The 86,747-nt window shown below is 59.9% G+C and carries 75 protein-coding genes and 1 tRNA gene (1 of these 76 running past the window's edge); 45 read left to right on the top strand and 31 right to left on the bottom strand.

The genetic code is table 11. The features are described from left to right. Window positions 1-4: 4 nt before the first annotated feature. The 25 genes from AB5Y83_RS02665 (at window position 5) to AB5Y83_RS02545 (ending at window position 30,713) form a co-directional block, all read left to right on the top strand. A tRNA-Ser gene (locus tag AB5Y83_RS02665) sits at window positions 5-92 on the top strand. A 382-nt stretch (window positions 93-474) separates the two neighbouring features. Further along, window positions 475-1,233 (top strand): flagellar motor protein, encoded by a 759-nt coding sequence (locus AB5Y83_RS02660; protein WP_368174658.1) that lies wholly within the window; start codon window positions 475-477, stop codon window positions 1,231-1,233. Next, on the top strand, window positions 1,211-2,086 hold the full coding sequence (locus AB5Y83_RS02655; RefSeq protein WP_106844513.1) for a flagellar motor protein MotB: 876 nt from the start codon (window positions 1,211-1,213) through the stop codon (window positions 2,084-2,086). Before AB5Y83_RS02660 ends, AB5Y83_RS02655 begins: the two co-directional genes overlap by 23 nt. Window positions 2,087-2,248: 162 nt before the next feature. Beyond that, window positions 2,249-4,387, top strand: coding sequence for a TonB-dependent hemoglobin/transferrin/lactoferrin family receptor (locus AB5Y83_RS02650; RefSeq protein WP_368174657.1), 2,139 nt, complete (start codon window positions 2,249-2,251; stop codon window positions 4,385-4,387). Further along, complete coding sequence (locus tag AB5Y83_RS02645) at window positions 4,387-6,393, top strand: prolyl oligopeptidase family serine peptidase (RefSeq protein WP_368174656.1); 2,007 nt, start codon at window positions 4,387-4,389, stop codon at window positions 6,391-6,393. The genes AB5Y83_RS02650 and AB5Y83_RS02645 overlap by 1 nt, the downstream gene beginning before the upstream one ends. Then, window positions 6,390-8,837: a proprotein convertase P-domain-containing protein gene (locus AB5Y83_RS02640; RefSeq protein ID WP_368174655.1), complete on the top strand. Its 2,448-nt coding sequence runs from the start codon at window positions 6,390-6,392 to the stop codon at window positions 8,835-8,837. The genes AB5Y83_RS02645 and AB5Y83_RS02640 overlap by 4 nt, the downstream gene beginning before the upstream one ends. A gap of 59 nt (window positions 8,838-8,896) precedes the next feature. Then, window positions 8,897-10,336 carry a DUF1566 domain-containing protein gene (locus AB5Y83_RS02635; protein WP_279487513.1) on the top strand — a complete coding sequence of 480 codons (1,440 nt, stop codon included), beginning with the start codon at window positions 8,897-8,899 and terminating at the stop codon, window positions 10,334-10,336. A 13-nt stretch (window positions 10,337-10,349) separates the two neighbouring features. Beyond that, window positions 10,350-10,919: a DUF1566 domain-containing protein gene (locus tag AB5Y83_RS02630; protein WP_058058427.1), complete on the top strand. Its 570-nt coding sequence runs from the start codon at window positions 10,350-10,352 to the stop codon at window positions 10,917-10,919. A 41-nt stretch (window positions 10,920-10,960) separates the two neighbouring features. Beyond that, a complete protein-coding gene (locus AB5Y83_RS02625; RefSeq protein WP_128835515.1) occupies window positions 10,961-11,197 on the top strand; it encodes a hypothetical protein in 237 nt (78 codons plus the stop codon). A gap of 100 nt (window positions 11,198-11,297) precedes the next feature. Further along, complete coding sequence (locus AB5Y83_RS02620) at window positions 11,298-11,702, top strand: NADH-quinone oxidoreductase subunit A (protein WP_005344919.1); 405 nt, start codon at window positions 11,298-11,300, stop codon at window positions 11,700-11,702. A 29-nt stretch (window positions 11,703-11,731) separates the two neighbouring features. Next, the gene (locus AB5Y83_RS02615) at window positions 11,732-12,406 is read left to right on the top strand and encodes an NADH-quinone oxidoreductase subunit B family protein (RefSeq protein WP_005344917.1); all 675 of its coding nucleotides are present in this window, start codon (window positions 11,732-11,734) and stop codon (window positions 12,404-12,406) included. Between the two features lie 2 nt (window positions 12,407-12,408). After that, window positions 12,409-14,214: an NADH-quinone oxidoreductase subunit C/D gene (gene nuoC, locus AB5Y83_RS02610; RefSeq protein WP_040067274.1), complete on the top strand. Its 1,806-nt coding sequence runs from the start codon at window positions 12,409-12,411 to the stop codon at window positions 14,212-14,214. 80 nt (window positions 14,215-14,294) lie between these two features. After that, window positions 14,295-14,837, top strand: a complete 543-nt coding sequence (gene nuoE / locus AB5Y83_RS02605) for an NADH-quinone oxidoreductase subunit NuoE (protein ID WP_368174654.1) — start codon at window positions 14,295-14,297, stop codon at window positions 14,835-14,837. Further along, window positions 14,834-16,219, top strand: coding sequence for an NADH-quinone oxidoreductase subunit NuoF (gene nuoF, locus AB5Y83_RS02600; protein WP_005351112.1), 1,386 nt, complete (start codon window positions 14,834-14,836; stop codon window positions 16,217-16,219). Before nuoE ends, nuoF begins: the two co-directional genes overlap by 4 nt. A gap of 41 nt (window positions 16,220-16,260) precedes the next feature. Further along, window positions 16,261-19,017 (top strand): NADH-quinone oxidoreductase subunit NuoG, encoded by a 2,757-nt coding sequence (gene nuoG / locus AB5Y83_RS02595; protein WP_368174653.1) that lies wholly within the window; start codon window positions 16,261-16,263, stop codon window positions 19,015-19,017. After that, a complete protein-coding gene (nuoH, locus tag AB5Y83_RS02590) occupies window positions 19,014-19,982 on the top strand; it encodes an NADH-quinone oxidoreductase subunit NuoH (RefSeq protein ID WP_005337244.1) in 969 nt (322 codons plus the stop codon). The genes nuoG and nuoH overlap by 4 nt, the downstream gene beginning before the upstream one ends. 10 nt (window positions 19,983-19,992) lie before the next feature. Continuing rightward, the gene (gene nuoI, locus AB5Y83_RS02585) at window positions 19,993-20,535 is read left to right on the top strand and encodes an NADH-quinone oxidoreductase subunit NuoI (protein WP_005337245.1); all 543 of its coding nucleotides are present in this window, start codon (window positions 19,993-19,995) and stop codon (window positions 20,533-20,535) included. A 10-nt stretch (window positions 20,536-20,545) separates the two neighbouring features. Beyond that, entirely contained in the window at window positions 20,546-21,097 is a 552-nt protein-coding gene (gene nuoJ / locus AB5Y83_RS02580; RefSeq protein WP_005337246.1) for an NADH-quinone oxidoreductase subunit J, read from the top strand. Next, the gene (gene nuoK, locus AB5Y83_RS02575) at window positions 21,094-21,402 is read left to right on the top strand and encodes an NADH-quinone oxidoreductase subunit NuoK (protein WP_005337247.1); all 309 of its coding nucleotides are present in this window, start codon (window positions 21,094-21,096) and stop codon (window positions 21,400-21,402) included. The genes nuoJ and nuoK overlap by 4 nt, the downstream gene beginning before the upstream one ends. Next, window positions 21,399-23,246 carry an NADH-quinone oxidoreductase subunit L gene (gene nuoL, locus AB5Y83_RS02570; RefSeq protein WP_270803734.1) on the top strand — a complete coding sequence of 616 codons (1,848 nt, stop codon included), beginning with the start codon at window positions 21,399-21,401 and terminating at the stop codon, window positions 23,244-23,246. Before nuoK ends, nuoL begins: the two co-directional genes overlap by 4 nt. A 99-nt stretch (window positions 23,247-23,345) precedes the next feature. Next, window positions 23,346-24,890 (top strand): NADH-quinone oxidoreductase subunit M, encoded by a 1,545-nt coding sequence (gene nuoM, locus AB5Y83_RS02565; RefSeq protein WP_270803735.1) that lies wholly within the window; start codon window positions 23,346-23,348, stop codon window positions 24,888-24,890. Continuing rightward, complete coding sequence (gene nuoN / locus AB5Y83_RS02560; protein WP_129504218.1) at window positions 24,887-26,350, top strand: NADH-quinone oxidoreductase subunit NuoN; 1,464 nt, start codon at window positions 24,887-24,889, stop codon at window positions 26,348-26,350. Before nuoM ends, nuoN begins: the two co-directional genes overlap by 4 nt. A gap of 232 nt (window positions 26,351-26,582) precedes the next feature. Next, on the top strand, window positions 26,583-27,719 hold the full coding sequence (locus AB5Y83_RS02555) for an FIST C-terminal domain-containing protein (RefSeq protein ID WP_368174652.1): 1,137 nt from the start codon (window positions 26,583-26,585) through the stop codon (window positions 27,717-27,719). Further along, window positions 27,716-29,173, top strand: coding sequence for an HD domain-containing phosphohydrolase (locus AB5Y83_RS02550; RefSeq protein WP_368174651.1), 1,458 nt, complete (start codon window positions 27,716-27,718; stop codon window positions 29,171-29,173). The genes AB5Y83_RS02555 and AB5Y83_RS02550 overlap by 4 nt, the downstream gene beginning before the upstream one ends. Before the next feature lies 1 nt (window position 29,174). Next, entirely contained in the window at window positions 29,175-30,713 is a 1,539-nt protein-coding gene (locus tag AB5Y83_RS02545; protein ID WP_368174650.1) for an HD domain-containing phosphohydrolase, read from the top strand. Here AB5Y83_RS02545 and AB5Y83_RS02540 read toward each other — a convergent pair. From AB5Y83_RS02540 to AB5Y83_RS02515, 6 genes are all read right to left on the bottom strand, one after another. Further along, window positions 30,710-32,626, bottom strand: a complete 1,917-nt coding sequence (locus AB5Y83_RS02540; RefSeq protein ID WP_368174649.1) for a putative bifunctional diguanylate cyclase/phosphodiesterase — start codon at window positions 32,624-32,626, stop codon at window positions 30,710-30,712. The two genes, AB5Y83_RS02545 and AB5Y83_RS02540, sit on opposite strands and share 4 nt — an antisense overlap. Before the next feature lies 1 nt (window position 32,627). After that, the gene (locus AB5Y83_RS02535) at window positions 32,628-33,110 is read right to left on the bottom strand and encodes a molybdopterin-binding oxidoreductase (RefSeq protein ID WP_368174648.1); all 483 of its coding nucleotides are present in this window, start codon (window positions 33,108-33,110) and stop codon (window positions 32,628-32,630) included. A gap of 333 nt (window positions 33,111-33,443) precedes the next feature. Further along, a complete protein-coding gene (locus tag AB5Y83_RS02530) occupies window positions 33,444-35,345 on the bottom strand; it encodes a DEAD/DEAH box helicase (protein ID WP_005337260.1) in 1,902 nt (633 codons plus the stop codon). A 180-nt stretch (window positions 35,346-35,525) separates the two neighbouring features. Further along, complete coding sequence (locus AB5Y83_RS02525) at window positions 35,526-35,987, bottom strand: hotdog fold thioesterase (RefSeq protein WP_139747391.1); 462 nt, start codon at window positions 35,985-35,987, stop codon at window positions 35,526-35,528. Window positions 35,988-36,155: 168 nt separating this feature from the next. Then, window positions 36,156-36,644, bottom strand: coding sequence for a hypothetical protein (locus AB5Y83_RS02520; protein ID WP_368174647.1), 489 nt, complete (start codon window positions 36,642-36,644; stop codon window positions 36,156-36,158). Then, window positions 36,644-39,715, bottom strand: coding sequence for an FAD-binding and (Fe-S)-binding domain-containing protein (locus AB5Y83_RS02515; RefSeq protein ID WP_368174646.1), 3,072 nt, complete (start codon window positions 39,713-39,715; stop codon window positions 36,644-36,646). Before AB5Y83_RS02515 ends, AB5Y83_RS02520 begins: the two co-directional genes overlap by 1 nt. Before the next feature lie 167 nt (window positions 39,716-39,882). On the opposite strand from AB5Y83_RS02515, the gene AB5Y83_RS02510 reads away from it, so the two are divergent. The 4 genes from AB5Y83_RS02510 to AB5Y83_RS02495 all read left to right on the top strand — a co-directional run bounded on the left by AB5Y83_RS02510 (window position 39,883) and on the right by AB5Y83_RS02495 (window position 45,096). Beyond that, window positions 39,883-40,809: a cation diffusion facilitator family transporter gene (locus AB5Y83_RS02510; protein WP_005352774.1), complete on the top strand. Its 927-nt coding sequence runs from the start codon at window positions 39,883-39,885 to the stop codon at window positions 40,807-40,809. A 300-nt stretch (window positions 40,810-41,109) separates the two neighbouring features. Beyond that, the gene (locus AB5Y83_RS02505; protein ID WP_139460187.1) at window positions 41,110-42,645 is read left to right on the top strand and encodes a TerC family protein; all 1,536 of its coding nucleotides are present in this window, start codon (window positions 41,110-41,112) and stop codon (window positions 42,643-42,645) included. A 196-nt stretch (window positions 42,646-42,841) separates the two neighbouring features. After that, the gene (locus AB5Y83_RS02500; RefSeq protein WP_368174645.1) at window positions 42,842-43,963 is read left to right on the top strand and encodes an alkene reductase; all 1,122 of its coding nucleotides are present in this window, start codon (window positions 42,842-42,844) and stop codon (window positions 43,961-43,963) included. A gap of 146 nt (window positions 43,964-44,109) precedes the next feature. Beyond that, complete coding sequence (locus AB5Y83_RS02495) at window positions 44,110-45,096, top strand: zinc-binding dehydrogenase (RefSeq protein ID WP_368174644.1); 987 nt, start codon at window positions 44,110-44,112, stop codon at window positions 45,094-45,096. A gap of 97 nt (window positions 45,097-45,193) precedes the next feature. Here the strand turns inward: AB5Y83_RS02495 and AB5Y83_RS02490 are convergent, their stop codons facing one another. Further along, a complete protein-coding gene (locus AB5Y83_RS02490; protein ID WP_368174643.1) occupies window positions 45,194-46,258 on the bottom strand; it encodes an adenosine deaminase in 1,065 nt (354 codons plus the stop codon). Between the two features lie 197 nt (window positions 46,259-46,455). On the opposite strand from AB5Y83_RS02490, the gene AB5Y83_RS02485 reads away from it, so the two are divergent. From AB5Y83_RS02485 to AB5Y83_RS02465, 5 genes are all read left to right on the top strand, one after another. Next, entirely contained in the window at window positions 46,456-47,205 is a 750-nt protein-coding gene (locus tag AB5Y83_RS02485; protein ID WP_005337281.1) for an HAD-IIA family hydrolase, read from the top strand. 54 nt (window positions 47,206-47,259) lie between these two features. After that, window positions 47,260-48,834 carry a cation:proton antiporter family protein gene (locus AB5Y83_RS02480; RefSeq protein ID WP_005337288.1) on the top strand — a complete coding sequence of 525 codons (1,575 nt, stop codon included), beginning with the start codon at window positions 47,260-47,262 and terminating at the stop codon, window positions 48,832-48,834. A gap of 142 nt (window positions 48,835-48,976) precedes the next feature. Continuing rightward, window positions 48,977-49,345, top strand: coding sequence for a cupin domain-containing protein (locus AB5Y83_RS02475; protein WP_005352797.1), 369 nt, complete (start codon window positions 48,977-48,979; stop codon window positions 49,343-49,345). A gap of 192 nt (window positions 49,346-49,537) precedes the next feature. After that, entirely contained in the window at window positions 49,538-51,202 is a 1,665-nt protein-coding gene (asnB, locus tag AB5Y83_RS02470; RefSeq protein WP_005361356.1) for an asparagine synthase B, read from the top strand. Window positions 51,203-51,443: 241 nt separating this feature from the next. Beyond that, window positions 51,444-52,244: an NYN domain-containing protein gene (locus AB5Y83_RS02465; protein ID WP_021231447.1), complete on the top strand. Its 801-nt coding sequence runs from the start codon at window positions 51,444-51,446 to the stop codon at window positions 52,242-52,244. Window positions 52,245-52,311: 67 nt separating this feature from the next. On the opposite strand, the gene AB5Y83_RS02460 is transcribed toward AB5Y83_RS02465, so the two are convergent. From AB5Y83_RS02460 to AB5Y83_RS02410, 11 genes are all read right to left on the bottom strand, one after another. Further along, the gene (locus AB5Y83_RS02460) at window positions 52,312-52,443 is read right to left on the bottom strand and encodes a hypothetical protein (protein ID WP_257622126.1); all 132 of its coding nucleotides are present in this window, start codon (window positions 52,441-52,443) and stop codon (window positions 52,312-52,314) included. 38 nt (window positions 52,444-52,481) lie between these two features. Then, complete coding sequence (gene maiA / locus AB5Y83_RS02455) at window positions 52,482-53,120, bottom strand: maleylacetoacetate isomerase (RefSeq protein WP_031227742.1); 639 nt, start codon at window positions 53,118-53,120, stop codon at window positions 52,482-52,484. A gap of 139 nt (window positions 53,121-53,259) precedes the next feature. Next, the gene (locus AB5Y83_RS02450) at window positions 53,260-54,255 is read right to left on the bottom strand and encodes a fumarylacetoacetate hydrolase family protein (RefSeq protein ID WP_368174642.1); all 996 of its coding nucleotides are present in this window, start codon (window positions 54,253-54,255) and stop codon (window positions 53,260-53,262) included. Between the two features lie 10 nt (window positions 54,256-54,265). Then, the gene (locus AB5Y83_RS02445) at window positions 54,266-55,417 is read right to left on the bottom strand and encodes a homogentisate 1,2-dioxygenase (protein WP_368174641.1); all 1,152 of its coding nucleotides are present in this window, start codon (window positions 55,415-55,417) and stop codon (window positions 54,266-54,268) included. Next, window positions 55,410-56,561: a 4-hydroxyphenylpyruvate dioxygenase gene (hppD, locus tag AB5Y83_RS02440; RefSeq protein ID WP_368174640.1), complete on the bottom strand. Its 1,152-nt coding sequence runs from the start codon at window positions 56,559-56,561 to the stop codon at window positions 55,410-55,412. The genes AB5Y83_RS02445 and hppD overlap by 8 nt, the downstream gene beginning before the upstream one ends. Window positions 56,562-56,785: 224 nt before the next feature. Further along, the gene (locus tag AB5Y83_RS02435) at window positions 56,786-57,469 is read right to left on the bottom strand and encodes an HAD family hydrolase (RefSeq protein ID WP_368174639.1); all 684 of its coding nucleotides are present in this window, start codon (window positions 57,467-57,469) and stop codon (window positions 56,786-56,788) included. A gap of 26 nt (window positions 57,470-57,495) precedes the next feature. Next, entirely contained in the window at window positions 57,496-58,155 is a 660-nt protein-coding gene (locus AB5Y83_RS02430) for a TIGR01621 family pseudouridine synthase (protein ID WP_368174638.1), read from the bottom strand. Between the two features lie 182 nt (window positions 58,156-58,337). Beyond that, complete coding sequence (locus AB5Y83_RS02425) at window positions 58,338-59,030, bottom strand: ABC transporter permease (protein ID WP_005337302.1); 693 nt, start codon at window positions 59,028-59,030, stop codon at window positions 58,338-58,340. A gap of 3 nt (window positions 59,031-59,033) precedes the next feature. Further along, window positions 59,034-59,774: an ABC transporter permease gene (locus AB5Y83_RS02420; protein WP_005352911.1), complete on the bottom strand. Its 741-nt coding sequence runs from the start codon at window positions 59,772-59,774 to the stop codon at window positions 59,034-59,036. A gap of 211 nt (window positions 59,775-59,985) precedes the next feature. Beyond that, complete coding sequence (locus AB5Y83_RS02415; RefSeq protein ID WP_005337307.1) at window positions 59,986-60,759, bottom strand: ABC transporter substrate-binding protein; 774 nt, start codon at window positions 60,757-60,759, stop codon at window positions 59,986-59,988. A 49-nt stretch (window positions 60,760-60,808) separates the two neighbouring features. Next, entirely contained in the window at window positions 60,809-61,579 is a 771-nt protein-coding gene (locus AB5Y83_RS02410; RefSeq protein WP_005337310.1) for an ABC transporter ATP-binding protein, read from the bottom strand. A 533-nt stretch (window positions 61,580-62,112) separates the two neighbouring features. On the opposite strand from AB5Y83_RS02410, the gene AB5Y83_RS02405 reads away from it, so the two are divergent. Next, window positions 62,113-63,015, top strand: coding sequence for a lysine exporter LysO family protein (locus AB5Y83_RS02405; protein WP_194494563.1), 903 nt, complete (start codon window positions 62,113-62,115; stop codon window positions 63,013-63,015). A 103-nt stretch (window positions 63,016-63,118) separates the two neighbouring features. Here the strand turns inward: AB5Y83_RS02405 and iadA are convergent, their stop codons facing one another. Together iadA and AB5Y83_RS02395 are read right to left on the bottom strand one after the other, a co-directional pair. Beyond that, window positions 63,119-64,249 (bottom strand): beta-aspartyl-peptidase, encoded by a 1,131-nt coding sequence (gene iadA, locus AB5Y83_RS02400; protein WP_368174637.1) that lies wholly within the window; start codon window positions 64,247-64,249, stop codon window positions 63,119-63,121. A 66-nt stretch (window positions 64,250-64,315) separates the two neighbouring features. Next, window positions 64,316-65,095: an ABC transporter substrate-binding protein gene (locus tag AB5Y83_RS02395; RefSeq protein WP_042053117.1), complete on the bottom strand. Its 780-nt coding sequence runs from the start codon at window positions 65,093-65,095 to the stop codon at window positions 64,316-64,318. Between the two features lie 390 nt (window positions 65,096-65,485). On the opposite strand from AB5Y83_RS02395, the gene AB5Y83_RS02390 reads away from it, so the two are divergent. Continuing rightward, on the top strand, window positions 65,486-66,094 hold the full coding sequence (locus AB5Y83_RS02390) for an ACP phosphodiesterase (protein ID WP_368174636.1): 609 nt from the start codon (window positions 65,486-65,488) through the stop codon (window positions 66,092-66,094). Window positions 66,095-66,150: 56 nt separating this feature from the next. Here AB5Y83_RS02390 and AB5Y83_RS02385 read toward each other — a convergent pair whose 3' ends face one another. Together AB5Y83_RS02385 and arsC are read right to left on the bottom strand one after the other, a co-directional pair. After that, window positions 66,151-66,534, bottom strand: coding sequence for a DUF2069 domain-containing protein (locus tag AB5Y83_RS02385; RefSeq protein ID WP_075112724.1), 384 nt, complete (start codon window positions 66,532-66,534; stop codon window positions 66,151-66,153). Next, window positions 66,531-66,881: an arsenate reductase (glutaredoxin) gene (arsC, locus tag AB5Y83_RS02380; protein ID WP_042657676.1), complete on the bottom strand. Its 351-nt coding sequence runs from the start codon at window positions 66,879-66,881 to the stop codon at window positions 66,531-66,533. The genes AB5Y83_RS02385 and arsC overlap by 4 nt, the downstream gene beginning before the upstream one ends. A gap of 60 nt (window positions 66,882-66,941) precedes the next feature. On the opposite strand from arsC, the gene AB5Y83_RS02375 reads away from it, so the two are divergent. Then, on the top strand, window positions 66,942-67,424 hold the full coding sequence (locus AB5Y83_RS02375; protein ID WP_368174635.1) for a TlpA family protein disulfide reductase: 483 nt from the start codon (window positions 66,942-66,944) through the stop codon (window positions 67,422-67,424). Window positions 67,425-67,513: 89 nt separating this feature from the next. On the opposite strand, the gene AB5Y83_RS02370 is transcribed toward AB5Y83_RS02375, so the two are convergent. Beyond that, complete coding sequence (locus AB5Y83_RS02370; RefSeq protein ID WP_005333848.1) at window positions 67,514-68,968, bottom strand: M48 family metalloprotease; 1,455 nt, start codon at window positions 68,966-68,968, stop codon at window positions 67,514-67,516. Between the two features lie 121 nt (window positions 68,969-69,089). Here AB5Y83_RS02370 and AB5Y83_RS02365 point away from each other — a divergent pair, with 121 nt between their 5' ends. Genes AB5Y83_RS02365 through AB5Y83_RS02355 form a run of 3 tightly spaced genes read left to right on the top strand, consistent with a single transcriptional unit; the run spans window position 69,090 to window position 71,261 of the window. Continuing rightward, window positions 69,090-69,323, top strand: coding sequence for a sulfurtransferase TusA family protein (locus AB5Y83_RS02365; RefSeq protein WP_120414017.1), 234 nt, complete (start codon window positions 69,090-69,092; stop codon window positions 69,321-69,323). Window positions 69,324-69,348: 25 nt separating this feature from the next. Further along, window positions 69,349-70,419, top strand: a complete 1,071-nt coding sequence (locus AB5Y83_RS02360) for an AI-2E family transporter (protein WP_213388819.1) — start codon at window positions 69,349-69,351, stop codon at window positions 70,417-70,419. Window positions 70,420-70,454: 35 nt separating this feature from the next. After that, window positions 70,455-71,261 (top strand): MipA/OmpV family protein, encoded by an 807-nt coding sequence (locus tag AB5Y83_RS02355; RefSeq protein WP_182963654.1) that lies wholly within the window; start codon window positions 70,455-70,457, stop codon window positions 71,259-71,261. A gap of 111 nt (window positions 71,262-71,372) precedes the next feature. On the opposite strand, the gene AB5Y83_RS02350 is transcribed toward AB5Y83_RS02355, so the two are convergent. Beyond that, window positions 71,373-72,173 (bottom strand): alpha/beta fold hydrolase, encoded by an 801-nt coding sequence (locus tag AB5Y83_RS02350; RefSeq protein ID WP_043819244.1) that lies wholly within the window; start codon window positions 72,171-72,173, stop codon window positions 71,373-71,375. Window positions 72,174-72,301: 128 nt separating this feature from the next. Here AB5Y83_RS02350 and ppk2 point away from each other — a divergent pair, with 128 nt between their 5' ends. Next, complete coding sequence (ppk2, locus tag AB5Y83_RS02345; RefSeq protein ID WP_100654022.1) at window positions 72,302-73,117, top strand: polyphosphate kinase 2; 816 nt, start codon at window positions 72,302-72,304, stop codon at window positions 73,115-73,117. A gap of 112 nt (window positions 73,118-73,229) precedes the next feature. On the opposite strand, the gene AB5Y83_RS02340 is transcribed toward ppk2, so the two are convergent. The 5 genes from AB5Y83_RS02340 to yejK form a co-directional block, all read right to left on the bottom strand. Then, window positions 73,230-74,366, bottom strand: coding sequence for an ABC transporter ATP-binding protein (locus AB5Y83_RS02340; RefSeq protein WP_005333867.1), 1,137 nt, complete (start codon window positions 74,364-74,366; stop codon window positions 73,230-73,232). Window positions 74,367-74,434: 68 nt separating this feature from the next. Beyond that, window positions 74,435-75,325, bottom strand: coding sequence for a maltose ABC transporter permease MalG (gene malG / locus AB5Y83_RS02335; RefSeq protein ID WP_005333868.1), 891 nt, complete (start codon window positions 75,323-75,325; stop codon window positions 74,435-74,437). 12 nt (window positions 75,326-75,337) lie between these two features. Continuing rightward, on the bottom strand, window positions 75,338-76,990 hold the full coding sequence (gene malF, locus AB5Y83_RS02330) for a maltose ABC transporter permease MalF (RefSeq protein ID WP_005333870.1): 1,653 nt from the start codon (window positions 76,988-76,990) through the stop codon (window positions 75,338-75,340). A gap of 75 nt (window positions 76,991-77,065) precedes the next feature. Further along, window positions 77,066-78,247, bottom strand: coding sequence for a maltose/maltodextrin ABC transporter substrate-binding protein MalE (malE, locus tag AB5Y83_RS02325; protein WP_005333871.1), 1,182 nt, complete (start codon window positions 78,245-78,247; stop codon window positions 77,066-77,068). 408 nt (window positions 78,248-78,655) lie between these two features. Then, window positions 78,656-79,705, bottom strand: a complete 1,050-nt coding sequence (gene yejK, locus AB5Y83_RS02320; protein ID WP_019445372.1) for a nucleoid-associated protein YejK — start codon at window positions 79,703-79,705, stop codon at window positions 78,656-78,658. Window positions 79,706-79,778: 73 nt separating this feature from the next. Here yejK and AB5Y83_RS02315 point away from each other — a divergent pair, with 73 nt between their 5' ends. Both AB5Y83_RS02315 and AB5Y83_RS02310 read left to right on the top strand, forming a co-directional pair. Further along, window positions 79,779-80,006 carry a YejL family protein gene (locus tag AB5Y83_RS02315; RefSeq protein WP_005333874.1) on the top strand — a complete coding sequence of 76 codons (228 nt, stop codon included), beginning with the start codon at window positions 79,779-79,781 and terminating at the stop codon, window positions 80,004-80,006. 47 nt (window positions 80,007-80,053) lie between these two features. Continuing rightward, the gene (locus AB5Y83_RS02310) at window positions 80,054-81,904 is read left to right on the top strand and encodes a DUF3413 domain-containing protein (protein WP_127007545.1); all 1,851 of its coding nucleotides are present in this window, start codon (window positions 80,054-80,056) and stop codon (window positions 81,902-81,904) included. Window positions 81,905-81,989: 85 nt separating this feature from the next. Here the strand turns inward: AB5Y83_RS02310 and AB5Y83_RS02305 are convergent, their stop codons facing one another. Continuing rightward, on the bottom strand, window positions 81,990-82,775 hold the full coding sequence (locus AB5Y83_RS02305) for a MetQ/NlpA family ABC transporter substrate-binding protein (RefSeq protein WP_127007641.1): 786 nt from the start codon (window positions 82,773-82,775) through the stop codon (window positions 81,990-81,992). Window positions 82,776-83,377: 602 nt separating this feature from the next. On the opposite strand from AB5Y83_RS02305, the gene AB5Y83_RS02300 reads away from it, so the two are divergent. After that, complete coding sequence (locus AB5Y83_RS02300; RefSeq protein WP_368174634.1) at window positions 83,378-85,252, top strand: S8 family serine peptidase; 1,875 nt, start codon at window positions 83,378-83,380, stop codon at window positions 85,250-85,252. 18 nt (window positions 85,253-85,270) lie between these two features. Next, complete coding sequence (locus tag AB5Y83_RS02295; protein ID WP_368174633.1) at window positions 85,271-85,729, top strand: hypothetical protein; 459 nt, start codon at window positions 85,271-85,273, stop codon at window positions 85,727-85,729. A gap of 67 nt (window positions 85,730-85,796) precedes the next feature. On the opposite strand, the gene ppsA is transcribed toward AB5Y83_RS02295, so the two are convergent. Further along, window positions 85,797-86,747: the 3' portion of a phosphoenolpyruvate synthase gene (gene ppsA / locus AB5Y83_RS02290; RefSeq protein WP_368174632.1), read on the bottom strand. 1,422 nt of this gene lie beyond the right edge of the window; only the last 951 of its 2,373 coding nucleotides appear in the window; its start codon lies beyond the right edge, outside the window; the stop codon is at window positions 85,797-85,799.

Below are 86,747 nucleotides of genomic sequence, written 5' to 3'. Positions count from 1 at the left end.
ATTTGGTGAGGTGTCCGAGTGGCTGAAGGAGCACGCCTGGAAAGTGTGTATACGGCAACGTATCGAGGGTTCGAATCCCTCCCTCACCGCCAAATCTAAAAAAACCGACCTCAGGGTCGGTTTTTTGCTTTCCGGCAAACACCTATGCCGACAAGTGAGCCAGAGCCACGCAGTGGCAGATCATCCACGCACTCATCCCCCGGTTTGCAAAGCCCTGATGGAACATCACTGCTTTTCGTATTGCCAGCCCCCACCCCCTACCTTGCTTTTGTGATTGCCCCACCCGACAAGCGTTCCTTCCTGTGACAACAGGAGCAACAAGATGATTGCAATGCCATCTCATGGCCGCAACACGCCTTCTTTTATGGACGTTACCCAGCGCCCATTAATTGCTCAGCGATTGGATTTCATTTTGAAAAACTGATACTTAAGTAGCTACACTAGCCATTATCAACATGCAGGGACGTGTAAAAGATGAGCTTGATTGGCTTGGTACTGGCGTTGATCGCCATCCTTGGCGGCAACATGATCGAGGGCGGCCACCCCAGCGCCCTGCTCGATCTGCCCGCCTTCCTCATCGTGATCGGTGGTACTGTCGGTGCCGCTCTGACCCAGTTCCCCTTCTCCGTCGTCGGCAGCACCATGAAGCGTTTCAAATGGCTGCTCTCCCCCCTCAAGCTCGACATGCATGAACAGGCCCAGTTACTGGAGACCCTGGCAGGCAACGCCCGCCGCAGCGGCATGCTGGCGCTGGAAGGGATGATCGACGAGATCAAGGATCCCTTCCTGAAGAAAGGGGTACAGATGATGGTTGATGGTTACGAGAAAACCAAGATACACGAGGTGCTGGAGAACGAGATCGAATTTGAACAGGAAGATCTCGAACAGACGGTCAAATTCTATGAAGCCATGGGCGGCTACTGCCCGACCATGGGGATCGTCGGGGCGGTATTTGGCCTGATCCACGCCATGGGTCTGCTAGATGCCCCCGACAAGCTGGGCGGCGCCATCGCGGTGGCCTTTATCGCTACCATCTACGGGGTATCCGCAGCCAACCTGATCTTCTTGCCGTTCGGCAACCGCTACAAGGGGTTTGCCCACCAGATCCGCCACTACAAGGAGATGACCCTGACCGGCATTCTCTGCATCGTTGATGGCGAATCCCAAGCGCGCCTGCAAGTTACCCTCGAACCTTATCTGGGAGGTCACGGTGGCCAAAAAGAAAAAGGCTGAAGCACCGGAGAACCATGAACGCTGGCTGGTCTCCTATGCCGACTTCATGACCCTGCTGTTCGCCCTGTTTGTGGTGCTCTACTCCTTTGCCATGGCCAAGCAGTCCGAAACCCGAGTGCTTATCCAGGGCTTTATCGAGTCGCTGGGTAAAATCGGCCTCATCTCCCCGCCTGCCGGCTCACCCTTGATGCAGGGGGGAACAGGGATTCTCGAGCCGGAATCGAAGACCACGCCGAGCAGCCCGAAAGAAGAGACTGTACTGGAAAAAGATGCCCCCATGGCGGCATCGGACCCCTTCAACGAGACCATAGGTGCCTCGGAAAAACCGAGCGCCACCGAAGCCTGGCCCCACAAGACCAAGGAGCAGGAGTGGGTGCAGGTGACCAAGCAGAAGCTTGAGCAGCAACTCAAGGCCCAGATTGAATCGAAGGATCTCGAGGTCGAGCAACTCGGCAGTCAACTGGTGATCCGCATCGGCGAGAAGGCGCTATTCCCCTCCGATTCGGCGTTCCTGCAGCCCCAGTTCATCCCGCTGGTCAACAAGATCGCAGGCATTCTGGCCAATATCCCGGGGCAGGTAGTGGTCACCGGTCATACCGACAACTCCCAGGCGCCGGTGGAGCTTTATCGCAATAACTGGGAGCTCTCGGTGCTGCGGGCCTCTTCCATCGTGCAGACGATGCTGACCAACCCCCAGCTGGATGCCAGACGAGTCATCGCTCAGGGGGTTGCCGACACCCAACCCCGCTTTGCCAACGACACCCCCGAACATCGCCAGGCGAACCGCCGGGTCGATATCACCCTCTCCCAAGGAAAGGCCGCAGAAGAGTCGCTGCAACTGCTCAAGCCCTGATCCCCCCGCTCCCGCTTCGCGCGGGAGCCTCTTTTTAAAAACAAATAACTCAATAATATCAACACCATAAGATCTTAATGATAATGATTGCCATTTATTGTCAAGTGGTCAGGCCTCTGCAATAATGCCGGCCCTCAGGCTTAAATAAAAACAATTATCATTATGAACAAACTGCTTCAGGCATGGCCGGCACTCCTGTGTGCCTCCGCTGGCGCGGCCAATCTTCCCCCTGTGGAGAAGGCGCGCAGCGACGACACCATCATTGTCACCGGGCAACGGGTACAACAGAAACTCTCCGATGTTTCCGGCTCCATCACCGTCATCACCCAGGAAGAGCTGGACCGTCAGGTCGCCAGCGAGCTGGCTCATGTGTTTCGCAAGATCCCCGGTGTCTCGGTCACCGGCTCTGCCGGGCGACCGCAAAACATCAGCGTGCGCGGCATCGGTGGCAACCGTATCCTGCTGATCAAGGATGGGGTGCGCGTCAGTGACGGCTTTGGCGCCGACAACATCAATGACAAGGTGGGTCGCTTCAACTTCGATCTCGATGACATCAAACAGATTGAGGTGGCCAAGGGGGCCGGCTCCTCCCTGCATGGCTCCGATGCCATCGGCGGTACCGTGGTGATGAATACCAAGCAGCCGGAAGATTATCTGCAACAGCAAGATAGCTATCTGGCGGCCAAGACCCTCTACGGTGGCGACAGCAACAAGAAGAAGCTCAGCATGACCGGCGCGGTGCGGGCACTGGAGAGCGAACATCTGTTGCGCCTCTCCGGCTGGCGTGGCAACGAAACCGCCAACTTTGAAGAGAACCGCATTCCGGCGGATCTGGATGGCATGAGTGCCTCCACCAGCAGCCGCCTCCCCCTCAATGCCCATCACGCTCTGCGGCTGGAGCTGGACTACTACGAGGATCACGCCAAACGCCAGATGGGGCCCAAAGCGGTGCCCCAACCCGATGGCAGCTGGGACGTGGTCGGTTTTCAGGAAGATGGCGATCAGCGCACCCAGGGCGGCAAGTTCAGCTGGGAAGCCAGCGATCTGGGCATGGTCGATACCCTCAACTGGAGCCTGTTTGGCAATCAGTCCCGCAACGAAGCCAACCAGCGCCAGTTGCTGCGCAACGATGCCCTGAGCGGCTATCCCAGATATCGCAGCCAGCGCACCCTCTCCACGTTCGAGGAGCTGCGCCTTGGCAGCGAGCTGGAGTTGCAGAGCAAGCTGAGCACCGGCTCGCTGGATCACACCTTCAGCTACGGTGTGGAGCTGGAGCAGGCCAACCACGAACGGCCGGTCAGCAATCTGACCCTGGAAGATGGCATCACCACCCAGGGACAGAAAGCCCCCTTCAGCAAGGCAGAGACCCGCCGCGATGGCATCTGGCTGAGCGATGTGATCGATCTGGGCAGCTGGCAGTTTACCCCGACCCTGCGCTTTGACCGCCAGCGCCTGCGCGCACCGGACAGCAATCTGGCCGAGAACCACAGCGACCACATCTCCCCCAGTGTGGCGGCCAGTTACCGCTTCAACGAGACATGGCGCAGCTGGCTCAGCTATGCCAACGGCTTCCGCGCCCCCGCTTACGATCAGGTTTACGGCAACATTCCTCACTACTTTGCCATGCCGCCGTTCGAGATCATTGCCAACCCCAACCTCAAGGAGGAGACCAGCCACAGTCTGGAGTGGGGAGTGAATGGCCAAAGCGACAACTGGAGCGTCAAACCGGCCGTTTTCTACAACCGCTACTACAACTTCATCGACTGGCGCCAGACCGGTTTCCGCCTCGATGACGGTGTCTTCCTGCGCCAATATCGCAACGTTGCCAAAGCAGAAACCTGGGGCGCCGAGCTGGCCGCCAGCCTCTGGCTGAACGACGAGTGGGAGCTTTCGACCAATCTGGCCTGGATGGATGGCAAGGATCACCGCGGTGAGCCGCTGCGCACCCAGACACCGCTGGAAGGCAACACCACCCTGCGCTGGCAACAGCTCGACTGGGGGGTTGAGCTCAGTGGCAACTATGCCGCCGCCATGACCAAGGTGCCCCAGTGCGCCAATGCGCAGACTGGCTACAACGGTGCCTGCCAGAGCAGCGCAGGCTGGTTCAGTCTGGATCTCACCGGCGACTGGCAGATCACCGAGGCGCTCAAGGTCAATGCCACCATCGGCAACCTGCTCGATACCCGCTATGTCCGCTATCAGGATGTGGCCGGACTCCCGGCTGGCAGCGACACCTCCCTCTACAGCCAGAGCGGCCGCTACCTGTCAGCCAGCCTCAGCTACCGTTTCGTGGGGATGTGATGAAACATCATGCAATCATGGCGGCCCTGTTGGCCGTCCCGTTGGCGTGGGCACAAGAGGCCCTGCCACCCCCGATCCCGTCCCAGCCACACCTGATTTCAGGCAATCCCGTACGCCAGGATCCCTACTTCTGGTTGCGGGACGAGAGCCGCAGCAACCCGGCCATTCTCGCCCTGCTCAAGCAGCAAAATCGCTGGAGCGAGCAGCAGCTCGCCGCGCAGCAGCCGCTGGAAGCAACCTTGCGCGCCGAATTTGCCCGCCATCCGGCGGGGGAATCTGTGCCAGAGGACTGGCTTGTCCGCGGCGATCAGGCATGGCAGCTGCGCCCGGATGGCTCACTCTGGCAACGCCACGGGGGCAAGGTGCTGCAGCGGCTTCCCGCCAGAGCGGGTGAGGGCTATTACGAAGCGGGCGGCTGGGCCCTGAGCCCGGATAACCTCACACTGGCCATCGCCGAAGACAGGCGCGGCGATCTCGACTATCAGGTCACCCTGCTTGATCTCCAGAGCGGCAAGGTGCTGGCCTGTTTGGCGCAGCGCAGCGCTGATCTCGCCTGGTCACAAGATGGTCGCACCCTCTACACCATCGCCAACGAGCGCTACACCCTGCGCCCCTGGCAGCTGCGCGGCTGGCAGGATGGCCAGGAGCAGACTCTCTATGAGGAGCAGGATCCCGCCTGGCTGCTCAGCCTCTATCGCACCACGGATGGCCAGCATCTGGTGTTGCAGGGCAACAACCACGACAGCTCGGAGCAATACCTGCTCGACTCCGGCAAGCCGCAGCAAATCAAATCCCGCCAGCGCGGGGTGGAATACTATCTGGACAGCCAGTCTGGCTGGGTGATCAAGAGCAACTGGGAGGGGGCATTTGCCCTCTACTCAGCCAGCACGCCGCTCGGTGAGTGGCAGCGCCTGTGGCCCGCCAAAGAGGAGGATCTCGGCGATCCCGAGAAGTGGCGACTGTTTGATCGCCATCTGGTGGTGCAGTTTCGCCAGCAGGGGGAGGATTGGCTCGCCCTGCTCGACCGCAACGGCCATGAACGCCAGCGCCTGCCGCTGGCCAGTGGCGCCGGTACCGGCTGGCTGCAAGGAGAACATGACCCGGCCAGCGACCGCATTCTGGTGCGCAGTCAGGGCTTGAGTCAGCCCCCCGGCCAGCGCTGGCTGGATTTGACCAGCGGCCAGTGGATCAACGACCAGCACACCGCAGACAATAAAGCATTGCCCTATCAGAGCGAGCGGCGCTGGATCACCTCTGCCGATGGCACCCGGGTGCCTGTCTCGCTGGTGTGGCGCAAGGATCTGGCCCCCCGCGCCGTACTGCTCTACGGCTATGGCGCCTATGGCACGCCGATGCGCCCCTACTACCAGAAAGAGCTGTTGAGCCTGCTGGATCGGGGCTTTGTCTACGCCATCGCCCATGTGCGCGGCGGCGGCATGCTGGGGGAGCAGTGGACCCGCGACGGGCGGGGCATCCACAAGCAGAACGGCATCAGCGACTTTATCGCAGCCGGTCACGCCCTGCGCCACTGGTCACCCGACTCTGCTCCCCTGCCCCTGTTTGCCATGGGGGGCAGCGCGGGGGGCACGCTGGTTGCTGCGGCCCTCAACCAGCAACCGACACTCTTTAGCGGCGCCGTGTTGCAGGTTCCCTTCGTCGATATGCTCGGCACCATGAGCGATCCTGCCCTCCCCTTGACCCGTCAGGAGTATCAGGAGTGGGGCAATCCGGCCAAGCCCGCAGAGTATCAGGCGATGCGTCGCATCAGCCCCTACGACAACCTGCACCGCGCCCCCTACCCGCCCCTGCTGGTCACTACCGCCCTGCACGATAGCCAGGTCCCCTACTGGGAGCCGGTCAAGTGGCTGGCCCGCCTGCGGGAGCACAGCACGGGCTCCGGCCCCTACCTGCTGCTGACCGAACTGGAGGGAGGCCACCGCGCCGGTGGTGGCGATCGGGCTCGTGAATTTGCCTTCTTGTTGCATCTGGCGGGGATCAATCAATGACTCTGCCGCTGATTGGGAGTACCACTATGAAACCCCTGTTGCCCGCCCTCTTGCTGGGGCTGGCTGGCTTTTCCACTCAGGCCGCCGAACTGCGTTTTGTCGAACAGGACGCCCCGGCCGATCCCCGCCTCTGGCTCGAACAGCAGCTCGGCGTCACCCTGAGTGATGCCCCGGCCTATCAGCGCCAAGGCAAGCTGGGCCACTATCTGCATTATCGTCAGCAGCTCAATGGCGCACCGATCGCCGGCCTGATGGCCGCCGTCAGTCTCGATGAGCAGGGTCGCCCGTGGCGCCTTTATCACAATACCCGACTGATGCAGGCACAGGCGACGCCATGTGATGAAGCAAGCCGCGCCGGGGTGGATGCCTATACCGCCACGCTGGATGGTACGGTGTGGCAATTCGCTGGCAGTGACGAAGCCCAGCCTTGGTACTGGCAGGATGGCGACACCCTGACTGCGGCCTGGCGTCTGCTGGCGGTGGAAAGCCAGCCGGGCAACAGCAAGAGCAGCCACTGGCAACTGTTTGTCACCTGCGATGGCAGCGCCCTGCTGGGGCGCACGCTGCAAGAGGCCAGCACCCGTGCCGAAGCGGCCCCGCTGGCAGGGGAAACGGCCACGGTGCAGGCCCGCATCTTTGCCCTCGACCCACGCACCCAGCTGCAAGATGGCAATTTGCTGTGGCGCCATGATCTGGTACTGGACAACGGGGCCTATCGCACCGTGCCGCTCACGGTACAAAAGGTGGATGACACCTACCAGCTGAGTGGCCCACGCGCCCGGGTCGTGGATGGCACGGCGCCGGAAACTGCCCCCTTTAGCAGCCCTGATGCCGATGGCTTCCAGCTGGATCACCCGCAGCCCGCCTTCCTCGATATCAATGGCTACTACCATCTGGATCTGGCACAGCGCCATGTGGAATCCCTTGGCTACCCGACGCTGATGGGCGGCCCCCTGGCCATCGATACCGATGCCGGGGAGCAGGACAACTCCCTCTATGACCCCTTCCTGCGCCGGTTGGAAATTGGCCGGATAGGGGTACCCGATGCGGAAGATCCCATGGTGATCTGGCACGAGTTTGGCCATGCGGTGCAGCACCATATCCTGCCCGACATGGGAGAAGAGGGTGACTGGGGCGCCATCGGCGAGGGCTTTAGCGACTATCTGGCCGCCAGCTGGCGCCAGCGTAGTCCAGAGGCTCGCCAGTTCGAGCCTTTCATGGTCTTCAACTGGGATGCCAGGATCAGCGGCCGGACGCCCCGTCAGCTCGATGATCTGCGGGCACGCTATCATCCGGGCTTCCTCTATCCGGCTCACCTCACCATCAACGGCAGCAACGGCGACCAATTGTGGGGCACCCCGCTCTTCACCGCGCTGCGCCAGGCCGTTGAACAATATGGCGAGGTAGCCCGTAACGAGTTCGATACCCTGCTGATTGAATCCCACTTCGGCCTCGGCCCGCAGGTGCGGATGCCCCAGCTGGCGCGGGTCACCGTGGATACCGCCAACCGCCTCTATCAGGATCGCAGTTATGGCAAGCTGCTGGAGCAGGCCTTCCGCCATCACGCCCTGCTGCCCACCCCCATCGCGGCCCGCCTTGCCGACGACAGCTACCTGTTGGCCGGGGAGAAAAAGAGCCTCGCTATCGAATTGACCAACCAAAGCGGCCGCCCCCTGACCGTGGCTGACGCCAGCCTGCTCCCGACCAAGGGGCTCATGGGTGACGGTCACTGGCAAGGAGAGCTCAACGCCGATGGCACCGCCCGCTGGACCCTGCCGCTGGAAGCGGCGAGCAACCTGACCTGTGGCGAGGCAGTCACCTTGCCGCTGCAGTTCCAGCTCACCCTGCCCAGCCCCACCGAGCGCCAGACCCGCCTTGACCTGCAACTGCCGATCGGTGAACCGCTCTGGCAGCGGGCCATCGGCCAGGGTGGCCAGATCAAAGATGCGGTGAGCGGTGAGCGGCACGGCCTGTCCCGCTTCACTCTCACCCTGCCCGAGAGCAAGGCCCGCATCGACAGCGGATTCGTGGTTGCCCTCGATCTGGAGCACAGCAAGCTGGAGCAGCTGGAGGTCTGGCTCACCTCCCCTTACGGCACCCGGATCAGCCTGTGGAACAAGGGTTACGCCAGCCATACCCGGCTCAAGGGGGAGTTCCCCCGTGAACTGGTACCGTTCGAATCACTCGATAAGCTGCACGGCGAACCGCTCGCTGGCCGCTGGCTGCTGGAGATCAACGACACCAGCGCCGGTGACACCGGTCAGTTGCGCAACTGGCGGGTAGCCCAGCAAGTCGGCGCCCGCTGTGACAAGGATGAAGCCCTGCCCAACACCGGCATCATTCCCCTTGAGCAGGATGAAGGGGGTGGCGGCACGACTTCCCCCCTGCTGCTGTTGCTGGCCCTCTGCCCCCGCCTCTGGCGCCGGAGCACCCCGCGCCGTTGAATCCTGTACCACGGGGGTTACCGCCCCCGTGAACCTGTGACCGAATCAAGGAATGTGAAGTGAAACCATCCGTACTGGTTATTGCAACCCTCTCAGCCCTGCTCAGCGCCTGTGGCGGCGGGGAAGATAACGCACCACTGGCGATCCCGGACTACCGGGTCGATGTCGCTCTGCCGACCGCCGGTACCCTGTGCGCCGATCTGGATCAGAACTGGCAATGTGATCCTGCCGACCCTGCCGTCAGCGGCGAAGGAGCGGTGGCCCTGGTCAGCCGTTCGGCCAACATCGTCAACTCGCCCCTGCTGTTCGTACCGAGGAGCGGAGGCCTGCTGCTGGCGCATCCGGCCGCCAAAGGGGATCCACAACGGCTGCAACCGACCCTGCTCAGCACCCTGTGGCAGAGCCGCATTGCCGAAGGGGTGGCCGCCGATCGCGCACTGACGCAGCTGCTGGCCGATCTCGCGCCGCTGCAACCGGGCGGCGACCGCGCGGCCCTCGCAGGTCTCGGCCAGTTTGATCAGGCGCTACAACAGGTGGCGATCAGCTTGCAGCAACAGGCCCGCACACGCCTTGCCACCGCCAAGGAGACCCAGTTGCTCACCACCAGCTATCGCGCCATCAGCCTGATGCTGGAGCAATTGGCTCAGGAGTGGCAACGCAACGGCCAGTTCGCTGAAGATACCCAAAGCAAGCTGCTGACCCTGCTGGTGCAGCAGCAGCCACGCAACCTGCTAACCGTCACCGGCGTCACCACCTTCAGCGATGGCAACGACCCGCTGCTGGAACAGGAACCCGCCGACTATCCGGGACAAGATGCCAGCTGGAATCGCACTCGTCCCCAGCTTGCCTATCGCAAACTCGATGATCGCGGTCAGGCGCTCCCTGACAACGCGCCGAGCTGGCAGTGCGTCAAGGATCTCAATACCGGTCTGGTGTGGGAGGTCAAATCGGATGATCCCTTGAGCCCGGCCTGGAAAAGCAGACCCTTTGCCTATGAGGATGAGCAGTTCAAGGCGACCGCAGGCGAGCAGCAAGCGGCCTACCAGCATATTCATAAGAGGATCGAACAGCTCACCGCCGAAGGAGATCTGGCGGCCCTCGCCCGGGCACAGGCGCTGACCACCATGCTGACCACCCGCGCGTATCAGCAGTGGCTCAATGGCGAGCAGCGCTGCGGCATCAGCCAGTGGCGGCTGCCCACCATGGGTGAGCTGATGTCACTGATGCACTACGGCAGCCTGGCCAAGGACCCGCTGGGTCAACGCATCATCGTGGATACCCGTTACTTCCCGGATATCGCCTCCTCGGAAGATGACACCTACCATGGCTACTACTGGAGCGCCACCAGCAACACCGCCCAGCGCTTCTCCGGTGGCCCCATCAGCAAACGCACAGTCCTGCTCCTGGGAGAAGATGCGGGCACCACCTATCCCGCGCTGGTGCAGCAAGATACCTATATCGAGCTGATGCAGGTACGACTGGTCGCCACTTCCCAATAATCCGAGGAATATCATGAGCCTTTATCGCTTTTCGTTCGCCATGCTGGCACTGCTGGCCCCCCTGGCCCACGGTGCTGCCATTTGTGATGACACCATGGATCGCACCGCCCCCTCTGCCCGTTTTCTTGACCATGGCAACGGCACCGTCACGGATCAACACACCGGCCTCACCTGGATGCGCTGCAAACTGGGGCAGACATGGAATGGCAGCAGTTGCCTGGGGGAACCGACCGTTTACTACTGGCAGCAGGGGCTGCAAGTGGCGGAGCGGATCCGCAGTGACAGCAGTCATGCTCTCTATCACTTCGGCGGTATCAGCCAGTGGCGCCTGCCCGACATCAAGGAGCTGGCGACCCTGGTCGAGCATGCCTGCTACAAGCCCTCTCTCAATGAAGCCATTTTCCCGCGCGCCATGGCGGGGGGCGGTAAAGAGGTCAATGAGGGCTATGTCTATCTGATGAGCAGCACGGTAACCTCCGCCAATGGTCAGCGGGCGTATCTGGATATCACCTCGGGAGATATCGGTCTTCGCTCCATTGGCGCCTACCCGGATCAGGTCTTGCTGGTCGCCAATAAACCCTGACCGCCCCACGCTCGAAACCGGAACGCGATGGCAGGAGAGGCTTGGAAGCCTCTCTTTTTATTGCTCTTGCCGCCCCCTATCTCACCCGCCATCACGCTCTTCTCCCGCCTGTGCCCCCTGCCCGCGATACCGACCAGCTCCGGCTTCGCCCGCGGCATTTACCCCTTTCAGGTGATGACGAGGAGCAGCTCTCTGCGCTTTCCAGGCCTTTCCCACCCGCCATAACCAGCAAAAAAGTGCGCTTCTTAACAAAATTTAATTACCAGTTAACCGATTAATAATTAACCCGTAAAAATGACATGTAAATCAGTGCGAAAGTGTCATAATGCGTAACATTATTGTTAAGTCGCTTGATTAATTTGGTTAGGAAAAACCTCTATGTTTGCTGATATTTCTGCTCAACATTGGGCTTTTGCCATTTATGTCATCGGTGCCATCACCATCTGTCTGGTGATGATAGGTCTCGCCGCCCTGCTGGGAGGTCGCGCCTACGGCCGCACCAAGAACAAGCCATTTGAATCTGGTGTCGACTCGGTCGGCAGTGCCCGCCTGCGTTTTTCCGCCAAGTTCTATCTGGTCGCCATGTTCTTCGTCATCTTCGACGTCGAGGCGCTCTACCTGTTTGCCTGGTCTGTTTCCGTGCGTGAGAGCGGCTGGGTCGGCTTTATTGAAGCCACCATTTTCATCGGACTGCTGCTTATCGGCCTGATCTACCTCTGGCGCATCGGCGCACTGGACTGGTCACCGCGCAAACCGCAGCTGAACAACAAAAACAGTGATTGAACCACAGACCCTTTCCTTGAGGTTGCACCATGAAGTACACCCTGACCCGGATTGACCCGGATGCACCCGTTGAGCGCTACCCCCAGGAGCAGCGCCAGACCGTCGATGACCCACTGGCGCAAGAAGCGACGCGCGGCATCATGATGGGCCGCCTCGAGGAGGTGCTGCAAGACACAGTCAACTGGGGCCGCAAAAACTCCCTCTGGCCTTACAACTTCGGCATCTCCTGCTGCTACGTGGAGATGTGTACCGCCTTCACCTCCCCCCACGATGTGGCCCGCTTCGGCGCCGAAGTTATCCGCGCTTCGCCCCGTCAGGCCGATTTCATGGTGATAGCAGGGACTCCCTTCATCAAGATGGCGCCAGTCATCCAGCGCCTGTATGAACAGCTGCTCGAACCCAAGTGGGTGATCTCCATGGGGGCCTGTGCCAACTCCGGCGGCATGTATGACATCTATTCCGTGGTGCAGGGGGTGGACAAGTTCCTGCCGGTCGACGTCTACATTCCGGGTTGCCCGCCCCGTCCCGAAGCCTTTTTGCAAGCCCTGATGCTGCTGCAGGACTCCATCGGCAAAGAGCGCCGCCCCCTCTCCTGGGTAGTGGGCGATCAGGGGATCTACCGTCCCCAGATGCAGGCCGAAAAAGAGCGCAAGCGCGGCGAACGGATCAATGTGACCAACCTGCGCACGCCGGATGAGATCTGACCATGAAACTGACTCGAGATTTTCCCAGCAATTACGCCATGGCCCAGTGGCAGCCCAGCGACCACAAGGATGCCAAAGTCATTGGCGAACTGTTTGCCCACTTCGGGGCCGAGCACTTCACCGTGCAGACCACGCGCACCGGCGTGCCGGTGGTCTGGCTTCCCCGCGAACTGCTTCAGGATGTGATGGGCTTTTTGCGCAAGGTGCCCTCCCCGTTTGTGATGCTGTTTGATCTCAGCGCCACCGATGAGCGGCTGCGCAGCCATCGCGACGGTCTGCCCCAGAGCGATTTCACTGTCTTCTATCACCTCATCTCCATCGACCGTAACGCCGATGTGATGTTGAAAGTGGCGTTGGCCGAAAGTGACCTGCATCTACCCACCATCACCAACCACTTCCCCAATGCCAACTGGTACGAGCGGGAAGTATGGGATCTGATGGGCATCACCTTCGATGGCCACCCCCATCTGACCCGCATCATGATGCCCAAGAGCTGGCAGGGTCACCCGCTGCGCAAGGATTACCCGGCGCGCGCTACCGAATTCGATCCCTTCATGCTCGATGCCGCCAAACAGGACATGGAGCAGGAGAACCTGCTGTTCAAACCGGAAGAGTGGGGACTGGCCCGCGGCAACGAGAACGAGGACTACATGTTCTTGAACCTCGGCCCCAACCACCCCTCTGCCCACGGCGCCTTCCGGTTGGTGTTGCAGCTCGATGGCGAGGAGATCCGTAACTGCGTGCCTGACATCGGCTACCACCATCGTGGTGCCGAGAAGATGGGCGAGCGCCAGTCCTGGCACAGCTACATCCCCTATACCGACCGGGTCGAGTATCTGGGCGGGGTGATGAACAACCTCCCCTATGTGCTGGCGGTCGAGAAGCTGGCCGGAATCAAGGTGCCGCAGCGGGTCGACATGATCCGGGTGATGATGGCGGAGCTGTTTCGCATCCAGAGCCACCTCTTGTTCCTCGGGACCTATATTCAGGACGTGGGGGCCATGACCCCGGTCTTCTTCACCTTCACCGACCGGCAGAAGATCTACACCATCATCGAAGCGATCACCGGTGCCCGTATGCACCCGGCCTGGTTCCGTATCGGCGGTGTGGCCCACGACTTGCCGAAGGGATGGCAACGGCTGGTGCAGGACAACCTGCTGAGCTGGCTGCCCAAACGTCTGATGGATTACGAAAAAGCGGCGATGCGCAACAGCATTCTTCGCGGTCGCACCATAGGCGTCTCTGCCTACACCACCGAGCAGGCGTTGTCCTGGGGCACCACGGGGGCCGGATTGCGCGCCACCGGCCTCAACTTCGACGTGCGCAAGTGGCGCCCCTACTCGGGCTACGACCAGTTTGACTTCGAAGTGCCTGTTGGCAGCAATGGCGATGCCTACGACAGAGCCACCGTGCGGATTGAGGAGATCCGCCAGAGCATGTCGATCATCGAGCAGTGCATGAAGAACATGCCGGAGGGCCCCTTCAAGGCAGATCACCCCCTCACCACACCGCCGCCCAAAGAGCGCACCCTGCAGCACATCGAGACCCTGATCAACCACTTCCTGCAAGTGTCTTGGGGCCCGGTGATGCCCGCTGCCGAGTCGTTCCAGATGATTGAGGCGACCAAGGGGGTCAACAGTTACTACCTGACCAGTGACGGCTCCACCATGAGCTACCGGACCCGGATCCGCACCCCGAGCTTTGCTCACCTGCAGCAGATCCCCTCGGTGATCAAGGGCAGCATGGTGTCGGACCTCATCGTCTATCTGGGCAGTATCGATTTTGTTATGTCGGATGTGGACCGTTAAGTGATCCGCCCTCCCGGCCATGGCCGGGAATTGGGATCGCCGGACGAGCAGTAAAAGGACAAGCCACCAAAGGTCAAGTCATGAGCCAGCAATGTCAGTGTCACAATAATCAGACCCCACAGGGGCAAGGGGCATGCAGCAGCAAACAGGACGACTTCGTTCTGAGCCAGGCTGAACGCGATGCCATCGAACACGAGAAACACCACTACGAAGATCCCCGCGCCGCCAGCATCGAAGCGCTCAAGATCGTGCAGCAGGCCAGAGGCTGGGTCCCCGACGGCGCCATTCACGCCATCGCGGCCGAACTCGGCATTCCCGCCAGCGACATGGAGGGGGTTGCCACCTTCTATAGCCAGATCTTCCGCCAGCCGGTAGGCCGTCACATCATCCGCGTCTGCGACAGCATGGTCTGCTACATCAATGGCCATGAAGATCTGATGGCCGGTCTCAAGGAGGTGATGAACCTCGGCCCCGGTCAAACCACCCCGGATGGCCGCTTCACCCTGCTGCCGGTCTGCTGCCTTGGCAACTGCGACAAGGGGCCAGCCATCATGATCGATGACGACACCTATGGCGGCCTCGATCCGGTGACCTTGCTGAAAACGCTGGAGGCTTACCCATGAGCCTGCCGCAGAACAAGATCCTCGCCTCTCTTGGCACCGCCAACCGCACGGCCCGCACCGCCGAGACCCACCCGCTCACCTGGCGGCTGCGGGACGACGGCCAACCGGTATGGCTGGAGGAGTATCAGGCCAAACAGGGCTATGAAGCCGCCCGCAAGGCGCTCGGCCAGATGAGCCCGGACGAGATTGTCAGCACCGTCAAGGATGCCGGCCTCAAGGGGCGCGGCGGTGCGGGCTTCCCCACTGGCGTGAAGTGGGGGCTGATGCCCAAAGACGAGAGCATGAACATCCGTTACCTGCTCTGCAACGCCGACGAGATGGAGCCCAACACCTGGAAAGATCGCCTGCTGATGGAGCAACTGCCCCATCTGCTGATCGAGGGGATGATCATCAGTGCCCGGGCGCTCAAGGCCTATCGCGGCTATATCTTCCTGCGCGGCGAATACGTTGATGCCGCCATCCACCTGCGCCGTGCGGTGGAAGAGGCCAAGGCCGCCGGTCTACTGGGCAAGAACATTCTGGGATCCGGTTTTGACTTCGAGCTGTTCGTCCACACCGGCGCCGGCCGCTACATCTGTGGTGAAGAGACGGCGTTGATCAATTCGCTGGAAGGGCGCCGCGCCAACCCGCGCGCCAAACCCCCCTTCCCCGCCGTCTCCGGCGTCTGGGGCAAACCCACCTGCGTCAACAACGTCGAAACCCTCTGCAACGTGCCCGCCATTATCGGCAACGGGGTCGCCTGGTATCACGGACTGGCGCTGCCGGGCTCGGAAGATCACGGCACCAAGCTGATGGGCTTCTCCGGCAAGGTGAACAACCCCGGGGTCTGGGAGCTGCCGTTTGGCATCACCGCCCGCGAGCTGTTTGAAAATTACGCCGGCGGCATGAAGAGCGGCTATCGCCTGAAAGCCTGGCAACCGGGCGGCGCGGGAACCGGCTTCCTGCTGCCGGAGCACCTCGATGCGCAGATGTATACCGCTGGTATCGGCAAGGTCGGCACCCGGATGGGGACTGGCCTCGCCATGGCGGTGGATGACTCCATCAGCATGGTCTCCCTGCTGCGCAACATGGAGGAGTTCTTCGCCCGCGAGTCGTGTGGCTGGTGCACGCCCTGTCGCGATGGCCTGCCCTGGAGCGTCAAGCTGCTGCGGGCACTGGAACGTGGCGAAGGGCAATCCGGCGATCTGGCGACTCTGGAACAACTCTGCGGTTTCCTTGGCCCGGGCAAGACCTTCTGCGCCCACGCACCGGGCGCCGTCGAGCCGCTCGCCAGCGCCATCAAATATTTCCGCTCCGAATTCGAGGCCGGGATCAAAGGCAGCGGTGATAACCGCAAGCCGGTCAAAGGGATCCAGCCCAATCTGCTGGGCGAGCGCTGGTAACGACACCACAGATTTCACAAAACAGGTTTCAGGGAAGTTGTATGGCAACCATTTATGTAGACGGCAAAGAGTACGAGGTAGACGGGGCAGATAACCTGCTGCAAGCCTGTCTGTCGCTGGGTCTGGACGTCCCCTATTTCTGCTGGCATCCGGCGCTGGGTAGCGTTGGCGCCTGCCGCCAGTGTGCGGTCAAACAGTATCAGAATGCCGATGACAAACGCGGTCGTCTGGTCATGTCTTGCATGACCCCGGCCACCGATGGCAGCTACATCGCCATCGAGGATGAAGAGGCTAAAGAATTTCGCAAGAGCGTGGTGGAGTGGCTGATGACCAACCACCCCCACGACTGCCCGGTGTGTGAAGAGGGCGGCGCCTGCCACCTGCAGGACATGACGGTGATGACCGGCCACAACAGCCGTCGCTACCGCTTCACCAAACGCACCCACCAGAATCAGGAGCTGGGCCCCTTCATCGGTCACGAGATGAACCGCTGCATCGCCTGCTACCGCTGCGTCCGTTACTACAAGGATTATGCCGGTGGCGAGGATCTCGGGGTCTATGGTGCCCACGACAACGTCTATTTCGGGCGGGTCGAGGATGGCACCCTGGAGAGTGAATTTTCCGGCAACCTGGTGGAGGTCTGCCCCACCGGCGTCTTCACCGACAAGACCCACTCCGAACGTTACAACCGCAAGTGGGACATGCAATTTGCCCCCAGCATCTGCCAGCAATGCTCCGTGGGCTGCAACATCAGTCCGGGCGAGCGTTATGGCGAGCTGCGCCGCATCGAAAACCGCTTCCACGGCAGCGTCAACCACTACTTCCTTTGTGACCGTGGCCGCTTTGGCTATGGCTATGTCAATCTGGCCGACCGCCCGCGCCAACCGCTGCTCAAAGATGGCAACGACCAGCTGACCATCACGGTCGATGGCGCCCTCAACCGAGCCGCCGATGCCCTACGCAGCGCTAGCAGCCTCATCGGCATCGGCTCGCCCCGCGCCTCGCTGGAGAGCAACTTTGCCCTGCGCGAGCTGGTGGGTGAAGCCAACTTCTACGCTGGCGTCGAGCAGACCGAGTGGGCCTGTCAGCTGAAGATGCTGCAGATCCTGCAACAGGGCGGCGTGCCAACCCCGAGCCTGCGGGACATGGAAGAGGCCGACGCCATTCTGCTGCTCGGCGAGGATGTCACCATGAGCGCAGCCCGTATCGCGTTGGCGCTGCGCCAAGCCGTCAAGGGCAAGGCCCGCGAGCTGGCCCGCAAGATGAAGGTCGATCTGTGGCAAGTCGCCGCCGTTCAGACCCTGGGTCAGAACGAGCGCTACCCGCTGCTCATCACCAGTCTCGACACCACCCGTCTGGACGATGTGGCGGCCGACAAGCTGCACGCCCCCTATGCCGATCAGGCGCGCATTGGCTTTGCCATCGCCAACCTGCTCGACCCGGCCGCACCGGCCGTGACCGATCTCGGCCCCGAACAGCAGGCACAAGCGACTCGCTGGGCCGAGCTGCTCGGCAACGCCAAGAAGCCGCTCATCATTGCAGGCTCCAGTGCCCGCGATGTGGCGCTGCTTGAGGCGGCCAGCAACATTGCCCGCGCCCTGAAAGGCCGTGGACAGGAAGCCAACATCGCGCTGGTTGGCCAGGAGGCCAACTCGCTGGGTCTGGCCATGCTGGGCGCTCAAACCTTGACAGACAAGCCACTCGAAGCCGCCCTTGCGCGTATCGAGTCAGAAGAGGGGTTGGCGCTGGTCACCCTGGAGAACGATCTCTACCGCCGCGCGCCGCGCAACCGGGTGGATGCTGCACTGGCACGGCTGCAGCACCTGCTGGTCATCGACCATCAGGCGACCCCGACCGCCAACAAGGCTGATCTGGTGCTGCCAGCGGCCAGTTTTGCCGAGGCCGATGGCACGCTGGTGAACATGGAAGGGCGCGCCCAGCGCTTCTTCCAGGTCTATGCGCCCGCCTTCTACAACGCCGATATTCAGGTGCGTGAAGGGTGGCGCTGGCTGACGGCGCTGCAAGGGGCGATCGAACGCAAGCCGCTGCGCTGGCAAAACTTCGACCAGGTCAACCATGACTGTGCCACCAGCAATCCGCTGCTGGCTACCATGCTGGAAGCGGCGCCCAACGCAGGCTTGCGGATCCGTGGCATGCGACTGGCCCGTGAGCCGCATCGTTACAGCGGTCGCACCTCCATGCTGGCGGATCAGAACGTCAGCGAGCCGCGGGTAGCGCAAGATCCCGACTCCCCCTTCAACTTCTCCATGGAAGGGTATGCCGGAGCCCGTCAGCCGCTGCCGCAAGTACCGTTCGCCTGGGCGCCGGGCTGGAACTCTCCCTCCGCCTGGAACAAGTTCCAGGATGAAGTGGGTGGCAAACTGCGTGCTGGCGATCCGGGTCGCCGTCTGCTGGAAGCAACAGACCCGCAGGCAGAAGGCAAGGAGCTGCTCGGCTGGTTCACCACCATCCCTGCCCCCTTCAAGGCCGCAGAGGCGCTGCAAGTGGTCAATTATGCCCAGCTGTTTGGCGGCGAGGAGCTCTCCGCTCGCAGCCCGGTCATTCAGGCCCGGATGAACGAACCCGAGCTGGTGCTCAATCCCCTTGATGCGCAGCGTCTGGCCCTCCACGGGGGCAGTCAGGTCTCCTTCTCCTGGGGCGGTAGCCACTGGCAACTGCGTCTGCGGCTTAGCGAGCAGCTGAGCGCCGGTCTGGTGGGGCTCCCCCTTGGGGTGAACGGCCTGCCGACGGCCCTGCAACAAGCCTCAATCACTAACCTGCAGGAGGTGATCGCATGAGCGAGTCGCTGATCGATCTGTTGCTGGAGGTGGGCAAGGCACTGATCGTGCTGGTGGGGATCGTGGGGGCTGGCGCCTTCATGAGCTTCATCGAGCGTCGTCTGCTGGCCCTGTGGCAGGATCGCTACGGCCCCAACCGGGTGGGGCCGTTTGGTCTGCTCCAGCTGGCCGCCGACATGATCAAGATGTTCTTCAAGGAGGACTGGATCCCGCCGTTCGCTGATCGGCGGATCTTTATCCTGGCCCCCATCATCGCCTTCACTGCCTTTATTCTGGCGTTTGCGGTGGTGCCCATCACCCCCACCTGGGGCGTGGCGGATCTCAATGTGGGGCTGCTCTACATCCTGGCCATCGCGGGGCTGGCGGTCTATGCGGTGCTGTTCGCCGGCTGGTCGAGCAACAACAAATACTCATTGCTCGGCAGCTTGCGCGCCTCGGCCCAGACCCTCTCCTACGAGGTGTTTCTCGGACTCTCCCTGATGGGGATTGTGATCCAGACCGGCAGTTTCAACCTGCGGGATATCGTCGAGGCACAGGCAGACTTGTGGAACGTGGTGCCCCAGATCCTGGGCTTTGTCACCTTCCTGTTTGCCGGTGTCGCCGTCACCCACCGTCACCCGTTCGATCAGCCAGAAGCCGAGCAGGAGCTCGCCGACGGCTATCACATCGAGTATGCGGGGATGAAGTGGGGTCTCTTCTTCGTGGGCGAATATATCGGCATCGTGCTGATCTCCTCGCTCATCGTGACCCTCTTCTTCGGTGGCTGGCATGGTCCCTGGTTGCCCCCCTTCATCTGGTTTGCCCTGAAGACCGCCTGTTTCATGGTGTTCTTCATCCTGCTGCGGGCCTCCCTGCCTCGCCCGCGCTTTGACCAGGTGATGTCGTTTGGCTGGAAAGTCTGCTTGCCGCTGACCCTGATCAATATGCTGGTCACCGCGGCAGTTGTACTGATAAGTACGCAGTGAGGCACTCAATATGAAAATTGTTAGCATTATTCAGGGTGTCGGCACCCAGTTACGCAGTCTGGCCATGGTCTTCTCCCATGCCTGGCGGCCCCGTGAAACCCTCAACTATCCGGAGCAGGCAGTCTATGCGGCCCCCCGCTACCGCGGTCGCATCGTGCTGACCCGCGACCCCGACGGGGACGAGCGCTGCGTGGCCTGCAACCTCTGCGCGGTTGCCTGCCCGGTCGGCTGCATCTCGCTGCAAAAATCCGAGCGGGAAGATGGTCGCTGGTATCCGGAGTTCTTTCGCATCAACTTCTCTCGCTGCATCTTCTGCGGCCTGTGTGAAGAGGCTTGCCCCACCACCGCCATCCAGCTGACACCGGATTTCGAGATGGGTGAGTATCGCCGCCAGGATCTGGTGTACGAGAAGGAAGATCTGCTGATCAGCGGGCCCGGTAAATACCCGGACTACAACTTCTATCGCATGAGCGGGATGGCCATCGACGGCAAGCCGAAAGGGGATGCCGAAAACGAAGCCAAGCCCATCGATGTCAAGAGCCTGCTGCCCTGAGGAGTCAATCATGGAACTGGCATTTTATGCCTCGGCCCTGGTGGCCATTTACAGCACGCTGCGGGTGATCAGCACCAGCAATCCCATGCATGCGCTGCTCAATCTCATCATCTCCCTCATCGCCGTGGCCATGATCTTCTTCTGCCTGGGTGCCGCCTTTGCGGGCGCCCTGCAGGTGATCGTCTACGCCGGCGCCATCATGGTGCTGTTCGTGTTCGTGGTGATGATGCTGAACCTGGGGAGTGCCCAGGCACAGGAGAAAAAGTGGCTCACCCCCATGACCTGGGGGGGCCCAGCCCTGCTCTCGCTGATCCTGCTGGGCTTTCTGGCCCACGGCATTCTCGGGGTGACCGGGGGCCTGATCGGAGTGACCGAGGTGACCGCCAAGCAGGTGGGTGTCGAGCTCTTTGGCCCCTATGTGCTGGCGGTGGAGCTTGCCTCCATCCTGCTGCTGGCGGGTCTGGTAACCGCCTATCACCTGGGTCGGGAAGAGAAGAGCGGTGAAGTGCTCTCCGTCCCGCGCTCTGCTTCCCGCTCTGCACAAGAAGGAGGTCAGCAATGAATGGAATCCCTATGGAGCACGGCCTCCTGCTGGCCGCGGTGCTCTTCTGCATCGGCTTGTGCGGTCTGCTGATCCGCCGCAACCTGCTCTACATCCTGATGAGTATCGAGATCATGATGAATGCCTCGGCACTGGCGTTTGTGGTGGCGGGTAGCCGCTGGGCCCAGGCCGATGGCCAGATCATGTATATCCTGGTGATTTCTCTGGCGGCAGCGGAGGCCAGTATCGGCCTTGCCCTGTTACTGCTGCTCTATCGTCGTTACCACACCCTGAACGTGGACACTGTGAGCGAGATGCGCGGATGAGCCTCTTATATCTGACTTTTCTATTTCCGCTGCTGGGATGGCTGGTGTTGGCCTTCTCCCTCGGCCGGTTTGGTGAGCGTACCTCGGCGCTGATCGGGGTAGGCTCCATTGGCCTGTCGGCCCTCACTACCCTGTGGGTGGGCATCGACTTTCTGGGCAACCCGCCCGAGGGGGGCGTCTATGTCCAGCGCCTGTGGCAATGGATGGCGGTGGGCAACTTTACCCCGAGCTTCTCGCTGGCACTGGATGGCCTGTCGCTGACCATGCTGGGGGTGGTGACCGGGGTGGGTTTCTTCATCCACCTGTTCGCCTCCTGGTATATGCGCGGTGAAGAGGGCTACTCCCGCTTCTTTACCTACACCAACCTCTTTATCGCCAGCATGCTGTTTCTGGTGCTGGCCGATGACCTGCTGTTTGTCTACCTCGGCTGGGAAGGGGTAGGGCTGTGCAGCTATCTGCTGATCGGCTTCTACTACAAGGATCGCAACAACGGCGCAGCGGCCCTCAAGGCATTTGTCGTGACCCGGGTGGGTGATGTCTTCCTCGCCATCGGCCTGTTTATCCTCTATCGGGAACTGGGCACCCTCAATATCCATGAGCTGCTGGTTCGTGCCCCGACCCTGTTTGCCGAGGGCTCCCCTGCCCTGTCGCTGGCCTGCCTGATGCTCCTGGGCGGTGCGGTCGGCAAATCGGCCCAGCTGCCGCTGCAAACCTGGCTGGCAGATGCGATGGCTGGCCCGACCCCGGTCTCCGCGTTGATCCACGCTGCCACCATGGTGACTGCTGGTGTCTACCTGATTGCTCGTACCCACGGCCTGTTCCTGCTGGCGCCAGAGATCCTCCATCTGGTCGGGCTGGTTGGCGCCATCACGCTAGTGCTGGCAGGCTTTGCCGCGCTGGTTCAGACCGATATCAAGCGGATCCTCGCCTACTCCACCATGAGCCAGATTGGCTACATGTTTCTGGCACTGGGTGTCGGCGCATGGGAAGGGGCCATCTTCCACCTGATGACCCACGCCTTCTTCAAGGCGCTGCTGTTCCTCTCCGCCGGTGCCGTTATCGTTGCCTGCCACCATGAGCAGAACATCTTCAAGATGGGTGGCCTGCGCAAGAGTTTGCCGCTGGTCTACGCCTGCTTCCTGGTGGGGGGCTCGGCGCTGGCGGCGTTGCCGCTGGTCACTTCCGGTTTCTACAGTAAGGACGCCATCCTGTGGCAAGTAGAAGCATCGGGCCAAAGCGCGCTGCTGTGGGCAGGTCTGGTAGGGGCATTCCTCACTTCGCTCTACACCTTCCGGCTAATCTTTATCGCCTTCCATGGCAAAGAGCAGACCAAAGCCCATGCGGGTCACGGTCTGGCTCACCATCTGCCGCTGCTGGTGCTGCTGGTGCTTTCTACCGGCATAGGCGCGCTGATCACCCCGCCACTGGCAGGTGTACTACCCGCAGGCCCGGGGGACCATATCGAAGAGGGTCGCCATGCGCTGGAGGTAGCCTCTGGCATCATCGCCATCGCTGGCATTGTGCTGGCTGCGTTTCTGTTCCTTGGTGAGCGCCGTCTGGCCACCGCCATTGCCAACAGCGCGCCAGGCCGGCTGCTCAGCACCCTCTGGTTCAACGCCTGGGGCTTTGACTGGCTCTACGACCAGCTGTGGGTCAAACCCTATCTGCTGGCGACCCGTCTGCTGGCCCGAGACCCGCTGGACTGGATGATGGGCCTGCCCGCCTGGTTTGCCCTGCGGGGCAACCAGCTGCTGGCCTGGACAGTCACCGGCAAGTTGCGCTGGTATGCCGCCTCCATGGGGATCGGCGCCGTGCTGGTGCTGGCGCTGTTGCTGTTGGGGTAACGCGATGAACAACACGAAGACCGAAACAGCCGGGCTGTTTGCTCTCCCTGATGGAACAGGGAGCGCAATCTCATATGAACTTGAACGAGAGCTGATACCGTGACCTTACTCTGGATCTTGCTAATTCCTTTTATCGGCGGCTTGCTCTGCTGGCAGATGGAGCGTCTCGGCGGGCAGTTTGTCCGCTGGGTTGCCCTGCTCTCCATGAGCGCCAGCCTGCTGCTCTCCTGTGCCATCTGGCTAAGTGGTGATTTCTCCCTTGCCACCACGGGTCTCGACAGCGCGGGCGTCACCGGTGCTGCCTCCGCCTGGGCCGCCGAGTGGCACCTGCCGTGGATCCCCCGCTTTGGCATCTCTTTGCATCTGGCGGTGGATGGCCTGTCGCTCTTGATGGTGATCCTCACCTGCTTTATCGGGGTACTGGCCATCCTCTGTTCGTGGAAAGAGATCGTGCAACGCATCGGCTTCTTCCATCTGAACCTGCTCTGGATCCTGGGTGGCGTGCTCGGGGTCTTTATGGCGCTGGATCTGTTCCTCTTCTTCTTCTTCTGGGAGATGATGCTGGTTCCCATGTACTTCCTGATTGCACTCTGGGGCCATTCGGTCACTGACGGCAAATCACGGATCAACGCCGCGACCAAGTTCTTCATCTACACCCAGGTGAGCGGCCTTATCATGCTGGTGGCCATCATCGGGCTGGTGCTGACCCACCAGCATGCCACCGGAGTCTTCACCTTCAACTATCTGGAGCTGCTCAATACCCCGATGAGCAAGGGAGTTCAGTGGCTGCTGATGCTGGGCTTCTTTATCGCCTTCGCGGTCAAGATGCCGCTGGTGCCGCTGCACGGCTGGCTGCCGGATGCCCACAGTCAGGCGCCGACCGCAGGCTCGGTGGATTTGGCAGGTATTTTGCTCAAAACCGCCGCCTACGGTCTGCTGCGTTTTGCCTTGCCGCTCTTCCCCGAGGCGTCCGCCGAATTTGCTCCCTACGCCATGGTGCTGGGCCTGATCGGTATCGTCTACGGCGCCATCGTGGCCTTTGCCCAGACCGACATCAAACGGCTGGTAGCCTACACCAGCATCTCCCACATGGGTTTTGTGATGATCGCCATCTACTCGGGTAGCGAGCTGGCCCTGCAGGGCGCCGTGGTGCAGATGATCGCCCACGGTCTCTCGGCTGCCGGCCTCTTTATCCTCTGCGGTCAGCTCTACGAGCGGTTGCACACACGGGATCTGCGCCAGATGGGCGGCCTGTGGGGACGCCTGCGCTATCTGCCCGGCGTGATGCTGTTCTTCTCGGTAGCGTCGCTCGGCATGCCGGGCACCGGCAACTTTGTCGGCGAGTTCCTGATCCTGGTCGGCAGCTTCCAGGTTGCCCCTGTCATCACGGCAGTCGCCACCTTCGGTCTGGTGCTGGCCTCGGTCTACTCTCTCATCATGTTGCAGCGCGCCTGCTTTGGCCCCGCCAAGGATGAGAGCATGCTCAAGGGGCTGGATCGCCGCGAGCTGACCATGATGATGGTGATCGCGGGCCTGCTGGTTCTGCTTGGCCTCTATCCCCAACCCGTGATTGACACCGCCAGCAGCAGCCTTATCAACGTGCTGCACTGGTATCTGCTGCCGACTGCTGGAGCCCTGCAATGACTTTCTCCGCTTCCCAACTGCTGGCACTGCTTCCCCTGCTGTTGACCACCGGGGCCATGGCGGCCCTGATGCTGGCCATCGCCTGGCGCCGCTGTGTCACCACCGCCTTTACCGTGACCATTGTTGGCCTCAACCTTGCTCTGTTCTCGCTGCCCATCGTGATGGCGCAAGGGGATCAGGGGGTCACCCCGCTGCTGCAAGTGGACAGTTACGCCGTCTTCTACATGGGACTGGTGCTCATCGGCGCCCTGGCCACCTGCACCTTCGGTCAATCGTGGCTGAAAGCCTACCCGGACAACCGGGAGGAGTTCTTCCTGCTGCTGCTGATCGCCACCGCTGGTGGTCTGGTGCTGGCCTGCTCCCGTCACCTCGCCTCTCTCTTTATCGGGATCGAGATGCTGACCCTGCCGATGTTCGGTCTGGTGGGTTACGCCTACCGCGAGCGCCACTCGCTGGAAGCCGCGGTGAAATATATGGTGCTCTCTGCCGCCGCCACCGCCTTCCTGCTGTTTGGCATGGCGCTGCTCTATGCGCAGGCAGGCAGCCTGAGCTTTGCCGCCCTGGGGCAGACCCTGGCCGAGAGCCCGGCTCACCATCCGCTGCTGATGGGCGGTTTGGGGTTAATGCTGGTCGGCTTTGCCTTTAAACTCTCCCTGGCCCCCTTCCACCTCTGGACCCCGGATGTCTACGAAGGTGCCCCGGCACCGGTCGCCACCTTCCTCGCCACCGTCAGCAAGGTGGCGGTCTTTGCCGTGCTGCTGCGCTTCTATCTGGCGGTACCGGCGGCGAGCGATCCCATGATCCACTGGCTGCTGGCAGCCATGGCGGTCATCTCCATCCTGGTCGGCAACCTGCTGGCCCTGGTGCAGACCAACATCAAGCGGATGCTGGGTTACTCCTCCATCTCCCACTTCGGCTACCTGCTGGCGGTGATCGTGGCGAGCCGATTCGGCCAGATGCCGGTGGAAGCAGCCGGGGTCTATCTGCTGATGTATCTGTTCACCAGCCTGGGTGCCTTTGGGGTGGTGAGCATGATGTCGAGCCCCTATCGCGGCAAGGATGCCGACTCCCTGCACAGCTATCGTGGTCTGTTCTGGAAGCGCCCCTATCTGACTGCCGTACTGACGGTGATGATGTTGTCACTCGCGGGCATCCCGATGACCCTCGGCTTTATCGGCAAGTTCTACCTCATCGGCGTCACCGTCGAGGCGCAGCTCTGGTGGCTATCCGGTGCCATCGTGCTCGGCAGCGCACTGGGTCTCTACTACTACCTCAAGGTGATGGTGACCCTCTATCTGCGCGAACCGGGTATGCAGCAGCGGGATGCCAGCGCCGACTGGGCTCTCTCCTCCGGTGGTGTGGTGGTGCTGCTCTCTGCAGCGCTGGTGGTGTTGCTGGGGCTCTATCCCCAGCCGGTCATCAGCCTGGTACAAGGGTTCCAGCACGTGGTATTGCAGTAACCGTTACCGTCGCTACCCCTCATTACCCGCAAAACCGGCAGCCTTGGCTGCCGGTTTTCTATTTCCGGCCCGACAGCATCGCGCACTCCACAGGTCAGCAAATGACAGATCAGTCAGCGAGGGTGATGCCCATCATGGTTTTTGCCATACAACCAGAACCGGGCGAGATCCTCATACCCTCTTGAATTCCTTATTGATATATTGGTTATATTCTGGAATGGAGTTCAGATTGATGAAGCAACACTACGTTTGCCAATTTAACCCGACAGAACTGGCCGCCACGCTGGCACCCTTGCAAGGAGGCAAGCTGACCATACTGCTGGCCGAACAGGATTGCGCGCAGGTTCCCCTGTTGCAGCAGTTGTGCCGCGACTTCAACATCGCCCTGGATGGCGCCATTTTCCCCCAGCTGATCGGTGCGCAAGGATTGTTGCCGCAGGGGGCCTGGCTACTGCCCAGAGCCAACCCCTATCACGCCACACTGCTGCCCCTGACACCGCAGGCCAGCGCAGCATCCCTTGCCCACCTGATTGCGGAACAGGTGGAGAACATGCTGGCCACCTGGCCAACCCCTTCGCCGCCACCAACCCTGTTTCTGACCTTCGACAACCTCATTCCCAATATCGCCTCCATTCTGGATGCGCTTTATCTGCAACTGGCCAATCGCGTCAACTATGCCGGCGCCAATGCAGGCAGCAGCAGCTTCACCCCCCTTGCCTGCCTGTTCGACAATCAACGGCAACTTGCCTACGGGGTCACCTGCACGCTGCTGCCCAGCAACAGCTTTCCCTTTCTGGAACATGGTTACCAACTTTCGGCCCAACCAATGCTGGCCACCAGCAGTGAAGCGAACCAGATTGCCTACATCGATTGGCAACCGGCCTTTCAAAAATATCAGGGGCTGATCCGCCAGCAATTCCAGCACACTATGGTGCGCGAGGAGCTCTACCGTTTCGTGGTGCACATGCCACTGGGCCTGCTGCGGGCCAACGGGGATGTGATTGTCAGGATCCCCGTCGAGGCAAACGATGACGGCGCCCTGCTCTGCGCCGGCGAGGTCGCAGAGCACAGCATCCTCACCCTGCTGAAGGCGCCAGAGAGTGCCACCGAACATGCCTGCTCACTGGCCAGGCGCCTCAACCAGCAACAAACCCTCACCCGGGCACACTTGTTGGAGGTCTACTACTGCGCAGGACGCCAGCTGCACTTCGACCAGCAGACGGTGACCGAGCTGCGCACCCTGCTGACCCACTCGGGGGCCGGCGATCTGGCAGGAGCCCTCTCCCTTGGCGAAATTGGCAGCGTGCGCCATGGGGATTACCCCCAATTTCATAACGGCGCCATTCTCTGTAACGGGGCAGTGATATGAACAACGACCACGCCATGGCCATCGTCTGCGATCTGGCGCTCTGCATCGGGCGTGAAGTGACGCTGGATGCGCTGCTCACCAAGGTACTGCAACGTTTTATGCATCACTGCGCCACGCCGGTTGGCGCGGTATTGCAGCAACAACGGGAGGGATACAAGCTGCTCAAGGTGATCGGCGACGAGCAGCTGCGTCAGCACACCGGCACCACCCTGACCCTGCCTGGGTGGGTCAGCGAGGAGGAGCACTGCCTGCTGCAACAGACGCTCCCCCTGCCGGGCAGCCGCCCCTACCAGTTTGCCTATCGGCTCAAGGTTGAAGGGGGTTATCTCATCTTGCTGCTCGCCCCCCAGCCACATCAGCAGATCGTACCGGTCTGCCATCTGTTCAGCCCGGTGCTCGGCAACCTGGCCCGCGCCATTTCCCTCTGCAAGGACAGCGAGCTGCTCGCCCTGCGTCAGCAGGCCGAACTGAAGGATCTGAAACACTTCAACGAATCCCTGCTCAAGGCCATCCCGATCCCGGTGTTCTACAAAGATATCGAAGGGCGATTTCTGGGCTGCAACCAGGCCTTCAATCAGGTGATCGGCATCGGCAAGGAGGCGCTGCTGGGTCGACGGGTCGAGGAGCTGCTGCCTGTCGGGCTTGCCGAGGCCTACAGCATGCGGGAAGCCGAGTTGCTGCGAAGTCGCCAGCCCCAGTGCATCGAACAGCAGTTGCATGACCGCAATGGCATGCGCTATCAGGTCATCTGTTTCAAGGATCTCTTCTATGACCATCAGGGGATGGTTGCCGGCATCATCGGCACCCTGGTCGACATCACCCGCCTCAAGGAGAGCGAGCGCCACCAGCGTGAGCTGCTGTTCCAGACCATCAGTGCCCTCGCCAGCGCCATCAGCCACAAGGATCGCAACAGTGCGGGCCATGAGCTGAAGGTGCGCGATTTGGCACTGGCCATCGGGCAGGCCATGCAACTGCGGCAAGAGCGGCTGGATGCGCTGGGACTGGCGGCCATGGTGCACAATATTGGCCTGCTGCAGATCCCCACCGAGATCATCACCCGCCCCCGTGAATTACGGCCGGTGGAGTTCGAACTGATCAAGCAGCACCCCCAGGCCGGCCACGATATTCTCAAACAGATCGACTTCCCCTGGCCCATCGCCACCATAGTGCTGCAGCACCACGAAAACCTCGATGGCAGCGGCTATCCGCAGGGGCTGGCGGGCAGCGCCATTACCCTGGAGGCGCGCATTATCCGGGTGGCCGATTCGCTGATCGCCATGACCTCCCATCGCCCGTTCCGCCGGGCCATGCCTCTGAGTGACGCCATTGCCGAACTGACCCGCTATGCCGGGATCCGTTACGATGAAAAAGTGGTCAACAGCTGTATCGTGCTCTGGCAGACCGGCTACCACTTCGGCCCTCCCATCAGTCAACTTGCAGACAAGGCGGGATAAGATGTCCGAACTCCTCACCTCCTGTGCACTCCCCCACCCACTGACCGATGCACTCCCCTCCTCGGCGCTGTTGCTGACCCAGGTGATGGATCAGCTTCCCTATCGGGTGCTGCTCAAAGACACCCGATTCAGCTACATCGCGGGCAACCGCCTGCTGGCGGCGGATCTCGCCCTCTCACCAGAGGCACTGGTGGGCAAGAATGACTGCGACTTCTTTCCCCCCGAACTGGTACAACGCTATCGGGAGGATGACGCCCGAGTCATGCGCGAGGGAATACACCAACACATCGAAGAGCCCTATCTGAAGGGGGGAGAAGCTCGCTGGCTCAGCACCACCAAGTTTCCCCTGCGTGATGAGGCGGGGAGTATCGTGGGGGTCGGCGTCTTCTTCGAAGACATTACCGAGCAGAAGTGGCAGCAGGAGAAACTGCAACAGTACAGCTGGACCCAGCAGGCGATCAGCCGCGCCCACCACGCCCTGCTCAAACCGGGTGATGAGCCGCAACTGCTGCAGGATATCTGCGATGCCATCGCCGTCGATGACCGTTTTCCGCTGGTGGCAGTGCTGCAAGGCCAGCCCGATCTCGCCCAACCACCGAGGATCGTGGCGCAGGCAGGCAGTGCCGATGCATCGGAACAAACGTTGTGGTTGAACGATGATGCCCTCACCCAGGCCATCCTCCACCAGCGGCGCCTCAATCAGGTGATCTTCCACGAGCGGCCCCATACCGGCCGCCACCCGTTGCGCTCCCGCCTGCTGATCCCCTTGCCACTGCAGGAGGATCTGGCCGGTGCGCTGATCATTCACAGCGACCAGCCACGGCTGTTCAGCCAGGAGGAGGAGCAACTTTTTATCCAGCTGACCGACTACCTCGCCTACGGCCTGCAGGCGCGCCATACCCAGCAGGCTTATCTGCGCTCGCAACAGGAGAAGATCTTCCATGCCCGCCAGCTGGAGCTGGCACTGGAAGATGCGCTGGGTGCCATCGCCGCCGTGCTGGAGCAGCGCGATCCCTATACCGCTGGCCATCAGAAACATGTGGCCAAGCTGGCCCAAGCCATCGGCCGGGAACTCAGGCTGGAAGAGAAGCGGCTGCGGGGGATCTATCTGGGCGCCATGGTGCACGATATCGGCAAGATCCAGGTACCGGCCGAAATTCTCACCAAACCGGAGCGCCTCACGCCGCTGGAGTTCGAGCTGGTCAAGGAACACCCCGCCATCGGCTATCTGGTGCTCAAGGATATCGACTTCCCCTGGCCCATCGCCCGGATGATCCACCAGCACCACGAGTATCTCGATGGATCCGGCTATCCGCTGGGGCTCAAGGGGGATGAGATCCTGCTGGAGGCCCGCATCCTCACCGTTGCCGATATCGTCGAATCCATGTCCTCGGATCGCCCCTATCGCGCCGCCCTCGGCATTCCCCAGGCCAGGGAGCAGATCATCCAGATGCGCGGCCATCAGCTCGATGCGGATGTGGTGGATGCCTGTCTGCGGATCCTCGACCGGGGAGACTTTGTCCCCCAACCGCTCGGCTAACCCAGCGCCACCTCCTGCATGATGCTCCGATTGATAAAGTAGCGATGGCAGAACAGCAGAAAGTCCTGTAGTGGCAAGGGCCTGGAGTAGAAATAGCCCTGAATTTCATCCACCCCGATACTCAGCACCGCCTTCAGCTCATCATTGTTTTCCACCCCTTCCGCCACCACCCGCACACCGAGTTGATGAGAGAGGCTGGTGATCGCCTCGACGAACAAGGCCTGACGGGTATCGTTGTCGATGGCCGTGATAAATGAGCGGTCGATCTTGAGTTTGTCGAAATAGAGTTCCCGCAAGTAGGAGAACGATGACCAGCCGGTACCGAAATCATCAAGGGCAACCCGTACTCCAATCTGACGTAGGGTGTCGATGATTTGTTTGCTCAGCTCGATATCATCCAGAGCAATCGTTTCGGTCAGTTCGACGATCAGCTGTTGCAGGCTTAGCGGCCCCTCTCCCATGTTCTCATCCAGCTGGGCTGCCAACTCCATAGTGAACATGGAACTCGAGAGGTTGACCGAGATCTCCAGCGGTTCAATCAAGTCGCTCGGGAAAATGGCGAGATCATGTTGCAAGCGCCGGAAGATCCATAACCCGAGCGCCTCCCCCAGCCCGTTATCTTCCGCCAGCGAGATGATATCGAGGGGCGGAATAAACCCGTACTCCGGGTGATTCCAGCGGATCAGTACCTCAGCCCCCAGTCGCACCCTACATTGACCACGGACAATGGGCTGATAGTAGAGGCTCAACTGCAAATTGCTGTGGTGCTGGATCAGCTCGCGCAACTCGGTCGACAAACGGCGGTTACGCAGATAGTGCTGATACATGCTGCAGGAGAAAACCACGTAGCGATTCAGCCGCTTACGCTTGGCACTGTCGAGGGCGATATCGGCAAACAGCAGCATCTCCTCCGGCGTGTGTACCGGTCGCACGTACTGGCTGACCCCCATAAAGACCCGCACCCGGTGGGCGGGGTCAGTCGCCAAGGCGAGCCCGGCAAGTTCGTTACGCAGCTGCTCCAGAAATGGAAAACGCAAATAGGTGGGCATAACGCCGGAAATAATGATGGCAAACTCATCGCTACCGGTGCGGGCGGCAAAGATACCGTCAACCGATACGGCGCGGATCCGCTCGGCCAGTTGCGTCAGCAATGCATCCCCCACCTCGTAGCCCAGGCTGTCATTTACCTCCCTGAAATGGCCAAGATCCACCAGACAGACGGTCACGCTGCTGCGCCCCCCTTTATGTCCCGTCAGCTGCTTGAGGTGTTTGATCAAGGAGGCCCGGTTTGGCAAGCGGGTTAGCGCATCATTCCACGCAAGAAAGTGCTGGTGGCGCACTTCGCGAAACAGCATCAGCAGCATCACCACGGTCGCCAACATCAAGAAAGCCAGAATGAAGAAGTTCTGGATACGCGACGAGTTGAGTACCTCCCGCTGGGCAATAGCGGATGGGCCGGTGAAATTTTTCACCATCACATCGCGGATCGCAGCCAGATCCCGAGCCAACTCCTCGGCAAAACGAGCAAGTTCTTTTGAATCTCGCTCTCCGCTGACCACGGCCTGCTCATACTTCTCGAACAGAGTCATGATCTTGCCTGCTGCCTGTTCAGCCCCAAAGCGGGTTCTCACCGGCTTTGCCTCCTCCCCGTGCAGGAAGACATCGAGCCGGTTCCAGGCAATATCAAAGCGCTTGTTCATCTCTTCCTGACTGGTCGAACCGGTGCGATAGAGAGAGAGCGCTTCATCAAAGCCATGGATTTCCAACTCCAGCTGCGCCAACGCCCAGGCGGAGAGCTGGGTATAGCGAGTCACTGCATTGAATGCACGGTCATAGTTCCAGACCGACCAGATGGCGACCCCCAAAAAGGCAGTCACCATCAGGATCAAGCTCAGAAACTTGCCGCGCAGCATCTTATTTGCTCTCGATCGCCGTCAGTTGCCACACCATCCGGCTGTGATAGAGCTCCTTGTTCAGCTCCGGGTGATCAGAGAGGGGATAGATGATCCAGAGCGGTCCTTTGTTGCGCAGGGTCAACGCCTTGCCATCCTGCTTCTCGGCCAGCAGTACCGCATATTTATCTCCATCTTCCAGCGGCACCGCCGCCCAGTAGTCATTGATGGCGACCGCCTTGACCTCCGCACCCTTGAGACCATATATCTTGACCAGCTCTCGCAGCAGCACGCCACGATAGGTGTGACCCCCCTCGGTCCAGGGGGTCTGGGTCCTGACCTCTGTCTGAGGTAAGGCCTCAAACTCGGCCCGGGTCAACACGACCTCCCCTTTACCATTGCAACAGCCATCTCCTTTAATCTTGAGGAAAGGCTCATCAGCCAACACCATGCCAGAAACAAGACAGCCGGATAACAGCAGCATCCTGCCAAGCCATCCACCCATGATAAACCTCCGTATCGTACTGTTTGTTTTATTGGTTTCACTCTGTCCACCCACATGGCAACGGCAGAGTCATAATGCAAAACAATGTTGCTGCAACCAGCTCACCACAACAGGCAACCAGCATCAGGCTGTACCCGAATGCCACCTAAAGCATGGCATCCTGGCTCCGAATGTCACAACTGCATCGGAAAATATTCATGTCCCTTTGGTTCACGACCTGGCTTGTGGAACAGAAATATGACCCCCATACAGGCAAACTGACGGTACAGTCCCTATCGCAGATACAAAAAAAGGCCGCTCAATGAGCGGCCTTCTTCATAACGGGATCAGCAATCAGCTTTCGCGACGCTTGCCACCGAATTTGCGATCTTTGTTGAAGCCACCTTCACGGCGCTCCCCGCTCTTGTTGAACGGACGGTCACCCTGGGGACGGCGATCCTTGTTGAAAGGACGGTCGCCACGGAACGGACGATCACCACGGGGCGGACGGCTGCTGGTGTTGCCACCGGCCGGCACTTCGGTGTAGCGAGTGATCTGCAGCGGACGCTGGCAAACACGGGCTTTCTTGATCACTTCCAGTACATCGGCGGTCATGCCTTTCGGCAGATCGACGGTGGAGAAGTCATCGGCGATGTCGATGTTGCCGATGAAGCGGCTCTCGATGTTCGCTTCGTTGGCGATGGCGCCCACGATCTGGCCCGGCTTGACGCCGTGATGGGCACCCACGTCTACGCGGTAGCGCTCCATCTCCACGTCCGGGTTGTCTTTCAGCGGACGCGGTTCGAGGGACGGCATGCGACGGGCAGGACGATCGCCACGGTCACCGAAGTCACGACCACCACGGTCGTTGAAGTCACGGCGCTCGAAGCCACCACGATCGTTGCCAGCATTCAGCAGCGGATCTGGAATGGAGTCATCCAGCAGCAGCGGTTGGTCACCCTGTACCAGCTTGGCCAGTGCGGCAGCCAGCTCCAGCGGATCGGCAGAATCCTCTTCGATCAGCTCGTTTACCAGGTTGTGGTAGATCTCGAGCTCTTCACCCATCATGGTTTCGCGGATGCGCTCTTTGAACTTGGCCAGACGATGCTGGTTAATGTCCTCGGTGCTCGGCATCTTCATCGGCTCGATGGCCTGACGAGTTGCGTGCTCGATGGCGCGCAGCATGCGACGCTCGCGCGGAGCAACGAACAGGATGGCTTCGCCTTTACGACCGGCACGACCGGTACGGCCGATACGGTGAACGTAAGATTCGGTGTCGTACGGAATGTCGTAGTTCACTACGTGAGTGATGCGCTCAACGTCCAGACCACGGGCGACAACGTCGGTGGCGATCAGGATATCCAGCTGGCCTTGACGCAGTTTGTCGACGGTACGCTCACGCAGTTTCTGCGGGATGTCGCCGTGCAGTGCTTCACAGGCGTGACCACGGGCGGCCAGCTTGCCAGCCAGCTCTTCGGCAGCGTTCTTGGTACGCACGAATACCAGCAGTGCTTCGTAGGATTCCACTTCCAGCAGACGGGTCATGGCGTCCAGCTTGTGCAGACCGGTTACCTGCCAGTAACGCTGGCGAATAGTGGTAGCGGTAGCAGTCTTGGAGGCGATCTTGATCTCTTTGGGCTGCTTCAGGTGCTTCTGGGCCACACGACGGATCTGCTCCGGCATGGTGGCAGAGAACAGAGCAACCTGACGAGTGCTCGGGCACTGCTCCATGATCCAGTCAACGTCGTCGATGAAGCCCATACGCAGCATTTCATCAGCTTCGTCCAGTACCAGAGCTTTCAGGCCGGAGAGGTCCAGGTTCTTGCGACGGATCAGGTCCATCACGCGGCCCGGAGTACCAACGACAACCTGGGCACCACGACGCAGGGCGCGGGTCTGGGTTTCGTAGGAGGCACCGCCGTAGATCGGCAGTACGTGGAAATCAGGCATGTGGTGGGCGTAGCGTTGGCACGCTTCAGCCACTTGCAGCGCCAGTTCGCGGGTAGGCGCCAGCACCAGGATCTGGGTGTTGCGGTTACCAGCTTCCAGACGAGACAACAGAGGCAAGGCAAAAGCAGCGGTCTTCCCTGTACCGGTTTGCGCCTGCCCCAGCAGATCGTGTCCCGCCATCAGGTGGGGAATTGCTGCGGCCTGGATCGGTGACGGGCGCTCATAGCCCACGTCCTGCAGCGCTTTCAATACAGGCGCGGCCAGTCCAAGCTCACTAAAAAGGGGCAGTTGTTCGGTATCAGACATAGATTCTTCCAGATTAAGGCAGGCGGCTAACACCGCGGAATAGCAAAAAGGCGGCGATTATAGCGCCACTTTGTTCTGCTGTCTTGAAAAATGTGATAAGCCTCTCAAGACGTTGGCAATTATAGAGGGATCTGACGAGTATGGCTTGCTTATTTTGCACTCATAGTGCGTTATTGCAGATCACTCCTCGCTGGAGTCCTTGCCCCGCTTGTGTTTGAGCACCGCCATGGTCAGTCGACTGGTGCACAATAAACGCTCACGTTCGTCCCGAATTTCAATCTGCCACACCTGGGTTGTTGCTCCCAGATGGAGCGGCGTGCAACGCCCGGTCACCACCCCTTCCCGTTTGGCCCGCAGATGGTTGGCATTCACCTCCAACCCCACACAGTAGCTATCTGGCCCCACCGCCATATTGGCCGCCAACGACCCAAGCGTCTCCGCCAGCACCACGGATGCGCCGCCATGGAGCATGCCAAGGGGCTGGTGAGTGCGATGATCCACCGGCATGGTCGCTTCAAGCCAATCGGCGCCAAAAGCGGTGTAGACGATATCGAGATGGGCCATCAGGGTGTTGCGAGAGGTGGCGTTGAGCCCCTCCAGACTCATGGGTTTACGCCAGATGGGCGCAATATCGTGACTCATTGCGAGCAGACTCCTTATGTTAGCGATGAATGCGTACCGATATGAGTGAAACGCCCTCCATCGGCAAAATGGTTCGGTTATGTGAGTTGTTGGTTACCAGGTGACGTGGTAACAACGCAGCCCCTACCCGGAGCTACGTGTTACACAATCATGCCCTTAGGCTGGATGTCACCAGGGATAGGTAACGCCGGGCCACTCGGACCAAGGCACATCTCGCCCCGGCAAGCGGGGGTCTGGCCACTGCCACACCCTGGCGAGCCACTCGCGCAGCTGAATCTCCAGCGCCTCATCCGTGATGGGCGCCTCTGCCACCTTCCAGAAGAAGAGCTCCACCGCTACCTCCGGCAGCACCGAGGGGTAGAGATAAACCCCCCCCCAAAATTGTGGCTCCCGATCCGGGCTCCAGAGGCCATAGGCGAACGAGCGCTTGGCCAGAAACTCCGACTGCTGCCACTCCAGGTCCCCTTCGTGCTGGCTCAGGCTGAAGTTGGCGGAGGGCCAGATATCGTTCGGGCGAAACAGCTGATGGAGCTGCTCGCGCTCGCGCAACATGGCGACAAACTCCACCACCGCCTGAGCAGGAGTGGCGGGTAACAGCAAGAAACGCGGGTGCCGATAGGCCTTCGGCACCCGAAACCGCTTGGGAAACGTCAGCATCAGAGCAGCTCCAGCAGGGCTTGCAATGGATGTTTGAGCTTTTCCCCCTCCATCCGCTTGACCTGACTGCGGCACGAATAGCCAGTTGCCAGACAGCGCGCTTTGGGTAGACGGGCGAGCGGGTCGGCCCAGCTCAACCCATAGATGCCCTTGGAGTTCTCCACCTGTTTGACGTCGTGACCATAGGTGCCCGCCATACCGCAGCAACCCACAGAGACCGGCTGCAAACTGGCCCCGAAGCGGCCAAACAGGGTACTCCAGTCGCCGTGGGTCGAGGGCTTGGCGGTCTTCTCGGTGCAGTGGGCAAACAGATACCAGGGCTCGCTCCCCTCCTCGCTCTTTGCCTTGTTGGCGCGAGTAGGCAGTTGATCAGCCGGCAGCGAGAGCAGCCACTCCTGCGGCAACAACACCTGAAAATCACCGCGGGCCGACCCCAGCGCCTTGGCATACTCGTCGCGATAGCAGAGCACCATGGCTGGATCCACCCCCACCATGGGAATGCCAAGCGCCGCCACCTTGTTGAGGAACTGGGCGCTGTTGGCAGCAGTGCGGGCAAAGGCGCGCAGGAACCCCTTGATATGCTGGGGTTTACCGTTGGGTTTAAAAGGCAGCAAGTAGGGCTGAAAGCCGAGCTTGCTGGCGAGTTTCACCAGGTCGCGCACCACGGGGGCGTCGTAATAGCTGGTGAAGGGATCCTGCACGATGAGCACTACCTGCTTGCGCTGCTCGGCGCTCATCCGCTCCAACCCCGGCAGATCAAAATAGCGGGCACGGTTGTCGTGCAGGCTCTCGGCAAGGGTCGGCACCGAGAGCAGCGGCACATCAACCATGCCGATACTCTTCTCGGTCGCCTTCTGGGCCCACTCTTTTTCGAGGAAGAAGTTGACCAGCTTCGGCGCCTTGGCAAGCAGCGGGGCATAGCTCTCCACCGTGCCGACAAAATAATCCTTCGGCGCACGCAGGTAGCGGCCGTGATAGAGCTGCATAAAGCGGGCGCGAAAATCGGGCACATCCACCTTGATCGGACACTGGCTGGTGCACGCCTTGCAGGCCAGACAGCCCGCCATCGCCTCCATCACCTCGTGGGAGAAATCATACTCGCCGCGCCGTTTGGCCCAGCTGTTGCGCACCTTGTCCACCAGCTGTTTGAAGCGTACGCCACCGGATTGCAGCGCCACCTCTTCCGCCAACGGATCGAAGCCCTGCTCCGCCAGCTGACGCAACCATTCACGCATCAGACCCGCCCGCCCTTTGGGGGAGTGGCGGCGATCACGGCTGATCTTGACCGAGGGGCACATGGGGGAGTCGGTCTCGAAGGTGAAGCACAGACCGTTGCCGTTGCAATCCATGGCGCGGGTGTAGCTGGTGCGCACCGCGAGCGGGATCTGGCGGTCATACTTGCCGCGCTTGGGGCCATCCACCGACACCAGCTCGGCGCCGCTACCGTAGGGGATACAGATCTTGCCCGGGTTGATGCGGTTGCCCGGGTCGAACGCCCCCTTGACCCGCTGCAGCTCTTCCCACAGCTCGCCAAAGAAGGCGGGGCTGTATTCGGAGCGAAAGCCCTTGCCGTGCTCCCCCCACATCAGGCCACCATATTTGGCGGTGAGCGCCACCACCTGATCGGAGATGCGGCGCAGCAGCACCTCCTGCTCGGGGTCGCACAAATCCAGCGCCGGGCGCACGTGCAGCACACCGGCATCGACGTGGCCAAACATGCCGTAGTCGAGGCCGTGGGCATCCAGCAGAGCGCGAAACTCCATGATGAAATCGGCCAGGGATTCGGGCGGCACGGCGGTATCTTCCGTGAAGGCCACCGGCTTCTTGCGCCCTTCGGCGTTGCCCAGCAGCCCCACCGACTTCTTGCGCATGGTGTAGATGGTTTCGATGCTCGGCAAGTGGTCACACACCTGATAGCCGATGATCCCCGCCTCGCCCTTGGCCAGCAGCTCGTCGATACGGCGGCAGAGCTCCGCCACCTTGGCCTTGTGTTCCGCCTCGTCGGTGTCGGCAAACTCGACAATGTTGAGCCCTTGCAGATCCTTGCCGGGCACATCCTGAATAAGTTCTTTCACCGAATGCCAGATGATGTCGGCGCGGGCCAGCCCGAGCACCCGGGAATCCACCGTTTCCACCGACAGCGCTTGGGCCTCAACCATAAAGGGGGCATTGCGCAGGGCGGAGGGGAAACTGTCGTACTTGACGTTGACCAGGGTGCGGTAGCGCGGGATTGGCGTGATGTTGAGTCTGGCTTCGGTGATAAAGCCGAGAGACCCTTCAGATCCGCACAGCACCCGGCTCACATCCAGCGTGTCGGTATCGGGTTGATAGAGGTGCTTGAGATCGTAGCCGGTCAGAAAGCGGTTGAGCTTGGGGAAGGTCGCCTCGATGTCGGCGCGGCGCTCCTTGCCGATGCGATAGAGGGTGCGATAGATCTCTCCTTCGCGATTCTCCAGCGCCAGCTTGTCGGCCAGTCGCTCACCGGTCAGCGGCTCGGTCGCCATGATATCGCCATTCTCCAGCACCGCTTTGAGCCCCAGCACGTGATCCGAGGTTTTGCCGTAGACCAGAGACCCCTGCCCCGAGGCGTCGGTGTTGATCATGCCGCCTAAGGTGGCGCGGTTGGAGGTGGAGAGATCCGGCGAGAAGAAGTAGCCGTGGGGCTTGAGATAGGCGTTGAGCTGGTCTTTCACCACCCCGGCTTGGGCGCGCACCCACCCCTCATCCAGATTAATTTCCATGATCTGGTTCATATAACGGGAGAGATCGACGATAATGCCGCCGCCCAATGACTGGCCATTGGTGCCGGTACCGCCACCGCGAGGAAAAAAACTCAAGGAGGCGAACGCCGGCTCTGCGGCCAGCTTGAGCATTGCTGCTATGTCGTCCGCACTGCGCGGATAGAGAACCGCCTGAGGTACTACCTGATAGACGCTGTTATCCGTCGCCATCGCCAACCGGCTTGCATAAGACTTTTCGATATCACCACGAAATGCGCTGCGCTCTAGCAACTCAAGAAACTGCAGGGTTGCGGGTGACAAACTGTCCTGGTAATCGAGTCTCGGGATCATGAATCCTTGTTCCCATCCTTTGCTTGATGCCGGCACGCCGGCGACAACGACTGGCCAGCCGCCTGTCAATAGCAGTCAGGCCAGTCCGCTCACATGTGAGCGGGCAGTATATCAGCTAGAAAACCGCTTGCGCTTGGCAATATTCACCATTTGAAAGGAGGACTTTTATGGCTCACCACAGCCATGTTATCAGTACGCTGGTCACCACCGAAAAACAGGCGCTTACCCTGTCGCTGTTCGGTTGTATCACCTTTGCCATCTTCGGCATCGGCTACGGCCTCTTCGTCGGTTCCAACGCCATCATGCTCGATGGTATCTTCACCCTGTTCAGCATGGGTATGACAGGCCTCGGTCTTGTTACCGCCTATCTCGTTACCCGCCCTTCCGATGCGCGCTTCCAGTATGGCTATGCCCACTTCGAGCCCATCACCAACGTCATCAATGGCGCCATTATCTTGCTGCTCTGTCTCGGCGCCCTCTATAGCGGCATCACCACCCTGCTGGATGGCGGACGGGAGATCGATCTCGGCCACGCCCTTATCTATGCCGCCGTCTCCACCTTCTTCTGCGCCATCATCTATCGCATCGAAGCCCAGGTTGCCGAACAGGTAGACTCCGAGCTGGTGCGGGTCGACTCCAAGGAGTGGCTGGTGGATACCCTGCTCAGCGCCACTCTGCTTATCGGTTTCGTGGTCGCCATTGGCCTTGATGCCATCGGCTACGGCCAATACAACCGTTACATAGACCCGGTGCTGGTCTCGCTGCTGGCCCTCTGCGCCACCCTCATTCCCATCAAGGTGCTCGGTCGCAACCTGCGGGAAGTGTTGAAGATCGCCCCCAAGGGAGATGTGCCACGGCAAGTCGAGCAGGAGATCGAGGCGCTGCGCCAGCGCCACGGCATCGAGTGCTACAGCCATCTGGCCAAAAGCGGTCGCCGCTTCGATCTGGAATTGAACATTCTGGTGGCGCCGGGTCAGGAGTGGCCCGTCGAACGTCAGGATGCCCTGCGCCAGGAGCTCTGGTCTCGCCTTGGCGACACCCTGGGCGATGCCTGGCTCTCGGTCTGTTTCACCCGCGAAAAGCGCTGGTTGTAACGACCACACGGGGGAGAGCGGCACCGCCGCCTCCCCCTGTCGCATCACAACCCCATCACGCCCCACTGACACTGCTCTTGCCAAATTGGCGCCAGCCGCTATCATCAGGGCTCATTTTTCACCCGAGGTTTTATTGCCCATCATGGACAATCCCCGAAGTTGCCCTTCGTCTCTCTCTGTCAAAGCCTATCTTTTTCTATTTAATCAGCGCCTCTGAATAACACCTTTGCCTTGCTGTTACTGCGGCCATCGCGCGCCGTGATTACTCTCTGCTCTGTCTGTTTTTATTGAGGTCATACAATGGAATTGCTGCTGGATCCCCATATCTGGATTGGTCTGTTTACCCTGATCATTCTGGAAATCGTGCTGGGGATCGACAACCTGGTCTTTATCGCCATCCTGGTGAAAAAACTGCCCCCCGCCCAACGGGACAAGGCGCGCATCATCGGCCTGTCGCTGGCCCTGCTGATGCGACTAGGACTTCTGAGCGTCATGTCATGGCTGGTCACCCTGACCACCCCGATTTTGCATCTGTGGGATCACCCCTTCTCCGGTCGGGACCTGATCCTGATGGGGGGCGGCCTTTTCCTGCTGTTCAAGGCCACCTCCGAGCTGCATGAGCGGCTGGAAGCCAAACCCCAGGATGATGGCCCGGTCGGCGCCTACGCCAGCTTCGGCGTGGTGATCGCCCAAATTCTGGTGCTCGATGCGGTCTTCTCGCTCGACTCCATCATCACCGCCGTCGGCATGGTGGAACACCTGGGCGTGATGATGGCCGCCGTGACCATCGCCATGGTGGTGATGGTGCTCGCCTCCAAACCGCTGACCCGCTTCGTCAACGCCCACCCCACCGTGGTGGTGCTCTGTCTGAGCTTCCTGCTGATGATCGGCTTCAGCCTGGTGGCGGAAGGGTTCGGTTTCCATATTCCGAAGGGCTACCTCTACGCAGCCATCGGCTTCTCGGTGCTGATCGAGTTTTTCAACCAGCTTGCCCAGCGCAGCGCCATGCGTCACGAATCCAAACAGCCCCTGCGCGAGCGCACCACTGCCGCCATCTTCAAATTGATGGGCAGCAAGGCGTATCAGGACAGACCGGATGACGATCTGGATGCCGCACCTGCCGAACCGCTCAGCTTTGGCGAGGAGGAGCGCTATATGGTGACCGGGGTGCTGTCGCTGGCCGAGCGCTCCATTCGCACCATCATGACCCCGCGCTCGGAGATGGCCTGGATCGATATCAACGACTCCAGCGACGAGATCCGCGCCCTGCTGCAGCGCGAGCCCCACAGCCTGTTCCCTATCTGTGACGGGGATCTGGACGAGGTGATCGGAGTGGTCAAGGCGCGCGATCTGCTGTTTGCCTTGAACGAAGGGCAATCTTTGAGCGAGCTGGCCAAGCAGAACGATCCCATTATCGTGCCGCAGACCATCAACGTGATCCGCCTGCTGGCGGAGCTGCGCAAAGCCAAGGGGAGCCTTATTCTGGTCTCCGACGAGTTTGGCGTCATTCAGGGGCTGGTCACCACCCACGACCTGCTGGAGGCCATCGTCGGCGAGCTGCCAGACGAGGACGAAACTCCGGATATCGTGCGCGATGGCGAAGGGTGGCTGATCAACGGCAGCACCAACATCCACCATGTGGAGCAGGTGCTGGAGCACGAGGGGCTGGTGAGCGAGAGCGATGAATACGTGACCCTGGCCGGCATGCTGCTCTCCCACTTCGGCACCCTGCCCACCCCGGGTCAGCAGTTGCAACTGCAGCAGCTCAACTTCGAGGTGATCGAGGTGAGCGAGCGGCGCATCGAGCGGGTGAAAGTGATGCCCGCCACGGCTTGAGCCTGTCACCAGCAGAAAACCGAAGAGGGCCAGACGGCCCTCTTTTTTATGCTTCAACTTTATGCCTCAACGCCTTCTATCTCGGCGGTTTGCACTGATTGCTGCATCAAGCACAATTCTCTTGTGCAATTACCCCTCTTTTTCACAACAAGATGGCGGCATAAAGTGGCCTCACTTCCACCATGAGGAACTCAAGATGAGCCACGATCACCTGTTCTGCCCGCTGCGCCTTGGCCAGCTGCACCTTGCCAACCGCATCGTCATGCCCCCCATGACCCGCTCCCGTGCCAGTCAGCCGGGTGATGTGGCCAACGCCATGATGGCCAGCTACTACGCCCAGCGCGCTGAGGCGGGCCTGATCATCAGCGAAGGCACCCAAATCGACCCCATGGGCAAGGGCTATGCCTGGACGCCGGGCATCTACAGCGCCGAGCAGATCGCTGGCTGGAAACTGGTGACCGATGCCGTGCATGCCAAGGGGGGCACCATCTTCGCCCAGCTCTGGCACGTGGGCCGGGTCACCCATCCGGACAACATCGGCGGCGCCCAGCCCATCTCCGCTTCAGCTCTGCCCGCAGTGGGCGTCAAGGTGTTCGTCGATAACGGCAGCGATGCGCCGGGCTTTGTCGAGACCGTCACCCCGCGCGCCATGACCCAGGCCGATATCGATGCGGTAGTGGGCCAGTTCCGTCAGGCGGCACGCAACGCCATCAGCGCCGGTTTTGACGGCATCGAGCTGCACGCCGCCAACGGATACCTCATCAACCAGTTCCTCGACTCCGAATCCAACGCCCGCACCGACAGTTATGGCGGATCGCTGGAAAACCGGCTGCGCTTTCTCAAAGAAGTGACAGAAGCGGTTAGTAGCGAAATCGGGGCCGAACGTGTCGGGGTGCGTCTTGCGCCGCTCACCACCCTCAACGGCACCGTGGATGCCAATCCGCAGGAGACCTATCTGACGGCCGCCCGTCTGCTGGGCCAGCTCAACGTGGTCTACCTGCATATTGCCGAAGCGGACTGGGACGATGCCCCCCTGATGCCGGAGAACTTCAAGCAGGGTCTGCGGGATGCCTTCCCCAACACCCTGATCTATGCCGGCAAATATGATGGTGAGCGAGCTCGCGCCGCCCTCGAAGCCGGCTGGGCCGACATGATTGGCTTTGGCCGCCCCTTCGTCGCCAACCCGGATCTGCCGAACCGTCTGCGTCAAGGCTATCCACTGGCTCCCCACGATCCGGCCACCCTGTTTGGCGGCGGCGAAAAAGGGCTGACAGACTACCCCGTCTATCAGGCCGAGGACGCAACCACCAGCCGCTGATTGCCGATGGCCAACCGGCTATGTAACGCAGGCTCCACAGGTTGGGGCCTGCCGTATTGTTGCCCATTCGCAGCAGTGGCAGTTTCTCTGTATTGCTGTTGCAATGATCTCGTTGTTCTCTCCCCTCGCTTTCACAAGGAGTCATCATGAATCACACCCAAGCCTGGTGCTGGCATGCCCCCGGTGAACCGACCCAGCTTACCCTCGCCGATCTGCCCCTGGCACCGCTCGTCCCTGACGAGGTGCTGGTGGCAAACCGGGTCATCGCCTTCAATCCGGTGGACTGGAAGCTGATCGAATATGGCCACTCCAACTGGCACGACGGTCAGGTGCCCGGCGTCGATGGCATGGGCACTATCGTGGCCCTCGGCGCCAACGTCAGCCATCTGCGTCTCGGTGCCCGGGTCGCCTACCACACCGATCTGCGCCACCACGGCAGCTTTGCCCGCCACACTAGAGTACCGGCCCGCGCCCTGCTGCCGGTGCCTGATGCCCTGAGTGACGAGGCGGCCGCCGCCCTGCCCTGTCCCGGCCTCACCGCCTGGCAGGCGCTGGCCAAGCTGCCGCGCCTGCACGGGGAAGCGCTGCTCATCACAGGTGCCGGCAGCAGTGTCGGCCGTTTTGCGGTACAGCTCGCCCTCAAGCAAGGAGCGCGGGTCTTTGCCAGCGCCAGTCCACGCCACCATCAGTGGCTCAAGCAGATAGGTGTGCAGGGGGTGGCCGATTATCGGGATCCCGACTGGCTGGCCACCTTGCAGACTGCCAACGGCAACGAGCCGTTTGAGGGGATCATCGATCTGGTCTCCAGCCAACAGGCAGAGAGCCTGCTGCCCGCCCTTGGCTACTACGGTCACATGGTGACTGTGCTCGGGCGCATCCCGCACAATCCGTTGCCCGCCTTTAGCCATTGCCACTCATTGCACGAGATTGCGCTGGGCGCCCAGCACGCCTTTGGCACCGACAAGCAGTGGAGCCGACTGGTGGCCGCCGGTGTCGCCATGATGGAGCAGATGGCGAGCGGTGAGCTGACCCTGCCGCCGCTGGTGGTCGGCGACTTTGAGGAACTGCCCACCCTGCTCGAGCGCTTCAAGCGCGAAGGACAGGGCGAGAAGTTTCTGGTGCGGGTGGCATAACGCTGACCTCCCCCGATAACCACACCGACCATTGAAACGAAAGAGGCCCGCCAGTGATGACGGGCCTCTCTTTATCTCGACTTCCACAGGATCGGACTTAGTGCAGGATCACCCCGTGAGTTGCGGCATAACTGCGGATCTCCCGGGTCAGGCGCGCCTTGTCGGCCACAGAGAGCCAGCTCGCCTCCACCGCATTGAGCGACAAGCGGCAGAGCTGACACATGGTCGCGCCAAGGCCCTCGGCCAGCGCCACAAAGTTGGCATTCATATAGCCGCCAAAGTAGGCGGGATCGTCCGAGTTGATGGTGACGCAGAGCCCCTGCTCCAGCAGCCGCAACACATTGTGCTGGGCCATATTGCCGAACACCTTGAGCCGGGTGTTGGAGAGGGGGCAGACGGTGAGCGGCAAGCGGGTATCCGCCAGATAGCGCAGCAGCTCGGGATCATCGGCCGAGCGCACCCCGTGATCGATGCGCCGCACCTGCAGCTCGTTGATCGCCTGCCAGATGTAGTCGGCAGGCCCCTCTTCCCCCGCATGAGCCACTACCGGCAGCCCCAGCTCGCGGCATTTGGCAAAAATCCGGGCAAACTTGGTCGGCGGATTGCCCTTCTCCCCCGAGTCGAGGCCGATGCCATGAATGCGCGACAGGAAGGGCATAGCCTCTTCCAACGTAACGAACGCTTCATCCTCGCTCAGGTGGCGCAAAAAGCTCATGATCAGCCGCCAGCTGATGCCAAACTCCTGCTCCCCGCGCTGCAGCGCCCGCTCGATGCCGCCGAGCACGGTAGCAAAGGAGATACCGCGGGCAGTGTGGGTCTGCGGGTCGAAGAAGATCTCCACATGCACCACCTTGTCGGCAGCGCAACGCTCAAGATAGGCCCAGGTGAGGTCGAAGAAATCCTGCTCGGTCACCAGCACGCTGGCACCGCGATAGTAGAGGTCGAGAAAGGATTGCAGGCAGTCAAAGTCATAGGCGGCGCGCACACTGGCCACGTCGGGCCAGGGCAATGGCACACCGTTGCGGCGGCCCAGCTCAAACATCAGCTCGGGTTCGAGGCTGCCCTCGATATGCAGGTGCAGCTCCAGTTTCGGCAGTCCGGCGATAAATTGCGCGGCAGTGAGGTGTTCGGGGGTGACTGGCTTGGGAATCGGGGTGTCCATAGCGACGGCTCCATCAGCAAAGTGATCCGGCGTCAGCCCCTCCACCAGACTGACCCGACGGCAGCTTTATTGTGCACCGAAGTGGCGAGACAGGGGAGACTTGTCATCAAACAGACTTATAATGGCGTCACAAAAATCATAAATGATTGAACATCTTAACGATTGGCGGCTCGCCTGCGCCCTGACAAGGAGTTTTCATGAAGAAGAACGTCATCTGCGATATCGACGGTGTCATCCTGCACAACAACGATCTCATCCCCGGTGCCGACCGTTTCGTCCATCGCCTGCTGGAGCAGGGCAGCAAGCTCTTGTTCCTCACCAACTACCCGGCCCAGACCCAGAAAGATCTGCAAAACCGCTTCCGCTCCGCAGGTATCGAAGTGCCGGAGGAGTGCTTCTACACCTCCGCCATGGGCACCGCCGACTTCCTCAAGCGTCAGGATGGCAAGAAGGCCTATGTGATCGGTGAAGGGGCGCTGACCCACGAGCTCTACAAGGCCGGCTTTACCATCACCGACATAGACCCGGACTTCGTGGTGGTGGGCGAGACCCGCAACTACAACTGGACCATGATGCAACAGGGGGCCAAGTTCGTCGATCAGGGGGCCCGCTTTATCGCCACCAACCCCGATACCCACGGCCCCATGATGCACCCGGCCTGCGGCGCCCTGTGCGCCCCCATCGAGCGGATGACCGGCAAGAAGCCGTTCTATGTCGGCAAGCCAAGCGCCTGGATCATCCGTGCGGCGCTCAACCGGATGGAGGCCCACTCCGACGACACCATCATCATCGGCGACAACCTGCGCACCGACATTCTGGCGGGCTTTCAGGCCGGTCTCGAAACGGTGCTGGTGCTCTCCGGGGTGAGCAAGGTCGCCGATATCGACCGCATGCCGTTTCGCCCGAACCATATTTTCGACTCCGTGGTCGACATCGATATCGTCTAATCACCACCCAAGCGTTAAACAGGGCAGGTCTCTCCTGCCCTTGCAGGATCTGTTATGGAACCCATTCTGATCGCTGTGGCCTTTGGCTGCGGCATGGTAGTCAATCTGATTGGCCTGCCCCCCCTGCTCGGCTTTCTGGCCGCCGGTTTTATCCTCAACGGCATGGGATATGAAAATACTCCTGCCCTGAGCGAGGTAGCCGATCTCGGCGTCACCTTGCTGCTGTTCACCATCGGTCTCAAGCTCAATATCAAGACCCTGATGCGGCGCGATGTGTGGGGTACCACCAGCCTGCACCTGCTGCTCTCCACCCTGCTCTTTACCGTGGTACTGCTGGTCTGCAAGGGACTGGGGCTTGAACTTGCCCTGTCGCTGGACTGGAAGCTGGCGCTGCTGCTGGGCTTTGCCCTCTCCTTCTCCAGCACTGTCTTTGCGGTCAAGGTGCTGGAAGATCGCAGCGACATGAATGCCCTCTACGCCCGCATCGCCATCGGGGTGCTGGTGATGCAGGATGTGTTCGCCGTGGCGTTTCTGGCCTTCTCCAGCGGCAAGTGGCCCAGTATCTGGGCGCTCTGGGTACTGGGATTGCCGCTGCTGCGCCCGCTGCTGTTCAAGCTGCTGGAGCGTGCCGGGCACGGCGAGCTGCAGGTGCTGTTCGGGGTGTTTTTGGCGCTGGTGGTCGGGGCCGCCGGTTTTGAAGTGGTCGGCCTCAAACCGGATCTCGGGGCACTGATCATCGGCATGATGCTCGCCTCTCATCCGGCTGCGGCAGGGCTTGCCAAGGCGCTCTTTAACCTCAAAGACCTCTTTCTGGTCTGCTTCTTTCTCACCATCGGCCTCAACGGCCTGCCGACCCACGACACCATGCTGCTGGCACTGGCGCTGGTGCTGGCCCTGCCGCTCAAAAGTGTCCTCTACTATCTGGTCTACAGCGGCGCACACCTGCGGGTGCGTACCGCCCTGCTCTCGACCCTGGCGCTCACCAACTTCTCGGAGTTTGGCCTGATCGTCGCCGCCATCGCCGCCAAGGCGGGCTGGCTCTCCCACGAGTGGCTGGTGGCGGTCTCGCTGGCACTGGCGGCGAGCTTTATGATCTCCGCCCCGCTCAATGCCCAGAGCGAGCGCATTTATCACCGCATCGGCCACTGGCTGCGGGGATTGCAGGCAAGCAACCTCCATCCGGAAGACAGACCCATCGAATTGGGCGATGCGGAGGTGATCATCCTCGGCATGGGGCGGATCGGTCAGGGGGCCTACTTCGAGCTGGAGAACAAGTACGGCAACGTCATCCTCGGGGTGGAGAACGACAGCGAGAAGCTACCCACCCTGCGCGCCCAGGGGATGAACGTCATCGAGGGGGATGCCACCGATACCGACTTCTGGGACAAGGTGCTGCTCTCCAATCAGGTCAATCTGGTGCTGCTGGCGATGCCCCACCATTCGGGGAATCTCTACGCCATCGAGAAGCTGCGCAGCCACGGATTCAACGGCAAGATCGCCGCCATCGTCCGCTTCGAGGATGATATCGCCTCCTTGCAGGAGCAGGGGGTGGATGCGGTGTTCAACGTCTACAACGAGGCGGGCAGCGGCTTTGCCCGCCATGTGATCCGCCGCTTGCAGCCGCTTTGACTTATCGGCCAGCAGCCCTTGGCAAGGGCTCTTGGCAAGGAGGAACGCATCGTTTAAGTTATGCACAACCTCGTTTAATAAAACGAACAAACGCGGGGCCGGGATGGCCCCGCTTTCATATCCCCATTGCCAGGGAGGCACCATGAAGACCCTCAACGACTGGATTTTGCCGGGCCGCCACGAGGCGGCCCCTACCCCGCTGATGCCAGCCCCCGAGCGCATTAAAGCGGGCAACCCGGCGCAAACGGTGTGGAACCACTACTCCGACCCAAGCCAGCAGTTTCACGTGGGCTTCTGGAGCTGCGAGCCTGGCCGCTGGGCCATCCACTACACCGAGCACGAGTATTGCCAACTGCTGGAGGGGGATGTGGTGATCCACGACAGTCTGGGCGGCCAGCTGGCCCTCAAACCCGGCGATCAATTCGTGATTCCGGCCGGTTTTGTCGGCGAGTGGGAGACCCTTACCCCCTGTCGCAAGGTCTATGTCATCTTCGAACCCGCCTCGGCTTGACGTTCACGTCACCCTGCCCCGTTGCAGCAGCCCTTATCCTGTTGATCCGCTTGACGCTTACGGCATGATTTTCTGCGGTTTTCCCGCTTGCAAAAGGTTTTTCCGCTAGGCATTGTGTCTGACGAGGAATGTAAATGGAATTTCGAGCCCAAACGTGGGGGGCTCACATAAAAATCAAGAGGATTACCGCCAATGTGTTCAATTTTCGGCATTCTGGATATCAAGTCCGATGCAGTAGCCCTGCGCAAATCGGCGCTGGAGATGTCCAAGCGACTGCGTCACCGCGGGCCTGACTGGTCCGGCGTCTATAGCTCAGACAAAGCCATTCTGGTGCACGAGCGTCTGGCCATCGTCGACCCGGGCAATGGCGCCCAGCCGCTCTACAACCCCGAGCGCACCCATGTGCTGGCGGTCAACGGCGAGATCTACAACCACAAAGAGCTGGAGAAAACCCTCAAGGTCGATTTCCAGTTCCAGACCAAATCCGACTGTGAAGTGCTGCTCGCTCTCTACAAGGAGAAGGGCCCGGCGTTTCTCGACGATCTCAACGGCATCTTTGCCTTTATCCTCTATGACGCCGAACAGGATGCCTACCTGATTGGTCGCGACCACATGGGGATCATCCCCCTCTATACCGGTCGCGATGAGCACGGCAACTTCTATGTCGCCTCCGAGATGAAGGCGCTGGTGCCGGTCTGCAAGAGCGTCGAAACCTTCCCGCCGGGACACTACCTGTGGAGCAAGGATGGCGAGCTCAAACAGTGGTACAAGCGCGACTGGATGGAATACAGCGCGGTCGAGCACAACGTCAGCGACAAAGCCGAGCTGAAAGCCGCGCTGGAAGCCGCGGTCAAGCGCCAGCTGATGTGTGACGTGCCCTATGGCGTGCTGCTCTCCGGCGGGCTGGACTCCTCCGTTATCTCCGCCATTACCAAACTCTATGCGGCGCGCCGCATCGAGGACGATGGCAAGAGCGAAGCCTGGTGGCCGCAACTGCACTCCTTCGCCGTCGGTCTGGAAGGGTCGCCGGATCTCGCCGCCGCCCGCAAGGTGGCTGACCATCTGGGCACCATCCACCACCAGATCCACTTCACCGTGCAGGAGGGTCTGGATGCCCTGCGCGACGTCATCTATCACCTCGAGACCTATGACGTCACCACCATCCGAGCCTCCACGCCCATGTACCTGATGGCTCGTTACATCAAGGCGATGGGGATCAAAATGGTGCTCTCCGGCGAAGGCTCCGACGAGCTGTTTGGTGGCTACCTCTACTTCCACAAGGCGCCCAACGCTCGCGAGTTCCACGAAGAGAACGTGCGCAAGCTCGCCTCTTTGCACCTCTATGACTGCCTGCGTGCCAACAAGTCGATGGCCGCCTGGGGGGTGGAGGGTCGCGTGCCCTTCCTCGACAAGGAGTTCATGGACGTGGCGATGCGCCTGCAGCCCGCCGACAAGATGTGTGGCAAGGGCAAGATCGAGAAGCATATCCTGCGCGAAGCGTTCGAAGATCTGCTGCCCCACGAAGTGGCATGGCGCCAGAAGGAGCAGTTCTCAGACGGCGTGGGTTATTCATGGATCGACAGCCTGAAAGCCATGGTGGAACAGGAAGTGACGGATCAGATGTTCGAGGCAGCTGCATTCCGCTTCCCCATCAACACCCCGCTCACCAAGGAGGCCTACTTCTACCGCGCCATCTTCGACGAGCACTTCCCGCTGGAAGCGGCCGCCCGCACCGTGCCCTACGGCAAGTCGGTCGCCTGCTCCACTCCTACCGCGCTGGAGTGGGATGCCAAGTTCAAAGAGATGGCCGACCCGTCAGGCCGCGCCGTGATGGACGTGCACCAGCAGGGATACTAAGCCAAGGCACAACCTCGGATAGCATAAAGCCCCTCCTGAGAGGGGTTTTTTACTTTTAATCGGATATATCTCGAATAGAATTATTTGATAACTCTTCCGTGGATATGATAAATAATCCTCATCTAGCTAAGTAATATGGTAGCGATGTTATTAGCCACCATATACATACGGCTGAGATTGATCCCAGTCAATTAAATATCATTACAGTGCTAAGCTAGAATGTCAGAGCATAGGAGTTACCTTGGTATCACCACGACTAGTTGCAAAAATTGAAGCAGAAGAGCCTACTCTCCGCTTAGCTGTACTCATTGATGCCGACAATGCCCAAGCTGCAGTAATTGAGGGACTGTTGGCAGAGATAGCTCGATTTGGGGAGGCTACGGTAAAGCGTATATATGGCGACTTTACTGCCCCAACAAGTGCATCTTGGAAAAAAGTATTGCAGCAATATGCCATAAAACCTATCCAGCAGTTCGCATACACCACAGGAAAAAATGCTACTGACAGCACCTTAATAATCGACGCTATGGACCTGCTCTACACACGAAAATTCGATGGTTTTTGTCTTATAACAAGCGACTCAGATTTCACTGGTCTTGCTATGAGGCTACGTGAAGAGGGGCTTACTGTTCTTGGTTTCGGTGAAAAAAAGACCCCTGATGCTTTTCGCAATGCCTGTCATAAGTTTGTGTTTACTGAATTCCTTCGCCCAGGTGCTGCCACCCAGCAAACAATATTAGATAAGAAAGTTGAAAACGAAAATAAACCGATAGAACATCACTCACCATCAGAAACAAAACCAATTTTCCCTGCAAAATTTCTTTTAGCTGCGCTAGAACAGTCAAGTGACGATGCTGGTTGGGCGCAACTGGGAACTTTTGGTAGTTATCTCACAAAATTACAACCTGACTTCGATTCTAGACTTTATGGCTTCAAAAAACTCTCCGATCTTGTTAAGGCAAAAACAGATTTGTTTATTACGGAGGAGCGGCCAGCACCGGGGTCAACACTAAAGATTTTATATCTTCGAACAAAGCAGTGATATGATTTTTGTCGATGCTAATTAAGTGATACCAAGAATGAAGGCAGCTTATAAAGCTGCCTTCATTTCAATGGCCGGGCTTGTGTTTATGCGGCTTAAGGTCTGGATGATCTTTTTGCTTTTCAGGTGTGACCCTTTGTCGTTTATCCGGTGTTCCATCTTCATTTTTCCTTTTTGGACCAGGCTTAATCCCCATCATTAACTCCTTCTAACGTTGGCTTGCGTGAGAAATCATAGTTACCCCTGCGCATCCGGCTGGTTGGCGGGGGCGGCCTTGATAAAGGCTTGCAACTGTTCGCAGTTGGCGACGATGCGGCGGATGGTGGGGTAATCGTCCAGGGTCATGTCGTAGCGGCGGGCGTTGTAGACCTGGGGCACCAACATGCAGTCGGCCAGGGTCACCTCGTTGCCGACGCAGTAGACACCGGCGGTGGTCATCAACAGCTGTTCGAGGGCGGTGAAAGTCTCGTCAATCCAGTGGCGATACCAGCGAGCCTCCTGCTCGTTGTTGGCCCTGAAGTGCTCTTCCAGATAGTTGAGCACCCGCAGATTGTTGAGCGGGTGAATATCACAGGCGATCATGTTGACGATCTGGCGCACCCGGGCCCGCGCGTCGGGGGAAGAGGGCATCAGAGAATAGGCGGGATAGGTCTCGTCAAGGTACTCCATGATGGCGACCGACTGACCGATCTGCACATCGCCATCCACTAGAAACGGCACCAGCCCTTGGGGGTTGATCCGGCGATAAGCCTTCTCGCTCTGCTCGCCTTGCCGCAAATTGATGGGATGCTGCTCGTAGGCGAGCCCCTTGAGCTGCAATACGATCCGCACCCGAAAACTTGCCGACGAACGCCAATAGCCAAACAACTGCAACATAATCTGTCCCTGCATCTTATCTGGGCCCGAAGCCCGGCAGGTGCTCGCCACCTGCCTCCTTGTGTATCCGGCACCGGTTGAAGGCTCGTCGTGATCCGGACATATCCCGAATAGGTTTGCCGCCAACCGGCGCTGGCCATCAACCTCCCTGACCGCTCGCTGGCACCACCTGTTGAGAGATGGTGCCAAATAGGTTTTGGCCAGAGCGATCTTCCATCGCGATCGACACTCTATCACCAAACTGCAAATAGGGGGTTATAGCTTGATCACAATCAAGAATTTCCAGCATGCGGCGCTCAGCAATGCAGGATGAACCGGCGCTGCGATCGTAGTTGGAGACGGTGCCCGAGCCGATGATGCAGCCCGCACCAAGGGGGCGGGTCTTGGTGGCATGGGCAATCAGCTCGAAGAAGTTGAAGGTCATGTCCACCCCGGCTTCGGGCGCACCAAACAGGGCACCGTTGAGGTGGGTCAGAAGCGGCAGATGCACTTTGCCATCACGCCAATCATCGCCCAGCTCGTCCGGGGTGATGGCCACCGGCGAGAAGGCGCTGGATGGTTTGGACTGGAAGAAGCCAAAGCCCTTGGCAAGCTCCCCCGGAATGAGGTTGCGCAGGCTCACGTCATTGACCAGCATCAGCAATTTGACGTGGCTGGCGGCCCCCTGCGGGCTCACCCCCATCGGCACGTCGTCGGTGATGATGGCCACTTCCGACTCGAAATCGATCCCCCACTCCTCGGAGCCCATGACAATCGGCCCACGGGGGGCGAGGAAGCTATCGGAGCCCCCCTGATACATCAACGGATCGTGCCAGAAGCTCTCCGGCATCTCGGCGCCGCGCGCCTTGCGCACCAGCTCCACATGGTTGACGTAGGCGCTGCCATCGGCCCACTGATAGGCGCGCGGCAGCGGAGAGAGGCAAGACGCTTCGTCAAAGGGGAACGCCTCGGCCACGCGGCCCTCGTTAAGCTGCTGATAGACAGCCTCCAGCCTGGGGGCAACCTCGGCCCACTCGTCGAGGGCGGCCTGCAGGGTGGGAGCAATCTCGCTCACCCGCACCGCCTGGGTCAGATCCCGGCTCACTACCACCAAAACGCCATCGCGCTTGCCATTGTTCAATGTTGCCAATTTCATAAGCGATTCCTTATTTGCCGGCAGCAGCGTCCGGGCGCTGCCAGCTGGAGACATACCGGGTGTTCTCGATCCCTTCGCACAGACTGCCGACGTTCAGCGCATCGCGGGTGTCGAGCATCACCGCCACCTCGTCGGTGAACTTCTTGGCATAGGCCTGCCCTGCCGCAAACGCCTTGGGATGGGGGCCGTGGGTGAATCCGGCGGGATGGAAGGTGACCATGCCCCGCTCGATATTGTCCCGGCTGAAAAAGTCTCCGGCGTGGTAGAAGAGCACTTCGTCGTAATCGTCATTACTGTGATAGAAGGGCACCTTGAGGGCGCCGGGATCGCTCTCGATGGGGCGCGGTACGAAGGTACAAATCACGAAGCGGCTCGCCACAAAGGTGGAGTGGGCCGACGGCGGCAGATGGTAGCGGTGGCTCATCAGCGGGCGGATATCCCGCCAGTTGAGACGCACCACGCACAAGTCGCCGTGCCACCCTTGTGCATCCAACGGGTTGAACGGCCAGGTGATGACCGACACCTGATCGTGGCGTTTGACCTGCAGCGACCAGGGGTTCTCATCCTGCTGAGCCAAAAAGCGTTCGTTGATGGCGGGCACATCCAGAGCCGCCGGATCAAAGATGGCGTGATTGCCCACCAGCCCCTTGTCCGGCAGCTGGTAGCTGTCGTTGGTCGCCTCGATCATCAGGATGAACAGGGGCGCTGTCGGCTCGATGCGCCACATGGTACCGCGGGGGATCACCACGTAGTCGCCGTCCCGCAGAGTCAGGTGGCCGTAGTCGCAGAAGAACTCGCCGCCCCCCTCGTGGATAAAGAGCAACTCGTCGCCATCGGCGTTGCGCACCAGAAACGGCATCGCCTCGGAGAGCCGCCAGATACGGTAGCGACAGTGTGGGTTGCTGAGAATATCGGGGGCCACCCAGGGGGAGAGCGAGCTCACCTCCTCTTGCAGGGCATTGAGGTCAAACAGCCGTGGCCGCAGCGGCCCTTCCCAACTGCTCCAGTCGGTGGGGGCATGCTTGTGGTGCATGTGGGTGGCGGGGCCGAAAAAGCCGCTGCGCCCCAGTTCGCGCTCATAGATGGCCTGCTGGGGCAGGTCGGCATGGGCCTGTCGGGAGTGGGTCCCCTCCCGGTGGGGAAAGTTAATCCAGTTACGCATTGTTCGCTCCCTCTTTACGGGCCCCCTTCTCATCCTCACCGCCATCCAGCACGCCACGGCGGATCTGGTCCAGCTCGATCGATTCAAACAGCGCCTTGAAATTGCCCTCGCCAAACCCTTCGTTGCCCTTGCGCTGGATGATCTCGAAGAAGACCGGACCAATCACGGTATCGGTAAAGATCTGCAGCAGGATGCCATCCTTGGTGGGGGAGCCGTCGATGAGGATGCGCAGCTCTTTGAGGGCAGCCAGATCCTCCTGATGCCCCTCGACCCGGCTGTTCACCTTCTCGTAGTAGGTATCCGGTGTCGGCATAAAGCCGGTGCCGCGGCTGCGCAGGGTGCGGATGGTGTGGTAGATGTCGGCCGAGGAGAGTGCGATATGCTGTATCCCCTCCCCCTTGTACTGGCGCAGATACTCCTCGATCTGCGACTTGTCATCCGCCGACTCGTTGATAGGGATGCGGATCTTGCCGCAGGGGGCGGTCATGGCACGGGAGTGCAGCCCAGTCAGCTTGCCTTCGATATCGAAGTAGCGAATTTCACGGAAGTTGCCGATCCGCTCATAGAAGTTGGACCAGACATCCATATTGCCGCGATGGACGTTGTGGGTCAGGTGATCGATCTCGATAAGACCGGCATCCACCTCTGCCATCCGGGCCTGCCAGTCGGGGTAGAAGACAAAGTCCACGTCATAGATGGAGCCCTTGTCACCATAGCGGTCGACAAAGGAGAGGGTGCTCTCGCCGATACCGTAGATGGCGGGAATGTTGAGCTCCATCGGGCCAATCTTGCCGATAAAGGGCTTGGCCCCCTTGGCAATGGCGAACTGCTGGGCCTTGCCCGCATCACTCACCCGAAACGCCATGCCGCAAACGCTCGGCCCGTGCAGGCTGGCAAACTGCTCCGCCTGGGAGTGGGGCTCGGCATTGACCACAAAGTTGATATCCCCCTGCCGGTAGAGCCAGCACTGCTTGTGTTTGTGCTTGGCGACCTCGGCAAACCCGAGCGAGACGAACAGGCTCTTGAGGGCGGCAATCCCCTTGGCATCGGGGGCCGTGTACTCGACAAACTCGAAACCGTCCGTCCCTAACGGATTAGAGCTCAGCGGATTGATGGTATGGGTGGCGGAAGAGGTGGCATTCATCGGGCGCTCCTTGCTCTTGATTCGGTTAAAACGGATTGCGGCACGCAGCGGCGCAGCAAGTGTTAACAACTTGTTTCATTAGAGGCAGGGCGTAGTAGGAAGAGAAGAGGCGGGCTGCAGATAGTTTTTCGCAGCTGGCAGCAAAAGATGTAAATGGATTGTGACATTCAAGCCACAGCCCTGCGAATCAAACGGTGACGACCCGCATGGCTGTCAGCTTTGCATTACAGTTGCCAGTTTTTGATCATCAGATGGGGCAAGCGGGCCCGGGCTTTTTTCAGTCGCGTGGGCGTCGGATTGATCAACCACGCCTCTTTCCCCAACCCCAGCAGCGGCAGATCGTGCAGGCTGTCGCTCAAGGCCAGCTCGGCATCGAGGGCACAGATCTCCGGCAGCAGCTTGTGCTGACCGTGGCAATAGAAGCGCGGCATCAGGCCGCCAAAACGGTAGTGCATCTGCGAGCCAATGATCCGGTGGGGCAACTGGCCGGGCAGTTGCTGATAGAGCTGGGCTCGCACCAGCGCGCAGGGGCTGGCGGAGATCACCCAGCAGCGCGCCCCCTCGCTTTGCAGCAGCTCGCGAGCCTGACGAAACAGTCCCGGCCTGATGCGGCAATAGGCGCGCACCAGCTTGCGCCAGTCCAAAGGGGAAAGCCCCAACGTGATGGCCCACCAGATAAGGGAGATACCGCGCCGCCGCTGGCTGGGTAGCAGCTGACTTGGCAACAAATAGACCAACCCACCCAGCGCAATCACTGGCAACAGCAGCAGCGGCCAGATCCGGCGGCACAGGATATAGCGCAGCAGACCGGCGTGGCTGTCGCCGGGGGCCAGGGTGTCGTCAAAGTCGGCCAGGATCCAGCGCGGCGCACGTCCGTCAGGATCACGCTCTTTCGCTGAATGGATCATGGTGTCAGGTGCTGGGCGCATCAGCATCAGGGCGCAAGGGCTGCGATGGCGGCCATGAGCTCGGGGGTGACAAATTCACTCCCCACATCGGGCGGGCAGACAAAATCGAACGGCTCGCCCGCCAGCTTAAAACTCAGTCGCCAGGCGTGCAGATAGCCGCGATCGGCTGGCGTACCGCCATAGCGCTCATCCCCGAGAATGGGGGCACCGATACTTTTGAGGGCAACCCGGATCTGGTGGGTTTTGCCGGTCTGGGGCTTGACGCGATAGAGCCGCAGCCCTTCGCGCACCGACACCGAATCGAACCAGCTGATGGCAGGATTATCCAGCGTGCGCGCCAGCAGCCAGCTGCCGCCACGCCCCTTTTGCATATCCCCTTTCACCCAACCCTGCTTCTTCTTCGGTTTGCGATCGGAGAGCGCCAGATACTGTTTGCTCACCTCACGGGCCGCAAAAGCCATGCTCAGCTCACGGTTCGCCTCTGTGGTGCGGGCCAGCAGCACCAAGCCGGAGGTCATCTTGTCGAGCCGGTGCACCGGATAGAGGGTGAACCCGGTATCGGCCTTCACGCGATTGACCAGCCCCGGATTGACCGCCTCCCCGTCCCCCTTCTCGTCGTGCATGCCTATGCCGGGCTGCTTGTCGATAACCAGGAAAGCGGGATGCTCAAACAAAATCCGGTACATAAAACCTCGGGACTCGGGAACTGGGGGATAAGGCATGCAGCCAACAGCTGGCGGCGCTCGGGAGTGCTGCATTCTCCCTGCTCGGGCACTATTTAGCAAACCGGGCGGGCAGAGGATGAAAATAAAAATGGCCCCACCTGCAACAGGCGGAGCCATTCTCGCTCATCTTGGCAGCTCAACCCTTACACATTGCGCGGACGCAGGTGAGCGTGCCAGCGCGCTTCCCACTTCTTGAACAGCCAGACGATGACAAAGGTGAGCAGCATATAGAGCAGCCCTGCGGTCAAAAAGGCCTCGAACGGACTGTAGTAGCGGGAGTTGATGATCCGCGCCGCGCCGGTCAGATCGACGATGGTGATGATGCCCGCCACCGCCGAGCCTTGCAGCATGAAGATCACCTCGTTGCTGTAAGCCGGCAGTGCCCGACGAAACGAGTTGGGCAAAATGATCCGGGTCAGGGTCTGCCAGCGGGTCATGCCAAAGGCGTTGGCTGCCTCAATCTGGCCGCGCGGCATATTGTGTACCGCCCCGCGCACGATCTCGGCGGTATAGGCGGCGGTATTGAGGGTGAAGGCCAGCAGCGCACAGAACCAGGCTTCGGAGAAGAGCGACCAGGCGGCACTGTTCTTCAGCCACTCCCACTGGGCGGCGCCGTAGTAGATGATAAAGAGCTGCACCAGCAGCGGGGTGCCGCGAAAGAAGTAGATATAGGCCCAGATTGGCCCCTTGATCAGCCAGTTGCGGCTATTGCGCAGGATGCCCATGGGCACCGCCAGCATCAACCCAAGGATCAGAGAGAGAGCCACCAGCCAGACGGTGGTATAGAGCCCCTCCCAATAGGTGGGCCACTCTTTGAGAATGATTGAGAAATCCATGGCTTACCTCGTCTTGATGGCATAGTGACGCTCGGCCCACTTGAGTGCCGAGGTGGAGACTGCGGTGAAGATCAGGAAGATCAACGCCACCGCCATGTAGAAGGTGAAGGGTTGCTGGGTCGAGCCCGCCGCCAGCGAGGCTTTGCGCACCATGTCATCAAGGCCGATGATGGAGACCAGCGCGGTGGTTTTCAGCAGCACCAGCCAGTTGTTGCCAAACCCGGGCAGAGCGTGGCGCATCATCTGGGGGAAGAGGATCCGCACAAACACCTGGGTAGCCCGCATGCCAAAAGCCCGTGCGGCCTCCAGCTCACCTTTGTCCACCGCCAGAATGGCGCCGCGAAAGGTCTCGGTCATGTAGGCGCCGAAGATAAAACCGATGGTCGCGACACCGGCCACAAAGGGGCTGATGTCGATATAGTCCGGAAGCAGGGAGACCCACTCCTGATTGGGATTGCTCTCCAGTAACCAGCTGTTGTAAGTCTCGTTGACCCAGGTGCAGATACCGTTGATCAGCACCTGGCCGCCAAAGAAGAGCAGCATCATCAGCACCAGATCGGGGATGCCGCGAATGATGGTGGTGTAGCCGGTGGCGATGGCCCTGGCCCACTTGTAGGGAGAGAGTTTGGCCAGCGCCCCCAGCATCCCCAGCAGCAACGCCAGCAGCAGGGAGGCCAGCGCCACTTCCAGGGTGACCCAGGCGCCCTCCAGCAGCGAGGCTTCGTATCCTTTCAAATCAAACATATGCAGCTCCATCGCCACTGAATCTTCACGCACCTGCTAACCAGAAGGCTCCATAGCAGTCCGAATGAAATATGTGCAGCTCCATTGCAATCAATGCGGGCCCGTAAACTCCCTCAGGGAGGTGACGGGCCCGATGACTACTGACGGGATCAACCTGTCGTTACTTGCCGTAGACGTCTTTGGACTTACTCGCCGTAAACGTCTCTTTGTTTTACTCTCCGTAAACGTCGAACTCGAAGTACTTGTCGTTTATTTCCTTGTACTTGCCGTTGGCACGCAGCGCCAGAATGGCGGCGTTGAATTTCTCTTTCAGATCCTTGTCAGCCTTGCGCACCGCAATACCGGCACCCTCGCCAAACCACTTGGGATCGGTCAGTTTCGGGCCGACGAATTCAAAGGCATCACCGCCCTCTTTCTTCAACAGACCGTCGGTGATGGCGGCAGAGTCGGCCAGCACATAGTCCACACGACCGGATTTCAGATCGAGATAGGCTTCATCGGCGGTGCCGTAACGCTTGATGGTGGCATTGGGGAAGTTGTCGGTAATAAAGGTATCCATGGAGGTTGCACGCTGCACCGCGACGGACTTGCCTTCCATAAAGGCTTTGTCGAGCTGCACGTCAGTGCCCTTCTTGGCGGCGAAGCGGGCCGGAATGTGCTGGTACTTCTGGGTGAAGTCCACCTTCTTCTTGCGCTCTTCTGTGATGTCCATGGTAGCGATGATGGCGTCAAACTTGCGCGACAACAGCGCCGGAATGATGCCGTCCCAGTCCTGCTTGACCAGGGTGCACTTCACTTTCATCTCTTCGCACAGGGCGTTGGCGATGTCGATATCAAAACCTTTCACCTCGCCACTGGGTTCGGTCCAGGAGAAGGGGGGATAGGCACCCTCAACCCCGATCCGGACCTCTTTCCACTCCTTGGCCATCAGGCTACCGGACGCGAGGGCAGTAACTACGGCTGTCGCCAGCATCAGCTTGTTCATGTATCTCTCCTTGATAAAACAGTTGATTGGGTAACCAGGCATCCCGCCATCAGTAGATGGAGGAGATGAATTGCTTGAACCGCTCGGATTTGGGATGGGCGAAAATCTCCTTGGGGTTGCCCTCCTCTTCCACCCGTCCCTGATGCAGAAACATCACCTTGTTCGATACATCCCGGGCAAACGACATCTCGTGGGTCACCACCAGCATGGTGCGCCCCTCTTCAGCCAGCTCGCGCATCAGGCCGAGCACCTCTCCCACCAGCTCGGGATCCAGCGCCGAGGTGGGTTCATCGAACAGCATCACCTCGGGCTCTACCGCCAGCGCACGGGCAATGGCGGCCCGCTGCTGCTGACCACCGGAGAGGTGGCCGGGATAGTAGTCACGCCGCTCCCAGAGTCCAACCCGGTTGAGCAGTTGCTCTGCCTTGGCCAGTGCTTCGGCGCGAGGCACCTTGAGCACCTGGATCGGCACTTCGATGATGTTCTGCATGATGGTCATGTGTGACCAGAGATTGAAACTTTGAAACACCATGGCCAGCCGGCTGCGGATCCGCTCAACCTGACGCATATCCTCGGGCAACCGCTCGCCGGCGCGGCTGGTTTTCATCCGGATCAGCTCGCCATGGAGCGAGACGGTGCCGGATGAGGGGGTTTCGAGCAGATTGATACAGCGAAGAAAGGTCGACTTCCCCGAGCCGGAGGAGCCGATAAGGGAGATCACATCCCCCTTGTGGGCGGTCATGTCGATGCCCTTGAGCACTTCGTGGGTGCCAAAATATTTGTGCAGATCACGTACTTCCAGTGCGGCAACGTCGCTCATCCATTACAACCTTGTCTGTCCCTAGACGCCGCAGGGGGCGTGACTCAACCATCGTCCATTTAACAAAAAGTTAACCGATGGCAACCTTCAGCGAAAATATCACCCGGATAGTGAAAAAACAATACAGAACGAGGGTCTTCAGGAGATTCGCTCTATTTTTATTCGCTCTTTGCGTATTTTTCAGCACTTTGTTTGCATAAACAGCCGTTTCAATGGCTATTCCGATAACGCCTTTTTATACCCCAATCATATCAGTGGCAAGAGAAAAGCGTGATGTGTGCCAAACCGGCACCAAAATGGCTTTATGCACCCCCTTGCCGAGCGAAATATCGGCACCCCGATTGGATCAACTTGATTTCATTGGTGCACTCGGGCTCGCACAGAACCTTATCAAACAGAGAGGTTGTGGCAAAAAAGTAACAATCCGCCCCCAAAAGGGCTGTTTTCGGCCATGAAAGCGAGAGATATGTGACACAGAGCCAATAAGTAATGATAAGGTGGTGTTTTTATCAGTTTTTGTGATCGAGGCCTCGATGCTGCTCAATGTGTTGCTGATCCTGTTGCCACTGGCAATCGGCTATCTGGTTCCCCTCTCCTCTGCCCGGCTGATCAAGCTGGTCAACCAGAGTCTGGGCAAGATGGTCTACCTCATTCTGTTTCTGATGGGGCTCGGGCTTGCCTATGTGGAGAACCTGGGCAGCAATCTGGCGGTGATCTTCAAGGTCGCTGGGGTGATGCTGACCGCGATCACGGTCTGCAACCTGCTGGCCCTCTGGTGGCTCGACAAGCGCACGCCACCGACCCACGAGGCGAGCGATGCCAAGATGCCGGGCAAGTTGCACCTGTTGTGGGAATCCCTGCAGCTCTGCTTTGTGGTGCTCGGCGGTGTGCTGCTGGGTCTACTGGTGGATCTGCGCGCCCTGCCCATCGACAAGTGGAGCGAGTGGGCCCTGATGCTGCTGCTGTTTCTCATCGGGGTGCAGATGCGCAACTCCGGCATGCGACTGCGCCAGATCCTGCTCAACCCCTGGGGGATGAAGATAGCCGCCACCGTCATCCTCAGCAGCTGGCTGGGCAGCCTGCTGGCGGCCCAGTTGCTGGGGATGCCCTTTACCCATGGTCTGGCGATGAGCTCGAGCTTCGGCTGGTATTCGCTCTCCGGCATTCTGGTGGCCGACAAACTGGGACCGGTGCTCGGTTCTGCTGCCTTTATCAACGATCTTGGGCGCGAGCTTATCGCCATTCTGATCATCCCGGTCCTGATGCGACGCCACCCCTCGGCGGCCATCGGTTACGGCGGCGCCACGGCGCTGGACTTCACCCTGCCGGTCATCCAGAAATCAGGGGGCATTCAGGTGGTGCCGGTGGCCATTGTCTCCGGCTTTATCCTGAGCCTGCTCGGCCCCATCCTGATCCTCGGGTTTCTGGCGATCTAAGCCTGATCTCCACATTGCAGATAAAAAAGCCCGACCTTGTTGTCGGGCTTTTGCTGGTTGGAGCAACTACGCACTCGCACTGACTACGATATTGCCCGCAGCCTTATTCGCGCAACTGGCCGCCACTCATCACTCGCTCGATAGCAAACGTACGGCCGTGCACCAGCAGCAGATCCGCATCCTGCCCGACCCCGATACGCCCCTTGCTGCCGAGCCCCAGCGCCTGTGCCGGATTGCTCGTCACCGCGGCCAACGCCCTCTCCAGCGAGACACCGAGTTGGGTCGCGCGCACGCACTGCAGCCACAGGCTGGCAATCTGACCGCAGCGCATCTCGATTAGCCGCCCTTCGCCATCAAAGCGCGGCAGGCTGGCGTTGGCATCCGAGCTGAAGGTGATGCGCTCGGCAGGCACATTGGCGGCCAGCAGCTCGACGAGTGCATCGGCGGCAAGCCGCTCGCCATCCTCCAGCAGATCGGGAAAGCTCGAGGTGGTGAGGTCGACCCAACCTCCCGCCTTGCCCCACTCGATGGCCTCGGCAAAGAGCCAGGGGTTGCGGTTGCAGTGAGTGGGATAGAGCTGGCGCAGCGGAATGTCGGTCTTATCGCGCAGGGCCCGCAGGGGCGCCAATGCCCCCTTGCCATCCCCGACATGGAAGAAGCTGACCCCGCTCTTGCCCGCAAGCAGCCCGGCCACCCGCGCCTCGCTGGCAAGCCTGGCCAGCTCGTCGTGGGTCGGCGCACTGGATCTGTGGTCACTGATGGCCACCTCCCCCACCCCCAATACCTCGGGGATCAGGATGATGTCCGACTCCACCGTGCCGGTCAGGGTCTTGACCGGCAGATGGTAAGAGCCGGTATACATAAAGGCGCTCACCCCGGCGGCGCGAAACTCGCGCACCTTGCCGAGCACCTGCGCGGGAGTGCGGGTCAGGCTGTCGGTGCCAAGCGCCGCCACCAGGGTGGTGACGCCGGCCTTGAGCGCCTCGCTCGCCGCCAGCTCCGGGGTGCGAAAGGCAAAGCCCCCCTCACCGCCACCGCCGGTGATATGGGCCAGCGGATCCACCAGCCCGGGCACCAGATAGCGGCCTCGACCATCGACCCTGTGCAACGGCCAGTTTGCGGGCACCGTCAACCCCTTGCCCATCCAGGCAATGCGGCCATCAGCCACCAGCAGATCCTGCTGGCCAAGGTGGGTGGGGCTGAAGATCTCGGCCCCCTCGATCAGGGTCAACATGGCGATCCTCCTTGCACGATTGTCGCTTGTCCAATGAAAAGAGAGGGAGCAAGCTCCCTCCCCCCGTCAACCACCATATATATCGTACTTGAAGTACTTCTGGTTGATCTGCTGATAGGTGCCATTGGCACGCAGGGCCTTGATCGCCTCGTCCAGCTTGCCCTTGAGCTCCTTATCGCTCTTGCGCACGGCGATCCCCATCCCATCACCAAACCACTGGCGATCGGTCAGGGCGGGCCCCACATAGTCGAACTTGTCGCCCCCCTCTTTGCCAAGCAGTCCCTGCTCAATGGCAGAGGCATCGGCCAACAGGGCCAGCACCCGACCCGCTTTCAGATCGAGATAGGCCTCATCGGCATTGCCGTAGCGGACGATGGTGACATTCGAGCCAAAATTGTCGGTCAGGTACTTGTCGTGGGTGGTGGCACGCTGCACACCGATGCGCTTGCCCGCCATGCCTTCCGGGGTCAGCGTCAGCTCGGTCCCCTTGGCCGCCACAAAGCGATTGGGAATATGGGCATATTTCTCGGTGAAATCGACCTTCTGGCGCCGCTCGTCGGTGATCGACATGGCGGCGATGATGGCGTCGTATTTGCGCGACAGCAGGGCCGGGATCATGCCGTCCCAATCCTGCGCCACCAACTCGCACTTGACCGCCATCTGCTTACAAAGGGCGTTGGCGAGATCAATATCAAACCCCTTGATCTCGCCCGACGCATCGGTCCAGGAGAAGGGCGGGTAGGCCCCCTCTACCCCGAAACGCACGGTTTTCCACTCCTTGGCCATGGCGGGGGTGGCCAGCAGGCTGGCAACAAACAGGGCTGAGAGGGTCAGTCTGATCTTCATCATGTGTACTCCATTACATAAAAAGCGCACAAGCGCGGACAAGGCACCGCAGGCGAATGCATGCGATGACCAAAAGCGGCAAAATCTGGATGAGCGAGATCACGCCCGAGCGGGCGTCAGTGGACTGCTCCAGGGGTTCGATCTATTCGTCGAACCACTCGGAGAGATAGAAAGGCTTGAAGTAGAAGGCCAGAAAAAAGCCTCTGGCTTTGCGCATCATGGTGGTTTGTCGCGTCCTGTGACAAAGATGGCAATCACCTTAGCACGCCCCAAATTTGCCCGGCAAGAGGCAGCCGCCGAGCAGTAGCAAAATCCCGATCATGGTCAAGGCGGGCAGGATCCGTTAGGCTCGAAGCACCTTGCCATCCCATAACAGACCCACAGCTACCGATGAATTTTCTGGCCCATATCCATCTGGCTGCCCACACCCGAAGCTCCCTCACCGGCAATCTGCTCGGCGATTTCGTCAAAGGCACGCTGCCCACGGGGCTTGCCGCCCACTTCGATAAGGGGATCTGGCTACACCGCAAAATTGATGCCTTCACCGACAGCCACCCAGAGCACAAGGCGGCCGTCGCCTGTTTCGAGGCCCCCTGGCGCCGCTTTGGTGGCATAGTGGTGGATATGATCTACGACCACTGGCTGAGCCAGCATTGGGGGCTGTTCAGTACCGAACCCCTGCCCCGCTTCCTGCAACGCAGTTATGATCAGCTATTGGCCGATCACCCACGCCTGCCGGATGGACTGCCGCTTCCCCTCAAGCGGATGGCCGAGCAGAACTGGATCGCCTCCTACCGCCACAGGGAGGGGCTGGGGCAAGCGCTGAATGGCATAGGTCGCCGACTGCGCCGCCCGGTACAACTGGGAGAGGCGCTGCTGACCCTTGATGAGTCGCAGTGGCAAACATGCGAGGCGGGATTTCTGCGCTTCTATCCCCAGCTGATGGCCTTTAGCCAGCAGCAGCTGGCCCAATATCGGGCAGCCCAAGGGGCACAGTGATCCCTCTGGATAGAGCAGCTTCCCCATAAAAAACGCCCCTTGCGGGGCGTTTGTCATCAGTTGGCTTCGTCTTTCTTTTTGCGAATGCTTAAGCCAAGTTCGCGACCACGCAGTCGGGCGTAATAGATGGTGCCGACAAAGGCGAGAGTGGTGAAGAGCAGCTCCACCACCGCCAGCCACCGCTCCCCCTCATCCGTGGTGATCAGGGTGAGGGCGTGGAGGAAATAGGGCATCAACACGAAGTTGCCCCAGGCGTGGGTGTAGGGGTTGCCCTGCACTATCCCCTTGAGGGGGAAGAGCAGCGGTACCGTCCAGATCACCGGCAGCAGCCAGGGGTTGAGGTCCGGATGGGGTGATAGCCACAGATGCCAGAGGATGACCCAGCCCAGCAGACCAAAGAAGCCGACCAGAGTCAGCAGACGGGCAAAGCGGGTGCTCACTTGAGGATCTCCAGCACCTGCTCCGGCGGGCGACCAATGCGGGCCTGACCATTCTTGATGACAATTGGGCGCTCGATCAGCTTGGGATGCTGGTGCATGGCGCGAATAAGGGCATCACCGCTGACATCGGCCAATCCCAGCTCCTTGTAGAGATCCTCCTTGGTGCGCATCAGCTGGCGGGGATCGCTAAAACCGAGCAGAGAGAGCAGGTTGCGGATCTCATCTTCGCTCGGAGCCTGCTCCAGATAGAGCACCACATCAGGGGCGATCCCGTGCTGTTCCAGCAGAGCCAGGGTTTCGCGACTCTTGGAGCAGCGCGGATTGTGGTAGATTTGGGTCTCGCTCATGGTAACTCCCTGATTAATCGCAAGATGGGACTAGAAACGGCGCTATTGTAGGGGAAAGTTATGGTCAGGGTAAGCGGCAGTGGAAAGGAATTGAAACGAATTTGTTGGCTGATTGTGGCGAGCCTGCTGGGCGCCTGCACACCCGCCCCCGAATTTACCGATGCAACAGGGCAGTCGGTCAGCCTGCGCCACTTTGCCGGCAAGCCGCTGCTGGTCAACTACTTCGCCCCCTGGTGCGCCCCCTGCCTGCGGGAGATGCCGCGCCTCAACGGGCTGGCGGCAGAAGGCCAGATCACAGTGGTGGCCATCAACTACGACCCGACCACCCCGACAGAACTGGACAAGCTGGCTGCGCAATACCACATCAAGGTGCCGCTGCTGATCGCCAATGCGGATACCAGGCTCCCCTTCCCCCACCCGGGCGCCCTGCCCACCAGCTATCTGCTCGATAGTGAGGGCAAACTCAAGCAGACGCTGGTCGGCGAGCTCGACCAGCAGCAGATCGAGATGCTCAAGGCGACCGCCAGCAGCCTGAGTCACTAACTCGTCGCACTATCAATGTAACCCACATCAACATCATCGCTATAAACAACAAGGGCGCACCATAGTGCGCCCTTGTTTGATAGGTTTCGTTAGCCCTTGAGGCTGTCGAGATCCTTCTTGGCCCGCTCCAGCTCGGTGATGCGCGCCTCCAGACGAGCCAGGGTCATCCGATCGCTGGTGGTACCGCGTGCCACGATCAGCTCGTCGATGGCCGCCTGATAATCCCCGCGCAGCGCGAGCATCTCGGCCCGCGCCATATGCAGCTCGGTCATTCTGCCCGCCTTGCGATAGGCATCGGCCAGCAGGTTCCAGGCCAGATTGTTCTCCTCATGGGCACGGGCATAGGGGTCGAGGATGGCGATGGACTTCTTGTAGTTGCCGCTCTCGAGGTAGGCGTTGCCGAGGTTGACCACCACCACTTCGTTATCCGGCATCCGGCTGCGGAACTTCTCGAGGCGCGCGATGGCCTGAGCACTGCGCCCCTTGGCCAGATCGATGTCGGTCTGGGCATCGACGATAAAGAGATCTTCCGGATGACGGGCCGCCAGCTCCTGCATCAAGGTATCCGCCTCGTCGGTGCGCTTGAGCTGGATCAGCGCCAGCGCCTTGCCATAGATGGCGGCATCCTTGAGCGGGTAATCCCCCTTCTGGATCCGGCTATCGAAGTAGCTCAGCAGCCCCTGCGGGGTATCGGTACCAAAACGCACCTGAATCCGCACCTTGGCCAGCCAGAAGTCGAGACTGGGCGGCAAGTCGCGGCGGCCATAGCTGCCCGCCCGAGCGCGAGCCTCGCTGATCCGGGTCTCCGGCAGCGGGTGAGTGAGCAGCATTTCCGGCGGCTTGCTGGCGTAACGGTATTCGGCAGCCAGTTTCTGGAAGAAGTTGGCCATCCCCATGGGATCGAAACCGGCATCGTAGAGGGTCTTCATGCCGATCCGGTCCGCTTCGTATTCGTTGTCGCGGGTGTAGTTGATGGCCGACTGCATGGAGAGGCCCAGCGTGGTCTGCAGCGCGGCGATACCGGCAGTCGGGTTGATCACTGCCAGCGCGATGGAGCCCACCAGACCGGCCAGGGTCACCGCCGAGCTGCTCGCCTGCGCCTCCATATAACGGGCGATATGGCGCTGGGTCACGTGGGTGATTTCGTGGGCCAGTACCGAGGCCAGCTCGCTCTCGCTGTCGGCGTAGAGGAAGAGGCCGGTGTGCACCTTGACTCGCCCGCCGAGGAAGGCGGCCGCGTTGATGCTGGGATCATTGATGAGGAAGAAGGTAAACGGGAAACGCACCCCATCGGCGTTGGTCAGCAGTCGCTGACCCAGATCATCAATGTACTGGCTCAGCACCGGATCATCGATGATCGGCAAACCCGCACGGGCAAAGCGCATAAAGGCGTTGCCGTAACGCACTTCCTGCTCGATGGGCAGGGCAGCAACCCCGGCCGTGCCGATGTCGGGAAGTTGATTGTTGGCCTCGGCATGAAACGTGGCGCCCATCAGGGAAGCCAGCAGGGGAAGCGATGCCATCAGGGGGGAAAAACGTGCCACGTTATCTCTATCTCCATCAGAAAGGGCCTCGGCAGAATACCCTTGCCCATCAAGGGCTACAAGCGTTGTTTCATGCTCTTATCACGGCCATAATAGCGGCCACCTGCCTGATGGAGCCCCCATGGAAATTCTCGACCTGACCCCCTGGCGTTGCCCCGAGCCGCTGATCCGGCTCAAGCTCTGGTTAAGGGAGGCCCAAAGCGGTCAAACCGTCACCATCCGGCTGGCCGATGCGGGCTCCCGGCAGGATATTCCGGCCTATCTGCACCGTCAGGGCCACCATGTCGAGGTGCAGCAAGAAGCGGACAAAACCCTCTCTTTGCAGTTGGTTGTCGGGGCGAAACAACCATCTTGAGCCCCAGTGATGTAAGGATGCCGTCATGTTAGAAGTATTGAAGCGCTGGTATCAGACCCGTTTTTCCGATCCCGATGCAGTTACCCTTTTCCTGTTGCTGGTGTTCTGCTTCACCATCATCTGGCTGTTTGGCGATCTGCTGGCCCCCCTGCTGGTGGCGCTGGTAATGGCCTATCTGCTGGAGTGGCCGGTCGCCCGGCTGCAAAAAGCGGGGCTGTCGCGCACCCTGGCCACCAGCGTCATTCTGATCCTCTTTATTGCGGTAGCAGTCGCCTCCTTGCTGGGTCTTATCCCGACGCTGGTCAGTCAGGGGATCAATCTGGCCAAAGAGGCGCCGGCCATGCTGACCCACGCTCAGGATTATGTGCGCACCCTGCCGGACAAATACCCCGAGCTCATCGACGTCAGTCTGGTGGAGACCGTCATCGACAATATTCGCCAGCGCATCCTCAGTGGCGGCGAGCATCTGGTAAGCGCCTCCCTCAGTTCGCTGGTCAACGTGGTCGCCATCATGATCTACCTCATTCTGGTACCGCTGATGGTCTTCTTTATGCTCAAAGACAAGCGGGTACTGATGGGCAGCCTGCGCCGCTTCCTGCCGCGCAACCGCACCCTTGTCAACCGGGTGTGGGTGGAGATGAACAACCAGATCATCAACTACATCCGCGGCAAGGTGATCGAGATCCTCATCGTCGGCATCGCTACCTATGTTCCCTTCGCCCTGATGGGGCTGCGCTATTCGGTGCTGCTGGCGGTCGCGGTCGGCTTCTCGGTGCTGATCCCTTATATCGGCGCCGCCGTGGTGACCGTACCGGTCGCCATGGTCGCCCTGTTCCAGTGGGGGCTCACCCCGGAGTTTGCCTGGCTGATGGTGGCCTATCTGGTCATTCAGGCCCTCGATGGCAACCTGCTGGTGCCGGTGCTTTTCTCGGAAGCGGTCAACCTCCATCCGGTGGCCATCATCATCGCCGTGCTGGTGTTTGGCGGCTTGTGGGGATTCTGGGGTGTCTTCTTCGCCATTCCCCTCGCCACCCTGGTCAAGGCGGTGATCAATGCCTGGCCAAAACGTGAAGAGATGCCCGGTGCCACAAAATAACCTGCTTCCCCTGCAATCGTGACAACGGAGTGTCCATGACCTTTTTTCGTCAAATTAGAGCGGCAGGGCTGACGGCCCTGCTCCTCGCTGCCGCCATGCCCGTCCGCGCCGATATCGATCTTGGCGCCATGGATCTGCTCACCAGCGACAGCCCTACCAGCCCGGTGCCACAGGGCTTTGTCGCCGGAGCGGCGCTCATCGGGGGGCAGGCCCGTTATGAAGCACAAGATAACAGCCTCTACGCCATCCCCGGCTTTATCTATTTTGGCAACCAGTTCATGTTTCTGGGGGATCGGGCCCGCTACTACTTCCACAAGGATGAGAACGTGGCCCTCTACGGCTATGGCCGGGTCCGTTTTGGCAATCTGGATCCCGAGGATTCTCCGGCCTTTACTGGCATGGAGCAGCGAAAATGGCAGCTGGAAGGCGGGATCGGTGGCAACATCATCACCCCCTACGCCCTGCTGACCGTGCGAGCCAACAGCGATGTCACCGGCCGCAGCAAGGGACAGGAGCTGCTGCTGTGGGCCGATTTCCCCATCCTGCGCGACAACCTGCTGATCATGCCGGGGATGGGGCTGATGCTGCGCAGCGACAAGATGGCCAACTACTACTTCGGCGGCATCTCCGAGAGCGAGGCAACCGCCCAGCGGCCCGCTTGGGATACCGGTACCACCCTCTCCCCGATGACGGCCCTCATCACCAGTTACCGCTTCAGCCCCAACTGGATTGGCATGTTTGCCATGAACTACGAATGGTATGATCGGGACATCAAAAACAGCCCCATCGTCCAGCACGATGGCGAGCTCTATGCGGGTTTTGCGCTGGGCTATCTCTGGTAACGGTTATGAGTCTTGAACCGTGAGACACGACCAAACAAAAGGGAGCCCTCGGCTCCCTTTTTCACGACCATCAGGCTGGTCGTACAGCCTGCTCAAGCTGCCAATTCAGGCTTACAGCGTCGCCAGAAAATCGGTCAGTTGCTGATTGACGAAGGACGGATTTTCCAGCGACGAGATGTGGCCAGCGGCCGGGATCTCCCTGAACGGGCAACCCAGCACCTCGGCCATCAGATAGCCCTCCAGCACCGGACGGGCCTTGTCTTCGCAGCCGGTCATCACCAGTGCGGGAGTGGTGATCTCCTCCAGCCACTCGATACGATCTTCGCGGGTCACAAAGCTGCGGCCCACCGCCACCATGGCGGCAATCTTCTCGTTTGGCCAAGCGGCCAGACGCGCCTTGAAACCACTCATCAGCGCCTCATCAGGCTGGCTGGCAAAGAAGATCGGCGCCACCTGTTCGATGATGGGCGCCGGCACGGTGCCGAGCTGCTCGATCATCGCCAGCATGCCGAGGTAGCGCTCGCAGGTGATCTGCGGTTCCAGGCCGACAAAACTGTCCATCAGCACCAGACCCTTAAGGCGGTTTGGCACCATGCGCGCCAGCTCCACACCCCACATGCCACCGATGGAGAGGCCCACCAGTACGAACTCGTCAACCCCGAGGGCATCGAGCAGCGCCAGGTGATCCCGCGCCAGAGTCGCCAGGGTGCAGCCACCTTCGGGGAGCAGGTCGGAGTCACCGTGGCCCCACAGCTCGGGAACGATGCAGCGATAGCTGCCCTTGAGCGCCTCGATTTGCGGCGCCCACATGGCGCTATCCCACAGATAGCTGTGACCAAACAGCAGTACCGGCCCTTGCCCTTCATCCAGATAGGCCATCCGGCGGCCCGCTATCTCCATAAAATGCTTCATGTTATCTCCTGTTGCCAGCGATGGGCGGGCAGTGTATCACGTCCCCCTTGGCAGGTGACGCCTCCCTGGTGCAAGCTGACAGTGACTCAAAGAAGTCACCCATGAAAGGATGCCAAAAGGAGAAACCCATGGCGAAGGAGAAGAGCAAGAAGCGGCCGCGTCTGGACAAGAAGTGCTACGAGCACCACCTTGCCCATCTGCAGGAGGAGCTGGTCAAGCTGCAGGAGTGGGTCAAGCAGGAGGGGTTAAAGGTGGTGGTACTGTTCGAGGGACGGGACGCCGCCGGTAAAGGAGGCGTCATCAAGGCGATCACCGAGCCGCTCAACCCCCGGGTCTGCCGGGTCACGGCGCTGCCCGCCCCCTCCGATCGTGAGCGCTCCCAGTGGTACTTTCAGCGTTATGTGGCCCACCTGCCCGCCGCTGGCGAGATGGTGCTGTTTGACCGATCCTGGTACAACCGGGCCGGAGTCGAGCGGGTGATGGGATTTTGCAGCGATGCCGAGTATCGCGAGTTTCTGCGCGCCTGCCCCGAGTTTGAGCGGATGCTGATCCGCTCCGGCATCACCCTGATCAAATACTGGTTCTCGGTCAGTGACGAGGAGCAGGAGAAGCGCTTCAAGGAGCGGATCAACACCCCCATCAAGCGCTGGAAGTTCAGCCCGATGGATTTGCAGTCCCGCTCGCGCTGGGTGGAGTACTCCCGCGCCAAGGATGACATGTTCACCTACACCGACACCGAGGATTGCCCCTGGTTCGTAGTGGAGGCAGATGACAAACGCCGTGCCCGGCTCAACTGCATCGCCCATCTGCTGAGCAAGGTGCCCTACGAGGCGATCCACTACGAGCCCATCAAGCTCCCCCCCATCAAGACCGAAGGGTATGAGCGCCCTCCCCTGACCAGCCAGACCTTTGTGCCCGATATTACCGCCGAACTCGAGGCTTGAACCGGGTTACCTTGCCTATCTGCATGTTCAAATCGCAGGCAATAAAAAGCCGGTCTGACGACCGGCAAAAAGGCATTGATTATTAAGAAAGGAAAACCAGCACAACAAAAAATCAGGTACGGATATATTTGGCGGTACGGGGGAACGCCTGCTCCTTGGCATCGAACAGGTAGCAGGCTTCGGCCGGGATACCCACGCTGTAGGTCTGACCGGTCGCCACATCCACATCCGAGGTGGCCTTGACGGTAAAGTCGTGACCATCCACATCCATATAAACGAAGGACTCGGCGCCCAGGTGCTCAGCCACCTGCACGATCCCGCTCACCTTGCTGTGCGCATGGGGGTGATCCAGCGGCATCAGGTGCTCGGGGCGAATGCCCAGCTCCACCTTGTCACCCACAGCGCCACTGCGGGCATCGACCCGGGCACGCACAGTATCGCCAGAGGTCAGCTTGACCAGGCACTCCTGCTCGCCAATCTCCAGCAACTCGCCCGCCAGGAAGTTCATCTTGGGAGAGCCGATAAAGCCCGCCACGAACTTGTTGTCCGGGTTGTGGTAGAGATCCAGCGGTGAACCGAACTGTTCCAGGTTGGTGGCAGCTTCGGCCTTGAGCGGGCTCAGCACCACAATCTTGTCGGCCAGGGTCATCGCTTCCACCTGATCGTGGGTCACGTAGATGATGGTGGAGTTAAGCTCTTTGTGCAGCTTGGCGATCTCGATCCGCATCTTGACCCGCAGCGCGGCATCCAGGTTGGAGAGCGGTTCGTCAAACAGGAACACCTGCGGCTGCTGCACGATGGAGCGACCGATGGCGACCCGCTGACGCTGACCACCGGAGAGCGCCTTGGGCTTTCTGTCCAGCAGCGGCTCGAGACCCAGGATCTCGGCGGCGCGCATCACCCGCTTGTGGATGTTCTCCTTGTCCATCTTCTTGAGCTTCAGACCAAAGGCCATGTTCTCGTAGATGTTCATGTGGGGATAGAGGGCGTAGGACTGGAACACCATGCCGACGTTGCGCTCTACCGGCGGTACGTCGTTCATGTAGCGACCGCCGATGGTCAACTCACCACTGGTGATGTCCTCGAGACCCGCGATCATCCGTAGCAGGGTGGATTTACCACAGCCGGACGGGCCGACGAAGACGATGAACTCCCCTTCCTTGATGGAGAGGTTGATGTTGCGCAGGGTGTCCTTGTGAACAGCCGGATCGTAATTTTTGCGAACGTTGTTGAGTACTACTTCAGCCATGACGAGCTCCGCTCTTGAATCTTTGCAAATCGTGATAGCGGGGGGAGTCAGCTCCCCCGGCCATAAACTTAACCTTTCACACCACCGGCAGTCAGACCGCCAACCAGCCAGCGTTGTGCCAACAGGAACACCACTGTGATGGGGAAACCGGAGAGCACTGCGGCCGCCGCGAAATCACCCCACAGGTAGTTCTGTGGATAGAGGTACTGCTGGGCCCCGACCGCCAGGGTCAGATTGTTCACATCCTGCAACAGGATGGAGGCCATGGGCACCTCGGTAATGGAACCGATAAAGGCCAGAATAAACACTACCGCCAGGATGGGTACCGACAGGGGCAACAGGATCAGACGGAATGCCTGCCACGGGGTCGCACCGTCGATGGCTGCCGCCTCCTCCAGGGAGGAGTCGATGGTCTCGAAGTAGCCCTTGATGGTCCAGACGTGGAGGGCAATACCGCCCATGTACGCCAGGATCAGGCCACCGTGGGTGTTGAGACCGAGCCAGGGGATATAGTCACCAATCTTGTTAAAGAGCGCGTAGATAGCCACCAGCGCCAGTACCGCCGGGAACATCTGGAAAATCAGCATGCCCTGCAGGATGGTGGACTTGCCACGAAAACGCAGGCGGGCAAAGGCGTAAGCACAGGTGGTGGAGAGCGTCACGATCATCAGGGCAGTGATGCCGGCGATCTTGATGGAGTTCCACAACCAGGTCAGCACCGGGAACGGCGGCGGCGTGATGCTGCCGTCGGCGTTGGTGATGGACATGCCCAGCGCCAGCTTCCAGTGATCCAGCGTCGGATTGGAGGGGATGATCTCCCCTACCGCGAAGTTACCGTTACGGAACGAGATGGCGATAACCATGATCAACGGGAAGATGATCAACGCCAGGAAGCCCCACATGACCAGGTGGGTTGCCCACACCCGGTATTTGACTGATTTGGGTTGTACGATTGCCATGTTGAAGCCTCCTTACAGCTGCTTGTCGGCTTTGGACAATTTCAGGTTGAGCAGCGCCAGTGCACCCACGATGAGGAAGATGGCTGTGGCGATGGCACTGGCCAGACCGTAGTCCTGACCACCCGATCCCTGGAACGCAATCCGGTAGGTATAACTCACCAGCAGGTCGGTGGTACCGGCCGGGGTGCTGGCGCCGATGATGTCGGGCGCACCGTTGGTCAACAACTGGATAAGCACGAAGTTGTTGAAGTTGAACGCGAACGAGGCAATCAACAGCGGTGTCAGCGGCTTCATCAGCAGCGGCACGGTGATCTTGAAGAAATTCTGTACCGGACCGGCACCATCCATGGCTGACGCTTCATAGAGATCTTCCGGAATGGCTTTGAGCAGGCCCATGCAGAGGATCATCATGTAGGGGTAGCCGAGCCAGGTGTTGACAATCAGGATCATCACCTTGGCCAGGAAGGGGTTGGTATACCAGTCCGGCTTGATGCCAAACGCCGCTTCCAGGAACATGTTGATCTCACCGAAGTTCTGGTTGAACAACCCCTTGAACACCAGGATGGAGATAAACGCCGGGATCGCATAGGGCAGGATCAACATGACCCGATAGAAACCGCGCCCCTTGAGCTCTTCCCACTGCACCAGACAGGCGAGCACCATGCCGATAGCCAGGGTGAAGGCGACAGAACAGGTTGAGAAGATCACGGTCCAGATGAAGATCTGCAGGAAGGGTGACTGGATGCCCGGATCGGTGACGATGCGCGCGAAGTTCTTCCAACCGACGCTCACCACAAAGCCTGGAGCAATACCCTTGCCGACAAACTGACCCTGTTCGTCGATGTACTGATAGAAGCCGGTCTCGCCATTGGGCAGCATCAGCTCGCCATTCTGGGTATCACGCAGCAGGTTGCTGTCTTTGATCACCACGCCGGACTTGAGCACGGCACCATCCATCAGACGGGTGTAGTGCTGCTTCTGGGCGGCAAACTTGCGCAGACTGCTCAGGGTCAGGTGGGTACCGCCATCCGGCAGCACCAGATCAAGGTCACTCAGGTGAGTACGATGCTCAACAATGGCGCGGATCGGTGCGGCCTTGCTGGCCGCTTCGCCGGTGAAGGGCTGCAGCTCGACCACTTGCTGGGTGTTCTGCACACGGCCCTCGCGGGACGCCAGCTCACGGGCCTTGTTGGTCATCAGGGAAACAGGTTGGCTGATAAAGGATTGATCATCCTGTGTCAGCAGCAGCTGGAACTGGCCGTTGTCGCCACCCAGCAGGGTAAAATCGAATTCACCGCCCGCCACCTTGTAGGTTTTCTTCAGGTGGTAGTCCCGCGCCTGCTCCACGGAGAGCAAGTTGGACCCCGAATAGTTGGTGAAGGCAATGCCAATGGTGTAGGCAAGAGGGAAGATGATAAACACAACCATGCCCGCAACACCCGGAAAGATGTAGCGATGGGCATAGGTCTTCTTGTTCATGAAGACATACAGACCGACGGAAACCACCACCAGATCCAGCAGCGCGAATACCCACTCGCCACTGGCGTACATCATCACGGCTGCGTAGCCGTTGAGGATGGCAACCAGGGCCGCTATGGTCCACTTAAGCCAGGTGTGCTTATCCTTCGGACCGGCATAGGACTCAACAGAAGGTACTACTTCCATGCCAATTAACCTTTATAACGCCAAGAGAGATTTGAGAGAGTGGGAGGCCATGACGGCCTCCCGGGTAGTGCGTGCTTACTGAACGATACGCTTGGCAGCGGTATCCAGAGCTTCGTCAACACCCTGACGACCGGAGGTCACGTTCTTGAGGGCAGTTTCGAAGGAAGACCAGAAACGGCTCATCTCGGGAACGGATGGCATCGGCTCGCCAGCCTGGGCGTTCAGCATGGTGGCCTTGATGTGCGGATCGGATTCCAGGGTCTTCTGGAAGGATTTCAGCGCAACGGCACCCAGCGGCTTGTCGGCGTTAACCGGCGCCAGACCGGCATCGGTCAGCAGGTAGTTTTCCAAGAACTCGATAGCCAGATCCTTGTTCGGGCTGGCGGCGTTGATGGTGGCACCCAGTACGCCAACGAAGGCTTTGGCCGGCTTGCCGTTCAGGGTCGGCAGCGGCGCTACGCCGTACTTGATGCCGCTCTTGTCCAGGTTGCTCCAGGCCCAGGGACCGTTGATCATCATGGCCACTTCGCCCTTGTTGAACTTGGCGTCCATCACACCGTAGTCGATGCCTTTTTCCAGGTGACCGGACTTGATCATCTCGGAGATGTAGCCCACGCCCATCTTGGCACCTGCGTTGTTCACGCCAGTATCTTTGACGTCATAACCGGTAGCGGTTTTCTTGAAGGCGTAACCACCGTTGGCAGCCACCAGCGGATAGCTGAAGTACGGGGTGTCATAAGCCCACATGATGGCGCGCTTGCCGTTTTTCTTCAGAGTCTCGTCAATCTTGGCGATCTCTTCGAAGGTTTTCGGCGGCTCGGGCAGCAGGTCTTTGTTATAGATCAGGCTGACAGCTTCCATGGCAACCGGGTAGCCATAGGTTTTGCCATCAACAGTCATGGCATCCCATGCCAGCTGTTCAAATTTGCCTTTGGTGGCAGCGTTCGGCGTTACCGGAACCAGCAAACCGGCTTTGACCCACTCACCGTAACGGTCGTGAGCCCAGAAGAAGATGTCCGGGCCGTTGCCAGTGGCGGCGGCTTGCTGGAATTTCACTTCAACCTGATCTGGGTGAGCCACAGTAACCTTGATGCCGGTTTCTGCTTCAAACTTCTTACCCACTTCAGCCAGACCGTTGTATCCCTTGTCACCGTTGATCCAGATGGTCAGCTGGCCTTCATCGATGGCAGCAGTAGCAGAGCAAGCGACGCCAAGAGTGGCCAGACCGATCAGGGATGACAGCAATTTCTTTTTCATGAGCCTTTCCTTGTATTAGTTCCGCGCTGTAAGAGCATTGTGTGCGAGATGAATATTATCCCAAGCGGCAAACGGCTCACATGACGCAACTCGCATTTTTGAAATGCAATTACGTATTTCCTTCCAGAAAGTTTTGAAAACATTTTCTTATTTCAGGGAATTACGGCCATTTATCGGCTTAATTCCAGACAACCACAGAATAATAATTACCAAAATGAAATAAAATTTCATGAGTGAAAGGGTTTTCACCTCAATGAAAACCCTTTCAGATGGTTTATTTTGTTTGATTTGTTAACAAAGTACCGCGCCAGTTTCGAGGTCTGCCCGGGCGCAATAAAAAAACAGACCCCGCCGGGGCGGAGTCTCTTTTTGCGAGAAATGACGACCTGATCACACTCGGGAGCATGACTACGACTGGCGCAGCAGCTGATCCTTGAGATTGGGCGGCACACCCTTGATGGTCAGGGTGTCGGTCTGGGGATCGTAAAAGATCCGGCTGTTCAACAGCTTCTGCTCAAAGCTCAGAGTCAGACCGCCGCCGGAGCCAACAAACTTGGTCAAACCACGCAGGGTAGAGCGATCCGCCGGGAAGCGCTCTTCCAGCTCATACTCCTGACCGATAAAGCTGTAAAAATCGAGGTCACCGTCGCCGGGCAATTCTGCAGACAACTCCTTGATTTCGATCTCTTCACCGGCACTCGCCTGTTCGGTGCAATATTTGAAGACCTGCTTTTTATAGTCATTGCGCTCGGTCGGTTCGAGCTGACGACTGTCGCAATAATCTTCGACCGCCTGCAGCAAGCCTTTATTTTGTACCTTGGCATCCATGCCCTCGCGGGCACCCAGCAGATCCATAAAGAAATCGCCCAGTTTGCGACCAATGCGTCCCTTGCTGAAGGTGATATAGCGGCGCGAATCCGGTTGGGTTTTCCATTCGGTCAAATCAATGCGGGCCACCAGATTGAGTTTGCCGATATCCAGATACTGGATATGGCGTAATTCCAGCGCTTCGCTGACGGTGACGCTCTCCTTGCCCTCCAGCAGAGCAATCAGCAGATAATCGACCCCGACGTAGTTATATTTGGCAAACAGCAGCACCCCCTGCTCATCGAGGGCGTGCTCCACCAGCTGCTTGACCAGCATCTGGGTCACAGTGACCGAGAAGGGAACGAATTCGGTCTGCTCGGCGAGCAGCTGTTCGAGGGCGATACGAAACGCGGGTGAAGGCTGCTTGGGAGCCTCTTCACCGTCGGCCAGCTCGGCGACGGCGGCCTCGGGGTCGGCAAAGAAGCCAAAGCCCTTGCCACCCTTGCCGTTGTAGATCCGATGCAGTTCCGCCATCAGTCCCTGTACCGCCTCATCAGGGGGCAGGGTCTGGCTGCGGGTATCGGCGTGGGGTTGACCATCGCCGCCCTGGCGCAAGGAGTGAAGAATGATCTTGTCGATATCGAGACTCATGTCACAAAGCCATAGTGTTAGCCGAAAGGGTGAAGTATTATAAGGCGCTTTGAACCGAGATGAACTGAAGATTATGCCTATCGTATCAAAGTACAATAACGAGCAATTTGACGCCCTGATGAACGACCTGATCACCGCGCTGGAAAAGCATAAAGCGCCGGTGGATCTCAGCCTTATGGTGCTTGGCAATCTGACCACCAATATCATCAACGGTATGGCACCGGCCCAGCGCCAGGCCATCACTGAAAAGTTTGTCCAGGCCCTGACCGCATCGGTCGATAATCGCCACGACGCACACTGAGTCCCCGACTCTGTTGATTTGACGTTTCTCAACGCAGATGGATCACTATGGTCGAAACCGGTAACCCCTATCGTGATAATGTCTCTCGCCTGATCACCTGGGGGCATTGGTTCTCCTTCTTCAACATTATTCTGGCCATGCTCATCGCCACCCGTTATCTGGGTGCCATCAGCTGGCCATCGACCACGCTTGGCGTGATCTATCTCGTTGTAAGCTGGATTGGCCACTTCTCGTTTCTGAGTTTTGTCACCTACCTGTTGACGATCTTCCCGCTCAGCTTCGTGCTGCCCAAGGAGAAGTCGTTGCGGTTCATCTCCGCCATCATCGCCACCTTGGCGCTGGTGCTGCTGCTGATCGACACCCAGGTATTCCGGCTGTTCAAGTTCCACCTCAACAGTCAGGTATGGCAGTTGCTGCTGGATCAGGCGCAGACCGAAGAGGGCTCAATCTGGAGCATCATCTTCGTTGCCGTGCCCACCATCTTTCTGCTGCAACTGCTGCTGTCGGCCTATGTCTGGCGCAAGATCAACAAGCGCAAGCGCCGCCAGTACGGCAATCAGGTGGGGCTGGCCCTGCTGATCTGCTTTATTCTGACCCACGTGGTCAACAGCTGGGCGGATGCGACCCTCTATCAGCCGATCACCATGCAGAGAGCCAACTTCCCCCTCTCCTACCCCATGACGGCCCGCTCCTTCCTGGCCAAACATGGCTGGCTGGATCTGGATCAGTACGAGAAGCAGGCGGCCTCCCAGGGGGATAACAGCGACAGCCGGATGCACTACCCACTGCGCCCGCTCAACGTCAACGCGCCCCTGACCCACAACAATCTGCTGATTGTGGTGGTCGATTCGCTGCGCTTTGACATGCTCAACAACATCAACATGCCCAATCTGCAGCGCTATGCGGATCAGCATCTGACGTTCCGCAATCACCTGAGTGGTGGCAACGACGACCTGATGGGCATGTTCAGCCTCTTCTACGGGTTGCCCGGTCACTACTACAAGGACATCAGCAGCGACAAGCGTCCGCCGGTGCTGTTCGACGAGATGCTGCGCCAGGATTACCAGTTCGGGCTGTTCGGCGCGATGGAAGATGCCCAGAAGTATCGCAAGAGCATCCTCGCCGGTCTGCGCAAACAGGTGTTTGTCTCCGAACAGAGTGACGATGGCAAGCTGCTGACCGACTGGCAACAGTGGCTGGAGAAGCGCTCTCCCGAGCGTCCCTGGTTCTCGCTGGTCTATCTCTCTAGCCCCGGCGACTACCAGTTGCCCGCCACCATGAAGGGGCCGTTCCAACCGGAGCTAGCCAACTTCAATCCGGCGACCGCCTATCGGGCGGAGAACCTGCAAAAACTGGAGAACCGCTACAAGAACTCGGTCTTCTATACCGACCAGTTGCTTGAGCAGATGCTGACCAAATTGCAGTCGCAGGGGATGGACAGCAACACCATCGTCATCATCACCTCCAACCACGGTCAGGAGTTCAACGACACCCGCAGCAACAGCTGGGGCGCAGGCAGCAACTACTCACCCTATCAGGTGCAGGTACCGCTGGTACTGGCCTGGCCGGGGCGCGGCAGTGACGTTCGGGAACAACCGAGCAGCCATTTCGATCTGGCGCCGACCCTGATGCAGGGGATGCTGGGCGTGCGCAATCCGGCGCGCGATTACAGCGTTGGCCGCTCGCTGTTTGATACCAGCCCGCGCAACTGGCTGCTGGCCGGGGATCAGAACGACTTCGCCATCTATGAAGGGGACACAATCACCCACTTCAACAAGCAGGGTGACTTCGAACTGCTGGAGCGCAACAGCTATCGCCCGATCAAGCACGGCACCCCGGATATGGGCGCCATGATCCAGGTGATGAACGAGCTGAACCGCTTCTATCGCAACCAGTGAAGCGCCCGTTGATGGCTTGATACCATAAAAAACGCCCCGAATTCGGGGCGTTTTTCGTTGTATAGCCGGGCCACGTTCACGACAGTTAGCCACCCCACCCTTGCGGGTACTTGTAGCCGACGAAACGCTTGGCTGCATAGGCTTTGAAAGCCGCCGAGTTGTAGGCCGCCGCCACATCTTTGGCAAAAGGCTGATCCGCATCTGCGCTTTTCACCACCACCCAGTTGATAAAATCGTAGCTGCGCTCCAGAAACAGTCCTTCACTGAACGGGATTCCGCTGGAGGCGGCAAAATTACCGTTGATCACCGAGAAGTCCACATCCTCCCGCGAGCGGGGCAACTGCGCGGCTTCCAGCAGTACCAGCTTGAGATTGTGCGGATTGTTCACCACATCAAACTCGCTCGCTTTTAGCGGGTTTATCCCCTCCTTGAGAGTGAGCCAACCAAGATCCTGTAGCATCAACAGCGCCCGCGCCTGATTGGTGGGATCGTTGGGAATGGCCACCGTGCTTCCCTCTTTCACCTTGTCGAGTGCTGCCAGCTTGCCGGAATAGAGTCCCATCGGACCGGTTGGCACCTGGGTAATGGGCGCCAGCGACAAGCCGCGATCGTTGGCAAAACTCTCCAGATAGGGTTTGTGCTGGAAGCAGTTCACATCCAGTGATCCGTCAGCCAGAGCAATATTGGGAGTCACATAGTCGGTGAACTCCACCAGCTTGACCTTGTACCCCTTGGCCTCCAGCTGCGGCTTGATGGAATCGGTCACCATGTCGGCAAAATCCCCCACCGTGGTACCAATCACGATCTCCTGTTTGGTCGGCAAGGACGCATCGGCGGCAGCCGCGGAAAAAGAGAGGCTCCCGACCGCCATCGCGGCAATAAAGGTGCTGGCGCCAGCATTGGCGCGCAAGGAAGCAGTCAAAGGAGAAGATAAGAAGGAACGAAACGGCATAGGACTCCCTGTCAGGTACGCATCAAGCTATGGGACTGCGGCGGGGTGGCTCTCATAGATTAGGCCCCTCAAACCGCAGCAATCTAGCCATCCAAACGGCTATTTCAATTACCATAACAGAGCCATCCACCGCCGCCAAGCAATAAACCGCTGGTCCCACCTCATCACCCTTGCTGTCACCCCCGAATGCATAGCTGTATCACATTGGCACACACAACAATGCCACTCACGTTCAAGAGCGCACGAACTCCCCTCGGGATTGCCCCGAATCGAGATGGCTGCGGCGAAGGAGAGTCGCGAGAGGAATGAATTACAGATAAAAAGATCAGTAGTGAGCGGTGAGAACCATTCTCAATAAAACACATAACCAGCGTCATTGGAATACCTACCATAAACCAGATCGGATTTCTTTGAACCTCATTGCGTTTTTTGAAAATGGCTCTTTTTGAACCCCTGTCACCCGTGTATAGATTTCCGTCGCACTCAGGATGAGTGCGATCCAAGATGGAGTTAAAAAAATAATGAAGCAAACATCGTTAGCACTGGCGATCACAGCACTGCTGTCGACCCTGCCCAGTGCGCTCGTTCAGGCAAATGAAGGTTGTGCGCCGCTCACCGGTAAGGAGAGCGGCATGGATATCGGACGCAGCAGCACCGAGCGCTGCCTGCCAGGAACCAATCCCCTGCAGGATCAGCAGTGGTATCTGCTCAACAGCGGCCAGGATGGGTTCAGCGCCCGTGGCGGCATAGCGGGCAATGATCTCAACCTCTGGTGGGCTCATCGCACCGGCGTGCTGGGCCAGGGAGTCAATGTGGCCGTGGTGGATGATGGCTTGGCTATCGCCCACCCGGATCTGGCGGACAACGTGCGTCCGGGCTCAAAAAACGTGGTGACCGGCAGCGATGACCCGACCCCGACCGCTCCGGATACGGCCCACGGCACCTCGGTCTCCGGCATTATTGCGGCGGTAGACAACGCCATCGGAACCAAGGGAATTGCCCCGCGAGCCCAGCTGCAGGGGTTCAACCTGCTGGATGACAACAGCCAGCAGTTGCAGAAAGATTGGCTCTACGCCCTTGGCGACAGCGATGCCAGCCGCGACAACCGGGTGTTCAACCAGAGCTACGGCATGAGTGTGGTGGATCCCCGCTCTGCCAACTCTCTGGATCAATCCCAGCTTGATCGTCTGTTTGAACAGCAGACCCTCAAGGCGCAGGGTGCGGCCTATATCAAGGCTGCCGGCAACGGCTTCAACAAGATAGCGGCGGGCGGCTATGTGCTTAACCGCACCGGCAATGGCCCCAAATTGCCGTTTGAAAACAGCAACCTCGATCCCTCCAACAGCAACTTCTGGAACCTGGTGGTGAGCGCTCTCAACGCCGATGGCGTCAGATCCTCCTACTCCAGCGTCGGCAGCAACATCTTCCTGAGCGCGACCGGCGGCGAATACGGCACCGACTCTCCGGCGATGGTGACCACGGATCTGCCCGGCTGCGACATGGGTTACAACCGCACCGACGATCCCAGCACCAACAGGCTGCACGGCGACCCGCAACTGGATGCCAGCTGCGACTACAACGGCGTGATGAACGGCACCTCCTCCGCCACCCCCAGCACCTCCGGCGCCATGGCGCTGCTGATGTCTGCCTACCCGGATCTGTCGGTACGTGACCTGCGGGATCTGCTGGCGCGCAGCGCAACCCGGGTCGATGCCACACAGAAACCTGTGATGGTCAGCTACACCAGCAGCACCGGCAAGGTGCGTGATGTGAAAGGGCTGGAAGGGTGGGAGCGCAATGCCGCCGGCATGTGGTTCAGCCCGACTTACGGTTTTGGTCTGATCGACGTCAACAAGGCCCTCGAGCTGGCAGCCAATCACCAGCCCCTGCCCCCGCTGGTGCAACTGCCATGGCAGAAGATCAATGTCAGCGGCAGTGCCGCCGCTATCCCGGATGTGGGCAACAGCCCGACCCGTTCCACTACCCGCATCGCGACACCATTGACGGTAGAAGCGGTTCAGGTGATGGTGAGTCTGGATCATCAGCGTCTGCCCGATCTGCTGATCGAACTGGTCTCCCCCGCCGGCACCCGCAGCATCCTGCTGAGCCCCTTCAACAGCCTGGTCGGCCAATCTCTCGACCAGCAGCAGCTGGGCTTTGTACGAACCAAGGGATTGCGCGACATGCGGATGCTATCCAACAAGTTCTACGGCGAATCGGCGCAAGGCACATGGCGACTGGAAGTAACCGATGTTGCCAACGGTACCCGTCAGGTCTCTCTGCTCAATCGCGAGACCCGTGAGCGTACCACCCTGACCGAGCGCAACAATCGCCAACCGGGCAAGCTGATCTCATGGTCCCTGCGGGTCCTGGGTCACGATGCCAACCGCAGCTAACACGCTAGGAGTATTACCATGAACAAACCTGTTACCTTGCTTCTGGCAACCCTGCTGGCCCCCCTCTCGGGACAGCTCTGCGCCCAAGAGTCCGTCACCATGGATGGCAAACAATACAGCACCATAGAGGTGAACGGCCAGACCTACCTCATTCCCGACAACGGCAGCAAGAAGCGGGTCGCCCGCAGCCTTGACAGCAAGGTCCCGCAACAGACCCTGCGCCGCGGTGACGTGTTGATGCAAGGGGCCGCCAGCCCGGAGCTGACTGTAAGCGGCACTCTGCTGGTGGAAGCTGACGATGCCAGCGCCAAGGCGCTGGCGACTCGCCACGGCCTGAACTTCAAACAGAGCAGTGGTGGTATCGCCCTGCTGGAGGCCAAATCGGGCACCGATCTCACTGCCATCGCCACCAAGCTCAAGAGCGAAGGGGTGAATGTGCAGATCGAGCTGTCGGGGGCCGAACAGCAGCCGAAATAGGTCGTGACACACAGATAACAAAGGGGGCCATCATGGCCCCCTTTCTGCTGCTCATTTTGACAGTGACTTACTTGGCGCCATGCTGCTCCGCCAGATAGAGCCAGGTATCGACCACGGTATCGGGGTTGAGAGACACCGAATCGATCCCCTGCTCCACCAGCCAGGCGGCAAAGTCAGGGTGATCGGATGGCCCCTGACCGCAGATCCCCACGTACTTGCCCGCCTTGCGCGCAGCCTGAATCGCCATTGCCAGCAGTGCCTTGACCGCCTCGTTGCGCTCGTCGAACAGATGGGCAATCAGCCCCGAGTCCCGATCCAGCCCAAGGGTGAGCTGGGTCATGTCATTGGAGCCGATGGAGAAGCCGTCCACGTGCTCGAGGAACTTGTCCGCCAAGAGGGCATTGCTCGGGATCTCGCACATCATGATCACCTTGAGCCCCCGCTCGCCGCGGCGCAGACCGTTCTCGGCCAGGATGTCGATCACCTGCTCCACCTCGCCCACGGTGCGCACGAAGGGGATCATCACCTCGACGTTGGTCAACCCCATCACATCGCGCACCCGCTTGATCGCCTCGCACTCGAGGGCAAAGCAGGGGCGGAAGCTGTCGGCAATGTAGCGGGATGCGCCACGAAAACCGATCATCGGGTTCTCCTCGTGGGGCTCGTAGCCACGACCGCCCACCAGATTGGCGTACTCGTTGGACTTGAAGTCCGACATCCGCACGATCACCCGCTCCGGCCAGAACGCAGCGCCCAGAGTGGCGATCCCCTCGGTCAGCTTGGCCACATAGAACTCCCGCGGGCTGTCGTAACCGGCAATCATCTTGCCGATGGTAGCCTGCAGCTCTGGGGTTTGCTGGTCAAACTCCAGCAAGGCCTTGGGGTGCACGCCGATCATCCGGTTGATGATGAATTCAAGGCGCGCCAGCCCTACCCCGGCATTGGGCAACTGGGCAAAGTCGAAAGCGCGGTCCGGGTTGCCGACGTTCATCATGATCTTGATGGGCAGGCGCGGCAT

Source organism: Aeromonas sp. R5-4, assembly GCF_040908215.1.
GTDB classification, from domain to species: domain Bacteria; phylum Pseudomonadota; class Gammaproteobacteria; order Enterobacterales; family Aeromonadaceae; genus Aeromonas; species Aeromonas veronii.
The sequence above is the reverse complement of the archived record's forward strand: the minus strand, read 5'-3'. Positions and strand labels throughout refer to the sequence as shown.

Bases quoted from the DNA above. Each gene is read 5' to 3' on its own strand.
- AB5Y83_RS02460 (WP_257622126.1), bottom strand. From the start codon at position 52,443: ATGATGGGGATTAAGCCTGGTCCAAAAAGGAAAAATGAAGATGGAACA.
- malF (WP_005333870.1), bottom strand. From the start codon at position 76,990: ATGGAAGTAGTACCTTCTGTTGAGTCCTATGCCGGTCCGAAGGATAAG.
- nuoN (WP_129504218.1), top strand. From the start codon at position 24,887: ATGACTTTCTCCGCTTCCCAACTGCTGGCACTGCTTCCCCTGCTGTTG.
- AB5Y83_RS02350 (WP_043819244.1), bottom strand. From the start codon at position 72,173: ATGAAGCATTTTATGGAGATAGCGGGCCGCCGGATGGCCTATCTGGAT.
- AB5Y83_RS02640 (WP_368174655.1), top strand. From the start codon at position 6,390: ATGACTCTGCCGCTGATTGGGAGTACCACTATGAAACCCCTGTTGCCC.
- nuoH (WP_005337244.1), top strand. From the start codon at position 19,014: ATGAGCGAGTCGCTGATCGATCTGTTGCTGGAGGTGGGCAAGGCACTG.
- AB5Y83_RS02645 (WP_368174656.1), top strand. From the start codon at position 4,387: ATGAAACATCATGCAATCATGGCGGCCCTGTTGGCCGTCCCGTTGGCG.
- AB5Y83_RS02650 (WP_368174657.1), top strand. From the start codon at position 2,249: ATGAACAAACTGCTTCAGGCATGGCCGGCACTCCTGTGTGCCTCCGCT.
- nuoF (WP_005351112.1), top strand. From the start codon at position 14,834: ATGAGCCTGCCGCAGAACAAGATCCTCGCCTCTCTTGGCACCGCCAAC.
- AB5Y83_RS02315 (WP_005333874.1), top strand. From the start codon at position 79,779: ATGCCTATCGTATCAAAGTACAATAACGAGCAATTTGACGCCCTGATG.
- AB5Y83_RS02615 (WP_005344917.1), top strand. From the start codon at position 11,732: ATGAAGTACACCCTGACCCGGATTGACCCGGATGCACCCGTTGAGCGC.
- nuoL (WP_270803734.1), top strand. From the start codon at position 21,399: ATGAGCCTCTTATATCTGACTTTTCTATTTCCGCTGCTGGGATGGCTG.
- malE (WP_005333871.1), bottom strand. From the start codon at position 78,247: ATGAAAAAGAAATTGCTGTCATCCCTGATCGGTCTGGCCACTCTTGGC.
- asnB (WP_005361356.1), top strand. From the start codon at position 49,538: ATGTGTTCAATTTTCGGCATTCTGGATATCAAGTCCGATGCAGTAGCC.
- maiA (WP_031227742.1), bottom strand. From the start codon at position 53,120: ATGTTGCAGTTGTTTGGCTATTGGCGTTCGTCGGCAAGTTTTCGGGTG.
- AB5Y83_RS02295 (WP_368174633.1), top strand. From the start codon at position 85,271: ATGAACAAACCTGTTACCTTGCTTCTGGCAACCCTGCTGGCCCCCCTC.
- AB5Y83_RS02355 (WP_182963654.1), top strand. From the start codon at position 70,455: ATGACCTTTTTTCGTCAAATTAGAGCGGCAGGGCTGACGGCCCTGCTC.
- AB5Y83_RS02390 (WP_368174636.1), top strand. From the start codon at position 65,486: ATGAATTTTCTGGCCCATATCCATCTGGCTGCCCACACCCGAAGCTCC.
- AB5Y83_RS02550 (WP_368174651.1), top strand. From the start codon at position 27,716: ATGAACAACGACCACGCCATGGCCATCGTCTGCGATCTGGCGCTCTGC.
- AB5Y83_RS02555 (WP_368174652.1), top strand. From the start codon at position 26,583: ATGAAGCAACACTACGTTTGCCAATTTAACCCGACAGAACTGGCCGCC.
- AB5Y83_RS02500 (WP_368174645.1), top strand. From the start codon at position 42,842: ATGAGCCACGATCACCTGTTCTGCCCGCTGCGCCTTGGCCAGCTGCAC.
- AB5Y83_RS02480 (WP_005337288.1), top strand. From the start codon at position 47,260: ATGGAACCCATTCTGATCGCTGTGGCCTTTGGCTGCGGCATGGTAGTC.
- AB5Y83_RS02490 (WP_368174643.1), bottom strand. From the start codon at position 46,258: ATGGACACCCCGATTCCCAAGCCAGTCACCCCCGAACACCTCACTGCC.
- nuoE (WP_368174654.1), top strand. From the start codon at position 14,295: ATGAGCCAGCAATGTCAGTGTCACAATAATCAGACCCCACAGGGGCAA.
- AB5Y83_RS02510 (WP_005352774.1), top strand. From the start codon at position 39,883: ATGGCTCACCACAGCCATGTTATCAGTACGCTGGTCACCACCGAAAAA.
- AB5Y83_RS02445 (WP_368174641.1), bottom strand. From the start codon at position 55,417: ATGCGTAACTGGATTAACTTTCCCCACCGGGAGGGGACCCACTCCCGA.
- AB5Y83_RS02305 (WP_127007641.1), bottom strand. From the start codon at position 82,775: ATGGCGGTCGGGAGCCTCTCTTTTTCCGCGGCTGCCGCCGATGCGTCC.
- AB5Y83_RS02530 (WP_005337260.1), bottom strand. From the start codon at position 35,345: ATGTCTGATACCGAACAACTGCCCCTTTTTAGTGAGCTTGGACTGGCC.
- nuoC (WP_040067274.1), top strand. From the start codon at position 12,409: ATGAAACTGACTCGAGATTTTCCCAGCAATTACGCCATGGCCCAGTGG.
- AB5Y83_RS02365 (WP_120414017.1), top strand. From the start codon at position 69,090: ATGGAAATTCTCGACCTGACCCCCTGGCGTTGCCCCGAGCCGCTGATC.
- AB5Y83_RS02505 (WP_139460187.1), top strand. From the start codon at position 41,110: ATGGAATTGCTGCTGGATCCCCATATCTGGATTGGTCTGTTTACCCTG.
- nuoJ (WP_005337246.1), top strand. From the start codon at position 20,546: ATGGAACTGGCATTTTATGCCTCGGCCCTGGTGGCCATTTACAGCACG.
- ppk2 (WP_100654022.1), top strand. From the start codon at position 72,302: ATGGCGAAGGAGAAGAGCAAGAAGCGGCCGCGTCTGGACAAGAAGTGC.
- AB5Y83_RS02300 (WP_368174634.1), top strand. From the start codon at position 83,378: ATGAAGCAAACATCGTTAGCACTGGCGATCACAGCACTGCTGTCGACC.
- AB5Y83_RS02405 (WP_194494563.1), top strand. From the start codon at position 62,113: ATGCTGCTCAATGTGTTGCTGATCCTGTTGCCACTGGCAATCGGCTAT.
- AB5Y83_RS02435 (WP_368174639.1), bottom strand. From the start codon at position 57,469: ATGATCCATTCAGCGAAAGAGCGTGATCCTGACGGACGTGCGCCGCGC.
- AB5Y83_RS02425 (WP_005337302.1), bottom strand. From the start codon at position 59,030: ATGGATTTCTCAATCATTCTCAAAGAGTGGCCCACCTATTGGGAGGGG.
- AB5Y83_RS02415 (WP_005337307.1), bottom strand. From the start codon at position 60,759: ATGAACAAGCTGATGCTGGCGACAGCCGTAGTTACTGCCCTCGCGTCC.
- hppD (WP_368174640.1), bottom strand. From the start codon at position 56,561: ATGAATGCCACCTCTTCCGCCACCCATACCATCAATCCGCTGAGCTCT.
- iadA (WP_368174637.1), bottom strand. From the start codon at position 64,249: ATGTTGACCCTGATCGAGGGGGCCGAGATCTTCAGCCCCACCCACCTT.
- AB5Y83_RS02535 (WP_368174648.1), bottom strand. From the start codon at position 33,110: ATGGGTGGATGGCTTGGCAGGATGCTGCTGTTATCCGGCTGTCTTGTT.
- nuoI (WP_005337245.1), top strand. From the start codon at position 19,993: ATGAAAATTGTTAGCATTATTCAGGGTGTCGGCACCCAGTTACGCAGT.
- AB5Y83_RS02545 (WP_368174650.1), top strand. From the start codon at position 29,175: ATGTCCGAACTCCTCACCTCCTGTGCACTCCCCCACCCACTGACCGAT.
- AB5Y83_RS02360 (WP_213388819.1), top strand. From the start codon at position 69,349: ATGTTAGAAGTATTGAAGCGCTGGTATCAGACCCGTTTTTCCGATCCC.
- malG (WP_005333868.1), bottom strand. From the start codon at position 75,325: ATGGCAATCGTACAACCCAAATCAGTCAAATACCGGGTGTGGGCAACC.
- nuoK (WP_005337247.1), top strand. From the start codon at position 21,094: ATGAATGGAATCCCTATGGAGCACGGCCTCCTGCTGGCCGCGGTGCTC.
- AB5Y83_RS02410 (WP_005337310.1), bottom strand. From the start codon at position 61,579: ATGAGCGACGTTGCCGCACTGGAAGTACGTGATCTGCACAAATATTTT.
- AB5Y83_RS02475 (WP_005352797.1), top strand. From the start codon at position 48,977: ATGAAGACCCTCAACGACTGGATTTTGCCGGGCCGCCACGAGGCGGCC.
- AB5Y83_RS02515 (WP_368174646.1), bottom strand. From the start codon at position 39,715: ATGATCCCGAGACTCGATTACCAGGACAGTTTGTCACCCGCAACCCTG.
- nuoG (WP_368174653.1), top strand. From the start codon at position 16,261: ATGGCAACCATTTATGTAGACGGCAAAGAGTACGAGGTAGACGGGGCA.
- AB5Y83_RS02540 (WP_368174649.1), bottom strand. From the start codon at position 32,626: ATGCTGCGCGGCAAGTTTCTGAGCTTGATCCTGATGGTGACTGCCTTT.
- AB5Y83_RS02660 (WP_368174658.1), top strand. From the start codon at position 475: ATGAGCTTGATTGGCTTGGTACTGGCGTTGATCGCCATCCTTGGCGGC.
- AB5Y83_RS02495 (WP_368174644.1), top strand. From the start codon at position 44,110: ATGAATCACACCCAAGCCTGGTGCTGGCATGCCCCCGGTGAACCGACC.
- arsC (WP_042657676.1), bottom strand. From the start codon at position 66,881: ATGAGCGAGACCCAAATCTACCACAATCCGCGCTGCTCCAAGAGTCGC.
- AB5Y83_RS02450 (WP_368174642.1), bottom strand. From the start codon at position 54,255: ATGAAATTGGCAACATTGAACAATGGCAAGCGCGATGGCGTTTTGGTG.
- yejK (WP_019445372.1), bottom strand. From the start codon at position 79,705: ATGAGTCTCGATATCGACAAGATCATTCTTCACTCCTTGCGCCAGGGC.
- AB5Y83_RS02310 (WP_127007545.1), top strand. From the start codon at position 80,054: ATGGTCGAAACCGGTAACCCCTATCGTGATAATGTCTCTCGCCTGATC.
- AB5Y83_RS02620 (WP_005344919.1), top strand. From the start codon at position 11,298: ATGTTTGCTGATATTTCTGCTCAACATTGGGCTTTTGCCATTTATGTC.
- AB5Y83_RS02375 (WP_368174635.1), top strand. From the start codon at position 66,942: ATGGTCAGGGTAAGCGGCAGTGGAAAGGAATTGAAACGAATTTGTTGG.
- AB5Y83_RS02420 (WP_005352911.1), bottom strand. From the start codon at position 59,774: ATGTTTGATTTGAAAGGATACGAAGCCTCGCTGCTGGAGGGCGCCTGG.
- AB5Y83_RS02395 (WP_042053117.1), bottom strand. From the start codon at position 65,095: ATGAAGATCAGACTGACCCTCTCAGCCCTGTTTGTTGCCAGCCTGCTG.
- AB5Y83_RS02525 (WP_139747391.1), bottom strand. From the start codon at position 35,987: ATGAGTCACGATATTGCGCCCATCTGGCGTAAACCCATGAGTCTGGAG.
- AB5Y83_RS02630 (WP_058058427.1), top strand. From the start codon at position 10,350: ATGAGCCTTTATCGCTTTTCGTTCGCCATGCTGGCACTGCTGGCCCCC.
- AB5Y83_RS02485 (WP_005337281.1), top strand. From the start codon at position 46,456: ATGAAGAAGAACGTCATCTGCGATATCGACGGTGTCATCCTGCACAAC.
- AB5Y83_RS02520 (WP_368174647.1), bottom strand. From the start codon at position 36,644: ATGCTGACGTTTCCCAAGCGGTTTCGGGTGCCGAAGGCCTATCGGCAC.
- AB5Y83_RS02430 (WP_368174638.1), bottom strand. From the start codon at position 58,155: ATGTACCGGATTTTGTTTGAGCATCCCGCTTTCCTGGTTATCGACAAG.
- AB5Y83_RS02340 (WP_005333867.1), bottom strand. From the start codon at position 74,366: ATGGCTGAAGTAGTACTCAACAACGTTCGCAAAAATTACGATCCGGCT.